Here is a 115,343-nt window from a genome sequence, read left to right as displayed (position 1 = left end):
TTCCTGACCGTCCTGTAGGCACGTTTCCAATTGATAGCGTGCCAGTCAGTGGTTTGTTTAGTTACGATACCGTTCCCGTAAGGTTGCGGTTCTATCTTTTCCATATACAATTAAGGTACTTACGTATTATTTCCCTAGCTCGAAGTCAGTTCTGAAATTCAGCACTCTTTCAAGTTAAGGGATTTCCCTCTATCCAACCAGTTATATACTTTCGTATTTTCCTGTTGCCTTTCGGCTGTTGGCTTTTGCTTGGTTCAGTCTTCTACCGGGCTGAGAGTTATACCTCCTCTTACGATTTGGCTACCTACATCAATCGACCTAGATCTAGGACTCAACCTCGGCTTACCTGTTGACACACTAAGAAGTTACGAATCTGAGGTTGCCGCCTATACACCGAGTCCAAAGTGGGATTCGATTGCCCCTTTAACGCGAGGCTAATCCAGGAGCTTACACCTTCCATTGCCGCTTTATCGGAAAGTGTCTATCGTAACGATGCCTTGTAGTGGCGATTCATCACTTTTCAACCAAATGATTCTTTTCCTAACCCAACAACATCTTCTCCACGGCATGTAAAGATTTGTTGCGCATTCCCCTCTAGCTCTGAAACCTAGTGATTCGGGAGTGTCGTAGCCTTAGCCGCGATATCCATCTCACTACGCTCCTTCGGGTGGAAACTAGTCTGAATCCAAGACTAGGAAAGGGTTCTAGCCTTTCACTTCCAAGAGCGCCTTTCAGTCGCCCGGTTATTTCATATTATGGGTTCATTTTTCTTGCGTTTACCCTGATACAATTCTGGCTTGATGGTGTACAATCAGGGGAAAAAGTTCAATGTTGTGTGGGCAAAAGTGAAAATTATTACAGAAGCCAGTAGCAAGAGGTTAATATGATTGTATTAAGTGAATATTTAAAAAGCCTTGCAATTCTAGGAGGAATTATTGCGGTATTATATGTTATCACCTTTGTGATTCTTCCGCCTATATTTCGTCGATTCTCCTCTGACGCAGCAATCACAAGCTTAAAAATTATACGTCAACCTTTATTATTATTTGTACTACTTTTACGAATTCAAATTTCATTAATTCCTAAACTTAAACTAAGCGAAAATTATGAAGTTTGGGTAAATCGAGGATTAACCGCTGCAATGATTGCGATAATCACTTATGTCACCGCTCAAATTTTAACTAAAGTTATTCTCTACTACTTAAAGAAGTATTCAGAGCAAACAGAAGCCATGTGGGATGATGTTTTGCTTCCCATTCTTCAAGGCATCTTGCCTATTTTAGTCTATGTTATTGGCGGCTCACTATTCTTACAAACTTTAGGAATAAACGTGGCTGGAGTCTGGGTCGCCCTTGGAGGAGCATCTTTTATTCTTGGCTTTGCATTCAAAGATTCCCTCGCCAATTTTCTGAGCGGTTTGGTTTTATTAGTCGATACTCCTTTTCAATTTGGAGATGTGATTTTACTGTCTTCCGGTCAACTTGCAGTGATCAAAAAAGTTGGTTTGCGAGTTACTCATCTGTATGTTGTGAGTAACCACAGTGATGTCTACCTTCCTAATTCTACCTTTGAAACAAAAGAAATTGTTAATCTCACTCGTCCAACTCCCCATTATTACGATCAACTGGAACTTCCGATCATGTCAACAGTTGATCCCGGTCAAGCAATTCAGTTGATTGAAAACGTGATCTTAGCTCACCCCGACACAATGGGACTAATCGATCGCAAGCTTGAACTTTTAGAAAAGTTTTATGGATTTTCTAAGCCGGGAATCAGAGCAGAACAGAAGCGAAAAGTGGGTTTAATCCGGTTAAAAGCAGAACAAAAAGTGAATCATAAGTTAGAGGAAATTGAAAATGCGTTTGATCGCTTGTCCGAGCAAGTGGATCGGTTTGAAAATGAAGGCTTAGAATACAGTGAAATCCGTATAATTCAGGGAGATTATTTGAATATTTGTGAGCAAATGGGTTTATCGACACAAGCGGTTCGTTTGGGAAATCGTCAACGAAAATTAACTTTAGAAGAAGGAGAGCATGCCCAATCTGGAGGAGACTCCCTGATTGGTTTAGTCAGAGAATGGTATAACACCTGGTGCAAAGATCCAGATTTGTTGTTAGAAGATCATAAATTACTGCGCGAGTCTTGGGAACAAAAAATTACCATTCTTAAGCGCAAAGCCAATCAATTATGGCTGAGAGCGAATAATCTCTCCATTGATGATACCCGATTTGATGATGTTGTTGATGATCTGATTATGTGGTTACAAGAACGATTTAAACGCTCCCGCATCGAATGGCAAAATCCGAAAATTTGGATGGAAGAAATTAAGATGGTGGGAGGATCACAAATGGACTCCAACAAAGTTTTGACTGTCAAGTTTTTTGTAGATGATATTAAGCTAGAACACTGCGAGCGGGGAAATCGTGTCAAAAATGAACTTTATCGGGAACTAATTTGGCAACTCAGACAAGCTTATCTAGCCAAATAAAGCGATTGCGATCGCCGGATTGCATCCCCTATTAGGCGTAGGTAGTGGTACACAAGTAGTGACTTTAGCTCCCGTTACCTTGACCAGACCCTAGCCAAATCACTACATCTTTACCATTACCTAGGCGTAAATAGAGTTAGGGGTCATGCATGAAGCTTCCACCACCTGGCTAACCGAGGTGGTGGTGTCCTATGCTAATCTGGAACTACCGCTAGTCCACAGATCACACAAGCACGCCCAGCTTCTAGGCGGTCGTCGAGATCTTTTGCTGGAACGACCCTCGTTGCCATTTCTGCGAACGAGTTTAAGTACACCTCTAGCCCCGATGTTGTAAGCGCCGTTGAGGTCGGCATTGAAACACTTACCTGATAAGAAGGTTGCTAGGGAGTAATTTCTTGAATTTCGTTTAACCGTACCGGAGCCATCGTAGGCCAGTTTGGAAGTGTAAGCAGCCACGACTTCTACAACTTTTCCGCCAAGTTCAGTCCACTTCATTTCTGTGAAATCACGAATTTTAGCTTTGAGCCACCCGTGAAATTTCTGCCTCAGGTTAGATCTCTTTTTTCCACCTTTAGGCTTCCATCCTTTGAGGTTCTCAAACACGATTGCTAAGGCCGTAGGCCACGCTACGCGAACAGAATTGAATTTCTCAGCAATCTCAACAATTCGTTTAGAAACTATATGGCTAATTTGGTTGTTGATTCTTTGGCATTTTTGGTAGGTCAAACAGCAGAAACCTTTATGAAGTTTCCCCCCTTTGCCCATAGTCTTGGAGGCTCGGACGGATACGGATCTTAGTCGTTTGTCCCTACGGTCTATGTCTCTTCCGGGGTGAACGAAATCACGGTGGATTACAGTGCCGGTGTGGGTTACAACTGCTATTGTTGCGGTGGTATTGATGCCTAGATCTACCGCAGTAACGTTGCCTTCTGGCTTGCGCTTTTCTGGCTTGCAAGCAAATGGAACAGATAAATGACAGTACCTATCATTGAATATCAATGACGGGGACATGATTTTGTTAGTCCCACAGGTGTGGCGGTTTCTTAATCCGGTAATTTGAACTTTCGTCCAGTCCCAGTTTTTACCATCAAAAACCTTAATTTCTACTTGGTCGAAACCATGTAACTTATAACACTGTCCTTTGTATAAAGCAGGATAGCAACCAGTCCCAGCATTTAGTTTTGGTGGCTTACTATCTTTTCTTTTTCTGTTTCCAGATTGCCAGTCCCTATAACGAGTGACATAGCTACTAACCTGTCCCGCCGCAAACGAGATCGCAGCCCGACGGTAGTAGCTGGGAAATTTGTAAAAAGCTTGATTGAACTGAGGGTATTTTATATTAGGTCGCTTGGCGGTTTGATGCATTAGCCGCTCTACAGCAGGAGTTAATTGATCTGCTGTCAATCCACCAAGTTCAGACCAGTGAGTGTAGATGATACCAACCAAATACTTGCAAGCCTGACGATAAACTTTGACCGTCTCCGCAAATAATTCTTTTTGCGAGGGAGAAGGATTAAGCTTCCACTTATCAGTTCTGATCACTTTGGTTGGTGTCTTCACTAATATAAAACAACTATATTAACTAATATATTAACCTATGAAAATATAGATTGCCAGAGGTTTTTTATTGTTTATTTTTTTGTTACTGGCGTGGACTAACCCCCACCTGAACGTTCGCGTAGCGTGGCCTGCGGCCAGGTGGGGGAATGCGTCTCACGTCTTGTTCAAAAATACCATAGCTCTGCGAGCTAAGCTGCGGAATGTAGGTTAAGATACTTGGCACGGAGGAAATTCTTGGAAATTGCTATCAAACAAAAATCCCACGTACATTGAGCCGTGGGATTTTCAGAAAAGCTTTTTTTTAATGACTAATCACTAACCACTCGAAATCCCACAAACTCTAGTTCAAACTCTAGTTGTAGGATGAGACTGATGGTTAAGCGAATCTTAAAACAGACCCCAAGTCAAAGACTGATCAATGGGTAAGGTAGCACCAACACCAAGCCAGATGGTGACTAGGGTACCAAATAAAAATACCGTAGTTGCCACTGGACGGCGGAATGGGTTCTGGAATTTGTTCACACCTTCGATGAAGGGAACCAGCATCAGACCCAAGGGAACTGATCCCATAGCAGCAATACCCAAAAGTTTATTAGGGAGAATCCGCAAAATTTGGAAAACAGGATATAGATACCATTCCGGGAGGATTTCTAAAGGTGTGGCAAAGGGATCGGCTGGTTCACCAATCATAGCTGGATCAAGCACAGCTAAACCAATGCATAGAGCAATGGAACCCATGATTACCACTGGGAAAACGTAGAGGAGGTCATTAGGCCAAGCTGGCTCGCCATAATAATTATGGCCCATCCCCTTGGCTAGTTTGGCACGTAAAATTGGATCGTCTAGATCCGGCTTTTTAAGAACTGACATTGCTTAAATTCTTCTCCTTAATAAGTAAAGGTAAGCAGGTGGCAGCAGCAAGGTTTGCATTTAGTTTTAACACTTTCCTGACTTTTAGTCAGTACAGATTTACAACGGACCAGAAATGCCCTGTTTGCGAATCATCAGGAAGTGCAGCAGCATGAAGACAGCGATAAACCAGGGCAGCACAAAGGTATGTAGACTGTAGTAGCGACTCAGAGTACCCTGACCTACACTAGTACCACCCCGCAGCAGTTCGACGATTAAAGAACCAACCACGGGAATAGCTTCAGGAACGCCAGATACAATCTTGACCGCCCAGTAACCAACTTGGTCCCAAGGCAAGGAGTAGCCAGTCACACCGAAGGAGACGGTAATTACTGCTAAAACTACCCCTGTCACCCAGGTCAGTTCACGGGGCTTTTTGAAACCACCAGTCAAATAGACCCGGAAGACGTGCAAAATCATCATCAGCACCATCATGCTGGCAGACCAGCGGTGAACAGAGCGGATCAGCCAGCCGAAGCTCACGTCAGTCATAATGTACTGTACAGAGCTAAATGCTTCAGCGACCGTCGGCTTGTAGTAGAAGGTCATGGCAAATCCAGTGGCAAACTGGATTATAAAGCAAGTTAGAGTAATTCCACCCAGGCAGTAAAAAATATTAACGTGGGGAGGTACGTACTTTGAAGTGATGTCATCGGAAAGTGCCTGAATTTCCAGACGCTCCTCAAACCAGTCGTATACTTTCGAGTCAGTGATTTGCTTAGAAAACATGAGGCCAGAGTTTCCGAAAGGATTTTGCCGTCAGACGTTGAACGTCGGAGTGTTCAACTCCTTAATTTACAACGAATACAGCCTATATGTTACATGATGTTAATTTTAACATGACCTGCTTCATTAATTTGCCGTCAACTCTGGCGGTTACAGCCCAAATATTATACCTGATCGCGGTTACAGGTAACATAACTTAACAAGTACTCTCATAAATTTTTGATCATGCACAAACGAGCCTTCTGGGTTGGACTCTTACTAACCTTCCCAATCATGCTATTGTCTGCCTGGTGGACACCAACAGCAGCTGCCTTCTCTCAGGAGCAAAGGCTTTTTTCCCAAGCTTGGCGGATTGTCTCTCAATCCTACGTTGATGATACCTTTAACCATCAGAATTGGTGGTTGTTACGTCAGAAGACCTTGAAAAAGCGGCTGCCTAATCGTGAAGCTACCTATACGGCCATAGAAAACATGTTAGGGAGTCTTGGGGATCCCTTCACACGATTGCTCAGACCCGACCAATATCATAGTTTGCAAATCAGCACCTCTGGTGAACTCTCTGGTGTCGGGCTACAAATTGCCATTGATGGGGAAACTGGTGAGTTAGAAGTAATCACCCCAATTGCTCAATCACCAGCAGATTTAGCCGGTATCCGAGCACGGGATCACATCCTAGAAATTGATGGCATGTTGACTAGGGAAATGACTCTCGATGAAGCGGCAGCACGGATGCGTGGACCAATTGGTACAACAGTTACCTTGAAAATTCAAGGCCAGAAAGAACAGCCAAAATTGGTGGAAATAGTGCGCGATCGCATTTCCCTAAACCCAGTGTATTCAGTCCTCGATACCCAGGACAATAGAGACCCAGTCGGTTATATTCGTCTGTCTCAATTTAGTGCTAACGCCCCAATGGAAGTTGCCCACGCCGTTGCTAAACTCAAGGAGATGGGTGCAGATGGCTATATTCTTGATCTGAGGAATAACCCAGGGGGTCTATTGCAGGCAGGTATTGAAATTGCTCGCCTCTGGTTAGATCAAGGCACTATTGTTTACACCGTTAACCGCCAAGGCACCATTGGTAGCTTTGAAGCCTATGGTGACGCTCTTACGGAAGACCCCTTGGTCGTATTAGTTAATGAAGGCAGCGCCAGTGCTAGTGAGATTCTAGCTGGGGCTTTACAGGACAATGGTAGGGCAAAGCTAGTAGGGGAAAAAACCTTTGGCAAAGGGTTAATTCAGTCGTTATTTGAACTAATAGATGGGTCAGGATTAGCAGTTACCGTTGCCAAGTACGAGACCCCCAATCACCGGGATATTAATAAATTAGGGATTGAGCCAGACTTGGAGGTGCCTTTAGAAGCAATTACTATGAGCCAAGTGGGGACAGAAGCAGATAGTCAGTATCAGGAAGCAATCAATTTGTTAACATCTGATCCTTTTCTAGCTAAGGCAAGTTAGATTATCTGTAGATTAGGGCGTGAGAGCATCAGGGGGTCAGGGCCTCAGATATATAACGCTTCTGGGTTTTCAAACTTCGCCCTTACGTCTGATAAACCCTCGTAAGCTTGGTCAATTACGCCTTTCCCTCGCAAAAAACCAGTATTGGCACCAGGACAGATAAATTGAAGAGTCTCTGGGGTAAAACGCTCAAGCAGAGATTGTACACTCCGAATCTGTCTTGGCCAATGAAATGTTTTCGGGGTTCGCAGGGGCAACGGTTCTCCTTGTTTACTAGGAAGCAAATGACGCCCAGAAAATAGCACACCCCCGGCACCAGTGTAGTAAAGACAAGAAGAACCAGGAGAGTGACCAGGAGTCCAAATGACGTAGCAGCAGGGATTTATAGTCAACTCCTGGTGAAATGTAACTACCTCCAATCCCGGCAGTAAGTAAGCCTCTTGTTCTTGAATCAGGACTTGGCACCCCATACTCTCCTGAATTTCCTTTGCTTTACCAATACCACCCCGATGGGTAATAAACAGTAATGAGACTCCCCCTTGCTCACGCAAAAATTCTTGGTTAGTCTCATTCCAGGCAGGACAATCAATCAATAGGTTGAAGGAATTTCCTACAATAATATAAGCCGTACCACCTAACGTATCTCGATTGGGTGGAAAAGCAAAAATGGTATCTAGAACAAGGCGTGGTGGCTTGGATGCAGCAGGTTGCTGATTAGACGATGCGCTTGGCGTAAGAGAAAAATCGCCTTTTGCTGGAGGATCGGGTTGCACAATGCTTGTAGTTTAATTGTAGTTTTTAGTAGACGGTGTGATCTTTCATCATGGAACTCTGGCTACTCCCATTTACATTTATTTTACTCGCTGTGATTACCTACTTCGTTATCCAGCGCACCGTTGCCAGCCTCACCCGGACACCAGTATGGTTACTGTGGCTGGTAATGATGACTCCACCACTAGTCTGGATTGGTTGGACTCTGTTCAATGGTAAGAACACACCAATACCACCAGCCCTATTGCTCGGTCCATTTGTGATTTGCTTGCCGTTGTACTGGCTGCTGATTCAGTGGGGACGCCCAGCTCCCAATTCAACCATGACCAAAGACAATCCGACTAAAACAAGTACCTCAGACCCGGTCGCCAAAATTGCATCGGCAACTGAAAAGTCAAGCCTTCGTCCCATTACTAAAGAAGAAGAAAAAGACCTCAGAAATTGTTTTCCCTGGGGAATCTACTATCTCCAGAATATTGAGTACCGACCTCAAGTAGTGTTGTGTCGCGGCAAACTGCGCACTAACCCAGAGCAAGCCTACCGTACCGTGCGGTCAAATATAGAAGCCGAGTTTGGCGATCGCTTCTTCGTAGTCTTTCAAGAAAGCTTTAGCGGCAAACCCTTTTTTGCTCTAGTGCCCAATACCAAAAAATCAACCAAACCTTACAGGGGGTCTGAATCATTAACGCGACCTGGTTTAGCATTGGGGCTGATGGTGATTACTTTGTTTACCACCACCTGGATGGGCACTCAGATAACTGGGGTGTCGGAAAATCCCCTGACTGACCCAGCAGTTTTACTGCAAGGACTGCCCTATGCCCTGGCCTTAATGGCAATTCTCAGCATTCATGAACTCGGTCATTATTTCGCCGCAATGGTTTACAAGGTGCGTACAACTCTGCCTTACTTTATCCCCATACCCTTTTTATTCTTGGGAACATTGGGAGCATTTATTCATATACGCTCTCCTGTTCCTAACCGTAAAGCCTTATTTGATATAGGCATTGCTGGTCCACTAGTCGGTTTAGTGGTTACCCTACCAATCCTAATGTGGGGATTAGCCCATTCCACTGTAGTGCCTTTGTCTGACTCTTCAGGAATCTTGAACCTAGAATCCCTCGATCCCCGATTTTCCCTTTTGCTAAGCTTACTAAGTAAATGGGCATTGGGCAGTGAATTTGTCTCCAACACAGCCATTAACCTTCATCCTGTGGCAGTCGCTGGTTATGTCGGTTTAGTTGTTACTGCTTTCAATTTAATGCCAGTCGGACAACTGGATGGTGGACATATCGTCCATGCGATGTTGGGTCAAAGAACTGGTATGACCATTGGTCAGATTACCCGGCTGTTAATGATGCTCCTAGTATTTATCCAGCCAGAATTACTCCTGTGGGGAATTATTATTTTATTCATGCCAGTGGCAGATGAACCAGCCCTTAATGATGTTTCAGAACTTGACAACTGGCGAGATTTGTGCGGAATTATAGCCTTGTTGATTTTAGTCACTATTATTTTGCCAGTACCAGGAACAATCACTAAATTGTTAACTATTTAGTCAGATCGTGTCCCGTTAAAATTTAAAATTGAGGAGTGATAATTGAGAATATAAAATTGTTAATTGTGAATTGGTTGATATTAAAAGTTAACAATTAAAAGTTAACAATTAATAATTAACAATTGAATAAAGTGGTTGTCATAGAAATGAGGTACACAGGATTTTTTTCCTGTTCTCTTTTCCCTACTCCCTACTCCCTACTCCCTACTCCCTACTCCCTACTCCCTATTCCCTGTTCCCTATTCCCTGTTCCCTTTGCTATATAATGACTAATGACAAACAACAAGTAAATGTTATCGGTGGTGGATTAGCGGGTACAGAAGCCGCTTGGCAAATTGCTCAGGCTGGAGTACCAGTGGTGTTGCACGAAATGCGACCAGTGCGACTATCCCCGGCTCATCATACGGTCGAATTGGCAGAACTAGTATGTAGTAATTCCTTTGGTGCTAAGTCAAGCGATCGCGCTGCGGGTTTGTTGCACGAAGAATTGAGACGCCTTGGTTCAATTATTATTGGCAAAGCTGATCAACATGCTGTTCCAGCTGGGGGTGCCTTAGCTGTAGACCGAGCAGTATTTAGTCGGGAATTGACGGAAACCTTAGCTAGTCATCCCCTGATCGAGTTGCAGCGGGAGGAAGTTCCGCAAATTACTACCACAGGGGTGGTGGTACTTACAACCGGTCCGTTGACTAGTCCTGCTTTAGCCGAAGACCTGCAACAGTTCACTGGTTTAGAATACTTTAGTTTTTTTGATGCCGCATCACCGATTGTAGTGGGGGAATCCATCAATCGTGATATTGCCTTTATGGCATCCCGGTATGACAAAGGAGAAGCTGCTTATCTTAATTGTCCCATGAATCGGGAACAGTATCGTCACTTCTGGGAAGAACTGTGTGCAGCTCAAAAGGCGGAATTGAAAGACTTTGAGCAAGAAACTGCTAAATTTTTTGAAGGGTGCCTACCGATTGAGGAGATGGCTCGTCGGGGGGAAGATACTATGCGTTACGGTCCTCTGAAGCCAGTGGGACTGTTTGATGCCCGTAAGGGAGACTTCCGCGCCCCAGAAAATCAGCACCAGCGTCCTTATGCTGTGGTACAGCTGCGACAGGAAGATAAAGCAGGTCAGCTGTGGAATATGGTGGGATTCCAAACCAATTTGCGCTGGGGTGAGCAGAAACGGGTATTTCGACTGATTCCGGGTTTGGAAGAAGCAGAGTTTGTGCGCATGGGAGTGATGCATCGGAACACGTTTCTCAATGCTCCTGAGTTATTGCAACCAACCCTACAGTTCAAAAAACGGTCTACTTTGTTGGCAGCTGGTCAATTGGTAGGAACAGAAAGTTATACAGCAGCAGCTGCGGGAGGGTGGCTGGCTGGTACCAATGCGGCGCGACTGGTATTGGGATTGGAACTGGTAACGATGCCACCCACTACGATGATGGGAGCCTTGTTTGACTTTATCAGTTCCGCATCACCTAAGCATTTTCAGCCTATGCCACCAAATTTTGGCATTTTACCCGAATTGCCAGTGCGGATTAAGAATAAGCGAGAACGGTATGGAGCATATCGCGATCGCGCTTTGGCAGATCTTGATGGTTGGTTGAGTAGGCTGCGCGTATCAGCAGCATAAAAACTCTTATATTCCAACAACATAACTTTGACTTATTCTGACTCGAAGCTCCTGAATTAAGATTACTAAATTTTAGAGCTTTTAAGTGAAGGTGCAAGATATTAGAATGGGTAATGGCTTGGAAGTAATCATAGTTACCCATTTACCATTACCCAATTTTTACAAGACTGATGTTCCCGGATCTAATATCAGTATCATTCAATTGATATTTACCAATTAAGTGCGGGATAGCTCAGGTGAAATACCTGTTTTATTAGGATCCAACTCTTGTTCCTGAACTAAACTATCTTTTTTTCTAGAACTCTTCTCCAGATTAGCAATCGGGGCAACAATTGGCCAAAAAATGCTTGCTATCGTCAACACTATCCAAGAAGAGCGGATTTGATCAGGAGATAAATTAGTGTCTTTCTGGAACGCTTGAAACCAGATCGAGAAAAAGTAGAGAGCGCCAGAAACGTAAAATCCTGCTAGTACCGTCATAACGAAATTCAATCCTAATATTGCTTTAATTACAAGTTTTCAGTCGGTCTGATTGACTGAAAAGGCGAGATGATATCAAGTCCGGTTAATTACTGGTTTGTTAACTATTCCTAGGTGGGCTTGACCCATTAAGAATTAAATTCGCTCAAAGCGCCTTCGGGTCGCACCTCTGGATGTTTGGTAATGGTAAATAGGGAATCGTCAACTACTAATTTCCAATTACGAATTACCAATTACCCGATCAGGGATATAATCATTATTTGACCGGATTTGAAATTATCTGCCTTGGTCGTCATCTCCCAAAAAACGATAAAAAACGCTATATATACTGTACTTCACGGCATTGAAACCCGCTGTATACTTGATTTCCCTTACTTAAATAGACTAGAGGGCTGAGGTTTGCGCTGAGGTTGTTGCTAGGGTTTGTGGTGTTTACTTTGGTGTATGATTCCCCAGCTCAAATACCTTAGATACCTACATAGTACAGACCAGTCCCCATAATGACAACACTAATCGTTTCCCTTCAGTCTTCACTATCGGCCAGTGGTAGTAGATAATATCCAAGGAGTGTTTGACTTTCGTCAGCATAAATTGATTTACAACCGTTGACAGCTGTATTCGGGAATTTTTTCGATGATTGTTCACAATACTGAGATACTCTGTGGTTAAGGAAATTCGGCAGAGGGGAACCTATACCAAAAACCTCAACGCTTTTGGTAGGGTTAGGGATTGGTATGGCTTACACGGAATAGGGAGAGTTTGTCTAGGCTGTGTGCTTTGGCTGCTAATCGTCACAATTCCAGCAAGTACTGCGCCCTCAACCAACCCAGAAGCAATCAACCCAGGAGCAGTTAACCCAGGAGCAGTAGATACCCTGGAACAGATACAGAAACATATTGAGCAGCAACGGTATACTATTATTAAGGAAAGCGATCGCATATCCAATGTCGAGCAATCTGCCCAGAAGAAGCTGGGTGTGATTGAGCTTAATCTCAAGTCTACTGATACGGCTAACCAGGATTACAATGGGCAAATCCAACTCGCTAACCAGCGTCTAGACCAGTTGCAGGAGGATTTAGCAATTGCCGAGAGCAGCTATTACCAAAAGCGGGCTGCAATCATTGCTCGACTGCGTTTTCTACAGCGCCAGCCCACGGCTGAAGTTGGGTCGAATATCCTGCTCAAGAGTCAAGATATCAACGAATTTCTGGCTCAACGCCGCCGATTGAAGTTAGTCTATCAAACAGACCAGCAAATCTTAACTAGTTTAAAAGCTGAAGCCGACAGCATTAACCAACGCAAAACCGAGATAGAGGCTCAGAAAAACCGAGTTTCCCTACTTAAACAGCAACTCCTAGCCAAAAAGAAGCAGTTTGAAGCCCAGCTGAAGACACAGCAACAACTGATTGAGCGACTTAACTCTAACCGAGAAGCTTTAGAAGCATCCCAAGCGCAGTTAGCAGAAGATTCTAAAAATCTTGTGATCTTGATTCAACGAGAGATTGCCCGTCAAAACAAGATTGCGGCAGCTAGGAAGGCAAGGCTTCGCAAAACGGTTATTTTTAATACTGGTCAGCTGCTTTATCCCAGTAATGGCTCCATTACCAGCAGTTTTGGTTGGCGACGTCACCCCATTCTAGGCACATCTCGCTTCCATTCTGGGATTGACTTTGGGGCTAGTTATGGCAGTACTATTCGAGCAGCAGATAGCGGTACAGTAATTTTTGCCGGTTGGTATGGTGGTTATGGCAATACAGTAATTATTGACCATGGCGACAGTATTGCTACCCTATATGGTCATGCCAGTAGAATCTTGGTGAGTAAGGGAGAATCGGTCAAACGAGGAAATGCGATCGCAACCGTTGGGTCTACGGGTTTCTCTACCGGTCCCCACCTCCATTTTGAGGTTCGTAAGAACGGTGAACCTGTCGATCCGACCAGTTATCTGTAGCTGATGGCACTTGCTAGGACAGATTTCAAACAGTTTACACTTTTCCGTGCTCAAGTGGTGTATAATAAATAATTGCAATAGTGTGCTATTATCAAAGCTAATCAAATAGATTAACGCTTGATATATTCACTCAAGCATAAGGGCGCGTAGCTCAGTGGATAGAGCACCAGATTCCGGTTCTGGGTGTCGGGGGTTCAAATCCCTCCGTGCTCGTTTCGATAAGTTGATCTAGCAATCCTACTTGTATTCTATGAAGGGATAGCTCTGGCGTTAAGCACGACCAGAGGTTAACTGCCGTGAAAGTTGTAGATTTACTTATTATTATTCAGTTAAAAAATAACAATTAACAATTAACAATTAACAAAATTCCCCTAACCATAATAGACATCTCCAGAAACTCGGTTTTGACCCAGGCAGTGCAAGGGTTTGAGGTTAATTTTTGGAGATGTCTAATAAGATTTTGATTAACTGAACTTCCCATCACTGTCTATCCTAGAGCCAATCATGAACCTTCGAGACTTAGTGACGTGGCTAAAAGAAGGAACTGATCTGAGTATTTTGACTCAGGAAGTGTTACAGAATCTAGCACCTAAGCTGGAAGAGCGGATATGCGGTGCAAACCAAACCTTAGTGCTAGCCAACACCCCTGCCGTAGGATTATATATTCTCCGCTCAGGTGCAACATTTAACCTGTACAAACCTACTTACAAGCAGATAGGACGATGGTATAGCATTAGTTTTAACTAATGGTTGTTGCCGACAAAGCAATGCCAAAGACAAAGCGCTAATTTTCTTGATGGAGGCTCTCGGCCTACTCTTAAACCGCACTGTAACTTCACTCAGTCCATTATTTTACGTCGCTTAACTTACGACCAGCTGCCTTCGCTTTTAGTTCTTCGTTGGGCGGTAGTGTTCGCTTGTTAAACAAGTTACTGACTGATTTCATTGTAAGAGCATGAATAGTGTTTGACAAGGTTTAGGGCAGAAAATTCGTGTTTTTGTTGGACCTCTTGCACAGTCAAGGAACCAATAGGAGAGTCATCGATAAAAACAGACACTTGTTCCGACAGTTTGTAATCTTGAAATTGCTGATAGGTTGGCGTTGTATATATATCAATAGGTTGGGTATAAACTTCGAGTTGCTTGTCGATCAGATTGACAATCCAATAAACTGAAATACCTGCACGAGCATAGATGCGTTTCTTCAACGTTCGGTCTCGTTCTAGGGTGGAGTCGGCAATTTCAACCACTAAAGCTAAGTCTGACGCACCAGGATGGCGGTCAAGATAATCGCGAGTATCGCCTTTAACAATCACGATATCCGGTTCTGGCTCACTATTGTCTAAAGTAATTGGTTCTTGTGCATCTACGTACCATCCGTTTGGAATAATCGCTTCCAGTGCATTCCGAGTTAGTTTAGTAGAGGCACGATGTGGTGGATTTTTCGGCATTTTAGGAATGAGCCACCCTTCCAGCAGTTCCACTGGGTCATCTTCGCCCAGGATACCCCAGCGAATCATCTGGTGGTATTGTTCAACCTTAAAGCGCCAGACCGGTTCCGTTGGTACCGCTAAAGGCTGTTCAAAGTTTTTTCCCCTCGATTGAGTAGAGACAGACACAAGGTTACCACTTCTTGTTTTTGCCTTTTATCGTAGCATTGCAAAACCTAAGAGATTGCCCCAAATCTTAATTGGGTGAGGAACTTTCGTTCTGGGTTAATGGCAGTAGGGAGTAGGGATTGCTAAAATTGAATGTACCTCATAAATATGATCAACGCTATTTTTTTAAATCAGTATATGTAAGCATTCAGCCGTCAGCTATCAGCTATCAGCTAGCAGCTATCAGCTAGCAGCTAGCAGGCGCTTTAACTGAACGGAGTCGGATGAGTAAAACGAGCAGAGATTTTCAACCAACCGTACCAGCCCGTAAGCTTGTTTACTACCTCCCGTTGATTAGCTGACGGCTGACGGCTGATAGCTGAATACTTACCAGTATATACTAAAGCCACTGACACCAGATAAATGATCTCGGGGTCCCTATAAAAATGCCACAACTCAAAACTAAAACTCTACTTACCCTGGAAGAATTTCTGGCAATGCCTTCGACCGATGTAACCTATGAATTAGTTGAGGGGCTTCCAGTACCGAAAATGTCTCCTAAACGTTTTCATGCTAGGGTAACTGGTGCTTTATATACACTTTTGGATCAGTGGTGTCAGGAAAAGGGTGAAGTCAATCCAGAGTGGGCAATAGCCTTGCAACGTCACGGTCAAAACTGGGTACCTGTGCCTGATTTAACCTACATTTCTGTTCAGCGTCTGCCCTCAGAAGTTATAGAAGATGAGGCTTGTCCAGTACCTCCAGAGTTAGCCATTGAAATTATCTCACCGGGACAAACTTTTGGCCAATTAGCCGAGAAAGCAACGGATTATTTAGAAGCGGGAGTATTACGAGTTTGGGTTGTTGATCCTCAGGCGAGAAGTATCACAATTTTTTATCCAGATGCGCCACCACGGACTTATACCAAAGCTGCGCTGATCACTGATTCGCTTTTTGAAGGATTGGAACTTACTCCGGAGCAAGTGTTTGGGAAAGCGAGGTTACCTAAGAAGGGTTAATTAGTCAAAATCAATAAAAGTTATGTTGTTGAAATAACCAAAATTATAAGAATAGTTTAACAAAAAAAATACCTAAAAATTATTAGTGATGTTCCCTATTCCCTGTTCTCTGTTCCCTGTTTCCTATTTCCTCTTAAACACTTATGGAGCAATTGTTAATTGCCAATTAGGAATTGACAATTAACAACCTAAAATCAAACTACCCGATAGAGAAAACTTAGAGTTGCCCAAGTATTGACATCCAAGGCGTAGGAATCAGCACCTATACTGAGGGAAGAATCTAGGGAATTTGCACTAGCATTGTGTATGTCTTGCAGCACCGCCTGGGCTACGTCCAAGGGGTTAAACAAATCATCAATTGGTGCTCCGATTCCGCGACGAGATGGCACAGCGTCGAGAGCTGTAGCGGCCTGAGTGAAGGGGGAGCGACTGCAAATCAGTTGCATTTCCACCAGTCCACTAGGACCTGAGACAATCCCACCAACAGAAGCTACAGCTGATGGCAGGGTTAGAGTTTCCCCAGGAGCAATTACGGCATTTGTGATAAATGCAGAGTTTTCTGAAGTCTGTGATGTTTCCAAAAATGGCAGTTCATATAGTGCGATCGCATTGCCATTGGTATTAAAGCCTAATAGCAAGAAATAGATCGGTTGGTCACCGTAGTTTTCGATCTGATAATGGAGACGACTCCCAATCGGCAAGATCGGAACACCTGCTCCTGCCACAGTTTCCGTCAACTCACCCTGAGATTTAGCTTCCCCCTCACCTACGAAACCTACCCGTGAGGAGGAAGCCGTCCGTAATGTTTCGAGTTGCATCACTACCTTTTGCTCTGGTTCAACCATGTCCAGGGATACCCGAATACCTAGACCGGAAGACCCATCATTTGCGGTTAGACGCAGCAATTTTGCGGCCAGCAAGGTGTTCAGTTTACCAGCCAATCCCATAGCTGCTGACTTCACGGCTACCCCAGCTTCTCCAACTCCATTGGGTATGGGTTCACCGTCTAGATAGAAGATTCCATAACCCCCTCCTCCACCATTTGTGGAAGAGAGTGCTTTCCCAAACAAATAATCAGCCGGTTGTTCCCCTGCTTGCACTACCGATGCAGCAGAGATACCAGAAAAGGCACTGGTAGCATCTACTCGCTCAATTCGTTCTAGGTTCCCATCCAGAGCTACCGTTAGACCAATATTACGGGGTAACACCCGGACAGCTTCTTGCACCAGCTGCCCAACTTGTAGCTGATTGTTATTATCAGTAGTACCACCAATAAATTTTGCCTTAGCAGTCAGACCATCTTGAGACGTTATTTGTAGTTGGGAGACTCCCGATTTAGCACCGACTAATTCCAATACAGACAATACAGAGTTGTTGCTATAGTAATCCACAACTGTTGCTGGTAATCCTGCTAACCACAACTGTGCAGTTTGACCATTATCTTCCACGGCAGTGACCACACCATCCGCTCCCATGCTAGGGTCAGGGGGGAGATAATAGGTTAGTAAAGCATCAAGACTACTTTGACCCCCTAGCCTTGGCTGTTGTTGTGTACCTGTCAGTTGATTAACCATCACACCAGCATGAGTCAGGCTCACCTGAATTGTCGTTGTTGGTATTGCCTGCCACAGATACTGAGTAAGAGCATAGGTAAATAAGCCAGCACTGAAACCATTCCATTTCGCCTCCATGGCGATTTGATTTGGTTCAGCAGCCGTTAGAACCAGACCAGCCATCGGATTCATCGCTCCAGGCACAACCGAAACCGATTTCCGGTTTACCATCCCTTTCCCAGAATCCTGTATCCGCCGCCGCAGTTCCTCTTGAAAAGCCAGTTCGTCCCGACTAGCCTCTCGGGCTGGTCGGTTAGTACTAGAGCGTACCTTAATATTTCCTTGGAGGAGGCTATCAGCTACGGTGTAGCTAGTATCAAGTACTGTAGTGACTTGGTCAGTGAAGAGCGATCGCAATAGCAAAACTAGCGTTTCTTCCAGTAAATCGTTGGCTACCTTAGGATTTTTTTTGGTAAGGCTCCCATCTACTGGAACCAAGCTATTTTGAAGTGCAACAGACCTATCGGTTTGATATCCTGGAGATAGCTTAACCTGGCTACCGAAGCCACTGAAGTGGAAGACTACCACATCACCCGCTTTCGCTTGCTCAGTCAGATGTTCAATAAAAGCCGTTTCAATATTTTTGCGAGTCGCTTGGTCATCTTTAAGTATAAGTATATCCTTCGGGTTGAAGCCAAACCGATGAATCAATAGTTCTTGTTGTAGTTCTACATCAGTAACACAGCCATCCAATAGTGTGCTACGAGGATACTTGTTGATACCCACTAGTAGGGCTAACTTTCGCCCAAGGGGTTGTGCTAATACTTGGAAGTAACGGTCTATTCCAGGAACAGCTAAACCACTATTCCCTAGGAGGGATAGTAATGTTTCACTTACTCCTAATGTTGCCAATCCCAAACTAGCTTTTTGCAGAAAAGTCCGGCGATTAAGTCCCATATCCGCGCTTCAGCTTTCAGATTTCAGCTATCAGCCTACCAGGATTGGGGCTCCCACGGCCACAAGCTGTGGGATTTCCAGTTCAGCTAGTTCACTAGTTCACTAGTTAAAGCTTGAACGCGACGCGCGTGCCTATTGGCCAAGGTTAGACGGTTGAAGGTTGAAGGTTATTTGGTTTAAGGTTACAGGTTACAGGTTATTTGGTTTAAGGTTACAGGTTGAAGGTTATTTGGTTTAAGGTTACAGGTTACAGGTTATTTGGTTTAAGGTTACAGGTTACAGGTTATTTGGTTACAGGTTTGGAATATAACCGCCTAACCAAATAACCAAATAACCGCGTCACCGGCAACCTTCAACGGTCTAACCTCCAACCTTCAACCTTCAACGGTCTAACCTCCAACCTTCAACGGTCTAACCTCCAACCTTCAACGGTCTAACCTTCAACGGTCTAACCTTCAACCTCCAACCTTCAACTTTCAAGCTTCAACGGTCTAACCTTCAACGGTCTAACCTTCAACCTTCAACCTTCAACCTTCAACCTTCAACCAAATAACCTCCAACCTTCAACCTTCAACGGTCTAACCTTCAACCTTCAACTCGTCTCGTGCATTGCCTTAGCCAGTTCTGCTGCCACTTCAGGTCGGGAAAATTCCGGTGGTGGTAACTCTCCCTGACGTAGCATTTTCCGTACCTTAGTACCGGATAAATGAATCCTCTGCTCCGGTGTACTTGGACTAGTCTTGGCAGTAGCCATACCCTGGGTGCGAGTGCAGTAGAAGGCGTGCTCAAACTTCATCGGCATGATCCCCAACTCACCTGGCTCAAACTCACCAAAAATGTGTTGGGCATCATAGGTACCGTAATAGTCTCCCACACCAGCGTGATCCCGTCCTACAATGAAATGGGTACAGCCATAATTCTTCCGTACCAAAGCATGGAAAATGGCTTCTCTTGGGCCAGCATAACGCATGGCAGCAGGGTTAATTGCCAGAATCACTCGGTTATTGGGAAAATAATTCTCCAACATGATTTCATAGCAACGCATGCGCACATCGGCTGGGATGTCGTCGCTTTTAGTAGCACCCACTAAGGGATGAAGGAGTAGACCGTCTACAGTTTCTAGAGCGCACTTGATGATATATTCATGAGCCCGATGAATGGGATTACGGGTTTGGAAACCTACCACTGTTTTCCAACCCCGTTCCGAGAACATGGCTCTCGATTTTTCTGGATCGATTTGGTAGGGGGGAAACTGGGGATGGGGTAACCGTTCCAGTAACCATACCGAACCAGCTAAATTAATCTCTCCCTGGTCATACACGACTTTCACACCAGGATGCTTGTCTTCATCAGTGCGGTAAACTTGCACTGCTTCATGGGTTTTGTCGTAAGGATATTTTTCCGTCAGTTCTAATACACCAATAAACTGACCACTGGTATCATCCAAACGGACTAACCCCCCCTCTTGCAGAGGGGCAGCTACTTCAGAGGTAACCGAGAGGGTGATTGGAACTGACCACGGTAGGTTATTGGCGAGACGCATCCGGTCTACCACTGATTGGTAGTCTTCTTTCGTCATGAAGCCAGTCAGAGGACTAAAGCCACCGATAGCAATCATTTCAAGGTCGCTGACAGCCCGTTTATCTAATGTGACTCTGGGCAGAAATTCAGCTTTCTCCAAAAATTCCTGCCGTTGTTCGGGTGTAGCGATACGGTTGACCAGTTGACCACCGTGAGCTGGGATAGTTTGTGAAGGATGGCTTAACACCGGGCTTTGCATACTCTAGGAATAATAATTAGATTCTACAATTGTCTCAAGAATTGTCTCAAGATACGACTCCCACTCTAAAGCGTGTAGGTGGGGTGCTTTAGTTAACGTATAAAGATTTTGCTTCAAGTACTAGAAATATAATTTAACTCTTCCAGCTTTTTGATAACTTTGTCCACACTTTCTGATAATTCTTCTTTATCAGTGCGACATTCTACCTCCGGATTTAATGGTGGCTCATAGGGGTCATCTATACCAGTAAAACTCTTAATTTCTCCAGCACGAGCTCGTTTGTAAAGTCCTTTGACATCTCGGCCTTCGCAAACGTTTAGGGGAGCATTAACATAAACTTCTACAAATTCACCAATCCGTTGCTTAACCTCCTCTCGAATTTCGCGGTAAGGGGATATCGCAGAGACCAAGACAATAACTCCATTGCGGGTTAAAAGATGGGCAACAAAGCCAATGCGGCGAATGTTTGTATCCCGGTCTTCTTTACTGAATCCGAGTCCTTTGGTTAAGTTCTGACGGACGATATCCCCATCCAAGACTTCCAGCTTGCATCCTTGGGCGTTTAGTTTTTCTTCTAATGCCTTAGTAATAGTGGTCTTTCCAGCACCACTAAGACCAGTTAACCATACTGTAACACCACGATGTTCCATGAACTCTATTTACCTCCTAGATTTTTGGTTGACATGACTTGGATTTGGTGTGGATAGGGTATTGGTATTTCAGCTGAACACCAAACTCAACCTCGTAAGTCCTATGGCCTTTAGTCTCGGCTCATTTATAACAAATGCTTCCCTTCGGTGGGATGCTCTTGAGAGACCCCAGCTTCAGGTAGTAGAACGAGTCGGATTGCCCTCGAATTATTTTCTGTCACATCCCCCCTATAGTGGCTTACCCTGATGCCAACCAAGTTAATGGGGATTTTTGCCCTTTTTCAAGGCTCACCTTATCACGGTTCCTGAACCAGATTAACCCATCTGCCCTAAGTATTGCTGATAACCTAACTCATCAAGCAATGCTTGCTTTTCCATCACTGATTCCGCTAAATTCTGGCGATACTGCTGCACTCTCTCTAGTAATTCCGGCTGATGAGTGCCCAAAATCTGCACTGCTAACAATCCTGCATTCTTGGAATTACCAATTGCTACAGTAGCGACGGGAATTCCCCCAGGCATTTGAACAATGGAGTATAGGGAATCAATACCCTTCATTTGACGACTAGACACTGGGACCCCAATCACAGGCAAGGGTGTTAGAGCCGCTACCATCCCAGGCAGATGAGCTGCCCCCCCAGCTCCAGCGATAATAACTTTGAGTCCACGCTTGTGAGCATCTTGGGCATAATTTACCATCCGTTCAGGGGTGCGGTGGGCGGAGACAATCGCTACTTCCCAAGGAACACCGAAGTCTTCACATACTGCGATCGCATTTTGCATGGTGGGCAAATCGGAATCGCTGCCCATAATAATCCCAATTAACGGTTGGTTATTGGTCATGAATCATGTTTGATGGTATATGATTAGACTTCGCCACATTCCCTAATGACTCTAGATATTATCAATGCTCGTGTCCCTAGTTACCAAGGTTTACAGAATATTCATATTAATGATCATGGAATTATTGACGCGATCGCACCGAAGCTAGAAACTCTTCCTAAGCTAGATACTCTTCCTAACCCGGCTATCCTTGACGTTGCTGGGGATTGGGTCTCCCTAGGGGGTGTGGATTTGCAGATTAATGGGGGGCTAGGCTTAGCCTTCACCGATGTCGATTTTCACCACATCCCTTTACTCCAGGAGATTTGTCAATTCCTTTGGCATCAGGGTGTGGATCAGTTTTTACCCACTCTGGTCACTACCTCGGTCGAGAAGATTCAGCGTACGCTTTCTGTCTTTGCTGAATTTATCCCTTCCCAACCTTACCAGACCCCAAGCGCCCGCATCTTGGGTGTCCATCTAGAAGGGCCTTTTCTCAATCCCCAAAAACGGGGGGCTCATCCTCTTGAGTATCTATTACCACTTAATCTTGAAAATGTCAAGGAAGTTTTGGGAGACTATGGTGATCTGGTCAAGATTATTACAATAGCGCCAGAGTTAGAGAGCATTGGTGAGGTGATTCCGTATTTGCGATCGCGCAACATAATTGTTAGTCTCGGTCACTCCCAAGCCACAGCAGAGCAAGCCCAAAGAGCTTTTGAAGATGGGGCATCCATGGTAACCCATGCCTTTAATGCCATGCCAGGACTCCATCACCGCAAACCAGGATTACTGGGAGCTGCCCTAGTTACTCCCGGTGTCCAGTGTGGACTAATTGCCGATGGTCAGCACGTTTGTTCCACCATGATCCAATTGCTGCTCCGTGCTGGGGGTTATCAACAAGGGATTTTTCTAGTTAGCGATGCCCTAGCACCAATGGGATTACCCGATGGCGTCTATCCCTGGGACACCCGCAAGATAGAGGTCACAAACGGGACAGCACGGCTACCAGATGGGACATTATCTGGAACAACCTTGCCCTTATTGGTAGGAGTAGAGAATTTAGTCCAGTGGGGGATTTGTAGCGTTGAGAATGGCATTGCCCTCGCAACGGTTTCCCCTCGCCAAGCCATCGGTTTAGCAACCCTAAGCATCGGTCAACCAGCTCAGTTATTACGCTGGCATCTCGATGAGGAAACATCAAAGCTGAGTTGGCAGCGTTTGTAGTCTCACTCTTCCGACTCCCGATTCCCGATTCCCGATTCCCTCGGTGCGCGCCTCCAAGGGCGAGTAAATCGCCCTTGGGTCGCACCGCTCCCGACTCCCGACTCCCGACTCCCTACAGGTAAATTAATAAAACTTAAACAATCAAGTCAACGGAGAAGCCTAATTGAGTAGTACGCTGTAGAACTAGAGCGTAAGGTAAATTTTTTTATGGCAGAACTAAAACGTGGTGCAAAAGTTCGGATTAAAAGAAAAGAATCCTACTGGTATAACGATGTGGGAACTGTGGCTAGTGTAGACAAAAGTGGTATCAAATACCCAGTGATTGTCCGCTTTGATAAGGTCAACTACGCTGGCTATAGTGGTAGCCCCTCTGGGGTGAACACCAATAACTTTGCACCCACTGAACTGGAAGTAGTTGGTTAACCTAGCCAGACTCAGGAATTTGAGTTCCTGGTGTCTGTAGAGTGCTAAGTTAACACGGTAGCACTCACCATTGATCAACTAAAGCACTAAATCGTGCCGGAACTACCAGAAGTTGAAACAATTCGCCTGGGTCTAAATCAAGTGACCACAGGCCAGGAAATCCAGGGTGGAGAGGTGTTACTATCGCGCACCATCGCCCACCCTATTTCTCCGAAAGATTTTTTAGCCCAACTCAAAACTGTCACCATTAGTGATTGGCATCGACGGGGCAAATACCTACTCGCAAAACTAAGCAAGTCAGACACTGAGCAGGCGGGTTGGTTAGGGGTTCACCTCCGGATGACTGGTCAACTGCTATGGCTAAGTCAAGACCAGCCTCACCCAAAACACACGCGAGTGCGATTGTTTTTCCCAAACAACCAGGAGTTGCGGTTTATCGACCAGCGCACCTTTGGTCGAATGTGGTGGATTCCGCCATCCCAATTACCAGAAACCATTATCACTGGTCTCAAGCAACTCGGACCAGAACCGTTTTCCCAGGAATTTTCTAAAGATTACCTAGTTAGTAAGCTCCATCACCGCCAGCGTGCGATTAAAACCGCCTTGCTCGATCAGTCCCTGGTAGCAGGAATAGGTAATATCTATGCCGATGAAGCATTATTCTTGAGTGGTATTCGACCAGAAACCCTTTGTAAAGATTTGGGGTTAGAGCAGATCGAAAAGCTGAGCATCGCGGTTATCCAAGTATTGCAAAAAGCGATTGAGTCTGGTGGTACCACGTTTAGTGATTTTATCAACGTCCAGGGAGTCAATGGCAACTATAAGGGGATTGCCTGGGTTTATGGTCGCACCGGAGAACCCTGTCGTATCTGTAGCACCCCCATCCAGCGAACCAAATTAGTCGGTCGCTCCGCTCACTTTTGTCCGAACTGTCAGCGTTGATCAGGCTGGGAAGTGTCGGAAGTGTCGGAAGTGTCGAGATTTCTATTCCCGATTTCCGATTCCCGATTCCCGACTCCCGATTCCCGATTCCCCATTCCCGATTCCCCATTCCCCCGATACAATAGAATAGGAAAGACAAAAAAGATTTTATGGCTGGGAAAATTAAAAAGGGAGTATTGGTTCGGGCTATCCAAGCCCAGTTAGAAGGTAGCCTGGAAGCCAAAGCAAGTGACCCCCGCTTTTCCTCTTATCTGTTTGAAACTGATGGGGAAATTCTTGATATCAAGGGGGATTATGCCCTGGTCAAATTTGGTCGGGTACCCACCCCGAACATTTGGTTACGTATTGACCAGTTGGAAATCTCGTCTTGAGGAGTAGGGAGTAGGGAGTAGGGAGTAGGGAAATGGGGAGATGGAGTGAATTATTCCGAAAAATATTGTATAATTAGATACATATTTAGAAGTATAAGTAACGAAAGTACATACTCGCCCCAATGTTCACAAACCTACCCTTGTGAGCTTTGGCACCCATAGCCCCCTAAATCCCCCAATTTTGGGGGAGTTCGAGAAAAGCGATTGGCCGTAGGCCACGCTAGGCGAACGCATTTCCACGCTACCCATTCCGATCATGGTACCCTATCCCAACTCCCCAATTGCTTGCCACGACAACCGTGTATCCGTCATAGGTGGTGGTAGAGTAGGGAGTACTCTTGTCCAACGGATTGCTGAAAAAAATCTGGCCGATGTCGTACTCCTCGATATTGTACCAGGTATGCCCCAAGGCATTGCTCTAGATTTACTAGAGGCCAGGGGCATTGAAGGCCACGATTGCCAAATTATCGGAACTAATGACTATGCTGATACTGCTGGTTCCGATGTGGTGGTGATTACGGCAGGAAGTCCCCGGAAACCAGGCATGAGTAGGGATGACCTGCTACAGATCAATGCCAGAATTGTGGTGGAAGCGGCTAAAAATGCGATCGCAAAATCCCCAGATGCCATGTTAATCGTGGTCACCAATCCCCTCGATGTGATGACCTACCTAGCCTGGCAAGCTACTGACTTACCACCCCATCGCGTCATGGGCATGGCAGGGGTGTTGGATTCTACCCGATTCCGGACATTCATTGCCATGGAAAATGGTGTATCCGTTGCGGATGTGAATGCAGTAGTGCTCGGAGGCCATGGGGACTTAATGGTGCCACTACCCCGCTACTCTACCGTTAGTGGTGTTCCCATCACGGAACTGATGACACCAGACCGGATAGAAGCCCTGATCGAACGGACTCGTCGAGGAGGGGCAGAAATTGTAGAACTGATGCGCACTGGCAGTGCTTATTTTGCCCCAGCATCCTCCGCCTGTTTGATGGTAGAAGCAATATTACACAACCAATCCCGCCAAATCACCGCAGCTGCCTACCTTCAGGGTGAATATGGTTTGCAAGATATTTTTATAGGAGTACCCACCCGATTGGGGTGTCGAGGCATCGAAAAAATTTTGGAATTAAAGTTGACAGATCTTGAACTGTCCTCCCTCAAGATATCCGCTGAATCAGTTCGTGACAATATTAAGAAGGCACAAGGGATGCTGGATCATTAAGAGAGTGTGGGGAGTGTGGGAAGTGTGGGAAGTGTGGGGAGTGTGGGGAGATGGGGAGATGGTGACATGGGAAAGTTTTGGGAGCTTGGGGCGGGGGCGCGGGAAGATCTAGAGCAGAAGATAGCGATCGAAATTAAAGAAGATGGGAGCAGAAAACGAAAAACGGAAAAAGTATTTTAGAACTCATGAGGATTTGGTTATTTATAAATTGGCATTTGAGACAGCGATGCGAATTTTTGAACATTCTAAAAAGTTCCCAGTTGAAGAAAAATATTCCTTAACTGATCAAATTCGTCGTTCCTCTCGCTCAGTCTGTGCTAATCTCGCAGAAGCTTGGAGAAAACGGAGATATAAAGCCGCTTTTGTAGCTAAACTGAATGATTGTGAGGCAGAAGCAGCAGAGACTCAAGTTTGGTTAACGTTTGCAATGAAATGTCAGTATCTCACGGTCGAACAAGTAAGAGAACTCTACGGAAGTTACAATCAAATCCTTAGTGGATTAGTCAAGATGATTACCAATCCAGATGATTGGTTACTCGACTAACGTCCCACACTCCCCACACTCCCCACACTCCCCACACTCCCCACACTCCCCACACTCCCCACACTCGTCACACCCAGCGTTATAGATTATCAATTACTGGCGGCTATTATGTCTAATACCTTAAAAACTGGAGCAATTATCAAAGACCGCTATAAAATCTTAGGCGATTTAGGTCAAGGAACTTTTGGACGTACCTATCTCGCTGAAGATGCTAATCGCTATCAAGAGCGTTGTGTACTCAAAGAATTTGCTCCCCAACTTCAAAACAACTATGAATTACAAAAAGCTCAAGAATTATTTGAGCGAGAAGCTGGGATGCTATACCAGCTCAGACATAACCAAATTCCTTGTTTTCGAGAGTTACTTAGAACCAGTATTGGTCGTAAAAATTATCTCTTTTTAGTACAAGACTATGTGGAAGGGTTAACCTATCACCAGCTTTTAGTCCAGGGTCAAAAGTTTAGGGAAGCAGATGTGATTAAACTGCTCCAAGACATCTTGCCAGTTTTAGATTATATCCACTCTAAGCAGATCATTCATCGGGATATTTCTCCGGATAATCTGATTAAACGGAATTCTGACAATAAGCCAGTATTAATTGACTTTGGTTGTGTCAAAGAAATGGTAACCACTGCCATTGTCCAATCAACCGGATACGTGATTGGCACTCAAGTGGGAAAGCGGGGTTACTCCCCAGATGAACAGTTACGATATGGCAAAGCTGATGCCACTAGCGACCTTTACGCTTTAGCGGTAACTGCTTTAGTATTGCTAACCGGTAAACAGCCTCTAGACTTTTATGATAGTTATCACGCCACCTGGCTTTGGCAAGAGATAACCATTAGCCCCAGCTTCAAATCGGTCTTGGCTAAAATGCTGGCTAATCTTCCTAAAGAACGGTATCAGTCAGCCCAAGATGTCAGTGAAGCCCTAGAAACCGTAATTCCCCAGCCGGTAAGTAGCCAGCAGCCAACTAAGCTACCAAATAATCTACCAAATCAACAACCAACTAAGCTACCAAATAAACAACCAAATAAACAACCAAATAAACAACCAAATACACTATTTACCCAGATCGCTACCTTAGTGGCTGCTCCTGGTCAAACTATTAAAACAACGTTCACTGCTGTGCTCAATCGCAAACAGCAATCCACTAACCGTGAACTAAGGTTTTTTGGTATTTCTATGTCCATTTCTTTATTAGTAGTGTTTGGAACGGTAGCAGTAGCTAGAGGAGGGTTTCCTACACCAAAATTCCCGAAGATATCCTGGCAATTGCCCTCTATACCATCATTGCCCTCTAAATCATCTGTGAGTAACACCGAGCAGCAACGGCAAAAGCAAATCTATCAGCGTTGCCTAGATTTGAAGATTGAACCAGGGACTTTTTATCAGAAAGTTGATCAATTTTTTTATAGTACATATCCCCAATTAAAGGGAAAGACTCTTTCCGATAAACAAGATGATGTTCAATTCCGGCAAGCTTGGTATCAAATTGCTGAGGATTTACTTGATAATTTGGAACAAGAGGCTTTTTTGAGTAATTAAGCTGTTAAGCATTTAGATTGGGATACCTAAATTGCTCAAAGGGAACTTCGGATCAGCGGATCTGGGAACGGGGAAAAACCAATTTAAATGCGCATTAGCTTAGATGTTTTGGGGAGAGGGTGGATTGTGTGGGTTTTCTGGGAGCAGAGGGTGTTGGAAAACTATTGCATTGTCGCAATTTAAAGCCAGAACCGATGAGGGTAATGGGAATTATGGGATTTATAAAGGGTATGAGTGGTTAAAAACTATTGCATTGTCGCAATTTAAAGCCAGAACCGATGGCAGTAATGGGAGGAGAGCAGAGGGTGCTGGAAAACTATTGGATTGTCGAAATATATATCAGTTTCCTGCCTGAATCAGTAGTCTAGCAATATAAGGTTGAACGTTTTACCAATCTTCGGGAAAGTCGTCATGGAAGTATATTTCTGAAGCATTTTTATAGGATGCGATCGCATTTTCCTGATTTTCTGTAGTATCTCCTAGTATTCTCTTACGGTAGGCATTACCTAGGTTATATTGAGTCATTGCCCAATCATAGGGCAAGTCTTTTTTGGTATAAACTTCCAAAGTTAGTTGGTATGCAGCAATAGCAAGTTCGATATTCTCAGCCTTGTCCTGGGGGATTTTTTCAAAGTAGGCTGTGCCCAGGTGATTTTGAGTCATTGCCCACTCAATGGCTAAGTCTGATTTATGGTAAACTGACAAGGCTCGTTGGTATGCTTCAATAGCAAGTTCTATATTCTGAGCCCTGTCGTGGCGCATTCTGTTACTTTAGGCAGCACCCAGGTTGTTTTGATTTCTTGTCCACTGGATAGGGAAGTCTGATTTGGTGTGAACTGACAAAGCTAGTTCGTATGCTTCAATCGCAAGTTCTAGATTCTCAATCTTGTCACCACAGATTCTTTCACGGTAGGCAATGCCCAAGTTGTTTTGAGTCATTGCCCACTCGATGGGTAAGTCTTGTTTGGTGTAAACTGACAAGGCTAGTTGGTATGCTTCAATGGCTTTTTCTAGATTCTCAGCCCTGTTGTGGCCGATTCTTTGACAGTAGGCATTGCCCAGGTTGGTTTGAATAGCTGCCCAAATTTCCCGGTTACTCTCACGGGTAAAAACTGTTAGCAGCTGTTCGTAACCAGCCATAGCGATTTCTATGTTATTGGCTTTATTGCCCAGTGGAAAATTCTTGATCAGGTTGCTGAAGTTGCCAATATTTCTAGCAATGCGTTCTGCTGTTTCTGGTTCCGCTTCTGAGAATTTAGCACTAGCCCAGGCTTGAAGGGTATGGATAAAGTTATGATCGAGTTTGTCTAGGTTGGCTTGCAGGAGTGGGTAGACGACTTTGGGGTTGCCATTGCTGTGAGCGATCGCTAGCAATACCTCCATCAAGAATTGGCGATAGTCTTGGGATGAGGGATTAGCTGAGGTAGGGGTTTCTGAGATTTCGTCCATTGTTAGTCGTTTTTTGTTGATCACAAAAAAAGCAAGTCCTTCAAAAGCACCAGGGGGGCTGCCTTAGATCAAGTCCGGTTGAATACCCATCATCAAGAAGATTGATGGAGAGATGGGGCAGATTGTGATTAAGGGTAATTATCAGGACATTATCTGACTACATATATAAAAATGCCTGCTCAGGATATATACCAATAAATCAATAAAAAAAAATCGGTCAAGTTCTGGTTAACCCCAAGTGTTGACCGATTTATATTATGTAAGCTTCCACAAGTACAGCTGAGCTGCACTCAAATCTAAATCACTGTCTTGATGCAGTCGCTCATGGGGGGAACCCCCAAGACCGCGCTGCATCGCTACTGATCAACTATCGAATTAGTCAGCAACTACTCGAAAGTAACTACATACCAACTCATCCTTCATCCTGATATATACCCCTCCACAAAACAATTTTTACCATTCCTGGTCGCCAGGGCGACGCCCTGGCAATTTACTATCCTAGTCTAGGTATAAGTATCGAATCAAAAAAGTCGTAACCTGACCAGATTTTCCGGTAGGCTCGAAAGCGCTCCACTCGTCGGGATAGGCGTATTTAAGGGAATAGATAGCATTAATTGTTTTGCGAACTTGTTTAGGAGAACCGACCAAGATGTGCTTGACTTTTTTAGGTTTACGACCTGGGTTTTCAGGGTTGGTATTTTCATCGGAGTTAGGCGGAAGGTTGTGATTCATCAGTAGTAATTCCTTAAAACTGCTTACCTTATTAATATATACATAAATTAATTTAATGTCAAGGGATTTAGTAATTTTTTTTTATTAATAAATTGAAAATGGCTATAAGAATAAATAGGTAATAAATAATAGTAAATAATCAAAATTATAGTGTTTATCGCAGTTATGATGATAGTCTTATTTGACGTTGATCACCTGTCTTGATGCAGCGCATTCCTATTACCTAAAACCCATTACTCTGTACCTCACCTAATTTAAAATCGCTATAAATAAACCTAGTAAAGGTATAAAACCATGAGATTCATCAGTCCCAAAACTGACTTTGCTTTCAAGAAAATCTTTGGCTCAGATCAGAGTAATGATATTTTGATTTCCTTTCTCAATGCTATGATATACTCCGGTAATTCCGTCATCCAGGATTTAGAAATTATTGATCCCTATAGCGCCGGAGATGTAGTGGATTTAAAAGACACTTATTTAGATGTTAAGGCAGTATTAGAGGATGGAACGACTGTCATCATCGAGATCCAACTCTGGAATGTGGAAGCTTTCAAGAAGCGAGTGGTTTATAACTTGTGCAAAACCTATGGAAATCAACTGCAATTGGGACAGGGATATTTCGATTTAAATCCAGTCATTGCTTTAACTATCACGGATTTTAAGTTATTCCCTTCCAGCGAGAAAGTAATTAGCTGTTTTTACTTTCAAGAGGAAGAAGACCACTTGCCTTATCAGGAGAACGAGTTAAAGCTGGTGTTTGTGGAACTTCCAAAATTTACTAAGCAACTGGAAGATTTAGAAAGTGTGATCGATAAGTGGATATATTTTATTAAAGAAGCGCCCAACTTAGAAATTATTCCTGACAACTTCAGGGAAATACCACAGCTGGAAAAAGCGTTAACTATAGCGAATCAAGCGGGGTTGAGTGTGTCAGAAGTGGAAAAACTCCGCAAACAGGAGATGGTCTTGGAAGACTCGCGAGGTGCATTGAGTTTCGCGAAAAGGCAAGGACGAGAAGAAGGGGAAAGAAATTTACTCTTGCGACTGCTTGAGAGCCGCTTTGGCAAACTAACGATTAATGCCATCGCATTAATCGAAGCCTTGACCAACGAAGATCTAAACCGTTTATCAGAAGCCATCTGGGATTTTCAGACCAGTGAGGACTTACTCAACTGGCTGCAAGAGCACTCTAATTAAAAGTCTCAATTTTTAATAAAATTAATCCTATGGTGGGCAGTGGTTGATAGCAATTGAAAAACTGATCATCTCGAAGCTAAGCACTGCCCACCCTACATCTACATCTACTGGGCTGGTGGGCAGTGCTCAATACCAATTCAAAACCTGATCTACGCTAAGCTCAGCACTGCCCACCCTACATCTACATCTACTGGGCTGGTGGGCAGTGCTCAATACCAATTCAAAACCTGATCTAGGCTAAGCTCAGCACTGCCCACCCTACATCAACTACATTTATAACTTATTTAATCATTCTTGGAATGGTCAAATTCATAAACGTAAAACAGCCGACTTAACCTTTTAAATGAGTAGCCTATGGTTACTAAAAGAATTGCTCCCGCGATCCCTACCCAAAATCCAGTTGGAGGTATCACTTTAAAGGGAGATATAGTCACGGCATCTGCAGTCATTGCCATCTTAAATGCTACAGCTCGGGCATCCATAACTATTCCAATCAATAAACATAGCGCCGCCGCTCCATAACTGATTAGCGTAGCACGATTGATGTTGGTCAGAGCCTTTTGACAAACAACACAATCTTTAGTATGAGTTGACCACACATCGAAAAGCTGCTTTTTATCTAACTCAGCATTGGGAAGTTGGTCATTTATACCTGAATCCCAAGGGATTGTGCCTCCTGCTCTCTTTTTAAACCACTGACGAAAGGTGATTACCATTTTGTCTTGAGGATTCGGAGTATAAACTGCATCGAGCCAGTCTTGCTGTTGTCGTCGAGCCAAGATTTTTTCTTGGTAGTGAAGGAATACTAAGTCTTGATGCAAAAATACTGAAGCCAAGACATGACCCAACCAAATTGGCATTGGTAAGGCAAAAAATCCTAATCCTTCTGGTGTTTTTCCGGCTTCATTCTTGACCAAGACTTGACAACCAATATGACGACACCAGCCAGGACGAGTCGGAATGGCATATAAGGCTAAGATTAATTTTCCCCCATCGTTATAGCTGGTAACAATTCTCATATGACAGGGAGGTTGAAAGTCATGAACTGCTTCGGCTACTGTCTCAACGGTGGGGTTAATAGCAAAGGAAAATCCTTCTTGAGTGGATATCTCCCTAAGACAAGGCATATCATAATACTTGGCATCTTCATAACGACTACCCATAATACCGTGATGGGAAACCGGTACGTGAGCGGGATCAGCAACATTTTCCATGAAAAAGTCCCAGCCATAGGGCAAGTCGCGAATATTCCAAAATAGCTTAACTACTCGATCGGAATCTGATTCTAGCTCGGGAATTAAACGGGGTTTTCTCAACTGACTTTCCTGTTGAGCTTTGCTTCCCGATTCTGGCCATACCCACAGTAAACCTTGGTTTTGCTGAGTTGGATAGGCAACAGCACAGGATTTAGGATTCGAGCAGTTTTTAACTTCAGTCTCCTGGTCTTGGGATTGAGGAATACTGACACAATTTCCTTCAGCATCAAAACGCCAAGCGTGATAAGCACACAATAACGTTCCATCAGGCTCGACACGTCCTTCAGAAAGAGGAGCTAATCGATGGGGACAAAAATCTTCAAAACAACGCCATTGATCAGACCCATCCCGCCATAACACTAGCTCTTTACCGAGTAACTGTATTTTGTGAGGACGAGATGGCGCGAGGAATTCAACAACGGCTACTGGATACCACTGCTTTGTCCATTGGAATGTTTCTTCTTGTTTGAGGTGAACTTTTTTATTTGACTTATCAAGACTGTTGTTCAATTTAGTTGAATTGGCTTTAATAGTCATAAGCAAAGGGAACAGGGAATAGGGAATAGGGAATAGGGAATAGGGATGCGCTGCATCAAGACAGGGAATCAACCTCAAAGAAGACTGTACCTCATAAATGCGAGAAACACTACATACCAATTAAAAAGCTGACAATCTCGAAGGTAAGCACTGCCCACCCTACATCAAATGCTGCTATTGACTATTTTAGCTAAAATGGCTATATTAGACTTAATATCTAGTATTGTTACCTAAAAAGTCATGAAAACCCTTGGAGCATCTGAGGCAAAAAACCGTTTTGGTGAACTGTTGGATTTAGCTCGAAGAGAGCCAGTAAAAATTACTAAAAAAGGGCGTAATGTTGCTGTTGTTATTTCTATAGAAGAATTTGAAAGGTTCTTAGAGTTAGAAGAGGAACTTATAGCTATTAAAGCTAAACAAGCACAACAAGAAGGATTTATTGGGCTGTCAGAAAGTGAGGAGCTGTTGGAGGATATTATGAATGCTTAGGCTTAAAGGGAGCAGGGAGCAGGGAGCAGGGAGCAGGGAGAAGAAAATTGAAATTTAAGGTACTTCATCACGTATGATAAACGCGCTAAGTTACCAAGTTCAAGAATAAATTATAGAAATATTACTGATTGCTACCCCACCGCAGCACTCAAACGCGATCGCACTCAATTTTCAAGAACATAAATCCTAGGGTTGCCAGTGCTCGAAACCGATCGGATTAGCTTGTCATCGGGGTAAAACACGCGATCGCACTAAATTTTCAAGAAGATTAAGCGTAGGGTGGGCAGTGCTCGAAACCGATCAGATTAGCTTGTCATCGGGGGAAAACACTGCCCACCAAAAGTAAATTATTAGGAAAGAATAGTAGGGTGGGCAGTGCTCGAAACCGATTAGATTAGCTTGTCATCGGGGGAAAACACTGCCCACCAAAAGTAAATTATTAGGAAAGAGTCAAAAGCGATCGCACTGGTGGGCAGTGCTTGATCCCAATTAAAAAGCTGACCATCTCGACGCTAAGCACTGCCCACCCTACATCTACATCAACTCTCCCGACTCCCGACTCCCGACTCCCCACTCCCGGAATATATTACAATCTGTAAAGAAACTGAAAGGATAGGGGAGAATGCGCTTAGCAATCGTTGGTGCGGGGCTCGCGGGCATGGCCACAGCAATAGAGTTAGTGGATGCTGGTCATGAGGTGGAAATTTTTGAATCCCGTCCCTTTGTGGGGGGAAAGGTAGGCAGCTGGGTAGATAAGGATGGCAATCACATCGAAATGGGGTTGCATGTCTTCTTTGGCTGCTATTACAACCTGTTTGAGCTGATGAAGAAGGTGGGAGCGTTCCAGTTTCTGCGCCTGAAGGAGCATACTCACACCTTTATTAATAATGATGGACGCAAGGGTGAGCTAGACTTTCGCTTCATTACTGGTGCTCCCTTTAATGGCCTAAAAGCTTTTTTTACCACCTCCCAACTCTCCCTCCAGGATAAGCTGCAAAACTCCATTGCTCTGGGGATTAGCCCTCTGGTGCGTGGCTTGATAGATTTCGATGGCGCAATGAAAACGATTCGTGACCTAGATGCGGTCAGTTTCGCTGATTGGTTTCGCGGTCATGGTGGTTCCGACGGTAGTTTAAAGCGGATGTGGAATCCCATTGCCTATGCTCTGGGTTTCATCGATACCGAGAATATTTCTGCCCGTTGTATGCTAACCATCTTCCAGTTATTTGCGGCTAGAACCGAGGCATCGGTACTACGAATGCTGGAAGGCTCTCCTCATGAGTACCTCCATAAACCAATTATTCAGTATTTAGAGGAAAGAGGAGCAAAAATCCACACTCGCCGCCAAGTCAGGGAAATTCTGTTTACCGAAACCCCAGAGGAAACCCGAGTGACTGGTTTAGTGATTGCCAAAGGGGAAACCGAAGAAACCATTACCGCTGATGCCTATGTCTGTGCCGTTGATGTGCCTGGTGTTAAACGACTGTTACCGAAATCATGGCGCAAGTGGTCCGATTTCGATAATATCTACAAGCTGGATACGGTACCAGTGGCCACGGTCCAACTACGATTTGATGGCTGGGTGACAGAGCTTCATGATGCTGAGAAACGCCAGCAACTCCAAGAAGCAGCAGGGATGGATAATCTACTGTATACTCCCGATGCTGACTTTTCCTGCTTTGCAGATTTAGCTCTCACTAGTCCTGGTGACTATTACAAAGCCGGTGAAGGGTCACTGATGCAGTTGGTACTAACCCCAGGAGACCCATTTATCCGACAAAGTAATGATGCGATCGCAAAACATGTGCTTCACCAAGTCCATAACTTGTTTCCCTCCTCACGAGACTTGACCATGACCTGGTATAGTGTCGTAAAACTCGCTCAGTCTCTATACCGGGAAGCCCCTGGCATGGACCCCTATCGCCCTAACCAAAAGACACCAATCCCTAATTTCTTCCTAGCCGGTAGCTATACCCAACAAGACTATATCGATAGTATGGAAGGAGCTACCCTATCCGGGCGTCGTGCTGCTAAGGCGATTGAGTCTTTTGTTAGTTGAAGAAGGGAATCGGGAATCGGGAATCGGGAATCAGAGGGGAGTTTGGGGAGATGGGGAGATGGGCAATACTGGCTGGATTTTGGATAAATCCTCCCAATGCCCGTCGGGATCCCCCTCCCGTCCCCCTTAATAAGGGGGAAGCTAGAAGAGCCATAGCCTTTTTGTCCATGGGCAGGGGCTATTGTTCCCCCCTTTCTAAGGGGGGTTAGGGGGGATCTCCACCTCACTGCATCGCTTTTATGATATTGTTGCCGTCAATTATTGTTTCTTTTGCCTATTGCCTATTGCAATCCTAAATCAATTGTGAGAATTTTTGTTCCCTACTCCCGTCTTGATGCAGTCGCTCATGGGGGGAACCACGGCAGTCGCTCATGGGGGAAACCCCCAAGACCGCGCTCCCTCCCCAAGACCGCGCTGCATCGCTACTCCCGACTCCCGACTCCCGACTCCCGACTCCCGACTCCCGACTCCCTGTTCCCTGTTCCCAGATCCGCTGTTCCCTTTGCTATACCGAAGTCTACAATAATACTTTACCAACCTAAAACCCCATGTCTGATTGGCTGGAACATAGTGTACAAGTTGAAGTAGAAGTTCCCATTGAGTTAGCGTGGGATCTTTGGTCGGATTTAGAGCAAATGCCGCGCTGGATGAAGTGGATTGACTCAGTGGAAGTCCTAAAAGACGATCCTGATTTATCCCGGTGGAAACTTGCCAGTATGGGTTTTGAGTTTAGCTGGCTCTCTCGAATTCTGAAATTAGTCCCACACCAGATTATTCAGTGGGAATCAGTAGATGGTTTGCCCAATCGAGGTGCAGTGCGCTTCTACGACCGTAAGGATAGCAGTATCGTTAAGCTGACTATCGCTTACGGCATTCCCGGCATTCTTGGTCAGTTAATGGATAACTTATTTTTAGGTAACCTAGTTGAATCTACCATCCAGGAAGATTTAGAACGATTCCGGGATTATGCCTTGAAGGTGAAAGGGTAGGAGTGGGGAGTCGGGAATCGGGAGTCGGGAATCGGGAGCGGTGCGACCCGTGGCGAATTTAATTACGGGTCAAGCGCACCGAGGGAGTGGGAAGATGGGGAGATAGGGAGTGTGGGAGATGGGGGGATGGGGAGATAGGGAGGTGTGGGGAGTGTGGGGAGATGGGGAGATGGGGATATTTTGATCAATAGTAATGATTAGGAGACAGCGTTTTTCAGAACTATCAGGTAAATAGAATTTTTTCTCTTTTCCCGATTCCCGATTCCCGATTCCCGATTCCCGATTCCCGATTCCCTAGAACTTAACAGTTGAACCTTAAACCTTCAAGTTTCCCCCGCATGGTAAGAACTACGAACCAAAGGACCGGAACGCACATGGGCAAATCCCATATCCCGTGCGATCGCACCTAGCTCATCAAACTCTTCCGGTGTCCAGTATTTTTGTACCGGCAGATGTTGGAGAGAGGGACGCATATATTGACCGAGGGTGATGCGATCGCATCCAATCTTACCTAAATCCGCCATCGCTTCAATTACTTCTGCTTTGGTTTCCCCATGGCCCAACATTAATCCGGATTTAGTGGGAATGGCGGGATTCAGTTGTTTGACAATGCTGAGCACATCTAGCGATCGCTGATATTGTGCTCCCCGGCGCACCTTGCCCTGTAAGCGCTGGACTGTTTCAATATTGTGGTTGTAACAGGCTGGCTTGGCCTCCACCACCGTTGCTATCCGTTGCTGTTGCAACTCTGCTGAGATTTGATCGTGATCACCTTTACCCCCCCAGAAATCTGCTGTTAGCACTTCTATCTCAGTACCTGGATTGAGTTGGCGGATCGCATCCATGGTAGCGACAAACCAACCGGCACCCTGGTCTGGCAAATCATCCCGAGCCACAGAGGTCAGCACCACATACCGCAAGCCCAATAACTGTACCGATTCCGCTACTTTCTGGGGCTCCTCTGGGTCTAGGGCCATGGGAGCATGACCTTTATCCACTTGACAAAATGCACAAGACCGTGTACATGTCGGTCCCATCAACAAAAATGTAGCGGTTTTCTGAGAATAGCACTCACCTCGGTTCGGGCAACGTCCCTCCTCACAAATGGTGTGAATCTGCCGTTGTTTAATAATCCGCTGCACCGTTGAGATGTCACTAGCATTACCAATCGGACGTCGCAACCAAGAGGGAAGTGCAGTAATTTCTGAACGCCATTGTTTTTGTGTAGTCATGGGGAATCGGGAGTCGGGAGTGGGGAATCGGGAATCGGGAATCGGGAATCGGGAGTGGGGAATCGGGAATCGGGAATCGGGAATCGGGAATCGGGAATCGGGAATCGGGAATCGGGAGTCGAATAGAATTGTAACAGGAGCAACGGGCAAGATGCCCGTTCCAGGTTAGATGGCTATTCTACCAAGATGGCTATTCCACAAAACTATTTCCATCAAACGAAGTCTACTATTCTTTAACTAGTCACACAAAGACTTGACTTCGCGGCAGTTGTCTGGAACAGGGGATCACCAGAACAGTAGACAAGAATTGATGCAAACACTATCATAAAACTACTTTTGCGCATAGGTCTACTATCTACTCCTCCCGATTCCCTCGGTGCGCTTGACCCGTAATTAAATTCGCCACGGGTCGCACCGCTCCCGATTCCCGATTCCCCACTCCGGAATTATGAGTTGTCTAGCAATGACCGAATTAGAGAACGTAGCATTCTTCCTAAAGCTTCACACTCACCTAAAATCGGATTAACCGCGACCGAGTTAGCCAGTTTAACTCTGACCGATAAGAAAAGATGGGTTTCCAATTCTTTGAGAGAGCCTTGAGCTATTCTAAGAAATTGAACATATTCTCCTCGATACTCCCGTCCATATCCCTCTGCAATATTAGCAGGAATTGATGCAGCTGCTCTCCTTATCTGTGCAGTCATCCCATACATTTCCTGTTTAGGGAATTCTCTGGTGATAACATAACAACTCTCCGCTACATCCATTCCCTTTTGCCAAACTCGCAAATCTTGATAAGACTGAATTTGACTATAATTGCTCATGCTTCAACTAGAGTTCGGGAATCGGGAGTCGGTAATCGGGAGTCGGTAATCGGGAGTACCTCTATGATAGAAACGCGCTTATCCCTATGGTTGTCAGTCTCCGAAAACATTTGCCATTTATAAAATTATTAGCTTTTGTATACTAAGCGTTCCCACTATTTTTTGATAAATAGTCACACATCGATTCCCAATTCCCGATTCCCGATTCCCGATTCCCGACTTCTTCATCCTTTTGCTCTACGATACCAACCCACAATCCGGTGAGGAGAAACCCCCAAATGATAGGCAACGATCACCAGTTGGTTAATTAATGTAGTTTTCACAACCCCTAAGGTCTGCCAACGGCGTCCTGATGTTAGCACAGGTTGACTAAGGATAGTTATTTTACCTAGGTGGCGGAGGCGTCGCATCAAGTCAAAATCTTCCATAATCGGTAGATTAAGAAAACCCCCCAGGTCTGTAAACACCTTAGTCTTGATAAAGATAGCCTGATCACCGTAAGGCAGAGAGCAAAAACGCGATCGCAAATTCACCATCCGCTCAATTAGCCTTACCCCCCGCAGGTTAGCATCAATGGCTAATTCAAAGGCACCAGCCACGGTGTCATGGTCTTGTAACCCTTCGCGAACTAAGGTATCAAATCCTTTAGGTAAACGGGTATCAGCATGGAGAAACAGTAGAATATCTCCAGTAGCAACCGCAGCCCCAGCATTCATTTGACTAGCGCGACCGGCACCAGCAGCTATAATCTTAGCACCCATTGATTGTGCGATCGCAACAGTTTCATCATCACTGCCCCCATCTACCACAATCACTTCCACATTAGACGCTTCCCTAACCGTAGCCAAAGTATCAGCTATGTGACTAGCCTCATTGAGAACCGGGATGATAATGGAAATTTTTACTATCACGCAAGACGTTTAGGCATTGTTTCTGACAAATTAGCATCCTTGAGTAGGAAATAACCAATGTTCCCTTAATTTGTATCCATATTTAGACATTTATTACATTAAAGGGATATAATAAAAGGTAAACTAGGTGGTCAGTGGTCAGTGGTCAGTGGTCAGTGGTCAGCGGTCAGCCTATGCGCTACGCGCACGCTACGCGAACAGCGGTCAGCCTATGCGCTACGCGCACGCTACGCGAACAGCGGTCAGTGGTCAGTGGTCAGCCGTCAGTGGTCAGCCGTCAGCTTATTTTATTGAAAAGCACCATCTGTAGTGTGGCACAGGCTTTGGCCTTGGCCTTTTGGCCTTTTGGCCACGCTACGCGAACGGCCACGCGTGCGCGTTTGGCCACGCTGTGCGAACGACGCTGTGATAACCCATAAGCTGATAACTAATAGCTGATAATAACTGATAGCTGATAGCTGATCACTGATAGCTGATAGCTGATCACTGAAAGCTGATAGCTAATAACTGATAGCTGAAAGCTGATAGCTGAAAGCTGATAGCTAATAACTGAAAGCTGATAGCTGAAAGCTGATAGCTGATAGCTAATAACTGAAAGCTGAAAGCTGAAAGCTGATAGCTGATAGCTGATAGCTGATTAAACTTAATTAAAATAAGGTGATAAATCCAACATGTCAGGGTTAACCATTAGTATTGGAGAAGCAGCCAGTGAGCTAGGGGTCTCAGTTAAAACCTTAAGGAGGTGGGCAGATGCAGGAAAGATTAGGTCAAAACGGTCTCCTAGTGGTCATAGGCGATTTTATGTAGCTGATATCAAACACATTACACCACGAAATGTCGGTCAGATCGATGATCGGATAACCATTAACTATGCCCGTGTTTCAGATCAAGACCAAAAAGAAGATTTAGTCAAGCAAATCAAGATTTTAGAGTCTTTTAGTACTGCTAATGGTTGGCAGTATGAGACAATTCAAGATTCAGGTGCCGGAATCAATTCCCAAAATAAAGGCTTACAGAAACTGCTCAAGCGAATCATGCAGGGGAATGTTGGCAGAGTTGTAATTACTCACAAAGATAGGCTGCTTAGAGTTAGTGCTGAATTAGTCTTTGCGATGTGTCAAGAATTCAATACAGAAGTAATAATTATCAACAAATCATCAGAAGACATCAGCGTTGAACAAGAATTAGTCAAAGACATCATGGAGCTGATCACAATCTTTTCAGAAAAACTCCATAGTGCTAAGAGTTCCAAAACGTAAGCTATTAGCTTTCAGCGAACAGCGATTAGCGCTACGCGCACGCTACGCGAACAGCGAACAGCGATTAGCGCTACGCGCACGCTACGCGAACAGCGAACAGCGATTAGCGCTACGCGCACGCTACGCGAACAGCTTTCAGTGATCAGTTATTTAATGAAAGAGATAAGCATTCGAATAATGCTGAGTTAAGTCCCAGCGTCGTTCGCACAGCGTGGCCAAACGCGCACGCGTGGCCGTTCGCGTAGCGTGGCCAAAAGGCCAAAAGGCCAAGGCCAAAGCCTGTTCCACAAAGCTGTTCGCGCAGCGTGAGCCTTTAGCTCACCGCTGACCGCTGACCGCTGAATGCTTATCCCGATTCCCGATTCCCTACTCCCGATTCCCGATTCCCGATTCCCTACTCCCGATTCCCTACTCCCATCAAATTTGATACTACCCACAGATCCTCTGGGCGGTCAACATCAGTAAGCTCGGAAAGCATCCCGATAGTTAGGTTAAGACTGTTAGCAATATCCACGGTTTGCTGCAAAACCTCAGATGTTCCCCAATTCACTCCCACAAACAACTCTGGAATCAATCGACTTAGACCAACCAGATAGTAGCCGCCATCCTTAGCTGCTCCAAGTACTAAATCATGATTGTCTAGAGCCTCAAATGCCTGATTCATCACCGAACTATTCAAATCGGGGCAATCAATACCAATTATCACAACTTTGGTCATGCTTTCCGCAAACGATAACTGAAATGCCGTTGTGATTCGCTTGCCCAAATCCCCATCACTCTGAGGTTTATAGACCAGATTTGAGCCTAACCAATTCTCCATTAGCTGTTGATTACCACCAGCAAAATGGATTTCTACAGACACAGGGCGACCAGTTGTAAATTCCTTGACCTGGGCAACAGTGTGTTCCGTCATGCGACGTTGAAGCTTTGCCGCACCATCCGCTCCTAGAGCTGGTATCATCCGGGTTTTAGTCTTTCCCGGCTCTGGATAGCGGCTGAAAATAATTAAGCGTTCTGTCAGTATCATTATATGAAGGGAATAGGGAGTAGGGAATAGGGAGTCGGGAGTCGGGAGTCGGGAATCGGGAGTCGGGATTAGGGGACAATAATTATCACAATTACTACACCGATTTTTAAGCACCTACACAGAATTAATTACCTATTGCAAATCTCTGTAACCCTTACCCTGCAAAGCTTTTTTTTTGTAAAATGTGTAAGTAATTTTGTGTACCTACTTATAGCATTTTGAGTTTAGTTATTAACATAGTCGCGCTTGGGAAAGGCAAGAGGCAAGAGGCAAGAGTAAAGAAAGTATATAGGTATTTTTGGTAAGGTCAAAAATGCTCATCATTTGATAGCTGATAGCTGTTCGCGTAGCGTGCGCGTAGCGCTAATCGCTGTTCGCTGATAGCTGATAGCTGATAGCTGATAGCTTACATCCCTATTTTTTCCAAAACTTCTTGGGCAAGAGACCGAAATTCTTCTGAAGCCATACAATATGGTTTATAATCCAACACAGACACAGGAGACGGTATATCCTGATTGTCTACTTTTTCAACTTGTTCAGCACACTTTGCCAAATCATCTCGATCGAAAATAACACTCTTCATGACATCAAAGCCATAGCGGTCGGAAATTGCTTTGATCCGTTTTGGCAAGGTATGCTGTATGAACATGTTATTGGTTGCTATTTTACAAGGCAACACTCCCAAGACGTTAAGGGGCGGCTTAATTTGGATTTGTTTTCTATAGCCATTAATCGCTCTGATAAAATCTTTGACATTCAGTAAGCCTTGATTAGAAAAAGGCTTGAGGTCTGAAGGAATGATTAAAAAGTCAGCAGTGATTAAAGCAATTCTAGCATATAAATTCCAAGAGGGAGGGGTATCAATAATTACCACATCATAGTAATTTTTAACATCGTCTAGTTTATCAATCAGCATGAGCAGGCTAAAATCAAGCTGATTCATATCAAGCTCATATTTCATCAGATCAATGTGAGCAGGAACCACATCAATTTCTGGATTGCTGAATTCAGATTTTCTAGCTACTTCCGAGATTGAGAAGAATTCTTCAGATTGCAAAACATGGAGAATATTACACTCTTTGATATCATCAAAGGCTTCGTCATGAAATTTAACCAGTCCGGTAGCAAAGGTAGCATTCGCTTGGCTATCAAGATCGATGACAAGCACTTTTTTGCGGTTTTTTCGCATAGCTGCCCCTAGGTTAACCACCGTTGTGGTTTTCCCCACGCCGCCTTTGTTATGGTATACTGCAATGACTTTCACGTTATTTTACCTCTTTCTTTTTGTCAAAACTGGGATACACCATTTCTATAGTCAATATGAAAGGCGGTGTTGGCAAGACTACCACCACCGTCAACCTTGCTACCTGTCTTGCCAAAGATTATGGCATGCGAGTATTAATCGTTGATCTCGATACCCAGATTAATGCTACCCTAAGCCTGATGCCTCCAGTCCAATTTGCTAAGCTGAAGAAGGAGGACCGAACCTTAAAAAAAATAATTAATCAAGTGATTCAGTCACCGACTCAGGCATATATTCCCATTGAACAAGCGATTCAGCGCAATATTTGTCGAGTGGATGGACTAGATTTATTGCCAGGGGATATCGAAACCTACAATGATTTTCTATTGGCTGCATTGCTGTTTTCTCAGTCAAAGGATAATCCCCAAGAGTTTGAAAACAACTGGAATCAGCTAGAAAATTATTTAATTAAGCGTGCCCTTGAGCCAGTTCAACAAACCTACGATTTTATTCTATTGGATTTCCCTCCAAGTGAGAATATTATCACTCGTAGCGGAATTATTGCTAGTGATTTTTATATCATTCCTGCCAAACCTGAACCGTTATCAGTGGTTGGGATTGGCATCCTCGAAGAAGGTCAGATCAAAAAGCTGGTACAAAGCGATCGCTCTGGGATAACCCTGATTGGGATTCTGTTTTTCTCCCTTGGTCACGCCACCAATATGGCGACACAAGTCAAGAACCGATTGACCGATAATTTTGGGAAAGACAAAATTTTTACTATAGAAATTCCCAGGAATGTTGCGGTTGCCAAAGCCGTGGATGAGTTTCGACCTGTGGTCGTCAATGAACCCCAAGCACCAGGAGCCAAAGCCTTTACTCAATTCACTCAAGAATTTATCCAAAAATTATCGAATATTATAACAAATAAATCTAAGAACTAGTTGAGCAGGAGGGTGGAATCGGGAATCGGGAATCGGGAATCGGGAATCGGGAATCGGGAATCGGGAATCGGGAATCGGGAGTGCGTAGGGTGCGTAGGGTGCGTTAGGGGCGGGCTTGCCCTCATGTTCATCCTCGAGCGCAAGTGTTAGGTTGCTGCCCGTAACGCACCACCGGGTCAAACTACATTTTTGCTCATTTTTGAGTAAATTGGGAATTTAGGAGCAAGACCAAAATCATGATTAAATCTTGGATGGTAATTGCAGCGGTAACCCTGCTAGTAGCATTCGCTGGTAACTTAATCACCAGACCCGAAGGAGTCAGATGGTTCTATCGCCTACGTCGTCCGCAATGGCTCACCTTCGAAGGAGCAATTCCCCTAATCTGGATAACTATCTTTATTTGCGGTGGTTGGTCAGCGTATATAGTTTGGGAGCATGACCCAGGTAGCGGAAGCACCTGGTTGCTGATGGGTTTATATCTACTACTAGAAATCATCACCATGGCTTATACACCAGTGATGTTCCTATTTCGTAGCCTCACCGTTGGCACCATTATTGGTGGCACAGGTGCCTTATTAAGTCTTATCCTGGGTTTACTGATTTATCCCGTATCCCTGGTGGCGTTTTTGTTACTACTTCCCTACATAATTTGGAGTCCGATTGGTACCTACACCACCTGGGAAATGAGGCGACTTAATCCAGGGGCAGCATAATTTATTTGTAAGCATTCAGCCGTCAGCCGTCAGCCGTCAGGTGACGTAACAGAGTATTTTTTTTAATTGTAGTAGGGTGGGCAAAAACAGTTTGGTTAAAATGAGTCTTCTAGATCAGATTACTTTGCCCACCCTACTTGAATTGGGATTTTTTTTAATTGTAGTAGGGTGGGCAAAAACAGTTTGGTTCAAAGGAGTCTTCTAGATCAGATTACTTTGCCCACCCTACTTGAATTGGGATTTTTTTTTACACGCAAGTTTCTTAATTTCATTGTCCTAGAGCTCAGTAATCATCCGTTCCATAAACAGTTTTGCCATCAGGCATCACAGCAAATTGTAAATCAGCGCCTTTTAGATTAGTACCCTTTAATACCGCATCTTGCAAATTGGCGTAACGCAAATTCGCTTTATAAAGGTTAGCACCAGTGAGATTAGCCTCCCTCAAAATGGCACCATAAATACTAGCATGACTCAAGTCAGCATGCTCCATATTGGCACCAGTCAAGTCAGCTTCTCGAAGCTCAGTACGATTAAGAATAGCAGTACTTAAATCAGCATTAGCCAATCGGATATTGAGGAGATTAGCATCACTGAGATCAGCACCTTTCAAGTTAGTATCTTTAAAGTCAGCGCCATCTAAGTCAGCAGAGGTTAACTTCGCGTTTTCAAAACGAGCACCAATCACTTTGGCATCTTTGAGATTAGCGTTCTCTAGGTTACTATCGGATAAGTTAGCTTGGCTAAAGTCAGCTCTGCTAAAGTCAACTCCACTTAAGTCAAGTCCACTCAAATCAATACCCATCAGATCACACTCTACACAGGTCTTGGTTTTTAACATTAACTCAAGCACTTTTGTCTTGGCTTTTGGATGTTGAATGGTCTTACTGGAGTTATCATTAGTTTTTAGGGATATGCTAACCTGTTGCTGAGATGATAGATGAAGAGCAATTGCTATAGTTGCCGCTAAGACCACAGCGATGATTAAAGATAGTTTAATGTTCATAAGCAAAAGCTTGCCCAGATTGACCTGAGAGTCGCACTCTACTTAGAGAGATACAAGAGATTATTCGCCCCTACCGGAATAAAAGTTTAAACTTTTGTATATAGCAATAGCAGCTGTTTGCTGGAATAAGAGTAGAGGCTTTGGCAGAAAGGCGCGATAATAGAGCTAGTTTACCGTTTGCTTGTTGTCACCCTATGCTCCCTGGGTAGACTATAGGGTGTAGCCTATAAAAAAATAGTTACTAAAAAATTAATTTAATTATACCATGAAATCACATTGCACGACAGCGTAAAAATTGGAATCAGGCTATGCTGCTAAAAGCTGCCATCATAGATTACAGCATGGCCAACTAGATGGCAGTTAGATGAAATCTTAAAAGTTACCCACCAAAGCGCGGAATTTAAGGATTAAGGAAGTTCCATTATGTTAGTTTGTCCCCAGTGTCAGTTCGAGAACCCAAATACCAACAAGTTTTGTCAACGATGTGGAACTTCCCTAACCGATAAAAGTTGTCATGAATGCGCTAGCCAAGTGCCCCTAAATGCTGAAACTTGTCACAACTGCGGTGCCTTCACAGGAACGGTTTGGAGGGCAATTATTTCTAAGCAGCAAAATTCGGCAAGGTCCCCCCAGTATTCTCCTCAAACTCCGGTTGAGGTGTCAGACTCCTCAGCTGAGCAGGCTACGGCAGTAGCGGTCTCCCAACCAGAGTCTGACCAGACCGAGAGGGAACTAACCCAGCCAGCATCATTCCTAGAAACAACACAAGAGTGGCTAACTAAATCGGATACTATACTAACAGAGCCAGGGGATGATGGCACCTTGTCCCAAGCATCAACAGTCTTCGCTGATCAAGCATCGATAAACAACAGAAGTGGCTGTGATCAAGTGGAACTAGAATCATCAGAGGAGCCATTACTAGAGATTAGCCCAATACAGAAGAAACCTCAATCTACTGAAGCTTCGAGCTGGTCAATTCCTAATCTCGAAAACCCAACTTCAGAGACAGCAACAATTGTCTATCTAGACCAGGGTAAGCGTTACAGAGTACTAGAACCTGATCAACTCTATCAGATCGGGGAAAGTAAGACAACAGATGATAGTATCTTTGTCACAGTTTTGGACTGCCAACCGTTACAAAAGTCTCCCCTAGAAGCCCTGATTAATCAAACAAAATTGTCTCCAGAGAAATTTGATCTATCCACAACCCTAGAGCAGCCAAAACCTTCCTCGAAAGAAAACGTAGACGTTTGGAAAGTCCTAGATATCCCACAGAGTGCTAAACCCTATTTGGCTCTCAAGGACTTATGTTACCCTAGCGTGCCAGAAATTCATGATGTTTGGCAGCAAAATGGTAAGGCGATAATCCTGCTAGAAAACCGTTCAGAATGGCAGTTACTGAGTAAGTTGTGGGGGTCCGAAGAGTTTTCTAAACTGCAAATCCTATACTGGCTCGATGAAATGGCAAAGCTTTGGCAAGCTCTAGAGCCTTGGCATTGTCGTCAGAGTCTGTTGGAACTGACGAATCTCCGGGTGGATGAAGACCAAGCACTAGGTTTGGAGCGTCTATATCCCGACAGGGAGGAAAATCCCCTAACCCTAGAGGATTTGGGACAACTGTGGCAACGATTATTTAACGAGTCCCAGCGAACTCAATTTACCTCCTTGTCAACGGTTGTCCGGCAGTTGTGTACAAAGGAAATTGAAACCATTGAGGAATTGCGATCGCATCTGCAAGCCATTGCTCACGAACAAGAATCTGACCCATACGAATCCGGTATGGAATTAACTGAGGCTGTAGTCTCAGAAATGGCAACGGCAGACACTCAACCTCCTGATAGCCAGGAATTATTGTCTGATCTACCAGGAATTGAGCAACAAGGGGATGACATGCCAACGGTACTGTTGCCAATGAGCTTGCAGAGTCTCGATGATCTCGGTATTACAGATATTGGTCATCAAAGAGATCATAATGAGGATTGTTTTGGCATCGAGACCCAACTCAAAAAGCAGGAAAATCCCATTGGTCGAACTATACAAGCTCGTGGTTTATATATTCTCTGCGATGGCATGGGAGGGCATGCGGCTGGGGAAGTAGCCAGTTCTATGGCAGTAGAGGTACTCCAGAATTACTTTAAACAAAATTGGCAAGACGAGTTTCCCACAGAAGATAGTCTCAGGAAATCGGTCTATGTAACAAATCAAGCGATTTTCGATATCAACCAACAAAATGCTCGCTCTGGCAGCGGTCGAATGGGTACGACTCTAGTCATGATGTTGATTCAAAATACCAAGGTAGGGATTGTCCATGTCGGAGATAGTCGGGTCTATCGTCTAACTCGCAAACGAGGCTTAGAGCAAATCACTATAGACCACGAGGTGGGTCAACGAGAAATCCAGCACGGAGTAGATCCAGAGCTCGCTTACTCTCGCCCTGATGCCTATCAACTAACTCAAGCCCTTGGACCGCGCAGTGAGCAATTCCTAAATCCTGATGTGCAATTCATAGATATCGCAGAAGATACTATATTCTTACTTTGTTCTGATGGTTTGTCAGATAATGACCTGTTGGAAAATTACTGGCAAACTCACTTAGCGCCTTTACTAAGTTCCCGAGCTAGCCTCGATCAGGGTCTGGTTAACTTGATTGAGCTGGCAAATGAGCATAATGGTCACGACAACATTACACTAATCCTAGTTCGGGTGAAGGTGCGACCAAACTTGGCTCAACCAACATTAAATTAGGTGATTAGTTGTATGTGATTAGTGATTAGCTAGGTGATTAGTGATTAGCTAGGTGATTAGTAGCTGCCAGTAGATTCTGGTTAGTCACTTTGGACAAAGGACAAAACCGACAAAGGATAAAACCCACAAAGGATAAAACCCACAAAGGACTTTGGACAAAGGACAACTGACTATGGTCACACTGACCCTATTAGATCCGTTAAGCCCCACTCCAGTGCAGCAGTGGAGCTTTCAGAGCAAATCTACGATTCGCATTGGTCGTGCTCCTGATAATGATGTGATTGTCGATGACCCGATCGTGTCACGACATCACCTGGAACTCAGGGCTAGTGCTTCCCCATCGGGTCCGATGTGGCAGTTGGTCAATCAGGGTGCCAATGGCACCTTCCTCAATGGTGTCTTGGTTTCCCAGGGGGTGCTGCCGGAAAAGGCTCTGATTCAGCTAGCCCAGAAAGGTCCGAGGCTGCAATTCCAAGTTCAAACCCAGCAACTCCCTTCCCTAGCACCCTTGCCCTTGACTGAGACTACTAAGCCATGCCAACACCAAGGCAATGCACCAGGCAATTTGTTCTGTATTCACTGTGGTCAACCCTTGGTGCCAGTCGAGGGAGTCATTCGCAACTACCATGTTTTGCGGACATTGGGACAGGGGGGAATGGGAACCACTTATCTTGCCTGGGACAAAGTTAACAGCAAGGATGGATACCCACTCCTACTAGTACTGAAGGAAATGAATGCTGACATGGCTCAAATTTCCAAGGCTCAAGAACTGTTTGAACGAGAGGCTCGCACCCTAAAAACCCTGAATCATCCCGGAATTCCCCAGTATTACGACTTTTTTGTGGAAGGGGGGAAAAAATACTTAGCCATGGCTCTGATCCACGGTGAAGATTTAGAAAAACGTGTCTTGAGCACTGGACCAGTCACCTTGCCCCAGGCAGTAGAGTGGATGATTCAGACTTGCGATATCTTAGACTACATCCACGACCGCCAGCCGCCTCTAATCCACCGAGACGTTAAGCCCGCGAATTTGATGGTGCGCCATCGAGATAACCGAATTGTGATGTTGGATTTCGGTGCTGTTAAAGAAATTGGCACAATACCAGGCACACGGATTGGTGCCGAGGGATATAGTGCTCCTGAACAAGACCGAGGTCAGCCTTGCACTCAATCGGATCTTTACGCCATTGGCCCAACTCTCATATTTCTGCTCACCGGGGAAGCTCCTCTAAAGTATTATCAAAGGCGTAGTTCAGGATATCGGTTTGATGTATCAGGCGTTCCCACTGTTACTCCCCAATTAAGGAAAGTGATTGAGCGGGTTTGTCAACCAAGGGCTTGCGATCGCTACCAAACGGCAAAAGAACTGATGCAGGCTTTGGTTGCTTGTATTTAGGAGTCGGCGAAGCATGAATATGAGCAGAAATTTCACGGGCATAATTTGGCGATCGCTAGTGATTAGGATAAGGGGGATAAGGGAATAAAGAAAGGATATACTCACCCTACCCGCGCTGTCTCCTCATCCATGACCAAGCTCCACCTATTGAAGCGTGGACGCCAAATGGGAGCGAAACAAGTCAGATCAAGTCCGGTTAATTACTTCTAAAAATGGTTGATCCCCGTTGTTCGCCTTTTGTTAATTGTCAATTTTGAATTGTTAATAGCTAATTGTTAATAGCCAATTAACCACTGACAACTTTCAATTGTCAATTTTCATATAGACGAACAACAGAGATAGATAAGTACTTAACCTGAAACAGGATCAGATCATTCTTCGTCCCAGGCTTCCACAGCTAGTAAGTCACTGATCGGGTCTTGCATGGTAAACCCGAATTCAGTAAGTTCCTGTTTCCAGTAGGACCATTCGTCCCCATAGAGCAGGGCAATTTTCCAAAGGCTGTCACTGGGTTTAATAATTTTGGATTCCGCCAGTGAACGCACATGGCGTTGCAACTTCACCATGGGGTGAGTAACTGTTTGAGTCATACTCTAAAATCTCTAAATCAATTCTGTTGTTAGATTGGCTTTTGCGAATACCTGAACTACAATGCTTCCCCTTTGCGGTAATGCGCCGATCTGTAGAGTTTTGTACGGCAAGGAAGCCCCTCTATACTCTTGTAGCGCAATCGGATGCATTTAAGCAAGCCCGATCTGGGTAAATGTACGGGAATCCCTACTTTAACGCGAACCATAGACACTTAGCCAAGCCGCGAGAAGCCCCGCGCTCTACCCGATAGGGTGAGCGTCGTATGGGAAGCGCGGGGCAAGGGTCGGAACGTCGAAATGCCAATGTAATATACTAGGAATAGTAGGGAAAACAAATTAAGAGCTAACCGCCACCTACTAACAGCAACCTTGAAAACCACCGAATATGGGGTTCCATCCCGAAAAAAACTTGATAGTTTGAGTTATCTGTGGATGGGTAAAATTTCATAGGTGCTCGCACCTTGAGCCCATTAAATTCGCTCAAGGTGCTCGCCTGCAGTACTTTGGTTCTAGAACTTTTTGTATTGTTCCGGGGGGTCGGGGCATCCCGGAGACGAAACCGATAGATAGGGTCGCCTATAAAGGCGAGCTGGCTATGCAGAAAAGGGTTAAAACTCATGAAATAAGGCGACCCTATCCTTACGGTAACTTCTGACCGTGTTGTTAATAAAGTAACCCGTGTATCCGTTCGCGCAGCGTCGGCGAAAGCCGATACCGTTGGGTGGAGTTGGTAAGAAGCCCGCGCTGTCCCGTTAGGGCAGCGTCGGGAGTATGTCACTCAGGTTATGATAGTACCTATAGCCCAAGGAATTTAGAGCCAATTACAGCTTTTCAATGACCCAACCACCACACCTTGCCCCCTATGGTTCCTGGAAATCCCCTATTAGCGCTGACATGATTGTTCAAAGCAGCGTTAGGTTGGGCAGCATTGCCCTTGATCAAAAGGATGTTTACTGGATTGAAGGGCGACCTGCAGAAGCTGGACGCAATGTAATCGTGCGACGCACCCCTGATGGCAAAACTGTTGATCTGACTCCCGAGCCCTTCAATGCTCGTACTCGGGTTAACGAGTATGGTGGTGGTGCAATTGCAGTTAAGGATGGCACAATTTACTTCTCTAATTTTGCTGACCAACGTCTGTACCAACAAACCCCAAGCTCCAAACCCCAACCCCTAACCCCCATAGCTAACTGGCGCTATGGTGATGCAGTAATTGACCAGGAAAGAGGACGTATAATCTGTGTGCGAGAAAACCACACGGTGGATGGCGAACCAGTCAATACCTTGGTTAGCATCAGCTTAGAAAACGGTGAAGATATTCAAGTGCTAGCCTCTGGCTGTGACTTTTACTCCTCGCCGCGCCTAAGTCCCGATTGCTCTAAACTCGCTTGGCTAAGCTGGAATCATCCCAATATGCCCTGGGATGTTACTCAACTCTGGGTAGCTCCAATCTTAACCGATGGTTCTCTAGGTGTTGCAGAGCTCATTGCTGGTGGGGTTGATGAGTCGGTATTTCAGCCAGAGTGGTCACCAGATGGTGTACTTTACTTTGTATGCGATCGCACTAATTGGTGGAATCTCTACCGCTGGCAACCAACCCGAGGGGAAATCGAACCCCTGTGTGAAATGGAAGCCGAGTTTGGACTACCCCAGTGGGTCTTTGGCATGTCTACTTATGGCTTCGATGGTGCCAATCGAATCATATGTACCTATACTCAGGAAGGAAACTGGCATTTAGCTAGTATAGACCTAAACACCAAGCAGCAGTCGGTGATTGCCACACCATACACCAGTATTTCCGACCTAAAGGTAGCTGATAATCAAGCGGTTTTGATCGCTGGTTCTGTAACAGAAGCAACTGCAATTGTTCAGTTGGACTTGACAAATGGACAAATCAATGTATTGAGGAAGTCGAGTGAGTTAGCTATCGATACTGGCTATCTATCGCCGCCTCAAGCGATCGCATTTCCCACAACTAATGGACTGACCGCTTATGGTTTCTTCTACCCACCACTAAACAAAGACTACACCGCACCAACCTCCGAAAAACCACCCCTAATTGTCAAAAGCCACGGTGGACCTACGGCGGCCACTTCTAGTGCCTTTAATCTAAAAATTCAATACTGGACGTCTCGTGGTTTTGCCATCCTAGATGTTAACTATGGAGGGAGTACTGGCTATGGGCGGGACTATCGTCAGCGCCTTAAAAACAACTGGGGGATTGTGGATGTTGATGACTGCACCAATGGCGCGCAATACCTAGCTAAGCAAGGACTAGTTGATGGTGAGCGACTGGCCATTGCTGGGGGGAGTGCTGGGGGTTATACAACTCTAGCTGCTCTGACATTCCGAGATGTGTTTAAAGCTGGGGCTAGCTACTACGGTGTCAGTGATTTGGAGGTACTAGCCAAGGATACCCACAAATTTGAGTCCCGGTATCTAGATAGCTTGATCGGTCCTTACCCAGAACGTAAAGATTTGTATCAAAAGCGATCGCCTATTCATTTCACAGACCAACTGTCGTGTCCTGTAATTTTTTTCCAGGGGCTAGAAGACAAGGTAGTCCCCCCTAACCAAGCAGAAATGATGGTGGCCGCTTTGAAGGCTAAGGGGTTACCTGTAGCCTATGTTACCTATGAAGGGGAGCAACATGGTTTTCGTAAAGCAGAAACGATTAAACGGACTCTCGAAGGGGAGTTGTATTTTTACTCCCGGGTATTTGGATTTGAGCTAGCAGAGGCGATAGAACCTGTAAGTATTTATAATTATTAGTTATTAGTTTAGTTATTAGTCATTAGTCATTGGTTAATTGCCTTGATCAATTAAGTTACTCTGTAGACATGGAGCAACACCTGCGAAGTAAGCCAATGTCAGTATTTGTCTATTGGTTTCGATATTATTGTTCACCATAAACTCATCAACAATGACTAGGCAGGAAAGACAATCAATAACCAGTGAGTTAAAAACTCAGGCAATCATCCTCGGTGGATGGGTCGCTCTGATGTGGATTGTAGAGCTGGTGGATATATTCATTTTTGGAAGGAAACTTGATCTATATGGCATCCTTCCCCGCAACCCAATTGGGCTGCGGGGTATTTTATTTGCCCCTTTTCTCCACGGCGGTTTTTCTCATCTGATTTCCAACACTATACCTTTTCTTGTCCTAGGCTGGTTTGTAATGTTGCAAGAAACTAGCGACTTTTTCGTCGTTACCACCATCACCATGGTGGTGGGTGGTCTTGGGGTTTGGCTGTTGGGCGCTCCCAATTCAGTTCACATTGGGGCAAGTGTGCTGATCTTTGGCTACCTAGGTTTTCTGCTATTTAGAGGCTTCTTTGAACGAAACCTACCCTCAATTTTTCTATCAATTCTAGTCGGCTTCCTCTATGGTGGTTTAGTTTGGGGTGTCTTACCTTCACAGCCCCATGTATCTTGGCAAGGACATTTATTTGGTTTTATCGGCGGTATCCTAGCCGCACGTATACTGGCAAGGCGTAAACTGTGACATACTCCCACACGCTCATCGAAGATTACAGTGTGGGCTTCTTACCAACTCCAGCCATCGCGAACGGATACACGGGTTACTTTATTAACGACACGGTCAGAAGTTACCCCAGCGAGCAATCCCTCGCTGGGGCAGCCTTTATGGTTAGTCGGCTATGGGTAAAGGGTTAAAACTTTATGATTAAGGCAAGAGACGAAACCTTAGATCAGGTCGCCTTTATAACAATAGTTTTAAACCTTTTCTGCATAACCTACAACCCAAAAAGGCGACCTGATCTTACGGTAACTTCAAACCCTATTCTAAGGTTTCGTCTCCGGGATGCCCCGACCCGCCGGAACAATACAATAAGTTCTATTTTTAAGCACGTAGGTGGCGGTTAGCTCTTATTTGGTCTTCCCTACTATATCTAGTATAAACGATCTTCGATCCTGTCCGCCATTCATCCCGGAGACGCGCGCCTTAGAATAAAGAAGCCTTTACAGGCGACAGGTTATGCAAAAAGGGGTTAAAACTTATTAATTAAGGCTTCTTTATTCTTACGGTAACTTCTGACCACGCCGACTTTCAGTGCGGACGTGGGATGAATGGCGGATGAAGCTAAAGTAGTGCTGAGTTGTGAGTGCTAAGTGGGAAAGTAAAACCACACAGACTTTTTGGGCCTGCAACAGATTCAAACTATCTGTCTGCTCCTTGGGTCAAGTCTGAAAACCCAGTGTTAGTGGCAGGTGTAACAGTCTCAATCTTCTACGTATAACTTCTAGGTATAACCAATAAAGAACGAAAATTTTTTCCCTACTCAGCACTCACCACTAGAAGGTTGATAATCAGACCATAGAGGAAATGGCTCAAAAACAGAAATTCCCTCATCTTGTGGGTTCAAAATGGACAGCTAAACAGAAAACTTGGGGCTGGCGGCATTTCCAAGTGGTCAATCGTAAAAACCAAGGAAAGTGGGTGTTTGCTGAAATGGTAGCTTCTTGTGACCCGAATGTCCGTTTTTGGCTAAATGCTAAACAGCTTAAAGATCCTGGCTTGTGGCAAGCAGGCTGGAAATCTTTAGCCGAAATCGAAAGCGAAGAGTAACCGTAAGTATTCAGCCGTTGGCCTTTGGCCACGCTGCGGGCGCATAAGCTGATAGCACCTCAAGTAGCACCATCTGTAGCGCATATGCTTACGAACCCCCTACTCGGTCAAGGCGAAATCCTTGGTGCAGATGATTAAAAGTCTTGGCTGTAAGCTAATGGTAATAGGTTTTAGGTATTTTGTCTGGTTAGTGATGGGGCTCAAGATGTTTGTCACACAACGGTTCCGGTTCACAGCAGCATCGGATTGATAAGATAAATGGCACGCTCCTTGAATTCAGGGCAAGCTAGTAATTGTTTATAGTTCATTGTTTATTGTGGAATAGGGTTTTATGGTCATGGATGGAATCAATCAAGCAGAAATGCGGGAAAGACTGGGAAACCTTGAGAAGATACGTGATATAATTATTGGCTCTAAGCTGCGAGAGTATGATACTCGCTTCACGAAGATAGAGTCTGACCTATCCATGTGGCAGCAGGAAATACGCGATCGCGTTGAGCAGATCAAAACGACTCTCTCAAAAGAAATAGCTGCTGGGGTAGATTCCCTCGAGAAAAAAATAAGTAATCTTAGTTTAACTGCAGCCGAAGAGAGGAATGAGATTCAGGAACGGGTGGAACTGTTGAACAAAAAGTTTTCTAAGAGTATTGAGGTGCTCGACGAGACAGTCTACAAGCAGTCCACCTCCCTAAAGAAGGCAGTTTCAGAAACTAAAGAACAGCATCAGCAAGATGTGATCAATCTCAGAAAGCAGATCTTGGCCGAGCTGGAAACTAAATTTGCACAGCTCAAAGATGCCAAAGCCTCGAAAGCAGATCTCGGAGACATGTTGTTAGAGTTGGGTTTGAGGCTCAAAGGGACTGAATTGGTTCCAGCACTCAAAGAAGCTAGTGATGGGTGGTCTGGATTACCACAGACCAAAGGTCATAATGGTACGGTCACCTCAGAAACTGCTACTAATGATGACGATCATCTCCAGTTAATCAAGCAAACTCAGACTTTGGAATAGACTTGGCACAGTCGAGCAATGGCAGCCACAAAAATTAACTGGATTTTCTCGCTAAGATTAGTTTTAAATCAAAGTGCGATCGCTTTTAGCGGAAGCTTCGCTTCATCGCGTAGCGGCTCTTTCAGAGCATCGCTAATTTTTGCAAAAGGTTAAATAGTAACGGATAGCCACCAGTGGCATTTTCAAACCAAAATCCGGCTGATGCCTCTCAGCCGGAAAATTCTAGATCAGAGTCAATTGAGGTCAATTCGAGCCGAGAAGGCGAGTTGAAGGATTTACTGAATTTACTCGTTGACCTCAAGATTATTGATCAGACGGTGCAACCTAGCCAACACCCTAAATCTGAGCAGCAAGGGATGACCTCTGATCAGGCAGACACTGTCCAAAAATATTCATTCCAAGACCTTGAGGTTCCAGCTATTGAACCTCAAACTGACCGTGGGAGTAGCAGCCTCCCGTCTAGGGTTCAGGAGAAAGAACCATTAGCTCAAGAAAGGGATCAACCCCAATCCTTCGGTGTCAAAGTTTTTCCCCATCAGAACCCATCACCACAGCTTCCTACACCAAAGGAGCATCTGCCGCAAATGCCTCAAAATTCCGAAGATCCAGTATTAGCTGAGAATTTAGTCCAATCCGAAGCCACAGAAACCAACCAAGACCTGCCATCACAGTCTGATCACGACACCTCCCAGGAATTAGACATCTTGGCTGAGATTTTGCAAGAACTGGTGATATCTCCAGAAATGGCAGAGTTTCGTGACCAGATAGAAACCCTAGCCCAGAGACAAGGCAGGCTTGAGCATCGGATTGATCAACCTCAAGAATTGATTAAGCTATTGCTACCAGTGATGGCTAAGCTGCTGGATCTCACGGTAGCTCAGTTCAGTACCTCGGTGACCGATTCCCTGACTCCCATCATTGATGAAGTCATTGACCACAGAACTCAACAGGATAAAGTGTGTGTGGGAGAAGCGATCGCTCCCGCAGTTCCAGTAGCTATTTCCTCCCGGATCATGGAGTGTCCAGAGGAAGTTGGGTTTGCGATCGCACCAGAAATGGCAGCAGCTATCCGGCAACAGATTATAATTGAGCCAGAGGCCATGGTAAATGCTCTGTATCCGGTCATTGGCAGTACCATTTCCACATACTTAGCAGAAGAAATCCGAGCTATCAATGAGAAGCTGGAAAATGCCCTCAGCGTTGAAGCAATTAAGCGCAAGATTCGCGCTAAGGTGCAGGGGGTTTCTGAAGCGGAACTGCTGTTTCGGGAGGTGATGCTGTTTCAGGCGCGAGCTATCTTTTTGATTCACAAAGACTCTGGTTTAGTGATTGCCGAGGTACAACCCTCTGACAGCCAGCATCTAGAGTCAGATATGGTAGCAGGAATGCTCACCGCTATCCGTAGCTTTGTCAATGACTGTATCGCTCAGTCTGGGGATGTGGCAGAAATCGATGCTATTGAATATGGTACATCCAAGATCATCCTGGAAGTAGAGGGATACTGCTACCTGGCCGTGGTAGTTCAAGGGGCACCCACCCAGCAGTTCATTAATCAGTTGCGGGAAAGCCTAAAAACTATTATTACCCATTATGGTAAACCGATCAGGTCTTTTGATGGAGATAATACAACTATCCCGGTGGGAGTCAAGGGAATTTTACAAAATTTATTAGATCAATCCCTTAGTCAAGGGCGTCGTGATACTCAGGAAAATCGGAAAAAAGGCAAGAAACCCCCGGCCTTATTGGTGCTTGGCTTGGGGCTTCTGGGTTTAATCGCTGTATTTGGGGGATTTTATCAGCATAGGGCTAAAATAAACCGTCGCATTGAGCAAAAAACTCAACTTGCCCTCGCCTATTATGCCCCAGAAGTGTCTGATTATGGTTTAACAGTTAAAGCCAATCGCCAGAGACTAAAGCTAGCTGGACAGCTACCGAATCAGGCTCTGCGCTCAAACGTCGAGCAAATTGCCAAAGCTGCGGCCCCTAACTTAGCGTTGGATAATCAAATTGAGGTGATCGAACTCCCCTATACTGATGAGTTAACCCAAGCTCAAGTCCAACGGGTGAGAAACACCTTGAATCAAATGGATGGAGTGGTAATTGTAGCATCTTATACAGAAGGCAGGGTGACCGTAAAAGGAGCGATACTCTATGCTAAAGATTTCCCTAAGATTATCCAAGCCTTTGAGAGCATTCCCGGTGTCAAGTCGGTCGAGAACAATTTACAACTCCACGGATTAGACGTTACCAGCCGGATCTACTTTGATCTTGGTTCAGCCCAGTTGAAACCAGAGGATATAGGCACTAAAATCCGATCAATTAAGGAATTTATGGAGCGGTATCCTCAAAAGCACCTGAGGATAATCGGCTACGCCGATCCTAGGGGTCAACTTACCGAAAATCAGGGATTGGCACAACAACGAGCCCAAATGGTAAAAGATGTGCTTGTTCAGCAAGGCATTGATCCCAAACGGCTGCAAGTGCGTGGGGTTGGCAAACGCCCCCCAGATGTTGATGCTAGTCAACCGCTGTGGTTAAATCGATGTGTCGTATTTGATCCGTTTACCAACAAACCCAGTTGAAAGCCCCTTTGGTTTAGCTAGGAGATCACAACAAGTTATGGACTTTAGTCCCTTGTCTATTCAATCTGGAATCAGGAGGTGATTCAACGACTGCAATAGATCACTAACACTAAAACCATAGTGCTGTCTGGGAACATACGGTCGGTTATCAATAGGTGTTCAAGTCCGCTGAAGAAATCATACCGTAAACCTGTTCAGATTTGGAGCCACGCCCATCTCTTAACAACTGTTTACAATCCCCGAGAGTTCAAACCAGTTGTCAGCAACCAGTAACAATGTCCACTATTGATCGAAAAATTTGCCTAGTTGGAGACTTTGGTGTAGGCAAAACTAGCCTAATCCGCCGATTTGTGGAGGGTGTGTTTAGTGACCAATATCTTTCAACAGTCGGAGTGAAAATTTCCCGCAAAATCATAAAATTTAAGGATGAAACCCGATCAGAACTGCTGGATATAAAATTGATGATTTGGGATTTAGAAGGTCATACTAAATTTAAGGGAATTTCACCAACTTATTTAAAAGGAGCTCAGGGTGCAATTATTGTTGCTGATGTAACTCGCATGGAAACCATTGAGCACATTGTTCATCATATCGATCTGTTTTTATCCATCAATCCCAAAGGGGTGATTATTACTGCCTTAAATAAATCAGACTTAGTGGATCAAGAAAAACTGGAGGAATTGAAACAGATGTTACAGAAAAAAACTGCCCAGCAAGACCAAGTCATAGCCAGTTATTATACCTCAGCGAAAACCGGGTTATACGTCGATGACATATTTCAGCAATTAGGTTGCGGAACGCTTCAACAGGAATAATTAGTTATATATATAGTGATATATAGCGGTTCTCATAGCAATGAGGTACACAAGATTTTTTCCCTGTTGCCTGTTGCCTGTTGCCTGTTGCCTGTTGCCTGTTGCCTGTTGCCTGTTGCCTGTTGCCTGTTGCCTATTAACTAAAATCCAAAATTAAAATCCAAAATATATCTCGCCTATTTTAGAAATGCTATATATCTTTATATATATAGCACAGTAGCTGATATACCTATGCTTAGTCAACTACTGAGTCAACAGGTCGAGCAATCAGCACACACTGTGTCAAGTCTCCCGGACCAAGCCCTGGGAAAAAATCTAACATCCAACATCCAACATCCAAAATCCCATGACGCCCCTCTATTGTAGTAAAGGACATGAGAATCCCAATGACAATAAGTTTTGCCGGGTTTGTGGCGAGATGCTGCCATCCTTAGCCAAAACCTTTGACACTGGGAAGATTCTGGGTGGTCGCTACCGCATCGTCCGGGAGTTGGGACACGGAGGCTTTGGACGCACCTATTTAGCTCAAGACCTTAACCGCTTTAATGAACCTTGTGTGCTAAAAGAATTTGCCCCCCAAGTTCAAGGTAACCACGCCTTACAAAAAGCAGAAGAACTATTTGAGCGGGAAGCGGGAGTTCTTTATCGACTGCAACACCCTCAAATTCCTCAATTTCGTGAGTTGTTTCAGGTACAACAACAGGACAAAGGCACCCTATTGTTGGTTCAGGACTATGTGGAGGGGCAAACCTACCGCGCTCTACTGGAGGCTCGCCGACCTCAGGGACTCCGGTTTAGTGAAGCAGAAGTGACTCAACTGCTGATCCAAATCCTGCCAGTGTTGGAATATATCCATTTTATGAGAGTGATTCATCGGGATATCTCTCCCGATAATCTGATTTTGCGCAGTACCGATGGTTTACCAGTGCTGATTGACTTTGGCGGTGTCAAGGAGGTAGCAGCAAATGTGGCATCGAAGTTCCTAGGGTCAAAGGTGGCTGGTCAAAATAAGCCAATCATAACTCGGTTGGGTAAAGTTGGCTATGCTCCCCCAGAGCAGATGCAAGGAGGAAGTGTTTTTCCCCACAGTGACCTCTATGCTCTAGGGGCAACTATATTAGTATTAGTGACTGGTCAGGAACCCCAGCAGATCATTGACCCCAATACCCTGACGTGGAACTGGCGCAGAGAGATTAGCCTTAGCTCCACCCTAGGTCGTATCCTGGATAAAATGCTTCAACCGAGACCAGGGGAACGGTACCAAAATGCCAAAGAAGTGCTGCGAGACCTCACCACTCACCTTCAATTTGCCAGTGACCCGCAATCAGCTCCATCACCCCCTCAGACTAAACCGACCTTAGCAGTTGCCCCTGGTTCCAAGCCAGTAGCGGTTAACCAGCCAGCAAGGCCAGCTAGCGGAACACCATTAACCGGCGCTAGCAATAATAACGTTTTAGATTGGCTTGGCAAGGTGGTTTTGGTATCTGTTTTAGCTGCTGCTGTATTTGGCTTTACCTTCTGGGCAACCAATTGGTGGTTCACATTCGGCAAAAGATCTAAGCCGGAACCCTCACCAAAGGAATCACCCATCGATCAACCGGACATAAAGCCACCCTCGTGGTTTCCCACAAACGAGGCAAAGCGCAAGGAATTGCTCGATCAGCGTCGTGCCAATTTGGAGATTAACGAAAAGTTCTACGTTCAGTTAGTCAATGAGGCGTTTTGGAACAAGTACCCCAATCAACAAAAACGACAGCTAGGGACTGGTTCAGAGGATGCTAAGTTAAGAGAAGAGTGGGATAAGCTGGCGTTTGAGCTATTGACCCGGATTGAGTTACTAAATTTGAGTCGGACGGCACGGAGAGGGTTGGGAAGCTATGGGACAGCAGATCTGACTCGCTGGAAGCAGCAAGTGAATCAGGTGCGCCTTTCTAGCCGTGCAGCTTATGATATTGCAGATTCTAAATTCTTTCATAAGTTTCCAGATCAGCGGGGTGAGAAGTTTATCGATAAGTCTATTGGTCAGGTGTGGCAAGGGATTGTTGGGGATACGATCAAAGCGTTGACATCAGGAAAATCCCTACAGCGCATTGAGTTTGCTGCTGGCGGAGTTCAACAAGTCAATGGAACCCTCGAGCCAGGAGACGGGAAAGCGTTTACTGCTAAACTTTCTAGTGGTCAATTCATGGAAGTGAGACTGGCTACCGATGTAAATGCGTTGTTTTCAGTTTATGGTCCTAGCCGTAAGACGACCCCCCTATTAGAAGACTCAACCGAACGGGAGTGGAGCGGGGAGCTGCCAGCATCTGGCTTCTATGAGTTTGTGGTAGTTTCTCAAGCTTCTCAACCGATTAATTATCGACTTAACTTTAGGGTTGAAGATTAGTTATTGGTAATTTATAGCAGTTCTCAATTGGGTGAGCTATAGCGGTTTTTAGTCTAATAATGTGGGTTCTATAGCGCTACGCGCAATGGCATTGGCAAGAGGCATGCATGCAAAGGTGCGCTTTCCGCATCTAATTATTAAATTCGCCACGGGTCGCACCTAAAAGTTCACTAAAACAGCTTTTGCTGCTTGTATCAATGTCAAACACCTTAATGCGTAGTGCTATAGCAGAAGTCATTTGTCAGAAGTCAAATGTCAGAAGTCAAACTCTTGCGCTTCTTGATGCAATAGCGAGTGGGGGAAACCCCCAAGACCGCTTAGGTGCGCTTTCCGTTGGCGAATTAAATTCGCCACGGGTCGCACCTCTGCATCGCTTACAAAGGGTGTGAGACTAATGTCGATGTCCTAACTGCCCTGGCGACTGCTATATAACAACCGTTTAGAATTCCCCGGCGGGGGACAGTTCAATTATTGAGTTAGTTGTAGACACTACTGGTTCAAATATTAAGTTAGTGATCGGATCTACTGTAGACACTACTGGTTCAAGGTTAGAACCCAGACTGAGTTGGTTCTGTTCACGGTACATACGGGCAAGAGCACCAGTGAAGCCAGCGTTGTAGTCAAGAGCGACTTCATTAATGGCATAGTTAGTTCGATCATCGACATAGGCATTATCCTCTGGTTCAGAGGGACCACCTACCAATGCACCATAGAGAATGTTGAGGTTGTCCGTTGGTGATTCGATGTCATTGGTGGTAGAACCATGGGCTCCACGATGGTGGGGATTCTTGGGAGAATTGTGGCCAAAACCGACGACATAACTGAAATTGTTGGGATTATCCCCAAGAATGTAGTCAATTTGATCAGCCGCAAAATCGGAGTAACGACCATTACCATCATTAACGGTATCACTATAAATACCAGCAAGAAAAGCGGTATTGGCAGCATATCGTAGGGAACCCCAGTCATTGAACCAAGCTAGTCCACCCTCAGTATATTCGATACCTTCACCACTATCGTCACTCCAGTAGTCCAGCCAGCGTTCTACTTCGATACGGTACCTATCCTGGTCAGTTTCCTGAGCAAGAAGGATGCCAGTACCATGGACTTTTTGATCCCAGGATTGAGTCTGAGTAGGATCAATACCTAGGTAGTAGCTTTCGGCTTTATCCAAGTAGGTCTGGTCACCGGTTGCTTTGTACAGCCAAGTTGCAGACCAGGCCAGTTCGTCTTCGTAGCCACTCCAAGAATTGTAGAAAATAGCAGCATCGGGGATAGAGTCAGAGTAGTTACCTTGATAGGTCTCGGCAAAGTCAAATAGGGCTTTCGCGTTATTGAGTAGTTGATTAGCGTAACTGTTGTTTGTGGATTGGAAGGCAATTGAGGCAGCAGCTAAGGCCGCAGCAGATTCACCAGCTAGGTCAGAACCGGGATTTAAAGGATCAATTTTGTACGCTGGTCGCACCATGGTCATGGTTTCCGGCGGTCCCCAGAAGCTATGGTCGATGTCACCGGATCCAACCTGTGCCCAGAATTCTTCGGTTTGACCGTTACTGTCTGTGATGTGGGCTTTGAGTATGTAATCGGTACCCCACTTAATCGCATCCAAAGCCTCATCCCATTGACCCATGTGCTGGTAGGCATCTTCATATTCGATTGCCCCCCAAGCTAGCATAGTCATGGCAGCAGCCATGGGGAAGCCGAACTTGACGTGGTCTCCAGCATCGTAATAACCGCCAGTGAGGTCAACTCCTACATCAGCACCATCGTTGAGAGCAGAATCCCCGCGCCATGGGATGCGATTGTCCTCAGGAAGTTTACCGGAGCGCTGAGCTTCATAAAATAAGAAGGACTTTTCGACAGCGTCAGCATAGTTGAACTGTGGTGAAACATTGGTGTTGATGATACTGGGTACAGTCTCACCATTTCCATTGGATGAGTCGAGTTGAACAGGAGTAGATTCATTCATTAGTCATTAAAAATTAGTAATCTTTGATAACAAAGCAAGTCAAATTACCCCTGTTTAATACTGGGAAAACGAAACAGGTCAAATTACCATTTTTTGTTGTTTATGAAGATAAAAACAACAAAACAAGTTAAATTACCCCTGTTTAATACAGGGACAATGAACTAGCCTCTAATTCCCCGTCAATAAAGGAGATAATAGGGCCTCATATTTGATTGACAAAAGCACTTTAAATTTGAGTAGTACTACTCTTAATGGCTACACCGAAATAGTTTTGTTTTGTAACGATAGCTAATATTAGCTTACAACTGTCAGGATATTAGTGTTAAATAAAACTAGAAGTTATTGTGAATTTTTAGTAAAGAATTAAAATCCCTAACACACAGTATCTTGAACTAAGCAGTTTTCAATTGGGTTCGGTACAAAATTTTTGGATTTTAGGGAACAGGGAACAGCGGATCTGGGAACAGGGAGTAGTGATGCAGCGCTATACTTTATTAACTCTTGCCTCTTGCCTCTTGCCCTACTCTTAGGGAACAGCGGATCTGGGAACAGGGAGCTAAGGTTGTGGGCCACGCTTACTGGCAGAGCCAGACGCTGCTTGAGGTGCGAACGGAGCTGGAAGGTAGCGCCGTCTTGAGGAGCCAGTTGCTCATATAACTTCCCGCGCCCCCCACACTCCCCACACTTACCACACTTACCACACTTACCACACTTACCACACCCCATCTCCCCACCCTCCCCGCGCCCCCGCCCCATCTTGTTAATCTGGCGGACAGAGGAAATTCTTGAGTTTTTCCGGCATTTCCTCAAAATTCTCTAGAAGGAAGTCCATTATGGCCAGATGGTACAAATCGATGGGCATGGGAGAGCGATAGTTATCACCTCTGGCAAACCAGCGCTGTACTGTGGCATCGCTACGGGAGCAAATACAGGCTATGACTTCGTAAGTAACCAACCATTTCCCATAAAACTTAGGTGCGCTTGACCTTGGCGAATTCAATTCGCCACGGGTCGCACCTGTTGTGGTGTCATAGCAATTTGGCAGTTACTGTAGCGCTGGATTAAGGCTCGGTCTTTTTCGGTTAGAGGACGGGGCTTTTTCATAAGGCGTCCTCTACTGCTAGAGTTTCTATGTCTTGTGCCGGGGCCAGTACGGTGATGGCTAGTTCAGTACCCCAGTCAAGTTGGTGATCATGGGGTTTCGAGGGAATGCGATCGCGTAGCGGCTCGTACCGAGCATCCCATAGCGGCTCGTACCGAGCATCGTTTTCGTGGTAGGGGTGACCCTCACCATCAGGGTGAATTGGTTTTAACATAGGATTTATCTCCTTGTCTAAGGGGAGGACCCATAAGCCAGCGCCAGTCGTGTAATCTTTGCGCTGGCTTCTTTGTATCTCCTTACTTTTAAGATAACACAAAAACTTTAAATAGGATTCAACCGTTAAAAAACTTAAAAAACTAATTTGGGAGTAGCGTCAGAGTATTTTTGTTGTTCGCCTGACGGTGTTTTACGTACTGACTATGCTAATTAGTTGTGAAAATTTAATTAATAAAGTAGTGATGTTATCAACTTTTTGAGGTAACTTAAACGGCGGGAAGTTAAGCATAGTAAAGCGTTTATAGACTTTGGTACTATCTCAAATCTAATTCCTTAAAATGCAATTTTTAAAGAAAGCTAAAGCTTGACAAAAAAACTTGTTTTGCTATATGGTATTTGAGGCTCATATTGTTGGAAGACGTCATGAGCTTGACAACAGTATGAATTAGTGTTTAAAACATTGAATAAACTTGTGTTCACAAGTTTTAATTCAGATAAACATCACGTTGTAGTAGGCAAATAATTGCGGTCGCTACAGAAAAATTAATCAGGGAAATATCTATGACAATATTTGTTTCATATTTTGTTATTATTTATGAACATACCATGGAGGTTGAGCCAATGGATATCATTGATATCGAGGTGCAGGAAACGATTTTCCGAGGCAAGACTATTTTCCCAGTTGACTAACCAAAGTTATTGAAACTATGCTCAATTGCAACAGATTAGGTTGTTTGTGCCAGACCAGCGTATCTCTGGGTAAAGTTCAGCGGTTGAAGAGGGTGATTGTATTAATCACAATCTTTGCTTTACTCGAAATGGTTGTGGGCTTTGTTAGCCACAGTTTAACTCTCAAAGCTGATTCCGCTCACATGCTGGCAGATATTGTAGCAATGAGTATTGCTTTGCTTGCTGCATGGCTGGCTCAACGCTCCTCGAAGTCTCGAAAGCAAATGAGCAATCAACCAATTGAAGTTTTAGCTGGTCTGATCAATAGTATCGGTCTAGTGGCTATGTCTGTATGGATTGGGCGAGAAGCGATCGCCCATCTGCAAGGGACACCTGAGGAAATCCTCAGTTTGCCGATGCTAGTCACTGCGTTAATTGGCGTAGTGATCAACAGCATTAACCTCTATTGGCTAGGGGAAAATACCGAGCAAGATATCAATTTGCGTGGTGCGTTTTTGCACGTACTGGCGGACGTAGTTAGCTCAATCGGCACGATAATAGCTGCTTTAGCAGTTGGGATTTTCAACTGGCCTCAGGCGGATGCGATCATCAGCTTTAGTGTAGCTATTTTGATTGGCTTAAGTACTCTTCCTCTACTGCAGCAAACTCTGGAAAAATTATTTAGGGAATCATCAACAACTAAGACGATGGCGATAGAAAAACTCCCTCAACAGTCAGGCTGGCTAGAGTTAGGAAAGACCGATTTAGTGTCTTTGATAAAACTCAAAGAGGATTGAAAATTCCTGGACAGTTATTGAATTTGATCTGATATTTTTCGTGAATTTTTAGGTAAGCATTCAGCGGTCAGCGGTCAGCGGTCAGTGGTCAGCGGTCAGCCGTCAGCCGTCAGCTTTGTGGCACAGGCTAGAAGCCTGTGACGTAGCCCATCTGGTTGACTGACAAAACTTAATGAAAAGCATAATCGTAGGTTTTTACCTTAAATTCGAGTCGATAGTACCTTTTCTGATGTTGTTTGCGGGAGGCCATGGCTGGGTCAGGGTCGTAATTAGAGGTGAAACGTACCTGATGAATAAGTTTCCAGCCAAAGGCTTTGGCAGATTTGACCCACTCCCAACCAATACGAAAGTAGCTGTTGCCTCGTGCGCCAATGGGTATCGACCCACCGACGTTTGCCAGTCTTGACGACCTCAACTCCAACTGCCGTGACATACAGCGTGGCTACAGCTAAGATAAACCATAACCGAGATAGGGCAGACACAGAACGAATTTTCGACTTGTGCACATTCGGTGCCATTGGACTGATCATCCAAGAAGTTTTCTTCAATATCAAATCGCATTCCATATTCCTGCGCATGTTTGGAGGGTCGTCTTTTCATCGCTAACAATCGCCCAAAACTCACCATTGACATTGTTGCGACCAAAGATGAGATGGACCCAACCGTACCTTTGTTCTTTATGCAACCTGACATTGTGAAAGCACAAGGCAGCTCCGTGTTTGAAATGAAAGTCTTGAAGCTGGCACCAGCCAATGCCCTTCCGCCAAATCCAAGTATCCTTTTTCACACGAATCCGATAATGCCAGCCCCATTGAGTAGTTAACCTAATCAAATCGGTGTGGACAAAGCCTCGGTCTGCTAGCAATATCACCTTAACCCCTTCACCGCATAGCCCTCTGCCTTGTTCCAACATTTCCCGATAGTCTTTGAAGGCGACAGAGGCGCTACCATGTTCCATCACCCGCCAGACCACTGGCAACGCTCGTCCCCGATGCACCACCGCCAAGCGCACCAAGCAATACTCATCCCAAAACAACGATGTATCTAAGCTTAGATATAGACACTCTTGTTTCCAATCCGCCAAGGCTGACTGGATCAGGGGTTTATACAAGCGATGAACGTGCTTTGCGGGCATTGTACAGCCACCGTTGCATCCGACGTTGTTTGCTTTGAGCATAGTGACCACGACAGGGTATGTGGGGAATCCAACGGGTCAAATTAACTTCCGAGGAAGTTACCGTAAGAATAGTGGAGCCTTATTTAATAAGTTTTAACCCTTTTTCTCATAGCCAGTCCCCTATAAAGGCTCCACTATTCTAAGGTTTCGTCTCCTATCTGGAGTAGACCAACCACCATCCATAAACAGGTGGTCAGATGACTCAGATGCGCCCAGTCAGAGGGTTGACCAATCTTTGTCTTCAAGGCATTGTAGAGGCGGGAGTTTATTTTCACAGCATTTTTGGGATGTGAGTGGTTTCTTTCCTGAGAATGCTGGCTCCCCCAACCAGATGTCAATGCCCAAAGCGCCCATCCCTGGTAAGGGGTTCGTGAAATCGCGCTCAACTTTTGTCAGTCAACCAGCGTAGCCCATAAGCTGAAAGCTGAAAGCTGAAAGCTGAAAGCTGAAAGCTGATAACTGATAGCTGATAGCTGATAGCTGATAACTGATAGCTGACGGCTGATAGCTGAATGCTTACTGCGATGCCAACCAAATTTCTCTAGCAGCAGCGTTTCCATAAAGCTTCCTTGGTTCAACCACTAGCAAGGGTTCACCAACATGGTTAGGTAAGTTAAGATTGCTCTCGGGGTGTTGCATCATTGCTGGATGATTTGACAAGTGTTGACTGTCTGCTCTTGGGACTTTTCCTGATTTGCCAGACACTGATAAATCATCTAAATTATCACCAGGCTGGCCCAGGAAATCCGTGACAAAGACTACTGGACGGGAGCTATCCCAATATTCCTGAAGTTTCTGTTTAGTAATCCCGTATTGCGGTTTTGGTCCTGGAAATTCAGGGGGTAAACGATTGAAGCCACTATCTGTCAGAACGAGTACGATCCGATAGGCTGTATTATCTTTGCCTTTAGCCCAACCCGCTGGAAGATCGAAAGATGGGCAAGACAGGGAGGAGGAGAAATTGTTCGGTTCTTCTTTAGTCTCTGGCTTTAGTACTACTTCGTATTTCTTCAATTCTTCTGCTCTGTTCCCTGTTCCCGTCTTGATGCAAAGCGCGAGTGGGGGAAACCACGGCAGTCGCTCATGGGGGAGACCCCCAAGACCGCGCTGCCTCCCCAAGACCGCGCTGCATCGCTGTTCCCTGTTCCCAAGTGCCCTATCCCCACAACTGCCACGAAGTCTATGGTCTTGGTTGAGGTAGTAGCTCATAGCACCAGCAGCTCCTAGTTCTCGTGACCCTTCAAATGTCCAGAGGGTGGATAGTCCTAAGGTAGGATTGGCGGTTTGAATCAGGGTTTTGGCGGAACGGATGTCTTGGAGAGTGGTAAAACTATGGGTAAATGTCAAATAAACGAAGAAGAAGCTGAGGAAAATAGATACGGATGCTGACTTGGCACGTTTCAGCAGCAGGAAAATGCCACCAATCAGAAAACCACTACTAAACCAGAGTGCGATCGCATAAATTATGCCATCGAAGTCTCGATAGTTGGATAATTCTGCTAATTTGCTGACCCAATTGGGATTCCAAAGCCTAGCACTAATCCCCACTAACCCGGAAATAACACCTAAACTACAGAAGCTGACCGCTGCTGCAATTCGCCCCTGTCTCTGCTTCTGGTCTTGGCAACGAGACCACCAACCAGCACATAGGATAATTAGGGGTGGGATACTAGGAATACTGTAATATACTAAACGAGACGATAGGGGAAGAAAGGCGACGATAGGCAGTGTTGCCGCAATGACTAGGAGCAATATCCCTGATGACCTGGAATTTGTGAAAGTCTGGTCACTGGAAGCTTCCCTAAACCCTAGCTCCCTCCCTTCTTGCTTCGGGTCCCAATAGGAATCGGATAACCCTACTGAGGTCTCAAAGCAGGGATGGCAGTTTTGGTTTGTGTAGCGGTAACTATTGGGTTGTTGGCTACTATCTGAGTAGTTTGGTGAGTAGCTTGGCAAGTAGTTTCGGGAGTAGTTTGGCCAGTAGTCCTGCCAAGCGCTATAGAGTGCTTGGGGTAGTACCACTATCCACGGTAGGCACCAGATTGCTGTTACAACTAAATAGCCTATGGCACTGACTTTAGATACTTCATAATCTGGTGGCCATCGGGTATCCGCTATCCGCTTGAGATTTTCGTTGAACAGAAAGTAGTGGAAAAAGCCTGGGTTAGCCTGTTCTACTGCCATAAACCATGGCAAGGTTACTAGAGAGGTCACGATTATTCCTAGCCGAATTCGCAATTGCTGGAATAGTCTCCAGCTCCGTTGTCTAAATGCGATCGCTAAACAACCAATCAGGGGAAATCCTAGGAATACTGGCCCTTTGGTTAAGACACACAATCCTAAAAGACTATACAGACTTAACCAGTAGATCCAACAGTGAGGTGCCCTCTCTAACCGCCACAAGCAATAATAGGTAGCTAAGAGCAAGGTGGCCAAGAGTACATCGATCAGAATCTGGTGGGTAAACACAAACCAGCCAGTAGTCGAGCAAAGCATTAAAGCTGCTAGACGACCAGCGGTAGGATTCCAGAGTTCTCGCGCCCATTTCCAGGCAACTATCGCACCAAGCCAACCGATAATGGCTAGAGGGAGCCGTGCTGCGTACTCTGTGGAACCCCATAGGGTCGTACTGGTTGCTATCAGCCAATAAAGTAATGGGGGTTTATTCAGGTAGGGTGAACCGTTGAGATGAGGCGTAATCCAATCCCCACGTAACAGCATTTCACGGGCAACGCCGCCGAAGTGACCCTCGTGGGGTTCATACAATCCATATCCACTCAAGCCATGAATTAACACCAGCAACCCCAATAGTAATACGATCACGTCACTCCAGCCAGTAGTAGCAGAGGGGATCCGGGCTAATGGTTGATGCTTCAACACAATGGTTAAGGTCAATGATGGGTTGGTATTTTACACCCTAATACCAATATTTTTCAACTTGCTCTAGTAGTATTTGCTTAAAAGCTAGTCCAGCTCCCAATCTTCAATTTGTAGTCCACGAACTCTGCTAAATTCAGCCGTATTATGAGTAACCACAATTAAATTATTAGCAAGGGCGATCGCAGCGATTTGTAAATCATAAGGTCCGATTGGTGTTCCCATAGCTGCTAAATCAGCCCGGATTTGTCCTGCTATTCTGGCAGGATTGCTGTCTAACGGTAGAATCGTAAACTGACTGAAAAATCGTTGCAAAAGTGCTAAATTTATTGACTGTTTGGTACTACGATAAGCACCGTAATATAACTCCATCTCGGTTATGGAGCTGATAAAAATATTCTCTGGTTGTTCGGTAGCAAGGCGAGATGTCACCGCCGGACTGGTATTGTTCAACAGCCGAATGCAAACATTGGTATCCAAAAGGTAGCTCAAAATAGACTCTCCCTGGTTTCAAACTCTTCTTGCTTCCCCCGCTCTAACGGTTCTCCCGCCCAACCCCCAATTACTTCCTCAAAAAAACCAGGCATCCAGCCTTGGGGTGTTTCTAGTTTTAAGGATGATTTTAATGGATTAAAAACCACCATAACTTCTAATTCTTCGTTCGTTATCCCTACTGGAACGTCCAGATGTAAAATACCATCAGACCCCACATGGGAGATTACTTTAATGCTTTCCATCGTGCTTTCTGCGTTATAGAACTTATCCAAGTTTATAGCAGTTCTAAATTGGGTGAGCTACTTCGTCCGGGAAGTGTGGGTCTTGTGGGAGGTGTGGGATGTGTGGGGGCAGAGGAGAGACAGGGAAGTGTGGCTGAAAGGGGTAGGTTTTTTACATCAAGGTCAAACGGTTTCACAACTTGCCTTTTGATTTGGCCTACCCATTTCTAATTTCTTCCGGATCTAGACAGAGCAATCAAGGATTAAGAAATAGTAGATGCACCCTGACTAATCCCTCAGCTACCCGCTGGGGATTTTTTTTGTTCAATTTTGTCTCAACCAATCTATCAGTTCTAAATTCTTCCGGATCTAGAGAGAGCAATGAAGGAATAAGAAATAGTAGATGCACCCTGACTGATCCCTCAGCTACCGGCTGGGGATTTTTTTTTTTCAATCTTGTCTCAACCAATCTATTAGTTCTATGTGGAATAGCCATCTTGGCTGTCTCCTTGGCCTAAGCATTTCTAAATTCTTCCGGATAATGATAGAGCCATGAAGGATTAAGAAATAGTAGATGCACCCTGACTGATCCCTCAGCTACCAGCTGGGGATTTTTTTTGTTTAATTTTGTCTCAACCAATCTATCAGTTCTAATTTCTTCCGGATCGAGAGAGAGAAATGAAGGATTAAGAAATAGTAGATGCACCCTGACTCATCCCTCAGCTACTCGCTGGGGATTTTTTTTGTTTAATTTTGTCTCAACTAATCTATCAGTTCTATTTGGCTTACCCATTTCTAATTTCTTCCGGATCGAGAGAGAGGAATGAAGGATTAAGAAATAGTAGATGCACCCTGACTCATCCCTCAGCTATCGGCTGGGGATTTTTTTTGTTTAATTTTGTCTCAAGTAATCTATCAGTTCTATTTGGCTTAATCATTTTTAATTTCTTCCGGATAATGATAGAGCAATGAAGGATTAAGAAATAGTAGATGCACCCTGACTCATCCCTCAGCTAATCGCTGGGGATTTTTTTTGTTCAATTTTGTCTCAAGTAATCTATCACTTTTGAGAAATGCACTCCTGATCAATGCGATGGGTTTTGCCCCGCTACGCGAACGGGTTTCTAAATTGTTCCGGATTAAGATCGACCGATAAAGGATTAAGACATAGTAGATGCACCCTGACTCATCCCTCAGCCAGGGTAAGCGGAAGAAAAAGGGATAACCCATCCTGTTATCGATTCCATAGTAAGGTGTCTAGTCTAAGGTGAACAGAGGTGTAGCAATTGCCCTCTTGAAATTTGGTGTCAGAGTTATGAAAAAAATTCCAACAATTTTTGAACGGGGAGATAATTTTAAGGTTATTAACAAAGTGCGCTCAGGTTGCGAGTGGGTGATCGCTGGCGAAGGAATAGCTACGGAAAAACTTGATGGAACTAATGTACGCTTAAGTGTGGTTTCTGGCAAATGTATACATTTAGAAAAACGGCGTAATCCAACCAAGAAACAAAAACAGCTTGGCATACAAGATGGTTGGTATGTAGATGCTAACTCGGACGATCCAGCTGATCAATGGATCTTTGAAGCGATGAGAAACACAGATCTATCTGACGTACCGGATGGGAAACATTGTGCGGAAGCTTTGGGACCAAAAATTCAGGGTAACCCATTAAAGCTAAAGGAACATATTTGCGTACTGTTTAACTTACAAGCTCCTGTGTTTGAGAATATTGCTAGAACCTTCAACGAACTAAGAGACGCATTAACAGATCTAGAAAGTTTGTATTCCCCTGGGTGCAGGGCAGAAGGAATTGTCTTTCGCCACGAGGATGGACGCCAAGCAAAAATTAAATGCAAAGACTTCTGATTGACGATTGATTATCATTGCCTTTGACATCCCGCTGGATATTTTTGTTATTCAATCTTGTCTCAACCAATCTATCAGTTCTAATTTCTTCCGGATCTAGAGAGAGCAATGAAGGATTAAGAAATAGTAGATGCACCCTGACTCATCCCTCAGCTACCCGCTGGGGATTTTTTTTGTTCAATTTTGTCTCAACCAATCTATCAGTTCTATTTGGCGACCGCGTTTCTAATTTCTTCCGGATCGAGACAGAGCAATCAAGGATTAAGAAATAGTAGATGCACCCTGACTCATCCCTCAGCTACCCGCTGGGGATTTTTTTTGTTCAATTTTATCTCAACCAATCTATTAGTTTGATTTGGCTTACCCATTTCTAATTTATTCCGGATCAAGACAGAGCAATCAAGGATTAAGAAATAGTAGATGCACCCTGACTCATCCCTCAGCTATCGGCTGGGGATTTTTTTTGTTTAATCTTGTCTCAACCAATCTATTAGTTTGATTTGGCTTACCCATTTCTAAATTGTTCCGGATCTAGATCGACCAATCAAGGATTAAGAAATAGTAGATGCAACGTGACTAATCCCTCAGCTACCCGCTGAGGTTTTTTTAATAGACCTCTTGCAAAATTCCAAAAATATCGCTCTTGAGCACTTACTAGGAGCGCCTGCCAGTATAATTATACTGAAAGCATTACTGGACAATACTTTCGGAATTTAAAACCTGTTAGTTTCCGTAAGCATTATAAATTTACGGAAGAATATTAGATATCCCGATGGGTAAAGGGCTTAGCATTCTCACCAACATAAGTAGCCGCAATGTGACCATTACCTGTAACCTTGTATTTGTAAGTCACCAATCCCTCTAACCCCACTGGACCACGGGGGGGCATTTGTTGAGTGCTAATTCCTACTTCTGCTCCAAAACCATAACGGAAACCATCGGCAAAGCGAGTAGAACAGTTGTGGAAAACATTAGCGGCATCCACTTGATTTCCGAAGCTATCTGCTACCTCCTGGTCTTCAGTAACAATTGCATCCGTATGTCTGGAACCATAAGTATTGATATGGTTAATCGCTTCTTCTACAGAGTCTACTACTTTGATAGAAAGAATTAAATCACTGTATTCTGTAGACCAATCCTCATCCGTTGCTACCGAGATTGGGATAATCTCACGGCTAGCTTCATCCCCTCGTAATTCTACATTACGCTTTTTCAAAGCTTCTGCTGCTAGGGGCAAGAAACGAGGAGCAATTGTTGAATGCACCAGCAGGGTTTCAATCGCATTACAAACCGCTGGATATTGCGTTTTAGCATCAACGGTGATAGTTACCGCTTTTTCCAAGTCAGCTGCTGCATCAATATAGAGGTGGCAAATCCCATCAGCATGACCAAGTACTGGGATACGAGTATTCTCCTGCACAAACCGAACAAAAGCATTCGACCCTCTGGGGATAATCAAATCCACATAGTTGTCTAGTTGTAACAGCTCTTTGATTTCTTCTCTAGTGGTTAACAACTGTACCGTTGCTGGGTCAACTGCTGTGGTAGATAATCCTTTATGAATTGCTTTGACTAGGGTTTCACAGGAGCGAATTGCTTCTTTACCGCCTTTGAGGATAACACCATTACCGGATTTAATCGCAAGAGAGGTAATTTGAATTAAGGCATCGGGACGAGCTTCAAAGATAACCCCTAAAACTCCTAAGGAACAAGTGACTCGTTTGAGGATTAGTCCTTGATCCAGTTCTCGATGAATTTGGACATTGCCCACAGGATCACCAAGGTTGCCCACATCTCGCACCCCCTGAATAGCCCCCTTGAGCTTCGTTTCGTTCAACTTCAGGCGATTGTAAAGGGGTTTGGGAATTTTATCTGCCTCAGCCGCTTGGCAGTCTGCAGCATTCGCCGCTAGGATTTCCGGTGCTGCAGCTTCCAAGGCTTGGGCTATTGCCTCAATAGCTTCATTTTTAGCCTTTGTTGAGAGAACCGCTAACTTCTGTGCAGCTTGACGGGTTTTTTGAGCGATCGCACTTAGGGGTATGGATGCAAGTGGTGTAGCTGTCATGGTTTTGATTTTGGAGGCAATACCAATACGTGATCAGCAGTGTAGCAAATTGACGCTCCCAGAGGGTGCAGGCCGTGCTATTCTTGGGGATTCTTGCTTGCCCCAAACCCCCATCATCGGCTAAACCATCAAGGTATACATCAGGTTGACTATAAGATTAACTTTGCGAAAACGCGATCGCATACAGCCGCTGTGGATAGTAGTAAATAGCTTACGCAATTCAGCCATCGATACCCCTTAGTTGGTCGAGCTGTGATCTAACAGCAAGACACTCAGAGGGTATTTTTTTTGGAACAGCTCAAAGGCTTGTCCCAGCTAAATACTAGTTGTCTGATGTCTGAGCAACCTTACGCTGAAGTTATACCATTGGTTAACTCTTTGGTTAACGTTGGGAAAACCCGTACGCATACAGCCACTGTGGATAGTAGTAAATAGCTTACGCAATTCAGTCATCGATACCCCTTAATTCCTCTGTCTGTGATCTAAGAGCAAGACAGGGGTATTTTTTTTGTGTAACAGCTCCAAAGGGTTTTCCAGCTACATACTAGTTGCCTGACGTCTGAGCAACTCCTCTTACTATCAACTTATACCTAAGGTTAACTTTCCGAAAACGCGATCGCATACAGCGGCTGTGGATAGTAGTAAATAGCTTACGCAATTCAGCCATCGATACCCCTTAGTTGGTCGAGCTGTGATCTAACAGCAACAGACTCAGGGGTTATTTTTTTGGGAACAGCTCACAGTAATAGGTACTATAGCTACATAGCAAAAAGCAAAAATTGACTTTTGCCACAGACTCAATGTTAATTTTAACTACTCACATCAGCCAATAGTTCCATTTGAGCCTAAATCTAAGATGCTCTATAACTATATAATTGTCGGTGCTGGTTCAGCAGGTTGTGTCCTTGGTGACATACTCCCACACTGACTCTGCTCTTACAGAGCCGCTCCGCGAACGAGTGAGCGTGTGGGCTTCTTGCCAACTCCACCCAACGGTTAGGATACTCGGCAAGCTTTATTAACGACACGGGATGACCCTCCGCGCCGGAACAATACAAAAAAGTTCTATTTTTAGTTAGTAGGTGGCGGTTAGCTCTTAATTTGATAAACCCTACTGTTTTTTAGTATAGACGAAAAATAAAATATCAAAGTTCCTGTCCGCCATTCATCCCACGCCGACCTTTCGGCAAAGCCGACGCGGGGCGCGTTCGGTGCGGACGTGGGGCATAAGCGCGCATGAAGCTAACCGCCTCACGGAAAACCCCAACACTAGAGTATTGCTACTGGAAGCTGGCAAGCCAGACCGCGAGCGGTCAATTCACATCCCCATCGCCTTTCGCGCCCTATTCAGAACTGAATACGATTGGAGTTACTATACACAACCCCAAAGCAATCTGAACAACCGCAAATTGTTCTGGCCCCGTGGCAAGGTTCTAGGTGGCTGTAGCTCTATCAACGCCATGATATATATTCGAGGTCACCGCTGGAACTATGACCACTGGCACGAATTAGGGAATAAGGGGTGGAGTTTTTCTGAGGTGCTGCCCTATTTTAAGAAAGCCGAAAACCAGGAAAGGGGAGCGTCTGAATACCATGGCACTGATTGTCCGCTCAATGTCGCCAATTTGCGCTACACCAACCCCCTATCTCAGGTGTTTGTCGAAGCAGCTACAGAAATAGGCTTGGAAAACACCAAGGACTTCAACTGTCGGGAACCAGAAGGAGTAGGATTTTATCAGGTAACTCAGAAAAACGGTAAACGTCATAGTACCGCTGCTGCTTACTTAAAACCCTGCCGCCCAATTATCTAACTGATCAAACAGATTTACAGGTTTTGCTTACTGGCATCAAGCTGTGTCGTCAAATACTTCAGGCGTCAGCATTTGAGACCTTTCGGGGGGAGGAACTTTTCCCTGGAACTCAAGTCGAGCAACTCGATGAAATTGCTGCCTACATCCGCGATACCGCTGGCACATTGTATCACCCAGTTGGAACTTGCAAGATGGGGAATGACCCAATGGCAGTGGTTAACTCCCGCCTGCAGGTACATAGTATAGAGGGGTTACGAGTTGTAGATGCCTCAATCATGCCCACTATCGTTGGTGGTAACACGAATGCCCCAACCATAATGATTGCCGAAAAAGTAGCTGATTTGCTGATGGAGGAAGAGCCAACACCATTTAGGAATTAACCCTTAAGTTTACCCATCATTTCTGCTTCATTCCAGTAGGACAAAACCTTTTGAATCTTACCGTCATCATTAATTTCAAAAACACTGATGCCTTCAGCAGTAGCCTCACGACCATTCTTAGCAGACACCTGCATCCTCCACTTTACCGCTGCTCCATTGCCAGCAATAAAAATTTGCTCTTGTGAGATGTCAAAGCTGTTAAAGAAGCTAGACAGTAGTGCAAAGAACTTCTCCGAGTCCTCAGAGACGTTGATTGGTGGCTTTCCCACTGGGTCATAAATCACTGCATCTTCAGCAAAAATCTCTACCCAGCCACCTGGATTCATGGCTGCCATGTTAGCAAAATAGACATTGATGACTGATGCGATCGCTTCTGTTGACATAGTTTCTATATGACTTCACCTTTCTATTATCTGTTAAATTCTGTCGTTAGCTAAAATCCCAGCCAAAAGGCAAAAGGCAGATGTTTGACCCGGTGGTGCGTTACAGGGCGGGCTGTGCCAACCCTGGCGCTATAGCGGAAAATGAGGATGAGCCCGCCCTTAACGCACCCTACGCCACTAATCATTAATCAGGGCAATAACCATGCCAGAATACGTTTAGCAATTTTCTTAGAACCAGGCTTGGGCGAGAGCAAACCGGACAATAGCTGACGCAACATCCAAGGTGCAATCCTGATTAAACATGAACGTAGCAGCCATTGTAGTATTACTAGAAGTAGGCCACAGCTGACTATGCCCACTATAATTATCAACCATCTCCAGGGTTGAGCAAGTATTAGCTGTAATACACCAGGAATTACCAGCACTGCCAGAATCACCAGGATTATCATCAGCGCTGATAGTCCCCAAGCCAGCTTAGGGAAGTTGGGTGATGGTTTCAGGCGTAGCTGAGCCAAGATTTGAGTGATCAGCCAGTAGTGAGCGTCAGCAATTTGACAACAAAAGTCAGGATTCTCCAGACAGTCTCTGTTGATCTGGTGAAGGATTTCTCCATCAAGGGCAATCACACTCCGCATCAGTGCCTGTGCTCTATCAACTGGTAGATAGTAGGTAGAAAAGGTCAATCCAGACTGGAGGCGGTTTTCCCAATCCAGCAGGGCTAAATGGCGTAAATCACTAAGCAACTTTCCGGAAATATCAAGGCCGTGACCAGTCTCTTTTGCTTGTTTAATTTTTGTAAGAATGTCTTGATTTAAATCAAAGCGAATGCTATGAAACAGCACGCGGGAGCGTGTTATTTGTTCTTGCTCAACCTTGATGTATGACTCTATCTTCATACCTTGCCCCTGGTCAAGGGTTTGAGAGTGCTGTTGGGAATGACGCCACACAGGACTAACCAGATTACACCACCACAGCACAATAAAGGTTTTCAGGCTCCCAAATCAAGCCTTCAACAGCCGCAATTTCTTCCTAGCTTAGTTTCCTTAATAGCTGAATGGGTCAGGGAGTCAGTGCTTAGTCTACTTTATGGTCAATCTTAAGCCTTTTATCATAAACCTTAAACCCTCAACTTTCAACTTTCAACTTTTAACTTTTAACTTTCAACCTTAAACCCTCAACTTTTAACTTTCAACTTTCAACTTTCAACCAAGCTGATAGCTGACTAAGCCACGATAAACTGAAAGAATATTAAGAAATGTTAAGAGCTGGAGTGTTGAGAATGCAGACAATCAGGTTAGGTCAGGATGGTCCGATGGTCACAGCCTTGGGAATTGGAACGTGGTCATGGGGAGACAAGCTGTTTTGGAACTATGGCAGTGACTACGCCACTACTCAGGTAAAAGAAGCATTTGAGGCAACCTTGGATGCTGGAATTAACTTTTTTGACACCGCTGAGGTGTATGGACTAGGAGAATCCGAATCCCTGATCGGACGGTTTATGAAGCAGCTGGGACGGAAAACCCAGATTGCTACTAAGTATTTTCCTTTACCCTGGCGATTTAGCGCTCAGTCAGTTTCTGATGCCTTGAGTGACAGTTTGAAACGTCTGCAAGTCGAGCAAGTGGAACTGTACCAAGTACATATGCCTTTTAGTTTCTTGATCAGCCAACAGACCTTGATGAATGCTCTAGCTGATGAAGTGAAGCGTGGTCGGATTGGTGCAGTTGGTGTCAGCAACTATTCCGCTAAGCAAATGGCAGAAGCTCACAGTTACTTAGCAGCCCGTGGCATACCCCTAGCGGTAAATCAGGTGCAATATTCTCTGTTGCATCGGAAAATTGAGAGCAACGGTATTCTTGATAAAGCGCGTCAGTTAGGTGTGACTATTCTGGCTTACAGTCCCTTAGCTCAAGGGTTACTCACTGGCAAGTATACGGTAGAGAGCTATATCAAACCCACTGGAGCTAGGGCTATAGACCCCCGCTTTAGCAAAAGTGGTTTAGAAAAAATTGCCCCTGTGCTAAAGCTACTGAGTCAGTTAGGGGAAAAGTATGAGCGAAAACCAGCTCAAGTTGCCCTTAACTGGCTGATTGCTCAAGATGGAGTAATCCCGATTCCCGGTGCTAAGACCGCACAACAGGTGCAAGACAATGCAGGGGCTTTGGGTTGGGCTTTGAGTCAGGAGGATGTTAGTCAGTTGGAACAAGTGACTCGTCTTTGGTTAAAATGAATGCCCAAGGGAAGCGCCCCTACCATTAGGATTGAGCAATAGATTTCAGAAACGATAGCCTGCACCAAATTGCAATTTAACCGGAGAAGTATCGTTGTTTTGATCACTAAGGCTTAATCTGCCACTGCCGTAGATTATGGTGTAGTCATTGACTGCTGCTTCTACACCAGCAGTCAGTACGGCTGAATTTTGATTACCTAAAGGAGTAGTAATCTCCTCGTTGTTCACAAAGGTATAGCCTCCACCAACGTAAATGTTAGTGTTGCTGGCAACCGGTACATCGTAGGTAATTGTTGGCTCGACAGCACGACCTTTGTCAGAGAGAAACGCTGCACCACGTACTGAAATCGGTAAATTAGGGACATCAATACGACCTTGATACATGCTACCAATCCTTTCATCGCTTGAGTTTGAGCCAATTCCCAGCAAATTCTCAAAGGGATTGAGGATATCATTACTTATTGTGCTGCCATCGTTACTAATTCCCACGTAGCTACCCTTTAATCCTTGAGGTTGAGCAGAGCCAGGGCTCGCAGATAGAACCATAGTAATCATTAAGATTAGGGAAGTTGCGGCAGATTTGAGTATTGGTTTCATCGGTTTCATGCTTATAATTAAAAAACCCCCCGCTTTGATTGCAGGGGGATGGCTATCAAGGTGCATCTACTATTTTTCTATTTCTCAGCCGAGTTGAGTTATCCGGATAAGTTACAGAAAAATATCCGATTGACTCCAGTGATGGCGTTGCTGAATATTAGGATAATTTTGTCGCCACCCCATTGAGAACTGGTATATGTAAACAAAAAGCGATCGCTTGTTGAGATAGCGATCGCTTTTTGAGGTAACGATTTAGTCGTTGGCGCCAGTAGCTAACTAATTGTCCCAAGTCTAGTTAGCCAGCCACTGAGCTAACCAGCGACTGAGCTAACCAGGGAGTTAGTTCAAGTTAACCTTGACAACTTTGTTTTTTTCCTCTTCCGCTTTAGGCAAGGTCAGATTTAAGATACCGTCTTTGTACTCAGCCTCAACTTTGGTATTTTGAATCCGAACTGGTAAAGGAATTACCCGCTGGAATTTACCATAACGGAATTCAGACCGCTTGACGCCTTTTTCGTCAGTATTGGTTTCTTCTTTACGTTCTCCACTGATAGAAACAACAGTATCTGTGACTTCTACATTCAAGTCTTTGGCTTCCATTCCTGGAACTTCTAATTTCAGAGTAATAGCATCTTCAGTTTGGGTAATTTCAGCAGCTGGAACATTTTTGAAATGACCAAACTCTCGCAAAGTAGTAGGCACAAAACTATGGTCAAATAGCTGGTCAATTTCCCGTTGTAGGGTGTTGATGTCTTTCCAGGGGTTCCAACGAACTAGAGTCATAGCTTTTCCTCCAAGTTGTAATTGCTTAATTGATTTAGCCTTGTTTTCTGGCCTTTGATTATTATGGTAGGACTTGAAATTAGCTATGACAATTCGGTTTTTATCACTAATTTTATAGGGATTGCCGTTATGAATAAGTGTTCAATCGGGAATCGGGAATCGGGAATCGGGAATCGGGAATCGGAAACAGGCAAAAGGGAATAGGGAATAGTAATAAAGAGATATGAGGATTTTTTTTGGTTAGGAGAAAGCAATGTAGCCTTGGGTTTCATGAACTATTTAGAACTGCTATAGTTAACTTTGATCTAAATTACGGTAAACTAAACACAATTGAGTTCGGTAAACTCGAATTCAATGGTCAGCTAATGCGCTAGGCGCAAGCTAATTGAGGTGCTAATGCGCTACGCGCACGCTACGCGAACAGGTATCAGGTAAGGCAATTCAGTTAAGTCCGATGATGGAATCCACAGATTTTACCCATTCAGTCAGCTACCAAAAAGAATTGATTCTGAAATTACAGGAACTGCTGAAAAAAGAAATTGAAGGTAAAGCTCACTCTGACCGCATTGAAGAATTATCTTCAGCGATTGAAAGTGCTACAGAGGCGCTCAACAACCTAACCCAGTATTTTAGAGAAACTTGACCTCTAAGCATTCAGCGGTCAGCTTATTTTATTCAAAAGCTGTTTGGTGTAGCATGCGCTATGGGCATAAACTGTTCGGTGTAGCGTGGCCATAGGCTCAAAACTGATAGCTGATACGGGACACGCTGATACGCGACACGCTGATAGCTGATAGCTTAGGTTGAACTGTATTTTTCTCGATTAGACTCTAAGCACTAGGTATTAGGCGTTAACTACTAACTAACACCTAATACCTAACACTTAACACCTAACACCTAACACCTAAGCCTCAACACTATATTGACTGATAGTAAGCATTCAGCCGTCAGCCGTCAGCGGTCAGCCATTTCCGTACCGTGCGCGTAGCCCATAAGCTGACAGCTGATAGCTGATAGCTGAATACTTACGACTGATTACTAGGGCAAAGGTCGAAATTATTTTTAGTCCTTGAAGAGGTCAAGTCCTCTTTCGGGTTGAGCTACAGAGGCACCAATATTAGGAGTGATGCCCACAAATTGATCAAATCAGTGATTCGGTCAAAGCCCGACGCTGCGCGAACGACTCTGGTCAAGATCAATCCCAGAACTAGGAAAACCTAGAGATGAAGTCAACAGGGATGGAGTGAACACAGATGGAGTCAGGAAGGAATCAAGTAGGGAATCAATGGGATTGGTAATAGTACCAAGGATATCCTCCAGCAGACTGTCAGGTCCATCGGTAACACCATCCGGATTACTAATCTGGTTGTCGTCACCAATGCTGAAACTGGCGGCACCACTAATCTGATGATTATTGGTGTTAGGGGTACTCATGGTGCTGGAAACCATGGCTGTGCCATGGATACTGAAAATGCGATTGGCCTTTGGCCACGCTACGCGATCGCTTAAATCCGCTGAGGTATTGTCACTAATGGTGCTGGTAGCCATGCTGGTACTGCTGACGATGACTATACCGCCAACAGAGTCGCCCAAGGGATTGCGACTAATCCTGTTAGTAGCCGTCGCCCTGCTACTGACCTTGACTAGAGGGTCATCTGAGTCTACTGTTCGCGTAGCGGCGACCTTCGCGTAGCGTGGCCCAAAGGCCAAGGAGCATCGATTACTACTAATTTCAATCTTGGTGATAGTCGCCGTTTTTGGATCTTGAGGCTGAATTTCGACATCAAACACTTGGTCAATGTCATCAAAATCAATGTCATCAAAATCGATGTTAATCGGGCCATCGGTGATGTCCAAATCACCAGTAGTAGCCAAATCTTCACCAGTTTCAAGGTCATCTAGGGGAGAAATCACTACAATCCCTTGACTAGTAGCACCAGTTTGGTTTCCTTGGTTTGGATTTGCTTGTAGATTGCAAAGGGAATCAAGCACAGAACAGCTATTGTTTATCATCGAGGTTTCTACTCGAACGTCAACAAAGAAATGAGATAGAGATTCCCTGATTGACTTTTTCTAGCTACCCAGGTCGAGTAGCCAGCACATTTTTCACTTTGTCAGTCTAAATTCTATCTAGGTGATCAAATTATTGCTCTCGAATGCAATAAAAATTCACGTTTTATGATCACGACAGGGGGATGGTGCCCTTTATCCATCAATTTTCTGTCTACACTCCCAAACCTCTACAGGTTTAATTCCCGGAGCGTCCATTACCACTTTGATTTAATAAATATTCCCAAATCCGTCGTATTTCCTGTTGATTTTGACGAATATCTGCTTGACTTTGACGAATCTCCTCTTGATTTTGAATAATCTCTTCTTGACTTTGACGTTGATAGGTTGCTAAATCGGAAAACAATTTTAAGGTCTCATTGAGAGAAACTCTTAATTGAGTAATTTCTGCTTGATTTTGCTCGATATTCTGACTATGGCGATTAATGTATCTTGCTGCTGTCTCTAACAAGTTCTCTACTTGAGTTAATCTTTCTTCTGGTGTCATGTCTGATCACTTTTGATTTGATATATTTATATATTATATTCTTTTTTTTATCATTATTACTGAAGTCAATTTTTACTAAAAATTTAGTGCGTTCGCGAACGGAACATCGCGTTTAAATTTGGTGTGTTATTAACCCACCCTAACAACTAATTATTCTATCTCCTCTCTCCCGCCTCTCCCCACACTATTATCCCTACTCCCTACTCCCTACTGTCGATTACGAAAGTACCTAACCCAATTGAGAACTGCTATAGTAATCAAAGTGTTGCTAACTTTAAGGTAGGATAATGACAGACAAAAATTTTGTAGCTGATAACGCTACTACCACAGAAATACTGGAACAAGTTATTGAGGAAATACAGCAAACTCCCCAAGAATACTTACCCAATTTGTTGCAGATAGTTCGTCTGTTTCGTGAGAGTGTTACACAGAATACGGCAGAAGAAAGCTTTCGTCAAGGATGGCAAGAAGCCATGACAGGGAATACACTTCCTGTTTCACAGCTGTGGGATGGGATTGATGCAGAATGAACCAGCCAAAATCCAAATCAAGGTTACACCTGAGTTCAATATCGGTTAATAACGCACCCAAGCAGTGGTAAAACCCTAGAGATTTAATTCCCTGAGCGTCCATTACCGCTTTGATTTAATAAATATTCCCAAATCCGTCGTATTTCTTGTTGATTTTGAATAATCTCTTCTTGACTTTGACGAATCTCCTCTTGATTTTGAATAATCTCCTCTTGACTTTGACGTTGATAGGTGGCCAACTCGGAAAACAATCTTAAGGTCTCATTCAGAGAAACTCGTAATTGAGTGATGTCTGCTTGATTTTGCTCGTTCGCGTAGCGTGACCTTAGGTCAATGGTCTGAGAGTGCCGATTAATGTATCGTGCTGCTGTTTCTAACAAGTTCTCTACTTGAGTTAATCTTTCTTCTGGATTTCATGTCTGATCACTGTTAATCTGATTGATTTATCTATGCTATGCCATTTTTACTCCTTATTCCTGATGTTAAACCTTCCTAAAAAGCTAGTGCCTTCGCGTAGCGGCGACCTTCGCGTAGCGTGGCCCAAAGGCCAAGGAGCATCGCAATTTAGTTTGATGCGTTATTAATCCACCAAACCAACTACTTATCCCCTCTCCCCGCGCCTGGTTACCACACTTACCACGCTTAAAACACGTACAACACGTAGCACACGTAGCACAATGCACGCCAAGCTAGAATGTGGTAAAATAGGAGAATACTTATCAGCAGGTGGACAAAAATAAACTACTATCAAAGAAGCTACTATCCACACCATTCAGGCAAGTTAGCCGACCAAGCAGCAGGTGTTATCGTTAATTCCACCTACCAAATTATTTAGTAATTCAAAATTCCTCAGAATTTTGCCCTGGGCTGTGTTCGAGCGTCTGGATCAGCGATTAGACGATATGAAGTCAACTTTGGGCGAAGAGGCAATACTCCTAAAGTCGGATCTGTTGGTAAATCAGAGGGTGATTACTGAGGCTCAGAGCCAGAGGTTTACCCTGATCGGATCAGAACAGTTCAGTTGTCTACTGTGGGGGGAAGCACAACCGGAGACCGTAACTGGGTATGACTCTCTGATCAGACTGTACCAAGTGGGATTGACCTTCGCTCCGGATGCGATCGCAAACTTTCTTACCCATCTCAAAGACTCCTACCTAACCTCACCATCAAAATTTGAAACCTCTGAGGATGTTCTCAACCTAATCAATAGGGCCGGGGCCTCCCTCAAACCCAATAATCCAGCTATCCAGAGCGAATTTACCCTATCATTAATTGATATTCTGTGTGACTACAACACGGATAACTACAACACCGATGTTCCACCATTAGTAGAGCCAGCTTATCCCTATGGGTCTATTTGTCAACCCGTAGCAGAAGCACTACACCAGCAGGTTGAGCAAGAGCGATTGCTCAATCAGGTGACCAGTCAAATCCGTCAAAGTCAAGAGTTACCCCTTATCCTCACCACAGCAGTTGAACGGGTACGACACTTCCTAGAAGTAGACCGATTAGTAATCTATCAATTTGATTTCCCTTACACCTCTAGTCTCACACCAGTAGAGCCAGCACCTGCTGCTGCCACTGAATTAGGCTGGGGTTGTATTACCTACGAAGCTAAAGCCTCCGATGCTATCCCATCAGTGCTGAATGTGATTGAGCAGGAGGAATGCTTAACCCATGTACCGAACTCTACACATAAATATCAGCGAGGGTCAACGGTTGCTGTTGATGATGTTGATCGAACCTATAATACCCATAATTGCTTACTTAAACTGTTGCATCGACATCAAGTACGAGCCAAGTTAGTCGCACCAATTATTGTCGAAAACAACCTGTGGGGGCTACTAATTGCCCATCAGTGTTTGGAGCCAAGACGATGGCAGGACAGTGAAAAAAACTTTCTCCAAGCAATTGCTGAACACCTAGCCGTTGCAATCTATCAAGCGAAGTTATACGCCCAAGTGCAGCAGCAAAACAACACCCTTGAACAACGGGTAATTGAGCGTACCCAAGCACTCCGGGATGCCTTGCAAGCTGCTCAAGCAGCCAATCTTGCTAAGAGTGAGTTTCTAGCTACCATGAGCCATGAATTGCGCACCCCTCTGACCTGCGTAATTGGGATGGCAGCTACACTCTTGCGCTGGTGTTTTGGTCAGGACAGTTCCCAAAGATTACCTGTAGAAAAGCAACAGCGCTATTTAAAAACTATCCAGGAAAATGGGCAACACCTGCTAGAACTGATCAACGATATTCTAGATTTGTCTCAGGTTGAGGCAGGAAAGTTAGTCCTGACTATCAGCAAATTTTCCTTAAGTAAGCTAGCCAATCAGCTGTTGAGTAGCCTAAACGAACAAGCCTACCAACAGCAGGTGACTCTACAGCTAGATTGGCGAGTGCCACCAGAAAGGGACTGTTTTTCTGCAGACCAACGGCGGGTTAAACAGATTTTGTTTAACCTTTTAAGTAATGGGATTAAATTTACCCCAGAGGGGGGTAAAGTAATCCTACGGGTCTGGCCAGAAAACCACTTAGTAGTGTTTCAAGTGGAAGATACAGGCATTGGTATTGCCCAAGACCAGTTACCATTACTGTTTCAAAAGTTTCAGCAGCTAGAAACCCCCTACCGTCGCAAGTATGAAGGAACTGGCTTGGGGTTAGCCTTAACCAAACAGCTAATCGAACTCCATAGGGGCAAAATTGAGGTGGAATCGGTAGTGGCAGAGGGGTCTTGTTTTACAGTTTGGTTACCCAATCAACCCATAGCACCAGCTACTTCAGGAAAAGTCCTGCCAAAGTCCAACCTAACTCTCAAAGCTCAAGGCACTGTGACCCTAGTGGAAAACCAAGAAGAGATTGCTACCCTAATTTGCGAGATTTTGACCGCAGCAGGCTATAAAGTAATTTGGCTGATCGATGCTTCCACTGCCATCAAACAAATTGCTTTTCTTAAGCCCCAAACTATAATTATCGATTGGCAGTTACCAACTAGGGAGGGTTACGAAATGACTCAATGGCTGCGTCAATCCTCCACAACTAGTGAGGTAAAAATTCTGGCTTTGACGATTCCGAGCCTGCCAAACATAGAGCAACAAGAGATGATGGAAGTAGTGGATGATTACTTATATAAACCGATTGAACCGATGGAATTATTGTACAGGGTTATGGCGTTGGTGGCAAGTTAACTAGAGGTTAGTTTCCTACCCCATTGACCTTAGTACTGTGGTCACTAACCTGTTGTGGTGAGTAACTATATAGCAGTTCTCAAATAGGTGAGTTACCTGGTCCTGGGTTAATGGGAGTAGGGAGTAGGGAATGAGGCCGTCGGCCACGCGGGGCGCGTTCGGAGCAGGGAGTAGCAATGTAGCGAAGTAGCTCCGTAAGCATCGAAAAACTTATTTATTAGTACATGATTGTTTTAATTTGACTTGATTGCTATCACATAAGCATAACAGGTACATAAGCATAACAGGTACATAATAACCAAAATTATCAGCAAATTATCAGCAAATTATCAGGAACAACTCAACCAAGAAACCAATAATATTAATCGAGCTACTAACCTAGGAGTCTTCACTTGATTCGGTGCCAGCAAAATGGGTTTTGAACACTTAGCTGATTAAGTCTAGGCTAAAGTCGCTACATAGATAGTTGAGTAACACACTCAAAGACACATCTACCATATTGATCTAATTGATCACGATCACCATGAAGCATCCAATTATTAAATCACTCAAAATCGCCACCATGGTTACGGTAACCTCTACACTAGCCATGGCATCTAGCGCAACCGCAGCTACCCTCAAGGTAACAATTGAAAGCCTGGCACCGGAAAACGGCACCTTATTTACTCCAGTCTGGGTTGGTTTTCATAATGGTTCCTTTGATATTTATGATCGGGATCAAGCAGCTTCACCAGGACTGGAGCGTATTGCTGAGGATGGCAATGCAGCAGTTCTTAGTCAAGAGTTTTTCGCTAGCGGTGCAGGTTCAGTTGATGGGGTAGTTCCTGGTCCAAATGGTCCAGTTGCTTCCGGAGATATTACCAAAGCCACATTTACTGTAGATTCTACTAGCCGTTACTTCAGCTACGCGGCCATGATTCTCCCCAGTAATGATGCTTTCATTGCTAATGGCAACCCCTTGGCTTTTGAAATTTTTGATGAAGAAGGTAATTTCACTGGAGCTGACTTTACCATTCTTGGTTCTCAAGTTCTGGATGCGGGTACAGAAGTTAACGACGAGCAGCAGAGCACTACTGCCTTCTTCGGTCAAAGTATTCCTGATACCGGTACACCAGAAAACGGAGTAGTTACCCTCCATCCAGGTTTTATCCCAGGTGGACCAATCTTATCAACTCCGGCGTTTGCTGAAGCTGACTTCACAGTGGATGGCTACCAGATAGCACGTATCAAAGTCGAGAAGGTGCCAGAATCTTCTACTACTGGAGGATTACTTGCTATCGGTGGGTTGTTATGGTTGGGTAGCCGCTGGCGTCAGAGTCTTAACAGATTCGCGTAAATTCCTTTGCCAATTGACCATTGACAATTTTGAATTTTCCATTCTTGATTAACAACACTAGATAAGTATAGCAGTTCTCAAATAGGTGAAGTAGACAAGTATTTGATTTTAGTGAGTAGCGATGCAGCGCCTTCATCAGGAGGTTTCTCCTATGTAGCGACTGCATCAAGACGGGAATACTGGATCAAGATGGTAATAGGGAAAAAAGTCTGTGTACCTCATTACTATGAGAACTGCTAGAAAATCAGTATAACCGGAAATCAAATTACACTCTCCGTGCCCGGGCCCCGCGCCCGGGCACTTTTCTTTTCCTATTCCCTATTCCCTATTTCTTATTTCCTGAGCGCTGCCCTATAGCTGCTAAACCTAGGAGTGTAACTAAGCCAAGGATGCTGCTAGGTTCGGGCACGTCTTCTGGGACAACGAAAGCATTATCCTGGATGTTGGTAATGCTTGAGTTCCGGCGAATAATGCCTGAGAGGGTAGTGCTTTCTAGATCTGGATCCAAAGCCAACAGATGCTCGAGATCGTTGAGGTAAAAGAAGCGGTCACCATCCCGTACGCGGATGAACTGGTCTGAGATGAAGCTATTGAATAGTTCACCGACCAATCCACCGTTGAAGGAGTCCTCGGATATTCCTCCAATCCAGAAATCCACATCGTCTACAGACTGGTAGATTTTTTCAAATAGAGTTGCTATTTCTGGGTCAGAAGTAATGCCAAGTTCGGTGTCGGTGGTCAAGAAGCCAGTGACCGGATCCAGACCGAGTTCGATACGAGCCTGATTGTAGCCGGGAAGGCCAACTTCCCTTCCTCGCGCAATATTGAGTGAAGCGAGGTCAAAGCCTTGACCGCTACCATTCGGGGCAAGGAGGTTCCGCACCCCGTCCACTATCTGATTGTCAACCTCTTCAGCGACCTGGGACGCTAAACCCAAAAACAGTGAATCGACACCGTTATCAATCACTTCTTGGGGATTGAAGAAAGCATCACCAAGGGAGATACTTCCGACGGAATCGCCGTTATTATTAATACGCTGAAGATTTTCCGACAGAAGAGTGTGGCCAACGCGGAAGTTAGCATTGGTAAATTCTTGACTGACACTGGGGTCAACGGTGGGATCGTAGCCAGAGTAATCCTCCAAAAGGCTATCGCCAATGAACAGCGGTAGGAATTCATTGTATGTGATCACCTGAATCTGAGCCCCGACAACCTTACGAGCTGATTCGTAGATAAAGTCGCCTTTCTCAAGTCCTGACTCTTCTAACTTCTCCAAAATCACCGGGTCGCCAGCGTCAATTTTTTCACTAAGTTCTTCAGCCAGACGATTGTGCTCTCGCACCATCAAAGTGTGAGCTGCGGTTAAGCCAATTTGTTCGTTGGTACGAATATCCCCAGCGATGAACAACTGTTCTGGTGGTAATGCTCCAGCACCCCTAGTGTTACTATTAGGCAATCCGGCAGTGTTGAAAGGTAGTAGCTCTTCACCATTGATAATCTGGCTCTTGAGCTTTCCAGTACCGTCATTAGTACGTAAAAATTCCGCCCGCACTTGATCAGATCCGTAGACCTGTGAACCATCAATAAAAGAAGTCAGCTCGTTGATCTGCTGGCGCGGATTGCCAAGCCCAGTGCCAGTCCCTTCAGCTGCAGGAACCCTAATAAAGGGTATAGAAGTAGCAGATTCTCCAAGTGGATCTCGACGACGAGTGGCAATGTCAATCGGGTTAATTGGGATGGGGATGAAATCCTCTGGTGGGCTATTTTCCCCTCCCTCATTCAGAGCAAAGTCGTGATCAATCAACTGCCCCCACTGCCAGATCCAGTCGCTGGCCCGGAGGAAATTAGGCACGAATTCAGTCTGGCGCACAATGGTATTGCTAATGTCACGAGGGTTAGGCAGAACATTGCCGGTGGGACCGGTTATTCTTGGTGCGTTAAAGCCATCCTCGTAAGCAGGAGTCAGGAGCCGAAGTAGTGGTGTTTCGGCTTCACCCAATGTCGGGTCATTGGGGTTGTTGTTCAATCCATTAATGGTGCGGAATTCTCCTGCTTCTGCAGGCACAGACATGGTAAATCCTAGGGCAGCGAAAGTGGTTACTGCTAGACCAAGCTGAGTAGGCTTGAGGTTTCTAACCACTTTTAAGTTAGATAAATGATTTTTCATCAGGTTAGTACTTAGGTTAAGATTGCATCCCAACCGCTAATGTGGTAGATGCAGTAAAATACTCTATCTCTTCTAATAAGGTGTTTGGAAAGTAGCTACATGGTTTGCTAAAACCGGGTAATTTACTTTAGTTATCCCCAAGATTCACGGGTTTTCGTCTAAGAGGTTGTCTGAGAAGTCTCATTTGCTACATCCAAGCCCCCGTTGGTCCCCCAATTCTGGGGGACTTTTAGAAGCAAATTGACTCTTGTTCCCCCCAAAGTTGGGGGGTCAGGGGGGCAAAATTCAGTATCAAAAAACTTGGGAGATATCCTCTAAAGTAAGTCTTCACGTAAGTCCCTCATTTATCGCCAGTAAATAATTTTTAACACGGGCTATAATAACGATTACGTATTTCTTTTGGCTACATAATTTATTCCGTATTTACCCCATAGTCAAGATTAAAAATTACTGCTTGCTAATTTTAATATAGCTGGATTTCGGATATCTACCGCAAAAAAAATATAGTTTTACAGAATCTTTAATTCTTTAATTAAAGATTATCTGGATAGAGACGCACAATAAATCAATATCTTGTCAAGCCAATAAATCTTGATTGTAGATAAATATAGTGTAAGGATTTAGGTAGAGGGGTTGACAAAAGCAGAAAATTTAAAGTAGCCATTGATAAGGAAAGCCACTCTACCTCTTTGGGATGAGGAATTGCGCCAGTTTATTAAATAAAAACTGGTGGATATGCTTGGGGAACAAAGCTTGATTAATCAGCTATAACTGGTATAAATACTAAAAATCAGCCTCAAATTAGACTCAATGAGCTGATAAAAATCCCCTTCAAGTGACCTGATCAAAAAAAGCGATAAAGTCAAAACAAAACACACACAACCACAAACCGGAACACCGGAAGGGGCGGTGGCGCGGGGAGATGGTGAGATAGTAAGATTTTTATTAAGGGTAATTATCATCGACATCATATAAGACAATAACCACAGTGCTTAAACCAATTAATAGATAATGGTTATTATATTTATGAGGTAAACATAATTTTTTTTATATTCCCTATTCCCTATTCCCTATTCCCTATTCCCTATTCCCTATTCCCTAAAATCCAAAACTTCTGTACCTCACCTATTTTATAAATGCTGTGGAACCTCTATATATCGATAATCACTTACTGTAACCACCAACAACATGGCAGCTAATTCTCTCCATTCAATTCGTCATAGTCTAATTGTGTCTTGTCAGGCACCCCCTGACTCACCCCTGCACCACCCCCTAGTGATTGCCGCCATGGCACAGGCTTCGATGAATCAGGGGGCATCGGGTGTGCGTATTGATACACCTGACCATGTGGCAGCTGTCCGTAGTCAATGTCCCACTGCTCCAATTATTGGCTTGTGGAAGCAACAGTTACCGGAGTCTGAGGTTTATATTACTCCCCAGTTTCACCATGCCAAAGCGATCGCATCCGCTGGTGCTGATATTATTGCCATTGATGCCACCTTACGGGAACGTCCTGGAGGGGAAACAGTTCAAGATTTAATTAAGCAGATTCACGATACACTGGGTAAACCGGTGATGGCAGATGTGGATACCCTTGAGAGTGCGATCGCAGCACAAGCCGCTGGTGTTGATTTAGTTGGTACCACCCTCTATGGCTACACCGCTCAAACCAGCCATCTTTGTCCTCCCGGCTTTGGCCTACTCAGCCAGTTGGTGAAGCATTTAGATATCCCAGCCATTTGCGAAGGGGGTATTGCCAGCCCCAAGATGGCTCAAACTGCGCTAGAATTGGGAGCCTATGCAGTTGTTGTCGGCACTGCGATTACTGGTATTGATTTGCAAGTTAAGGCTTTTGTCGAGTCATTAGTTAATTGAACATGGTTACAGGGTTTTTCAAGTAGATGAGGTACAGTCTTTATTGGCGCTAATTGCCTTTAAGACCTTCTTACCTTTCTGCCCTCTGCCTTCTGCCCTCTGCCTTAAAAGGATAAGCAAAGTACCTCACCCAATGGAAAACTGCTATAATTGCCCTTGCTAGAAGCTGGAAAACCTATCTTATTATTGAGAACCCAGTTTCTGTAGCCAGTCTTGACCCAACTGAATGGTAATATCTGAGGAAAAAGCACCGGTGCTTTCCACCCGCACTTCCCCAAATCCCAAATAGTTACGGATAGTGGCAGCACTTTCATCGTCTCCCTGTTGGGCAATAATGCGAGTGGTGCGCAATGGTTCCCTAGACAATTTCTGATCAATACGAACATTCTGGTAGCCAGCTTGGTTAAGTTTCCGGAGCATAGCTTTAGCGACTTCAGAAGAATCTGTAGTGTATTGAATCGCAATCCGCAGGGATGTGGAGTTGGCATTGGAGTAATAGCTATAGCCTTGACCAAAGTGCTGACCCACCATCTGCTGGATGCGGCGGTGGTTTGGCAACCAGTAACTGGCTTGTTTCTTGCCATCGTTGCTAAATCGACCAGGCAGCATTAGCATTTGGACATTGGCTCGTTTAGTCTTGGTGGCAAAACCCGCTAATGCCACTAGCTCTTCTACACTTAAGTTGGTGTCAATGTGGGACTGAATAACTGAGAGGATTTGTGGGATTCGTGCGATAGTACTAGGTTTTAGTGCCTGTTCTACCAATGCCCTCATCAGCATTTGTTGCCGCTGAACTCGACCAATATCCCCATACTTGTCGTAGCGAAACCGCAGGAACTGCATCGCTTTATTACCATCCAGGTGCTGTCTGCCTTTTTTGAGGTTGATATAAAGGTGTTGAGAGTGGTCAGTGTACTTCATATCCTTGGGAATATAGACCGTAACTCCTCCCAAGGCATCCACCAGTTTTTCCACACCCTGAACGTTTACTCGGATATAACGGTCAATGGGCACATCATCGAGAAGATCACTGACCGCCTTTGCTGTGAGGGCAGGTCCGCCAAAATAATTGGCAGCATTGAGCTTGATTTTACCATGTTTCTCAATACGAGTTTGAGTATCACGAGGCATGGACAGCACTTTGACTTTTTCCCCATTTGGGTCAAACCGTAGCAGGAGCATGGTATCTGACAAACCCTCTAAGGAATTGACCAGAGCGTGGTATCCCAGGTCTACTTCTGGGGGTTGCTTGAGATCAGAGGTTAGGACTTTAATACCAAGAAATAAGATATTAACTGGTCGAGTCAACTCCGGCAAGTGCATGCTGTTGCTGGAGATGGTTTCTTCTTGGTTAAATACAGATTTCTCGTCCGGAGTCAGTTCATTTTGCAGCAAAGGGGTACTTGCCAGGGATACAGCTAGGATTGCACCTGCTGCCGCAGATGACATGGCCACTGCGGTAAAACCTAGCCAAAGCCAGAGCAAATTCCCTCCCTTGACTTTTACCTTTTTTCTGCGAACGGGGCGAGTAGGTCTTCTCACTACACGGCGTTTTCGATAAGTTCTTTGAACTGGCACTGGGCTTCCTCACACACAGGCAATAGGGATGGTATTGACAGAAGAAGACTATTCACTGCTGACCGGTTTCACATGGTTGACCTGGAGCTTCCATCTTAAGGTTTAGTATTAATACTCTATAGCAGGTTTTTTAACAGGTTGCTGCCTGATCAGGTAAATTTTCGATCAAGCTTGCCCAATCCGTCAGTCAAAACCATCATTAGAGTACATCATTTATTTAAGTAAACCCCTAGACTAGGACAAATACTTGCCCAGGATTCCTTCAGAGATCCGGCTAATCCAAGGCAGGCGTGGTGACTGGCGCTGCCATAAGCGCACCATCACAGCGAAACTGACCAGAAAATAGCCAGATGTCAGCATAGCATTGAGAAACAGCAAGCGTAATGTCCAAAATTCCGACAATTGTGCTCCTGCTGATAATAAACTGTACCCTAGCAACCAACCAAAGGCCAAGGTGACGGACAAGCGACTCACCGTTTTTTCCTGTCGGTTTCCCTGAGAGTGGTACAATGTCCACAGTGCTGGAAACAAGCCAAAGATGGGGACAAGGTAAATAAATAGCTGTAAGCGCTGATTATCGTGATTGTCGGTAGAATTAGTCTTTTTCACATTATGTTCCATCCGCAGCTTGCCTTAAGAATCCCTCAAACCCCATGACTTGGTGGTTTTACCTCTTATCATGACATTACCTAGTGGTTATTCACCAATGGCAATAATATAGTAATAGCAATAGGGCAATGGCAACATGGATAATCAACTAAGCTTCATTCTCAAACTCGTCATCCTCTCCACGATAATTTCTGTTATTATTAAATACGTTGCCCCCAGTGTACCCATTGCCGCTACATCCGTTAATGGGATGATCGGGATCCTGGCTCCAACGGTGATTTTAGCGATCGCATTAGTAGGTCGAGCCTGGAGCTATCGGCAGTTTGATTGATAGGCTAGTGGTAAGCTCACCTAAGTTTCGCGGCGCACGATCATAGGTTTCCCGAGAGGTTAAGACAGACCTTGGCTCAATCCTGATGGTGAAGACGATTCCAGTCACAGAACTTAGCTTGCATGACGTGAAGGTCAAATTTGACCTGACCCCAGCAGAGGATGACGAATTTTTCCGAGAGTGGCAGGACGAGTTACCAGAACTTACCGACACTGAAAGGCAGTCCTTAGAGCAAGTTAAGGCTCACATGCTATACCTGGAACAGTACCCGATGGTGGAAGACATTGTCAAAATGGTAGTGCTGTCTCCCTTGTTAGGACTAGCGGGTTTTTATGGTTCTCCCTTTCACCTCAAGACAGAGGCCGCAATAGAAATTGCCGCTGTTGAGGAGCACGAAATCCTGCGGGGACGTATTGATGTGTTGGTGCTACAAGAGCAGTTGTGACTACTCCTACATCAAATCAAAGATTATGATGTAGGCGCGCTCTTACTCACGAATGAGACTTACTGTTCCTCGATATCCTGTATCGATTTACCACAGCCATTGAGCGGCAGTCCAACCGCCATCAATCTATCATACCAAAACCAAGAGACCCCGTCAGGTAATTCCCCTCCCGCCCATGAAGCGCGGGTATAACGGGAGACCCCTTACCTGTTTAGTTGGGTATTAGCGATTGAATCGAAACAAGCTGGTTTCTCTCTCAAGTCAGCAATTCCTCAGGCATTGACCTACATGATGGCTAATCCTAATCAGTTGCGCCCTAGTTTTTGATTGGTGACTAATGGCACTAATTTCCGGTTTTTGAACAAAATGTTTCGCGCAGTCCTCACCCATAATCTATGATTTGGGTGGGGTAAGCGAAACCAACAAACATCGCGCAGCGTCCTTATTCAGGGGTCTCTTGGTTTTTTACGTACTCAATCAGCAATCAAACGGTCATAGGCCCTTGTGTTCCTACACTAATGATTGCATAACTGCCAGACCAGAATTGAGGTAATGATCCCCAATAGAACTTAGATAAATGCTCCGCGAACTTGAAGCGTAGCCTAGGAGAAGTAACCGTCAAAACATTATTAACTAGCTTCGACAATCCTACTGACGGGTGTGCTTCAAAGAGAATATGTACATGGTCAGCAACACCAACAAACTCTACTAGATCGCACTCCCACTTCCCAAGAAGTTGTTTGAGTATAAGCTCGATTCTGATTAAAGTGATATATAAGCCGAAACGCACTGTTGCTGAGGGTTTTTAGCGGTAGCATAGAAAAATTTTCTTAACCGTCTTGACAACTAAGATTATAACTGGTAGACCAAGTGTAGACGGTTCGTTAAACCCAAGCCCATGAGCAAAAAAAGAAGTAACAGGAGAACTAAAAAGAAAAAGAAAAAGGAGGCTGACCTGATGCGGACGGACGTTTGGAGCCTTGTGGCAACACAAGAACAAAAGCACCAGATGCAACTAACTGTCAATGAGTACCGTGCCTTCCTAACGCCTCTAGTTCTCATATTCAACGCTCAATGGGCTAAACTAGCTACTCTGTCTTCTACAGAACGGATAAATGCTGTGGAGAAAATGATTCATGCCACAGCAAAAAATCCAGCTCCTAAACATAACTATTATCAAAAAGTTTTAGATAAAAATCCTTCTTTTAGAAAGTTTCCTAGTTATTTAAGAAGAGCAGCTATAGCTGACGCTATTGGGATAGTTTCTAGCTTTCAGACTCGTTATAGAGAGTGGCAGTCAGGCATTAGAAAACATCGTCAGGCATTACCCCCTCGTTTAACGGCTATGTGCAAAAGCTATCCAGCTTTATATCAAGGTCAGCAAATTAAATATGGGGTGAACTATGGCACAGTAGACATAAAGGTCTGGGATGGAACTGATTGGGTCTGGCTAAAAAATATAAAAGTCAAGAAACATGGAGGTAATAGACATTTAACAAAAGGAAATCAACTGTGTTCGCCTGCTCTTGTAATCGACAATAAGAAGTGTCAACTATCCATGCCAGTCGAGGTAAAGCAAGTGGAGAGGCAGGAGGCAGAATATATATGTAGTGTAGATTTAGGAATCAATAACGCTGCTGTAGCAGCTATCGTAGGTCGCGATGGTACTGTAAAGGCGAGAAAATTTATCAATCCCGCCAGAGACATAGACTGTCGCAATAGACGGAGAATGAAAATTGCCAAAAAGGCAAAACAAACCAGTAACATAACCGGGAAAAAATTACCAAGAGGTTTCTGTAAAGGTCTTGAACGCAAGTCTTCTAATCTAAATTTGGAGATTGGCAGAACGGTAGCCAGAGAGATTGTTAAATTTGCCTTGTTACATGGAGTAAAAGTAATCGTATTAGAAAATCTCTCTGGCTGGAAAGCTAAAGCAGGTAAGAAAGGGTCATTGATGAAACAGAAGTTTCATTTATGGTGCCATAGCAAAATCGGCGAGCTTATTAACGATAAGTGGACGGAAGTAGGTGGGGTTGTTCAAACAATTAACCCTAAATACACCAGTGCGGTAGCTTTCGATGGTAGCGGTAAAGTCTTGAGAAGTAAAATCAATTATTCACTTGCCAAATTTTCTACAGGAAAACGGTATCATGCCGATCTAAATGCTAGTTATAATATCGGGGCCAGATACTGGTATTCCGTAATTGTAGGAGATAGGCATTTCTTATGGGTGTTCGATAGCAAAAGTTCTAACGGCACATCGAGAACGCCGATTGTCCTGGGGACGCTTAGGAGTCTAGCTACTTTTAAGCGCACGAATCCCCACCCATAATCTTCGATTTGGGTGGGGTGCGTTCAAACTAACCAAATCCGGTAGACCGATGTATGCTCTTTCCGATGAGTTTACCCTCTATCGTGGCAATGACTGGTATAATGTGCTTAGGATCCTCAAGCGAATTGCTGAATTGGTAGTGATGTGAACTATAGGAGTTCTCAAGTGCTGTGAGGTACTTTCTTCCTGGGTTTTAGGGAGCAGGGAGCAGGGAGTAGGGAGTAGAGAGTAGGGGGAATAAAATTGACTGTAAGCGATCGCGTAGCGGCTCTCAAAGAGCATCGCTCTAGGATTGTTCTGCATGATTTGTACCTCTGATCGGTTCTTTGACAATCATTGTTCCCTCTTCTCTGGTAAGCTATCAGCTGTCAGCCTTTAGCTGATAGCTGATAGCTAAATCCAAATGCGTTCGCTTAGCGGCTCCATTGGAGCATCGCGTAGCGTGACTTTAGGTCAATCGCTTACATTTATGGCGCTATACAAAAAAAAGCCTGCACTCAGCAGGCTACCGATGTTTTCAGAAAGATTTAGTTGATCTAACCGTGGTCAAGTCCAAACCATAAATCAACCAACGACAATGTACTCACTATTCACCGCAGCGGTTAGTGTGCCCTGATCCAGCAAAGCCTGATAAACCATCGCAGCTACCTCAGCACGAGTAGCCTCACGCACAGGATTGAGCTTCCTCTGGTCAGGGGAATTCACCACAATCAGTTTTTTAGTAGCCGTTATGACTTGATCTTTGGCATAGCTGGGAATCTTGTCTTTGTCATCATACAAATCCAAAGCATTGGGGTCTGATTCGTTTAAACCCAAGCCATTTACTAAGGAAACAATCACATCCGCTCGCTTAACATTATCGGCCTGTCCGAAGTTGCCATTACTGTAACCAGATAGGAATCCACCGCGATAGGCTTTTTGAATCGCATCCTTAGCCCAAGACTTATCACTGACATCTTTGAATTGCTTGGCTTCCCTTTTCGGTGAAGGGTTGAACGCTTTGCTAATCAAGGCCGCATATTGAGCACGGTTGATCTTATCATCAGGTTTAAAGTTACTGTTGTCAACACCTGAAATCATACCTTCTGACAACAATTCCTGAATAAACTCTTTCGCCCAGTGGTCTTGAATGTCTGCGAATGTGGGTATCCCGTCGTCTGGAAATTTAACAATATATTGATTAGTAATAGCGCTGACTTTATTAGCATCCACCAAGGCTTGATAAACCATGGCAGATACTTCAGCACGGGTAGCATTGCGAGTGGGGTTGAGTTGTTTGAGATTGCTGTGATTTACGATAATTTCTTTTTTGGTTGCGGTTTTGACAGCTTCAATAGCGTAGGTAGGAATGGAACCGCTGTCATCGTAGGCTTGTAAGGCATTGGGACTGGAAGCCGTTAAGTCTAACCCATTCACCAGTGAAACAATTATTTGGGCACGCTGAACCTTGTCTGTGGGTTTGAATGTCCCCCCAGGGTAGCCAGAGAGGAATCCACCACGATAGGCTTGTTTAATCTTTTCGTAAGCCCAATACTTGGAAGCAACATCACTGAAATCCTTGGCCTCCCTTTTATTTGAAGGATTGAAAGCGTTTACCAACAAGGCCGCATATTCAGCACGGGTCATTGTTTTCTCTGGCTGAAAGGTGCCATCAGGGAAGCCACTAATATACCCTTTACTGTACAATCCCTCGATGAAATCCTCTGCCCAGTGACCACCAATATCCGTTAACTTTTTAGGTGGGTCAACAGGGTCAACAGGGTCAACAGGGTCGACAGGGTCGACAGGGTCGACAGGGTCGACAGGGTCGACAGGGTCGACAGGGTCGACAGGGTCGACAGGGTCGACAGGGTCGACAGGATTAGGAACTTCAGCGATCGCGTCATCAATTTGAACCGGACCACTGGCTTTTGAGGCAACTAAAAAATTGCCCACTGAAATCAGCTTAACCGTGGTGTAATTTTTTAAATCAAACTCACCGTTGTTACGCAGTACGTTTTCCCCTGGGTCTCCTGCGGTTCCCAAATCTGGCAAACCCTTGCCAGAAACTGACAGACCAAATCTTTCGTTGTTTTCAATCCGATTCTTACGCAGTATCGGTCGAGCGTCCCCAGAAACCACTATCCCAAATATGTTTTCAGAGGTTTGGTTCTCGACCAGCCTTGGCGCTGCATTACTATCAACAGCAATGCCATTACCCATTTTTTTACAGGTATTCCCTTGGATGTTCCCTTTGGCATCCCTGGTAATCGATATCCCTTGGCCCTCTATACCGCTACCAATGAAATTATTATCTTTAATTTCTGGTGTGGCTTCACCAGTGACATTAACCCCTTCACGATTGCACTCTTTGAAGGTACAATTAGCAACGATAGGGCTACCAGACTCAATCCAGGCCCCAGTGCCTCGGCGCTCACGATTGGTCATAGTTACTCCCCTGAGGTCGGTATCCTTAGCTAGGATAAGGGTCACGTTTTGACCACCACCGAAACGGGTGTTGAACAATCCGTTGCCTTCAATTAAGATGTCCTTGCCTTTGTTGGCTTCATCCCCTATAATTTTTACACCAGAGGGAGCTTTCAGCGGAAAGGTTTCACCACTGGCTGTATTATAAGTACCAGGTTTTAGTTGAATCTGGTCACCTGATCCAGCTGAATCGAAGGCTTTAGTAATAGTTTTAAAGGGCGTAGATTCGCTACCATCAGCGCTATCACTTCCAGTAGCTGGATTGACGTATAGAGTTGCCATAATTTAGGATTACCCAAAACGCTTAAGAACACAGCAAAACTGCGGTGTCACCCATGAGAGGGTTCACCACTTGCTAATTTCCTGAGCAGGAGGCTAACTTTCTTTAGAAATACTCTTAAGAATTGTTACCCAGATAGTGTGCCTGCTTTTATTGCTTATATCTCACAGTTTAAGCTCGATTTTCACTAAATGTCCATTGAGACTTAAGCAGATTTACTCTGGATTTCTTGTTCTGGCAATGTCAGAATCTCTACACCGTCAGGGGTGACAACTATAGTGTGTTCAAATTGGGCAGAAAGTTTGCGATCGCGTGTTACAGCTGTCCACTTATCAGCTAATATCTCCACTTCGTGGGTACCTTCGTTAATCATGGGCTCGATAGTGAAAACCATCCCAGCCCGGAGGCGTTTTCCTTTCCCTCGGGTGCCATAGTGAGGAATTTGGGGAGCTGTATGGAAAATCTTGCTAATCCCATGTCCAACAAAGTCTCGCACTACGGAAAAGCCGTTGGACTCGGCATACTCTTGGATAGCAGCACCAATATCGCCAACCCTTGCTCCTGGCTTGACCTCAGCAATGCCCCGCATCATACATTCTTCAGTAACTTCCACCAGCTTTTTTGCTAGGGGTGAGGGGGTACCAACAAAAAAGGTTCTAGAGGTATCCCCGTGATATCCATCCACCTTTGGTGTTACGTCTATATTAATGATGTCCCCATCTTTAAGGATTTGCTTCCCGTTAGGGATACCGTGACAGACAACTTCATTGATACTGGTACAGATAGATTTAGGAAAGCCCTGGTAGCCTAAGGGAGCACTGATTGCCCCATGCTCTTTTGTCCAGCGCTCAGCTTCATCATTAATCTCTAGGGTGCTTACCCCTGGCTTAACCATGGGTTCTAAATGGTCTAACAGTGCAGTGGCTAAGCGTCCAGCAAGACGCATTTTAGCTATTTCTCTACTGGATAAGAGCACAATTCTTTCAGCTGCCATGAGTTTTTATTCCGTCAATTACCCCAAAACCTGGGAAAAATTATACTATTTGTTGTTTTTTTAATTGTACAATAATATGATCCCTAATTAACGCGGGTTGGCTTGAGAGCAATAGGTAAGGTACATTCTGGATTTTAGGGAATCGGGAATCGGGAATCGGGAATCGGGAATCGGGATTCGGGAATCGGGAATCGGGATTCGGGATTCGGGAACAGGTAAAAATCCTGTGTACCTCCTCTTTTGCTTGCTATCCAAAGCCAGAATATTTCAATAGAATAGGTCAGTTGATAGAACCAAGTAGGAGTCGATTTTGGAGGTCAAAGCCGCAGTAGCTTTTGAAGCAGGCAAGCCTTTATCCATTGAAACGGTTCAGGTAGCCGAACCTAAGGCGGGTGAGGTGATGGTGGAAATTAAAGCAACCGGAGTATGCCATACTGATGCCTATACCCTCTCTGGCGCAGATCCAGAAGGACTATTCCCAGCCATTCTAGGACATGAGGGAGCAGGTGTAGTCGTTGAGGTGGGTGAAGGGGTGACTAGCGTCCAGGTAGGAGACCATGTGATTCCCCTCTATATCCCTGAGTGCCGTCAGTGTGAATACTGTTTAAGTGGTAAAACCAATCTTTGTCAGGCGATTCGGAATACCCAAGGACGTGGTTTGATGCCCGATGGTACCAGTCGCTTCTCTGTCGATAGCAAAATGCTCCATCATTACATGGGGACATCCACCTTTGCTAACTATACCGTACTGCCAGAAATCGCAGTAGCAAAAATCCGCAAAGATGCTCCCTTTGATAAAGTTTGTTACATCGGTTGTGGAGTTACAACGGGTATTGGTGCTGTGATCAATACCGCTAAAGTTCAACCAGGTTCGAGAGTCGTGGTATTTGGACTCGGGGGAATTGGTTTGAATGTAATCCAAGGCGCACGGATGGTGGGTGCTAGCCAAATTGTAGGTGTTGATATTAATCCCAAAAAACAACAACTTGCTGAAAAATTCGGGATGACCGATTTTGTCAATCCTAATGAAATAGAGGGAGATTTAGTCCCTTACATTATTGATTTAACTAAAGGGGGCGCTGATTATAGTTTCGAGTGTATTGGTAATGTGAAGGTGATGCGCCAAGCTCTAGAATGCTGCCACAAAGGTTGGGGTGAATCTATTATTATTGGTGTCGCAGGTGCTGGAGAAGAAATCAATACTCGACCTTTTCAACTGGTGACTGGACGGGTCTGGCGAGGTACAGCTTTTGGGGGAGCTAGAGGACGCACCGATGTTCCTAAAATCGTCGATTGGTATATGGAAGGTAAGATTAATATTGATGATATGATTACCCATGTCATGCCCTTGGAACAAATTAATGATGCCTTCGATTTGATGCATAAGGGTGAGTCGATTCGTAGTGTGGTGACGTTTGGATAGTTGAAGGTTAATTCATAGGTTTAAGGTTTAAGGTTTGTTGGTTGAAGGTTGAAGGTTTGTTGGTTGAAGGTTGAACGCGATGGACTTCGTCCCGCTTTCAGGGAACCCGTGGCCTATTGGCCAAGGTTATTTGGTTAGCCGTAGGCCACGCTTACTGGCAGAGCCCGACGCTGCGCGTTCGCGTAGTTAAGTAGAGTAGGGTGGGCAAAGTCATCATTTCGTGACTAATCAAAACCACCAAACTCTTTTTGCCCACCCTACAAGCTACTGTTAATTAGAGTAGGGTGGGCAAAGTCATCATTTCGTGACTAATCAAAACCACCAAACTCTTTTTGCCCACCCTACAAGCTACTGTTAAGTTAAGTAGAGTAGGGTGGGCAAAGTCATCATTTCGTGACTAATCAAAACCACCAAACTCTTTTTGCCCACCCTACAAGCTACTGTTAAGTTAAGTAGAGTAGGGTGGGCAAAGTCATCATTTCGTGACTAATCAAAACCACCAAACTCTTTTTGCCCACCCTACAAGCTACTGTTAAGTTAAGTAGGGTGGGCAAAGTCATCATTTCGTGACTAATCAAAACCACCAAACTCTTTTTGCCCACCCTACAAGCTACTGTTAAGTAGAGTAGGGTGGGCAAAGTCATCATTTCGTGACTAATCAAAACCACCAAACTCTTTTTGCCCACCCTACAAGCTACTGTTAAGTAGAGTAGGGTGGGCAAAGTCATCATTTCGTGACTAATCAAAACCACCAAACTCTTTTTGCCCACCCTACAAGCTACTGTTAAGTAGAGTAGGGTGGGCAAAGTCATCATTTCGTGACTAATCAAAACCACCAAACTCTTTTTGCCCACCCTACAAGCTACTGTTAAGTTAAGTAGAGTAGGGTGGGCAAAGTCATCATTTCGTGACTAATCAAAACCACCAAACTCTTTTTGCCCACCCTACAAGCTACTGTTAAGTTTGATTACGTTAAATTTTACTTAAAAAAGTTACTTAATTTGACAAAATATTAAATAAAAACTGTAGCAGTTGCCACAACAGCAGTGGTTATTGTCTTATTGACTCAAAGCTTCTTGTTCAACTTGGTTTTCATGCCCAAGTTTTTTGATCACCCTGTATAGGGATTTCTAGCGTAATCAGGTAAACAGGATTTTTTCCCTGTTCCCAGATCCGCTGTTCCCTGTTCCCTTTTCCCATCAATCCTATGTTCAAAACTCAAATACAAACCCTATATTAACTATCACTATGACTACAGCAACTAATCCCACTCAGATTAACTCTGGTATTGGCGGTACCAAAAATTTCTACAACTGGAATTGGCAAGACAAACAGTATCGAGTAGTCTACGAAACCATTGGCGCAGGAAACCCTGTACTGTTACTTCCTGCTTTTAGTACGGTGTCTAGTCGCACAGAAATGAAAGGTATTGCCAATCTACTCGCTACCAAGTATCAAGTTACGGTTCTAGATTGGTTGGGATTTGGCGAGTCTCAATGCCCTCCTGTGGATTACAATCCCGTATTATTTCAGCAGTTATTAGCAGATTTTGTTAACTCTGTTTTTAATAATAACTCAATTATTGTAATTGCTGCGGGTCATGCTTCCGGATACGCTTTAAAATTTGCCCAAGATAATCCAGATAGTATTTCTAAACTAATTTTAGTGGCTCCCACTTGGAAAGGACCGTTAAGAGCAATGGGTTTACCCGATGGAGTCAGAAACGGAGTAAAAAACCTAGTGCGATCGCCCTGGTTAGGTCAGAGTCTATACTATCTCAACACTACCCCTTCTTTTCTACGCTTGATGTATAAACGCCACGTCTATGTGGATGAAACCAAACTAACTCCCGAATTTATTGCCCAAAAACACAAAATCACTTCCAAAGATGGCGGCAGATATGCCCCGGCTGCCTTTGTGACTGGCGCAATCGATCCTGTTGCTAATCGGGAGGAATTTTTGCAGCTTTTAGATTCTGTTTCCATGCCCGTATTAATTATATTGGCGGAAAATGCACCACCTAAATCAAAAGCCGAAATGATAGCGATGGCAGAGTTAGAACAGGTGCAAACCGTTAGATTAGCTGGAACTTTAGGTATTTCTGAAGAGTATCATGAAGCGGTAACAGCAGTGATTGAGGATTTTATTTAGCTATTTAGCGATCGCTTTTATAGCAGTTATAGCAATTCTCAGAGTCATGAGCGACATTGCTTATCCTTAAACGCTATAAATAGTTATATTTGAAGGAAATTATCCTGAGGGGGTGACATGAGTCCTGAAAAGTTTACTATACAGCGTTTTTCATAACTATCAGGTACACAGGATTTTTTCTCTCTTACCTGTTCCCTGTTCCCAGATCCGCTGTTCCCTAAGAGGATATCTGAAAAGTTTTTTGATACTGAATTTTGCCCCCCTAGCCCCCCAATTCTGGGGGGAACAAGAATCAATTTGCTGGTAGAAGTCCCCCAAAATTGGGGGACCAACGGGGGCTTGGATGTAGCAAATGAGACTTTTCAGACAACCTCTAAAACCTTAAGTAAATTATGGGCTGAAATTATTACCCAGTAATGATTTTAGCTTACATATCCCCCCCAGGAAACCATGATCATGAAATATATTGAAATTGAACCGTTGAATCGCGAAACTACCGATAGTGATTGCGTTAGACGATGCAGAATTAAGCGGATTGATGGCGATGTCCAAGTCGATCAGACTGAGCTATGGTTTCAATTCGATAAATCAATCGTGCCCCCGGAAGATAATGATTGTGACAGTTATTTGCTTGCGGTCCTTATGGATGCGATGAAGGAAGAAAGAGATGTAATTGTTAAAGGGGAAGTCTCAAAACAGCTCTTAAGTAATTTGGTTGAATATCAAGTAGCATGGTATAAATGGTTACCTGACCTATATTCTTACATTAATATTAGCGCAGAGTCTATCAGAGATAATAGTACACCAGTATCTGGTGCCATATGTGCCTTTTCTGGAGGTGTTGATGCCACCTTCTCCGTATGGCGTCACTCCCAAGCAAAATTCAGTCATCGGTCTCAGGACATCAAGCTATGCTCAATAGTTCACGGGTTCGACATTCCACTTAGGGAAGAAACCTCATTCAATAATGCTAGCAAGAGAGCCCAAGAAACCTTAAGGGATATTCAGCTTAAACTAGTACCGATAAAAACCAACTATCGTGAAATTACAACAGTCAATTGGGAACATGCTTTTTCCTGTGTTTTAGTTGCTGTTCTTAGCAATTTCAAAAAAGTTGCTGGTACCTGTATTGTTGGTAGTAGTGAACCCTATGATTCACTGGTTATTCCTTGGGGTTCATCCCCGATTACAGATCATTTGTTAAGTTCTGGCGATTTTCATGTGATCCATGATGGTGCCAGCCATAACCGAACCGAAAAAGTAAAAGAAATTTGTGATTGGAAAGTTGGTATTGAAAATTTGCGTGTCTGTTGGCAAGGAGACTTAAAAGACCGAAATTGCGGTAAATGTGAGAAGTGCGTGAGGACTAAACTTAATTTTTTGGCGACAGGCAACCCGATTCCCATATGCTTTCCTGATTCCAATATTCTTGACGATATCAAAGAAATCACCCTGCCTAACGAAGCTGTTCGTGGAGAGTGGCGACAAATATATGAGTATGCCAATAAAAACGAAGTCAAGGATTCTTGGGTTGGGCAACTCCGGAGAACGTTAAACAAAAAGTCTTTGATTGACAAAATACTACCCAAAGGCAGTCCGCAACGAGAGATTGTCAAAAATCTAACCAGAAAAATAAGCGGACGCTAAAGGCGGGGCTTATTTTAGTCGTTTATCAGCTATCAGCTATCAGCTATCAGCTATCAGCTATCAGCTATCAGCTATCAGCTATCAGCTATCAGCTATCAGCTATCAGCTATCAGCTATAGCAGTACGCACTAAGGTTAGGACAACTCTTACCTCTAAAACCTTGTTAGAGTCAACTTCTGCCTTCTGCCCTCAGCATAGCTGCCTTGCGCGTAGCGCTATATCAGCTATAAGCCAATGGCCTTGGCCATTGGCCACGCTACGCGAATGGCCAGGCTACTGTTCGCGTAGCGTGCCCGTAGCGCAGTGCTTTTGAATAAAATAAGCTGACCGCTGAGCGCTGACCGCTGAATGCTTACCAATACTCGTTTCACCATTAGGGCGATCGCTTTAAAATAATTCCCATTTGTTGTAATTGTTCCCTAATGCGTTCGCGTAGCGTGACCATTCGCGTAGCGTGGCCCAAAGGCCAAGGTCAATCGCGTAGTGGTGCCTGGGGCACATCGCGTTTTCAATTGGTGGACAATCTGGTTCGTGGCAATGCAATTGATTTAAAGAAATAGTCCCTTTTGTGGTTTGACCCAGCAGTGGTGCGTTACGGGGCGGGCTGTGCTAACACTGGCTAAATCAGGGCTCCCCTAACGCACCCTACGCAACTGCTCCCTTTGTTAAATATTCCACCTCACAATCTACCTTCTATTTTATCAAAAAACTGTTTACATTCTTCAAAAACCTGTTTTTTTCTTAGTTGATCCCAAACAATATATCTGTTGTCTTGGAAATTTTTAATTGTTTGTAAAAGCCCAACAATTTCTTGCTCTCCTATTGTTGGGCTGTTTCCGTAACCGTGGTAAGACACTCCCCATATAATAGCTAGGCAAGTAGTAGCTATAAAGTTTTTACCATTTTGGTCGATAGAAACTTCTATATTGTTATTTACAGATAATACAGCCCAAATACTTCCTCCCAATAAACCAACAACAGTAGCCCCTACCTGTATACCAACTAGCGCTGCTGGTCCAGCAGCAACACCACCAACAGGTAATCCAATCAGAAAACCGATTATCCCACCTATAACACCACCGATTCCAGTCCCAATGCCTGTACCAGCAGCTGCACCATCAACTACATCTTTAGGCTTTGAAAAGTTTTTTTTATGAAAGTTAAGGTCATTAACTCCTTTGAGTGGATCGTCTGCTGCTAATTTATAAAGCCTTGAAACGTTTTCGTTAAATTCTTCCAACAACTGTTTAACTTCATCACGTATTTCATCAATGAGATCCTTTTCTGGTGAAGTATTATCAATACCCTTTTGTCTTTTTGCTTTGCTGCATGCTTGGATACAGTCATACATTAAATCTGAAGCTTCCCTTAAAATTTCAAGCTGTCTATGTCTGAAATTTTCCAGGTCTATGCGATATCTTTCTTTCTTTTGACCAGACAATAAATTTTCTACATAGCTATAAATTCGAGTAACTTTGGAAGGATCATCCCACCAACCATCAAACATAATGTAATTATTGATATGGTTTATTTTAAAAAAATCTTCCCACTTAGTTATTCGTTTCCCATGCTGATCATTTTTTTTTCGACTTTTATTACCAATCCCAATAATAGGCTTATTTAATTCCTTTAAAAGTTCAATTTCTTGATCATGTCCTCCTTCCGGCACATCATTTAAAGTATCGACAACGTAGATGACCACATCTGCTCTCTCGACTCCTTCTATTGCAATTAGATCATATTTCATCCTATCAACATTTGGAAATATGTTTGCTAATATCTCTGGAGAAAGCTCTTGTTTTTTAGCTCTCATATAGGCTAAACAAGAATCTGGAAGCTCAAAACCTGGACAATCAACGAACCAAGCTTGCATAGTATCATAGCGAATCGTTTCAGTCTTTTTTGTTGCATGTGCTTGGTCAGCAACTAGACCGACATTGCTCTTGGTTAACGTTCTGATCAAAGTTGTTTTACCAGAATTGGTATGACCAGTTACTGCAATAACAGTTTTTTCGGTATTATTCATAAGGTTTTTCTATTCAATCAACTAACATTGTCTTTCATCTACATACTCAATGGGAACAAATTCCAATCCTTTGTAAGCTGAATCACATGTTGATTGTATTACTTTGACTGCCGCTCCTGGTGGCTCTGTGCGGTTACCATCTGGTTTGAATTTGACTGTCCCAGTTACACCTGAGTAACTAAAATTTTTATTCCTTAAGGCTTCTTGTAACTTGATTCGATTGGGGTTTGGTAAAGTCTCTAGAGCCTTAGCGATGGTCATGATGGCATCGTATGCAGTGGCTGTTCTCAAGCTTACCTGAGTTGTTTTCCATAGTTTTGAAGCTTGCTGGCAAAAGGCTTCTCCCTCAGGAGTATCTACGCACCCTTCCAAGCGATGCCAATCAGAATAAGCTATAAACTTTGATAATACACTTTCACTCTCTTTAGATAGGCCTTCTAAAGTCTGAGGATGGTATAATGAGGACGATCCTCCAATCAATAGCCGACCCTGATTAGATTTAATCAAATCTATTGCGTTAGGAAGTGCCTCACGTGTAGTTCCCCCGTCAGGAACTACAAAAATCCCATTTACTTTATTTTGTTGAGCGTACTCAATTATTTGTCCTGCATCAAACGATGGATTGGAGAGATCGTTGGGTTCTAAATTAATAAACTTCCCTTTTTCTCGCACACGCTTTTCAATAACGGATTTAAACGAATTGCTATAATTATCAGGGTGGCTATAAACAACCCCAGCTGTTTTTTCAAGACCTTTTTTTACCAACTCATCAAGTAATAAATCAACCAAGTATTTAGCTGCATGATTATGATTAGAAATAATTCTAAAAAAGAAGCACTGTTTCTGCTTAATACAGAAATCTGTCAAAGACTCTGAGCTACTGATTGGAGCAACTATAACTAGTCTATGTTTTTGATAAACCTCCTCCAAGGCTTTAAGGGTAATTCCACTATCAGAATGGCCAACTACAGCTATGATCTCACTTTGAGAAGCTATTTGATTTGCCATATCCTTAGCGTGAGCGACATCATTATGATCATCGGCAATCAAGATCCTCAGCGGTCTACCATTGATCTTAGCTTCGGAGTTATTGATCTTGTGTTGAGCTTGAGCAATTCCTCGAAGTATCTCTTTGGCTGTATCTTCGTCTACTCTGATAGGAATTCCAACCGCAATAGTATAGGGCTTTATATTGGTATTTGTCTTAAGTTTAGCATTATTCCAGTAAATTAGAGTTTCTGGATCTCTATCTTCTATTTCCCAGGAAACTTTAAAAAAGTTTGAAGCTTCTAGGTAGTTTCGGTCACGATAGGCTTTAATGCCATCAGCTTTATTCTTCGGTTGGAAACCAAACAATAGACTCTCTTCACCACAACTTATATTATCGTCAATATTAATTGGACAAGTTTCAGGCTTAACAATTATTCTAAGAGTTTTAATACCTGCTGTCGATAAATAAATAAAAATAATTAAAGAAACGAAAATTAGTCCAGTATATATTGGATTAGAAAATATTTTTTTCCTAAATATAACAATACTTCTCTTAAACTGATTATTGTCATTTGTAGGGATTTTAGACTTAGAATCAAGGAGTGGTTTTAAGTCATTCAATATGTCTTTAGCTGACTGATAGCGAGCTTGGGGCTCATAAAGAATCATTTCGTCTAAAATCTTGGCAAAATCATCGCTAATCTGTAAAGGGCTTTTCCCAGGAACGTGATAACGCCATATAGTTTCTTTAGTAGATTGGTGACTAATCAGCTGAGGATTAATCTGAGATCTGATCATCTCAATACAAACAACTCCCAAAGCATATAGATCGTCTCGATACCTGTCTTTATTCCCTTTGGGTGGCTTGTAACGATCATTATATTTGTCTAGAGCAATAGACACCTTGCCAGAAACTATCTGTAGTCCACCGATTTCGTTTAAATCTCCAATATCAAGAAGAGTTAGTTGATCGTCTCCTGAATATATTAGGTTAGAAGCCCTAATATTACCCTGAGCTATTTTTTGTTTATGTAATTGAACTAAAATCTCTAGAGATTTCCTGAGAATTATCTTAACTGTTTCCTCCTGGAAAGACTTTCCATTTTTAATCTCTGCCTCAATAGTATTATCTTGTATATAATCTCGAAGTATATAGAAACTATTGCCTTGGCGAAACTGATACTTAATATTTGCGATACCGTTAATTTTTAAAGCCCTTATCTCTTGGACACGTTCACTGAAAAGCCTTTCAGCTTCTTCCATTACCTCTGGTTCTTCAGAAAGAGGCTTATATTCTTTTGCTATATAGTAACAAGGTTGTGCCGCTGCACTATCATCATTTACCTTATAGGTTCTACAGTAGATTGAAGTTTTATATTCTTGAAGAATACGATAGCTATGTGATATATATTGATCAGCCATTAGTCGATTATTATCAATAAACAATAAGCGTTTACCTTAGTGCCGAATTTAAACAATCGTACTTACAGATATTATGATGTGAATCTACAGCATTAATCGACGTAGACCTAGTCAGATTATTCGATTGGTTCAGTATTATTCCATGAATATAGTGAATTGTAAAGATTAAGATTAGCCTCAGAATTACCTCAAGCAAGATACTGTTGACAATATCAAAATTTAGGCTCTCTAAGGTATAGCTCTAATAAACTAGTATATAATAATTGCTACAATTTTTTGCTAAGCAAAGCTTGTAGGGGAAAAAGGGAATTTTTATAAAAATGTATAACAATACATTACACTCGATATCTTCTCTTGAAGAATAGTTTCGAGTGTGGTGCGAAGCATACTTTTAACTCTGCCCTTGTTCATAAAGAAGCCCAGGCAACTGGCAGAAACACCTACTAAATCAGCCGCTTGTGCGGTGTAAATTATCATGGCTGGGAAACCATTGCCTCAGCGGTCATATTATGTTAACCGAAATTGGATTAACATGCAAGGGCTAAAAAAACTATTGCACTAACTCACCAATTACGATCGGTCGGTCAGTGGCTCAAACAAAACTATTGCACTGACGCACTAAATTGTTCGGCAGCACATATAGCGCTACACGCAACGCAATAAAAAAGCGATCGCAAACTGCGCAGCGATGCTCTTAAGCCCAAAGGCCACGCTACGCGAACAGAGCCGCTACGCGATCGCAATTAGTTAGCGATCGCACAAATACAACTATTCTTCAAATCCCCCCCTTGTTAAGGGGGGTTAGGGGGGATCCCCCAGTCCAAAACTATTGCAACCCTTCCAACAACTGTTCCAACGCCCTATCAAGAGCTTCCCCTAACTTACTGCCATCTTTTCCGCCAGCTTGGGCCAAGTTAGGTCGTCCACCGCCACCACCACCACAAATTTTAGCGATCGCACCAATAAACTTCCCAGCCTGCAAGCCTTTCTGATTAACACCCTTACTAAAGGCTGCCACTAAACTCACCTTGTCCGGGCTAGGCACTGAACCCAACACTACTGCACTTTCTCCCAGCTTCTGCTGTAGCTGTTGCGCAACACTTTTTAAGCCCTCTGGTTCTACTCCCTCCATCTTGGCAACCAGAACCTTGAACTCACCGACTGACTTAGCTTCAGCCAACAACTGGTCAGATTTTGCTAAAGCCAATTGTTGCTTCAGGGCATCTAACTGTTTATTAGTAGCCTTGAGTTCCTGTTGTAAATTACTAATCCGCTCAGGTAACTCTTCCGGTTGTGCCTTAAAGCGATCGCATAAATCCTTAACCACCTTATCCCGCACATTCAGATAATCCAGCACCGCCGGTCCAGCCACTGCTTCTATCCGCCTAATCCCAGAGGCGACCCCTGCGGAAGAGATAATCTTAAACACGCCAATCTCAGCAGTATTGTTGACATGGGTACCACCACACAATTCCATCGAGACACCAGGGAAATCAATCACCCTGACTTCATCGCCATACTTTTCCCCAAACATAGCGGTTGCGCCCTTAGCCTTAGCTTTTGTTAAAGGCATCACCTCCACATCTGCGGTATGGGCTTCACTAATCCAAGTATTAACTTGAGCCTCGATTTGGTCTAACTCTTCCGATGTCAGAGCGCGAGGGCAATTGAAGTCAAAGCGCAAACGGTCAAAAGCCACCAAAGAGCCTGCCTGAGAGATGCTTGGGTCAACAATTCTTTTCAGAGCCGCTTGCAGTAAATGGGTCGCACTATGGTTAGCTTGAACTCGACGGCGACAAGCCCGGTCAATTTGAGCCGTTACTGTTGTGCCTACCGCTAAATTTCCCCGTTCGACAGTACCGAAGTGGACAAAGAAATCCGATTCCTTCTGAACATCTTCGATCCGAACCAATAGCGAATCCCCAGACAGATAACCGCGATCGCCTATTTGTCCTCCAGATTCCGCATAGAATGGGGTCTGATCCAAAATCACCTGGACCTTACTCCCAGCCCCAGCCGATTCCACGGACTTCCCATCAACTAGCAAAGCCTCTACCTTAGCCATGGACTGGGGTTCAGTGTAACCAAGGAATGCCGTACTATGGATATGTTCCCCTAGCTGATCTAAGCTACCCTGTACCGTTAAATCAATCGTTTCATGGGCAACTCTAGCCCGTTCCCGCTGGCGTTCCATTTCCACCTCGAAGCCATCGAGGTCTACCGTTAAGCCCTGTTCTTCAGCAATTTCCTCAGTTAATTCCACTGGGAAACCATAGGTATCATAGAGGGTAAACGCATCTGTGCCAGAAATCTGTTTAGGCTTCTTAGCCAAAATCTCAGCTAGCAGCTTCTCACCCCGTTCTAGGGTTTTCAGGAATTGAGACTCTTCCCGCTGCATTTCCGCTTTGATAGTCTTTTCCCGTTCCCGCACATTAGGATAAGCTGATTGAGATAATGCGATCGCTGTTTGAGCCACTTCCCAGGTAAATTCCCCATCAATCCCAATCAAACGGCCATGACGCACCACTCGACGCAGCAAACGGCGCAACACATAACCCCGTCCGGTGTTAGAAGCCGTAATCCCATCCGCGATCATATGAACGATTGCCCGGATATGGTCACCAATAACCTTCAGAGAAACCTTCGTCTTCTGATCACTCTTGCTATAGTTAACCCCAGCAATTTCCGCTGCGGTTTTTACAATCGGGAAAATTAAATCAGTTTCATAATTATTCGGCACTTGCTGGAGGATTTGCGCCATCCTCTCCAGTCCCATCCCCGTATCAATATTTTGTTTCTCTAACGGAGTGCGATTCCCCTCCGCATCCTGGTTGTATTCCATGAATACCAGGTTATAGAACTCAATAAACCTGGTATCATCTTCCAAATCAATGCTCTCGTCTCCCAGTTCTGGGTGAAAATCGTAGTAAATTTCTGAACACGGACCACACGGACCGGTCGGACCCGATTTCCAATAATTATCCTCCTCACCCAAGCGCTGGATGCGATGAGCTGGAATCCCAATTTTATCCCGCCAGATCCCAAACGCTTCGTCATCATCCCGAAAAACACTGACTACTAAGCGTTCTGGTGGCAAACCGAATACCTCTGTAGAGAGTTCCCATGCCCATGCGATCGCTTGTTCCTTAAAGTAATCCCCAAAACTAAAATTCCCCAGCATCTCAAAAAAAGTAT

111 protein-coding genes, 1 tRNA gene and 1 pseudogene (2 of these 113 cut by a window edge) are annotated in these 115,343 nt (G+C 44.4%); 54 read left to right on the top strand and 59 right to left on the bottom strand.

Annotated features, from left to right (window positions below):
* A protein-coding gene (ltrA, locus tag F6K64_RS15535) for a group II intron reverse transcriptase/maturase (protein WP_009149158.1) crosses the window boundary here: on the bottom strand, positions 1 to 104 show its start. It extends 1,807 nt beyond the left edge of the window; the window shows 104 of its 1,911 coding nt (coding positions 1-104); its start codon is at positions 102 to 104; its stop codon lies beyond the left edge, outside the window.
* A 779-nt stretch (positions 105 to 883) separates the two neighbouring features.
* On the opposite strand from ltrA, the gene F6K64_RS15530 reads away from it, so the two are divergent.
* The gene (locus F6K64_RS15530) at positions 884 to 2,488 is read left to right on the top strand and encodes a mechanosensitive ion channel family protein (RefSeq protein WP_009149160.1); all 1,605 of its coding nucleotides are present in this window, start codon (positions 884 to 886) and stop codon (positions 2,486 to 2,488) included.
* A gap of 189 nt (positions 2,489 to 2,677) precedes the next feature.
* Here the strand turns inward: F6K64_RS15530 and F6K64_RS15525 are convergent, their stop codons facing one another.
* The 3 genes from F6K64_RS15525 to petB form a co-directional block, all read right to left on the bottom strand.
* Entirely contained in the window at positions 2,678 to 4,048 is a 1,371-nt protein-coding gene (locus tag F6K64_RS15525) for a zinc ribbon domain-containing protein (RefSeq protein ID WP_009149161.1), read from the bottom strand.
* 387 nt (positions 4,049 to 4,435) lie between these two features.
* Positions 4,436 to 4,918 carry a cytochrome b6-f complex subunit IV gene (gene petD, locus F6K64_RS15520; RefSeq protein ID WP_009149162.1) on the bottom strand — a complete coding sequence of 161 codons (483 nt, stop codon included), beginning with the start codon at positions 4,916 to 4,918 and terminating at the stop codon, positions 4,436 to 4,438.
* Between the two features lie 99 nt (positions 4,919 to 5,017).
* Positions 5,018 to 5,686: a cytochrome b6 gene (gene petB / locus F6K64_RS15515; RefSeq protein WP_009149163.1), complete on the bottom strand. Its 669-nt coding sequence runs from the start codon at positions 5,684 to 5,686 to the stop codon at positions 5,018 to 5,020.
* 222 nt (positions 5,687 to 5,908) lie between these two features.
* On the opposite strand from petB, the gene ctpA reads away from it, so the two are divergent.
* Complete coding sequence (gene ctpA / locus F6K64_RS15510) at positions 5,909 to 7,144, top strand: carboxyl-terminal processing protease CtpA (RefSeq protein ID WP_287265773.1); 1,236 nt, start codon at positions 5,909 to 5,911, stop codon at positions 7,142 to 7,144.
* Between the two features lie 44 nt (positions 7,145 to 7,188).
* Here ctpA and F6K64_RS15505 read toward each other — a convergent pair whose 3' ends face one another.
* Positions 7,189 to 7,917: an MBL fold metallo-hydrolase gene (locus F6K64_RS15505; protein ID WP_287265772.1), complete on the bottom strand. Its 729-nt coding sequence runs from the start codon at positions 7,915 to 7,917 to the stop codon at positions 7,189 to 7,191.
* 50 nt (positions 7,918 to 7,967) lie between these two features.
* Here F6K64_RS15505 and F6K64_RS15500 point away from each other — a divergent pair, with 50 nt between their 5' ends.
* Positions 7,968 to 9,470 carry a site-2 protease family protein gene (locus tag F6K64_RS15500; protein WP_287265771.1) on the top strand — a complete coding sequence of 501 codons (1,503 nt, stop codon included), beginning with the start codon at positions 7,968 to 7,970 and terminating at the stop codon, positions 9,468 to 9,470.
* 265 nt (positions 9,471 to 9,735) lie between these two features.
* Positions 9,736 to 11,100, top strand: a complete 1,365-nt coding sequence (trmFO, locus tag F6K64_RS15495; protein WP_287249281.1) for an FADH(2)-oxidizing methylenetetrahydrofolate--tRNA-(uracil(54)-C(5))-methyltransferase TrmFO — start codon at positions 9,736 to 9,738, stop codon at positions 11,098 to 11,100.
* A 216-nt stretch (positions 11,101 to 11,316) separates the two neighbouring features.
* Here trmFO and F6K64_RS15490 read toward each other — a convergent pair whose 3' ends face one another.
* The gene (locus F6K64_RS15490; RefSeq protein WP_009149169.1) at positions 11,317 to 11,580 is read right to left on the bottom strand and encodes a hypothetical protein; all 264 of its coding nucleotides are present in this window, start codon (positions 11,578 to 11,580) and stop codon (positions 11,317 to 11,319) included.
* A gap of 772 nt (positions 11,581 to 12,352) precedes the next feature.
* Here F6K64_RS15490 and F6K64_RS15485 point away from each other — a divergent pair.
* The 3 genes from F6K64_RS15485 (at position 12,353) to F6K64_RS15475 (ending at position 14,278) form a co-directional block, all read left to right on the top strand.
* On the top strand, positions 12,353 to 13,531 hold the full coding sequence (locus F6K64_RS15485) for a murein hydrolase activator EnvC family protein (RefSeq protein WP_502708039.1): 1,179 nt from the start codon (positions 12,353 to 12,355) through the stop codon (positions 13,529 to 13,531).
* Positions 13,532 to 13,671: 140 nt separating this feature from the next.
* Positions 13,672 to 13,744: transfer RNA gene (locus F6K64_RS15480), tRNA-Arg, on the top strand.
* A gap of 291 nt (positions 13,745 to 14,035) precedes the next feature.
* Positions 14,036 to 14,278 carry a cyclic nucleotide-binding domain-containing protein gene (locus tag F6K64_RS15475; protein ID WP_287265767.1) on the top strand — a complete coding sequence of 81 codons (243 nt, stop codon included), beginning with the start codon at positions 14,036 to 14,038 and terminating at the stop codon, positions 14,276 to 14,278.
* A gap of 182 nt (positions 14,279 to 14,460) precedes the next feature.
* Here the strand turns inward: F6K64_RS15475 and F6K64_RS15470 are convergent, their stop codons facing one another.
* Both F6K64_RS15470 and F6K64_RS15465 read right to left on the bottom strand, forming a co-directional pair.
* Positions 14,461 to 15,150, bottom strand: coding sequence for a Uma2 family endonuclease (locus F6K64_RS15470; protein ID WP_009149172.1), 690 nt, complete (start codon positions 15,148 to 15,150; stop codon positions 14,461 to 14,463).
* Positions 15,151 to 15,395: 245 nt separating this feature from the next.
* Entirely contained in the window at positions 15,396 to 15,545 is a 150-nt protein-coding gene (locus F6K64_RS15465) for a hypothetical protein (RefSeq protein WP_154659881.1), read from the bottom strand.
* Positions 15,546 to 15,575: 30 nt separating this feature from the next.
* Here F6K64_RS15465 and F6K64_RS15460 point away from each other — a divergent pair, with 30 nt between their 5' ends.
* A complete protein-coding gene (locus F6K64_RS15460) occupies positions 15,576 to 16,148 on the top strand; it encodes a Uma2 family endonuclease (protein ID WP_009149173.1) in 573 nt (190 codons plus the stop codon).
* Positions 16,149 to 16,342: 194 nt separating this feature from the next.
* On the opposite strand, the gene F6K64_RS15455 is transcribed toward F6K64_RS15460, so the two are convergent.
* From F6K64_RS15455 to purE, 4 genes are all read right to left on the bottom strand, one after another.
* Positions 16,343 to 18,658 carry a caspase family protein gene (locus F6K64_RS15455; protein WP_287265765.1) on the bottom strand — a complete coding sequence of 772 codons (2,316 nt, stop codon included), beginning with the start codon at positions 18,656 to 18,658 and terminating at the stop codon, positions 16,343 to 16,345.
* A 592-nt stretch (positions 18,659 to 19,250) separates the two neighbouring features.
* Positions 19,251 to 20,438 carry a sulfate adenylyltransferase gene (gene sat, locus F6K64_RS15450; RefSeq protein WP_009149176.1) on the bottom strand — a complete coding sequence of 396 codons (1,188 nt, stop codon included), beginning with the start codon at positions 20,436 to 20,438 and terminating at the stop codon, positions 19,251 to 19,253.
* A 113-nt stretch (positions 20,439 to 20,551) separates the two neighbouring features.
* Entirely contained in the window at positions 20,552 to 21,088 is a 537-nt protein-coding gene (gene cysC, locus F6K64_RS15445; protein ID WP_009149177.1) for an adenylyl-sulfate kinase, read from the bottom strand.
* A 315-nt stretch (positions 21,089 to 21,403) separates the two neighbouring features.
* A complete protein-coding gene (purE, locus tag F6K64_RS15440) occupies positions 21,404 to 21,931 on the bottom strand; it encodes a 5-(carboxyamino)imidazole ribonucleotide mutase (protein ID WP_287265763.1) in 528 nt (175 codons plus the stop codon).
* Between the two features lie 45 nt (positions 21,932 to 21,976).
* On the opposite strand from purE, the gene nagA reads away from it, so the two are divergent.
* The 10 genes from nagA to F6K64_RS15390 all read left to right on the top strand — a co-directional run bounded on the left by nagA (position 21,977) and on the right by F6K64_RS15390 (position 28,193).
* The gene (gene nagA, locus F6K64_RS15435; protein ID WP_287249267.1) at positions 21,977 to 23,137 is read left to right on the top strand and encodes an N-acetylglucosamine-6-phosphate deacetylase; all 1,161 of its coding nucleotides are present in this window, start codon (positions 21,977 to 21,979) and stop codon (positions 23,135 to 23,137) included.
* A complete protein-coding gene (locus F6K64_RS15430; RefSeq protein WP_154659882.1) occupies positions 23,122 to 23,259 on the top strand; it encodes a hypothetical protein in 138 nt (45 codons plus the stop codon). The genes nagA and F6K64_RS15430 overlap by 16 nt, the downstream gene beginning before the upstream one ends.
* An 85-nt stretch (positions 23,260 to 23,344) precedes the next feature.
* Positions 23,345 to 23,560 carry a photosystem I reaction center subunit IV gene (locus tag F6K64_RS15425; RefSeq protein WP_009149180.1) on the top strand — a complete coding sequence of 72 codons (216 nt, stop codon included), beginning with the start codon at positions 23,345 to 23,347 and terminating at the stop codon, positions 23,558 to 23,560.
* Between the two features lie 93 nt (positions 23,561 to 23,653).
* Complete coding sequence (locus F6K64_RS15420) at positions 23,654 to 24,502, top strand: DNA-formamidopyrimidine glycosylase (RefSeq protein ID WP_287265762.1); 849 nt, start codon at positions 23,654 to 23,656, stop codon at positions 24,500 to 24,502.
* On the top strand, positions 24,499 to 24,627 hold the full coding sequence (locus tag F6K64_RS15415; RefSeq protein ID WP_267872076.1) for a hypothetical protein: 129 nt from the start codon (positions 24,499 to 24,501) through the stop codon (positions 24,625 to 24,627). Before F6K64_RS15420 ends, F6K64_RS15415 begins: the two co-directional genes overlap by 4 nt.
* 24 nt (positions 24,628 to 24,651) lie before the next feature.
* A complete protein-coding gene (locus F6K64_RS15410; protein WP_009149183.1) occupies positions 24,652 to 24,873 on the top strand; it encodes an NAD(P)H-quinone oxidoreductase subunit O in 222 nt (73 codons plus the stop codon).
* 256 nt (positions 24,874 to 25,129) lie between these two features.
* Positions 25,130 to 26,101: a malate dehydrogenase gene (gene mdh / locus F6K64_RS15405; protein WP_287265761.1), complete on the top strand. Its 972-nt coding sequence runs from the start codon at positions 25,130 to 25,132 to the stop codon at positions 26,099 to 26,101.
* A gap of 6 nt (positions 26,102 to 26,107) precedes the next feature.
* Positions 26,108 to 26,281 carry a hypothetical protein gene (locus tag F6K64_RS15400; protein ID WP_287265759.1) on the top strand — a complete coding sequence of 58 codons (174 nt, stop codon included), beginning with the start codon at positions 26,108 to 26,110 and terminating at the stop codon, positions 26,279 to 26,281.
* Complete coding sequence (locus F6K64_RS15395) at positions 26,244 to 26,645, top strand: four helix bundle protein (RefSeq protein WP_287265757.1); 402 nt, start codon at positions 26,244 to 26,246, stop codon at positions 26,643 to 26,645. Before F6K64_RS15400 ends, F6K64_RS15395 begins: the two co-directional genes overlap by 38 nt.
* Positions 26,646 to 26,753: 108 nt before the next feature.
* Entirely contained in the window at positions 26,754 to 28,193 is a 1,440-nt protein-coding gene (locus F6K64_RS15390; RefSeq protein WP_287265756.1) for a serine/threonine-protein kinase, read from the top strand.
* A 387-nt stretch (positions 28,194 to 28,580) separates the two neighbouring features.
* Here F6K64_RS15390 and F6K64_RS15385 read toward each other — a convergent pair whose 3' ends face one another.
* The 3 genes from F6K64_RS15385 to F6K64_RS15375 all read right to left on the bottom strand — a co-directional run bounded on the left by F6K64_RS15385 (position 28,581) and on the right by F6K64_RS15375 (position 30,374).
* The gene (locus tag F6K64_RS15385; RefSeq protein ID WP_287249278.1) at positions 28,581 to 28,955 is read right to left on the bottom strand and encodes a tetratricopeptide repeat protein; all 375 of its coding nucleotides are present in this window, start codon (positions 28,953 to 28,955) and stop codon (positions 28,581 to 28,583) included.
* Between the two features lie 9 nt (positions 28,956 to 28,964).
* Positions 28,965 to 29,642, bottom strand: coding sequence for a tetratricopeptide repeat protein (locus F6K64_RS15380; RefSeq protein WP_287265754.1), 678 nt, complete (start codon positions 29,640 to 29,642; stop codon positions 28,965 to 28,967).
* 498 nt (positions 29,643 to 30,140) lie between these two features.
* The gene (locus F6K64_RS15375; protein ID WP_287265753.1) at positions 30,141 to 30,374 is read right to left on the bottom strand and encodes a hypothetical protein; all 234 of its coding nucleotides are present in this window, start codon (positions 30,372 to 30,374) and stop codon (positions 30,141 to 30,143) included.
* Between the two features lie 294 nt (positions 30,375 to 30,668).
* Between F6K64_RS15375 and F6K64_RS15370 the strand changes: the two genes are divergently transcribed.
* Positions 30,669 to 31,571 carry an Rpn family recombination-promoting nuclease/putative transposase gene (locus F6K64_RS15370; protein WP_287265752.1) on the top strand — a complete coding sequence of 301 codons (903 nt, stop codon included), beginning with the start codon at positions 30,669 to 30,671 and terminating at the stop codon, positions 31,569 to 31,571.
* A 284-nt stretch (positions 31,572 to 31,855) separates the two neighbouring features.
* On the opposite strand, the gene F6K64_RS15365 is transcribed toward F6K64_RS15370, so the two are convergent.
* Positions 31,856 to 33,364, bottom strand: coding sequence for an aromatic ring-hydroxylating dioxygenase subunit alpha (locus F6K64_RS15365; protein ID WP_008181729.1), 1,509 nt, complete (start codon positions 33,362 to 33,364; stop codon positions 31,856 to 31,858).
* Positions 33,365 to 33,604: 240 nt separating this feature from the next.
* On the opposite strand from F6K64_RS15365, the gene F6K64_RS15360 reads away from it, so the two are divergent.
* Entirely contained in the window at positions 33,605 to 33,853 is a 249-nt protein-coding gene (locus tag F6K64_RS15360; protein WP_008181728.1) for a type II toxin-antitoxin system Phd/YefM family antitoxin, read from the top strand.
* 439 nt (positions 33,854 to 34,292) lie between these two features.
* On the opposite strand, the gene F6K64_RS15355 is transcribed toward F6K64_RS15360, so the two are convergent.
* Complete coding sequence (locus F6K64_RS15355) at positions 34,293 to 34,427, bottom strand: hypothetical protein (protein WP_267872004.1); 135 nt, start codon at positions 34,425 to 34,427, stop codon at positions 34,293 to 34,295.
* A gap of 48 nt (positions 34,428 to 34,475) precedes the next feature.
* Here F6K64_RS15355 and zds point away from each other — a divergent pair, with 48 nt between their 5' ends.
* A complete protein-coding gene (gene zds / locus F6K64_RS15350; protein WP_008181727.1) occupies positions 34,476 to 35,912 on the top strand; it encodes a 9,9'-di-cis-zeta-carotene desaturase in 1,437 nt (478 codons plus the stop codon).
* Here the strand turns inward: zds and F6K64_RS15345 are convergent.
* Positions 35,905 to 36,081: a hypothetical protein gene (locus F6K64_RS15345; protein ID WP_287265750.1), complete on the bottom strand. Its 177-nt coding sequence runs from the start codon at positions 36,079 to 36,081 to the stop codon at positions 35,905 to 35,907. The genes zds and F6K64_RS15345 overlap by 8 nt on opposite strands.
* Positions 36,082 to 36,283: 202 nt before the next feature.
* Here F6K64_RS15345 and F6K64_RS15340 point away from each other — a divergent pair, with 202 nt between their 5' ends.
* Together F6K64_RS15340 and F6K64_RS15335 are read left to right on the top strand one after the other, a co-directional pair.
* A complete protein-coding gene (locus F6K64_RS15340; RefSeq protein WP_287265748.1) occupies positions 36,284 to 36,454 on the top strand; it encodes a hypothetical protein in 171 nt (56 codons plus the stop codon).
* A 6-nt stretch (positions 36,455 to 36,460) separates the two neighbouring features.
* Complete coding sequence (locus tag F6K64_RS15335) at positions 36,461 to 36,901, top strand: SRPBCC family protein (protein WP_287265746.1); 441 nt, start codon at positions 36,461 to 36,463, stop codon at positions 36,899 to 36,901.
* A 323-nt stretch (positions 36,902 to 37,224) separates the two neighbouring features.
* Here the strand turns inward: F6K64_RS15335 and lipA are convergent, their stop codons facing one another.
* From lipA to F6K64_RS15320, 3 genes are all read right to left on the bottom strand, one after another.
* Complete coding sequence (gene lipA / locus F6K64_RS15330) at positions 37,225 to 38,133, bottom strand: lipoyl synthase (RefSeq protein WP_008181722.1); 909 nt, start codon at positions 38,131 to 38,133, stop codon at positions 37,225 to 37,227.
* Positions 38,134 to 38,579: 446 nt separating this feature from the next.
* Positions 38,580 to 38,957: a four helix bundle protein gene (locus F6K64_RS15325; protein WP_008181721.1), complete on the bottom strand. Its 378-nt coding sequence runs from the start codon at positions 38,955 to 38,957 to the stop codon at positions 38,580 to 38,582.
* A gap of 224 nt (positions 38,958 to 39,181) precedes the next feature.
* Entirely contained in the window at positions 39,182 to 39,868 is a 687-nt protein-coding gene (locus F6K64_RS15320; protein ID WP_008181720.1) for a TIGR04283 family arsenosugar biosynthesis glycosyltransferase, read from the bottom strand.
* A gap of 134 nt (positions 39,869 to 40,002) precedes the next feature.
* On the opposite strand from F6K64_RS15320, the gene F6K64_RS15315 reads away from it, so the two are divergent.
* The 3 genes from F6K64_RS15315 to F6K64_RS15305 all read left to right on the top strand — a co-directional run bounded on the left by F6K64_RS15315 (position 40,003) and on the right by F6K64_RS15305 (position 41,269).
* Entirely contained in the window at positions 40,003 to 40,287 is a 285-nt protein-coding gene (locus tag F6K64_RS15315) for a hypothetical protein (RefSeq protein ID WP_154659724.1), read from the top strand.
* Positions 40,288 to 40,539: 252 nt separating this feature from the next.
* Positions 40,540 to 41,127, top strand: coding sequence for an IS607 family transposase (locus tag F6K64_RS15310; protein WP_008181718.1), 588 nt, complete (start codon positions 40,540 to 40,542; stop codon positions 41,125 to 41,127).
* Entirely contained in the window at positions 41,105 to 41,269 is a 165-nt protein-coding gene (locus F6K64_RS15305) for a hypothetical protein (protein WP_154659723.1), read from the top strand. The genes F6K64_RS15310 and F6K64_RS15305 overlap by 23 nt, the downstream gene beginning before the upstream one ends.
* A gap of 43 nt (positions 41,270 to 41,312) precedes the next feature.
* Here F6K64_RS15305 and F6K64_RS15300 read toward each other — a convergent pair whose 3' ends face one another.
* The 3 genes from F6K64_RS15300 to F6K64_RS15290 form a co-directional block, all read right to left on the bottom strand.
* Entirely contained in the window at positions 41,313 to 41,564 is a 252-nt protein-coding gene (locus tag F6K64_RS15300) for a hypothetical protein (RefSeq protein WP_131826909.1), read from the bottom strand.
* Positions 41,522 to 42,154 carry a TIGR04282 family arsenosugar biosynthesis glycosyltransferase gene (locus tag F6K64_RS15295; RefSeq protein WP_008181716.1) on the bottom strand — a complete coding sequence of 211 codons (633 nt, stop codon included), beginning with the start codon at positions 42,152 to 42,154 and terminating at the stop codon, positions 41,522 to 41,524. The genes F6K64_RS15300 and F6K64_RS15295 overlap by 43 nt, the downstream gene beginning before the upstream one ends.
* A 406-nt stretch (positions 42,155 to 42,560) precedes the next feature.
* On the bottom strand, positions 42,561 to 43,418 hold the full coding sequence (locus F6K64_RS15290) for a ParA family protein (RefSeq protein ID WP_287265744.1): 858 nt from the start codon (positions 43,416 to 43,418) through the stop codon (positions 42,561 to 42,563).
* A gap of 29 nt (positions 43,419 to 43,447) precedes the next feature.
* On the opposite strand from F6K64_RS15290, the gene F6K64_RS15285 reads away from it, so the two are divergent.
* The gene (locus F6K64_RS15285) at positions 43,448 to 44,341 is read left to right on the top strand and encodes a ParA family protein (protein ID WP_287265808.1); all 894 of its coding nucleotides are present in this window, start codon (positions 43,448 to 43,450) and stop codon (positions 44,339 to 44,341) included.
* Here the strand turns inward: F6K64_RS15285 and F6K64_RS15280 are convergent.
* Complete coding sequence (locus tag F6K64_RS15280; RefSeq protein WP_267872002.1) at positions 44,338 to 44,466, bottom strand: hypothetical protein; 129 nt, start codon at positions 44,464 to 44,466, stop codon at positions 44,338 to 44,340. The two genes, F6K64_RS15285 and F6K64_RS15280, sit on opposite strands and share 4 nt — an antisense overlap.
* Positions 44,467 to 44,577: 111 nt before the next feature.
* On the opposite strand from F6K64_RS15280, the gene F6K64_RS15275 reads away from it, so the two are divergent.
* Complete coding sequence (locus F6K64_RS15275; protein ID WP_008181710.1) at positions 44,578 to 45,054, top strand: TspO/MBR family protein; 477 nt, start codon at positions 44,578 to 44,580, stop codon at positions 45,052 to 45,054.
* 283 nt (positions 45,055 to 45,337) lie between these two features.
* Here the strand turns inward: F6K64_RS15275 and F6K64_RS15270 are convergent, their stop codons facing one another.
* Complete coding sequence (locus tag F6K64_RS15270; RefSeq protein ID WP_008181704.1) at positions 45,338 to 46,057, bottom strand: pentapeptide repeat-containing protein; 720 nt, start codon at positions 46,055 to 46,057, stop codon at positions 45,338 to 45,340.
* Between the two features lie 423 nt (positions 46,058 to 46,480).
* On the opposite strand from F6K64_RS15270, the gene F6K64_RS15265 reads away from it, so the two are divergent.
* Both F6K64_RS15265 and F6K64_RS15260 read left to right on the top strand, forming a co-directional pair.
* Positions 46,481 to 48,802, top strand: coding sequence for a serine/threonine phosphatase (locus F6K64_RS15265; protein WP_287265743.1), 2,322 nt, complete (start codon positions 46,481 to 46,483; stop codon positions 48,800 to 48,802).
* A gap of 172 nt (positions 48,803 to 48,974) precedes the next feature.
* Complete coding sequence (locus F6K64_RS15260) at positions 48,975 to 50,198, top strand: protein kinase domain-containing protein (RefSeq protein ID WP_044492517.1); 1,224 nt, start codon at positions 48,975 to 48,977, stop codon at positions 50,196 to 50,198.
* A 371-nt stretch (positions 50,199 to 50,569) separates the two neighbouring features.
* Here F6K64_RS15260 and F6K64_RS15255 read toward each other — a convergent pair whose 3' ends face one another.
* A complete protein-coding gene (locus F6K64_RS15255) occupies positions 50,570 to 50,788 on the bottom strand; it encodes a DUF4327 family protein (protein ID WP_008181701.1) in 219 nt (72 codons plus the stop codon).
* Between the two features lie 834 nt (positions 50,789 to 51,622).
* Between F6K64_RS15255 and F6K64_RS15250 the strand changes: the two genes are divergently transcribed.
* The 7 genes from F6K64_RS15250 (at position 51,623) to F6K64_RS15220 (ending at position 62,168) form a co-directional block, all read left to right on the top strand.
* Complete coding sequence (locus F6K64_RS15250; protein WP_287265741.1) at positions 51,623 to 53,560, top strand: S9 family peptidase; 1,938 nt, start codon at positions 51,623 to 51,625, stop codon at positions 53,558 to 53,560.
* Between the two features lie 151 nt (positions 53,561 to 53,711).
* Positions 53,712 to 54,293, top strand: a complete 582-nt coding sequence (locus F6K64_RS15245; RefSeq protein ID WP_287257445.1) for a rhomboid family intramembrane serine protease — start codon at positions 53,712 to 53,714, stop codon at positions 54,291 to 54,293.
* Between the two features lie 840 nt (positions 54,294 to 55,133).
* Complete coding sequence (locus F6K64_RS15240; protein ID WP_008181697.1) at positions 55,134 to 55,376, top strand: TIGR02450 family Trp-rich protein; 243 nt, start codon at positions 55,134 to 55,136, stop codon at positions 55,374 to 55,376.
* A gap of 337 nt (positions 55,377 to 55,713) precedes the next feature.
* Positions 55,714 to 56,385, top strand: a complete 672-nt coding sequence (locus tag F6K64_RS15235; protein ID WP_008181696.1) for a hypothetical protein — start codon at positions 55,714 to 55,716, stop codon at positions 56,383 to 56,385.
* 173 nt (positions 56,386 to 56,558) lie between these two features.
* Positions 56,559 to 58,967 (top strand): OmpA family protein, encoded by a 2,409-nt coding sequence (locus F6K64_RS15230; RefSeq protein ID WP_008181695.1) that lies wholly within the window; start codon positions 56,559 to 56,561, stop codon positions 58,965 to 58,967.
* 275 nt (positions 58,968 to 59,242) lie between these two features.
* Positions 59,243 to 59,782 carry a Rab family GTPase gene (locus F6K64_RS15225; protein WP_008181693.1) on the top strand — a complete coding sequence of 180 codons (540 nt, stop codon included), beginning with the start codon at positions 59,243 to 59,245 and terminating at the stop codon, positions 59,780 to 59,782.
* A 346-nt stretch (positions 59,783 to 60,128) separates the two neighbouring features.
* Positions 60,129 to 62,168: a serine/threonine-protein kinase gene (locus F6K64_RS15220; RefSeq protein WP_044492516.1), complete on the top strand. Its 2,040-nt coding sequence runs from the start codon at positions 60,129 to 60,131 to the stop codon at positions 62,166 to 62,168.
* 439 nt (positions 62,169 to 62,607) lie between these two features.
* On the opposite strand, the gene F6K64_RS15215 is transcribed toward F6K64_RS15220, so the two are convergent.
* From F6K64_RS15215 to F6K64_RS15200, 4 genes are all read right to left on the bottom strand, one after another.
* Entirely contained in the window at positions 62,608 to 64,137 is a 1,530-nt protein-coding gene (locus F6K64_RS15215) for a glycoside hydrolase family 9 protein (protein WP_008181690.1), read from the bottom strand.
* 372 nt (positions 64,138 to 64,509) lie between these two features.
* A complete protein-coding gene (locus tag F6K64_RS15210) occupies positions 64,510 to 64,893 on the bottom strand; it encodes a hypothetical protein (RefSeq protein ID WP_287265740.1) in 384 nt (127 codons plus the stop codon).
* 4 nt (positions 64,894 to 64,897) lie between these two features.
* Positions 64,898 to 65,092, bottom strand: coding sequence for a hypothetical protein (locus F6K64_RS15205; protein WP_229414402.1), 195 nt, complete (start codon positions 65,090 to 65,092; stop codon positions 64,898 to 64,900).
* Positions 65,093 to 65,237: 145 nt separating this feature from the next.
* The gene (locus F6K64_RS15200) at positions 65,238 to 65,453 is read right to left on the bottom strand and encodes a hypothetical protein (protein ID WP_044492515.1); all 216 of its coding nucleotides are present in this window, start codon (positions 65,451 to 65,453) and stop codon (positions 65,238 to 65,240) included.
* A 563-nt stretch (positions 65,454 to 66,016) separates the two neighbouring features.
* On the opposite strand from F6K64_RS15200, the gene F6K64_RS15195 reads away from it, so the two are divergent.
* The gene (locus F6K64_RS15195) at positions 66,017 to 66,145 is read left to right on the top strand and encodes a hypothetical protein (RefSeq protein WP_008181679.1); all 129 of its coding nucleotides are present in this window, start codon (positions 66,017 to 66,019) and stop codon (positions 66,143 to 66,145) included.
* Positions 66,146 to 66,162: 17 nt separating this feature from the next.
* On the top strand, positions 66,163 to 66,921 hold the full coding sequence (locus tag F6K64_RS15190; RefSeq protein WP_008181676.1) for a cation diffusion facilitator family transporter: 759 nt from the start codon (positions 66,163 to 66,165) through the stop codon (positions 66,919 to 66,921).
* A 169-nt stretch (positions 66,922 to 67,090) separates the two neighbouring features.
* Here the strand turns inward: F6K64_RS15190 and F6K64_RS15185 are convergent, their stop codons facing one another.
* The 6 genes from F6K64_RS15185 to F6K64_RS15160 form a co-directional block, all read right to left on the bottom strand.
* Positions 67,091 to 67,336, bottom strand: a complete 246-nt coding sequence (locus F6K64_RS15185; protein ID WP_287265738.1) for a hypothetical protein — start codon at positions 67,334 to 67,336, stop codon at positions 67,091 to 67,093.
* 135 nt (positions 67,337 to 67,471) lie between these two features.
* Positions 67,472 to 68,056 carry a hypothetical protein gene (locus F6K64_RS15180; protein ID WP_287265736.1) on the bottom strand — a complete coding sequence of 195 codons (585 nt, stop codon included), beginning with the start codon at positions 68,054 to 68,056 and terminating at the stop codon, positions 67,472 to 67,474.
* A gap of 176 nt (positions 68,057 to 68,232) precedes the next feature.
* Positions 68,233 to 68,373, bottom strand: a complete 141-nt coding sequence (locus F6K64_RS15175) for a hypothetical protein (protein WP_154659722.1) — start codon at positions 68,371 to 68,373, stop codon at positions 68,233 to 68,235.
* Between the two features lie 241 nt (positions 68,374 to 68,614).
* Positions 68,615 to 70,993 carry an ArnT family glycosyltransferase gene (locus F6K64_RS15170; RefSeq protein ID WP_008181670.1) on the bottom strand — a complete coding sequence of 793 codons (2,379 nt, stop codon included), beginning with the start codon at positions 70,991 to 70,993 and terminating at the stop codon, positions 68,615 to 68,617.
* A 69-nt stretch (positions 70,994 to 71,062) separates the two neighbouring features.
* Positions 71,063 to 71,467 (bottom strand): type II toxin-antitoxin system tRNA(fMet)-specific endonuclease VapC, encoded by a 405-nt coding sequence (gene vapC, locus F6K64_RS15165; protein ID WP_008181669.1) that lies wholly within the window; start codon positions 71,465 to 71,467, stop codon positions 71,063 to 71,065.
* Complete coding sequence (locus F6K64_RS15160; RefSeq protein WP_044492511.1) at positions 71,464 to 71,712, bottom strand: hypothetical protein; 249 nt, start codon at positions 71,710 to 71,712, stop codon at positions 71,464 to 71,466. Before F6K64_RS15160 ends, vapC begins: the two co-directional genes overlap by 4 nt.
* A gap of 52 nt (positions 71,713 to 71,764) precedes the next feature.
* On the opposite strand from F6K64_RS15160, the gene F6K64_RS15155 reads away from it, so the two are divergent.
* Both F6K64_RS15155 and F6K64_RS15150 read left to right on the top strand, forming a co-directional pair.
* The gene (locus tag F6K64_RS15155; protein WP_158026238.1) at positions 71,765 to 71,902 is read left to right on the top strand and encodes a hypothetical protein; all 138 of its coding nucleotides are present in this window, start codon (positions 71,765 to 71,767) and stop codon (positions 71,900 to 71,902) included.
* A gap of 1,056 nt (positions 71,903 to 72,958) precedes the next feature.
* Entirely contained in the window at positions 72,959 to 73,558 is a 600-nt protein-coding gene (locus F6K64_RS15150; RefSeq protein ID WP_287265734.1) for an RNA ligase family protein, read from the top strand.
* A 760-nt stretch (positions 73,559 to 74,318) separates the two neighbouring features.
* Here F6K64_RS15150 and F6K64_RS15145 read toward each other — a convergent pair.
* Positions 74,319 to 75,623, bottom strand: a complete 1,305-nt coding sequence (locus F6K64_RS15145; RefSeq protein ID WP_008181659.1) for a glutamate-5-semialdehyde dehydrogenase — start codon at positions 75,621 to 75,623, stop codon at positions 74,319 to 74,321.
* A gap of 1,211 nt (positions 75,624 to 76,834) precedes the next feature.
* Between F6K64_RS15145 and F6K64_RS38910 the strand changes: the two are divergent.
* A pseudogene (locus tag F6K64_RS38910) lies at positions 76,835 to 77,814 on the top strand (GMC family oxidoreductase).
* Here F6K64_RS38910 and F6K64_RS15130 read toward each other — a convergent pair.
* A complete protein-coding gene (locus F6K64_RS15130) occupies positions 77,811 to 78,197 on the bottom strand; it encodes a nuclear transport factor 2 family protein (RefSeq protein WP_044492532.1) in 387 nt (128 codons plus the stop codon). The pseudogene F6K64_RS38910 and the gene F6K64_RS15130 overlap by 4 nt on opposite strands.
* Positions 78,198 to 78,385: 188 nt before the next feature.
* A complete protein-coding gene (locus F6K64_RS15125) occupies positions 78,386 to 79,174 on the bottom strand; it encodes a hypothetical protein (RefSeq protein WP_287265733.1) in 789 nt (262 codons plus the stop codon).
* A gap of 302 nt (positions 79,175 to 79,476) precedes the next feature.
* On the opposite strand from F6K64_RS15125, the gene F6K64_RS15120 reads away from it, so the two are divergent.
* A complete protein-coding gene (locus F6K64_RS15120; protein WP_287265731.1) occupies positions 79,477 to 80,427 on the top strand; it encodes an aldo/keto reductase in 951 nt (316 codons plus the stop codon).
* Positions 80,428 to 80,472: 45 nt separating this feature from the next.
* On the opposite strand, the gene F6K64_RS15115 is transcribed toward F6K64_RS15120, so the two are convergent.
* From F6K64_RS15115 to F6K64_RS15105, 3 genes are all read right to left on the bottom strand, one after another.
* Complete coding sequence (locus F6K64_RS15115) at positions 80,473 to 80,973, bottom strand: hypothetical protein (protein WP_287265730.1); 501 nt, start codon at positions 80,971 to 80,973, stop codon at positions 80,473 to 80,475.
* A 390-nt stretch (positions 80,974 to 81,363) separates the two neighbouring features.
* Entirely contained in the window at positions 81,364 to 81,807 is a 444-nt protein-coding gene (locus F6K64_RS15110; protein WP_008181645.1) for an Hsp20/alpha crystallin family protein, read from the bottom strand.
* 83 nt (positions 81,808 to 81,890) lie between these two features.
* Positions 81,891 to 82,079 (bottom strand): hypothetical protein, encoded by a 189-nt coding sequence (locus F6K64_RS15105; protein ID WP_154659721.1) that lies wholly within the window; start codon positions 82,077 to 82,079, stop codon positions 81,891 to 81,893.
* 182 nt (positions 82,080 to 82,261) lie between these two features.
* Here F6K64_RS15105 and F6K64_RS15100 point away from each other — a divergent pair, with 182 nt between their 5' ends.
* On the top strand, positions 82,262 to 82,450 hold the full coding sequence (locus tag F6K64_RS15100) for a hypothetical protein (RefSeq protein WP_008181643.1): 189 nt from the start codon (positions 82,262 to 82,264) through the stop codon (positions 82,448 to 82,450).
* Between the two features lie 515 nt (positions 82,451 to 82,965).
* On the opposite strand, the gene F6K64_RS15095 is transcribed toward F6K64_RS15100, so the two are convergent.
* Positions 82,966 to 83,820, bottom strand: coding sequence for a hypothetical protein (locus F6K64_RS15095; protein WP_287265728.1), 855 nt, complete (start codon positions 83,818 to 83,820; stop codon positions 82,966 to 82,968).
* Between the two features lie 235 nt (positions 83,821 to 84,055).
* Positions 84,056 to 84,364, bottom strand: coding sequence for a hypothetical protein (locus tag F6K64_RS15090; RefSeq protein ID WP_008181639.1), 309 nt, complete (start codon positions 84,362 to 84,364; stop codon positions 84,056 to 84,058).
* A gap of 287 nt (positions 84,365 to 84,651) precedes the next feature.
* Here F6K64_RS15090 and F6K64_RS15085 point away from each other — a divergent pair, with 287 nt between their 5' ends.
* On the top strand, positions 84,652 to 84,894 hold the full coding sequence (locus F6K64_RS15085) for a hypothetical protein (protein WP_287265726.1): 243 nt from the start codon (positions 84,652 to 84,654) through the stop codon (positions 84,892 to 84,894).
* Positions 84,895 to 84,977: 83 nt separating this feature from the next.
* Here F6K64_RS15085 and F6K64_RS15080 read toward each other — a convergent pair whose 3' ends face one another.
* Complete coding sequence (locus tag F6K64_RS15080) at positions 84,978 to 85,274, bottom strand: hypothetical protein (RefSeq protein ID WP_287265724.1); 297 nt, start codon at positions 85,272 to 85,274, stop codon at positions 84,978 to 84,980.
* A 477-nt stretch (positions 85,275 to 85,751) separates the two neighbouring features.
* Between F6K64_RS15080 and F6K64_RS15075 the strand changes: the two genes are divergently transcribed.
* Both F6K64_RS15075 and F6K64_RS15070 read left to right on the top strand, forming a co-directional pair.
* On the top strand, positions 85,752 to 88,076 hold the full coding sequence (locus F6K64_RS15075) for a hybrid sensor histidine kinase/response regulator (protein WP_287265723.1): 2,325 nt from the start codon (positions 85,752 to 85,754) through the stop codon (positions 88,074 to 88,076).
* A 523-nt stretch (positions 88,077 to 88,599) separates the two neighbouring features.
* Positions 88,600 to 89,412, top strand: a complete 813-nt coding sequence (locus F6K64_RS15070; protein WP_287265721.1) for a spondin domain-containing protein — start codon at positions 88,600 to 88,602, stop codon at positions 89,410 to 89,412.
* Between the two features lie 325 nt (positions 89,413 to 89,737).
* On the opposite strand, the gene F6K64_RS15065 is transcribed toward F6K64_RS15070, so the two are convergent.
* Positions 89,738 to 91,579 (bottom strand): peroxidase family protein, encoded by a 1,842-nt coding sequence (locus F6K64_RS15065; protein WP_287265719.1) that lies wholly within the window; start codon positions 91,577 to 91,579, stop codon positions 89,738 to 89,740.
* A gap of 1,188 nt (positions 91,580 to 92,767) precedes the next feature.
* Between F6K64_RS15065 and F6K64_RS15060 the strand changes: the two genes are divergently transcribed.
* The gene (locus tag F6K64_RS15060; protein ID WP_008181627.1) at positions 92,768 to 93,454 is read left to right on the top strand and encodes an N-acetylmannosamine-6-phosphate 2-epimerase; all 687 of its coding nucleotides are present in this window, start codon (positions 92,768 to 92,770) and stop codon (positions 93,452 to 93,454) included.
* A gap of 183 nt (positions 93,455 to 93,637) precedes the next feature.
* On the opposite strand, the gene F6K64_RS15055 is transcribed toward F6K64_RS15060, so the two are convergent.
* Positions 93,638 to 95,032, bottom strand: coding sequence for an LCP family protein (locus tag F6K64_RS15055; RefSeq protein ID WP_052308417.1), 1,395 nt, complete (start codon positions 95,030 to 95,032; stop codon positions 93,638 to 93,640).
* 234 nt (positions 95,033 to 95,266) lie between these two features.
* Positions 95,267 to 95,653: a hypothetical protein gene (locus F6K64_RS15050; RefSeq protein ID WP_008181625.1), complete on the bottom strand. Its 387-nt coding sequence runs from the start codon at positions 95,651 to 95,653 to the stop codon at positions 95,267 to 95,269.
* A gap of 124 nt (positions 95,654 to 95,777) precedes the next feature.
* Between F6K64_RS15050 and F6K64_RS15045 the strand changes: the two genes are divergently transcribed.
* The gene (locus F6K64_RS15045; protein ID WP_008181624.1) at positions 95,778 to 95,972 is read left to right on the top strand and encodes a hypothetical protein; all 195 of its coding nucleotides are present in this window, start codon (positions 95,778 to 95,780) and stop codon (positions 95,970 to 95,972) included.
* An 85-nt stretch (positions 95,973 to 96,057) separates the two neighbouring features.
* Positions 96,058 to 96,417, top strand: a complete 360-nt coding sequence (locus F6K64_RS15040) for a hypothetical protein (protein ID WP_008181623.1) — start codon at positions 96,058 to 96,060, stop codon at positions 96,415 to 96,417.
* Positions 96,418 to 96,901: 484 nt separating this feature from the next.
* Here the strand turns inward: F6K64_RS15040 and tnpA are convergent, their stop codons facing one another.
* Positions 96,902 to 97,207 carry an IS200/IS605 family transposase gene (tnpA, locus tag F6K64_RS38235; protein WP_008181621.1) on the bottom strand — a complete coding sequence of 102 codons (306 nt, stop codon included), beginning with the start codon at positions 97,205 to 97,207 and terminating at the stop codon, positions 96,902 to 96,904.
* Positions 97,208 to 97,315: 108 nt separating this feature from the next.
* Between tnpA and F6K64_RS15035 the strand changes: the two genes are divergently transcribed.
* A complete protein-coding gene (locus tag F6K64_RS15035) occupies positions 97,316 to 98,749 on the top strand; it encodes an IS200/IS605 family accessory protein TnpB-related protein (protein ID WP_008181619.1) in 1,434 nt (477 codons plus the stop codon).
* Between the two features lie 78 nt (positions 98,750 to 98,827).
* Here F6K64_RS15035 and F6K64_RS15030 read toward each other — a convergent pair whose 3' ends face one another.
* From F6K64_RS15030 to F6K64_RS15015, 4 genes are all read right to left on the bottom strand, one after another.
* Positions 98,828 to 99,052, bottom strand: a complete 225-nt coding sequence (locus tag F6K64_RS15030) for a hypothetical protein (protein WP_131826884.1) — start codon at positions 99,050 to 99,052, stop codon at positions 98,828 to 98,830.
* Between the two features lie 261 nt (positions 99,053 to 99,313).
* Positions 99,314 to 101,497 (bottom strand): S-layer homology domain-containing protein, encoded by a 2,184-nt coding sequence (locus F6K64_RS15025; RefSeq protein WP_008181615.1) that lies wholly within the window; start codon positions 101,495 to 101,497, stop codon positions 99,314 to 99,316.
* A gap of 203 nt (positions 101,498 to 101,700) precedes the next feature.
* Positions 101,701 to 102,489 (bottom strand): type I methionyl aminopeptidase, encoded by a 789-nt coding sequence (gene map / locus F6K64_RS15020; RefSeq protein ID WP_008181613.1) that lies wholly within the window; start codon positions 102,487 to 102,489, stop codon positions 101,701 to 101,703.
* Between the two features lie 87 nt (positions 102,490 to 102,576).
* A complete protein-coding gene (locus tag F6K64_RS15015; protein ID WP_287265718.1) occupies positions 102,577 to 102,744 on the bottom strand; it encodes a hypothetical protein in 168 nt (55 codons plus the stop codon).
* Positions 102,745 to 102,799: 55 nt separating this feature from the next.
* Here F6K64_RS15015 and F6K64_RS15010 point away from each other — a divergent pair, with 55 nt between their 5' ends.
* Positions 102,800 to 103,912 carry an S-(hydroxymethyl)glutathione dehydrogenase/class III alcohol dehydrogenase gene (locus F6K64_RS15010; RefSeq protein WP_287252254.1) on the top strand — a complete coding sequence of 371 codons (1,113 nt, stop codon included), beginning with the start codon at positions 102,800 to 102,802 and terminating at the stop codon, positions 103,910 to 103,912.
* 443 nt (positions 103,913 to 104,355) lie between these two features.
* Here the strand turns inward: F6K64_RS15010 and F6K64_RS15005 are convergent, their stop codons facing one another.
* Complete coding sequence (locus F6K64_RS15005) at positions 104,356 to 104,766, bottom strand: hypothetical protein (protein ID WP_287265716.1); 411 nt, start codon at positions 104,764 to 104,766, stop codon at positions 104,356 to 104,358.
* Between the two features lie 394 nt (positions 104,767 to 105,160).
* On the opposite strand from F6K64_RS15005, the gene F6K64_RS15000 reads away from it, so the two are divergent.
* Positions 105,161 to 106,063: an alpha/beta fold hydrolase gene (locus F6K64_RS15000; protein WP_287265714.1), complete on the top strand. Its 903-nt coding sequence runs from the start codon at positions 105,161 to 105,163 to the stop codon at positions 106,061 to 106,063.
* Between the two features lie 456 nt (positions 106,064 to 106,519).
* Positions 106,520 to 107,710 (top strand): hypothetical protein, encoded by a 1,191-nt coding sequence (locus F6K64_RS14995; RefSeq protein WP_287265713.1) that lies wholly within the window; start codon positions 106,520 to 106,522, stop codon positions 107,708 to 107,710.
* 224 nt (positions 107,711 to 107,934) lie between these two features.
* On the opposite strand, the gene F6K64_RS14990 is transcribed toward F6K64_RS14995, so the two are convergent.
* From F6K64_RS14990 to alaS, 4 genes are all read right to left on the bottom strand, one after another.
* Positions 107,935 to 108,084, bottom strand: coding sequence for a hypothetical protein (locus tag F6K64_RS14990; RefSeq protein ID WP_287265711.1), 150 nt, complete (start codon positions 108,082 to 108,084; stop codon positions 107,935 to 107,937).
* Between the two features lie 305 nt (positions 108,085 to 108,389).
* The gene (locus F6K64_RS14985; RefSeq protein WP_287265710.1) at positions 108,390 to 109,736 is read right to left on the bottom strand and encodes a GTPase domain-containing protein; all 1,347 of its coding nucleotides are present in this window, start codon (positions 109,734 to 109,736) and stop codon (positions 108,390 to 108,392) included.
* A gap of 21 nt (positions 109,737 to 109,757) precedes the next feature.
* The gene (locus F6K64_RS14980) at positions 109,758 to 112,148 is read right to left on the bottom strand and encodes an ABC transporter substrate-binding protein (RefSeq protein ID WP_287265709.1); all 2,391 of its coding nucleotides are present in this window, start codon (positions 112,146 to 112,148) and stop codon (positions 109,758 to 109,760) included.
* Positions 112,149 to 112,974: 826 nt separating this feature from the next.
* A protein-coding gene (gene alaS / locus F6K64_RS14975; RefSeq protein WP_287265708.1) for an alanine--tRNA ligase crosses the window boundary here: on the bottom strand, positions 112,975 to 115,343 show its 3' portion. Its footprint extends 262 nt past the window's final position; the window shows 2,369 of its 2,631 coding nt (coding positions 263-2,631); the start codon falls outside the window, past its right edge; the stop codon is at positions 112,975 to 112,977.

This window comes from Moorena sp. SIO3A2 (genome assembly GCF_010672265.1).
In the GTDB taxonomy this organism is placed as follows: domain Bacteria; phylum Cyanobacteriota; class Cyanobacteriia; order Cyanobacteriales; family Coleofasciculaceae; genus Moorena; species Moorena producens.
This window is presented reverse-complemented; position numbering and strand designations above follow the sequence as displayed.

Excerpts from the sequence above, each read along its gene's own strand:
- F6K64_RS15530 (WP_009149160.1), top strand. The coding sequence starts at position 884 with ATGATTGTATTAAGTGAATATTTAAAAAGCCTTGCAATTCTAGGAGGA.
- petD (WP_009149162.1), bottom strand. The coding sequence starts at position 4,918 with ATGTCAGTTCTTAAAAAGCCGGATCTAGACGATCCAATTTTACGTGCC.
- petB (WP_009149163.1), bottom strand. The coding sequence starts at position 5,686 with ATGTTTTCTAAGCAAATCACTGACTCGAAAGTATACGACTGGTTTGAG.
- ctpA (WP_287265773.1), top strand. The coding sequence starts at position 5,909 with ATGCACAAACGAGCCTTCTGGGTTGGACTCTTACTAACCTTCCCAATC.
- F6K64_RS15500 (WP_287265771.1), top strand. The coding sequence starts at position 7,968 with ATGGAACTCTGGCTACTCCCATTTACATTTATTTTACTCGCTGTGATT.
- trmFO (WP_287249281.1), top strand. The coding sequence starts at position 9,736 with ATGACTAATGACAAACAACAAGTAAATGTTATCGGTGGTGGATTAGCG.
- F6K64_RS15490 (WP_009149169.1), bottom strand. The coding sequence starts at position 11,580 with ATGACGGTACTAGCAGGATTTTACGTTTCTGGCGCTCTCTACTTTTTC.
- F6K64_RS15475 (WP_287265767.1), top strand. The coding sequence starts at position 14,036 with ATGAACCTTCGAGACTTAGTGACGTGGCTAAAAGAAGGAACTGATCTG.
- F6K64_RS15460 (WP_009149173.1), top strand. The coding sequence starts at position 15,576 with ATGCCACAACTCAAAACTAAAACTCTACTTACCCTGGAAGAATTTCTG.
- F6K64_RS15455 (WP_287265765.1), bottom strand. The coding sequence starts at position 18,658 with ATGGGACTTAATCGCCGGACTTTTCTGCAAAAAGCTAGTTTGGGATTG.
- sat (WP_009149176.1), bottom strand. The coding sequence starts at position 20,438 with ATGCAAAGCCCGGTGTTAAGCCATCCTTCACAAACTATCCCAGCTCAC.
- cysC (WP_009149177.1), bottom strand. The coding sequence starts at position 21,088 with ATGGAACATCGTGGTGTTACAGTATGGTTAACTGGTCTTAGTGGTGCT.
- purE (WP_287265763.1), bottom strand. The coding sequence starts at position 21,931 with ATGACCAATAACCAACCGTTAATTGGGATTATTATGGGCAGCGATTCC.
- nagA (WP_287249267.1), top strand. The coding sequence starts at position 21,977 with ATGACTCTAGATATTATCAATGCTCGTGTCCCTAGTTACCAAGGTTTA.
- F6K64_RS15425 (WP_009149180.1), top strand. The coding sequence starts at position 23,345 with ATGGCAGAACTAAAACGTGGTGCAAAAGTTCGGATTAAAAGAAAAGAA.
- F6K64_RS15410 (WP_009149183.1), top strand. The coding sequence starts at position 24,652 with ATGGCTGGGAAAATTAAAAAGGGAGTATTGGTTCGGGCTATCCAAGCC.
- mdh (WP_287265761.1), top strand. The coding sequence starts at position 25,130 with ATGGTACCCTATCCCAACTCCCCAATTGCTTGCCACGACAACCGTGTA.
- F6K64_RS15395 (WP_287265757.1), top strand. The coding sequence starts at position 26,244 with ATGGGAGCAGAAAACGAAAAACGGAAAAAGTATTTTAGAACTCATGAG.
- F6K64_RS15390 (WP_287265756.1), top strand. The coding sequence starts at position 26,754 with ATGTCTAATACCTTAAAAACTGGAGCAATTATCAAAGACCGCTATAAA.
- F6K64_RS15385 (WP_287249278.1), bottom strand. The coding sequence starts at position 28,955 with ATGCGCCACGACAGGGCTCAGAATATAGAACTTGCTATTGAAGCATAC.
- F6K64_RS15380 (WP_287265754.1), bottom strand. The coding sequence starts at position 29,642 with ATGGACGAAATCTCAGAAACCCCTACCTCAGCTAATCCCTCATCCCAA.
- F6K64_RS15375 (WP_287265753.1), bottom strand. The coding sequence starts at position 30,374 with ATGAATCACAACCTTCCGCCTAACTCCGATGAAAATACCAACCCTGAA.
- F6K64_RS15370 (WP_287265752.1), top strand. The coding sequence starts at position 30,669 with ATGAGATTCATCAGTCCCAAAACTGACTTTGCTTTCAAGAAAATCTTT.
- F6K64_RS15365 (WP_008181729.1), bottom strand. The coding sequence starts at position 33,364 with ATGACTATTAAAGCCAATTCAACTAAATTGAACAACAGTCTTGATAAG.
- F6K64_RS15360 (WP_008181728.1), top strand. The coding sequence starts at position 33,605 with ATGAAAACCCTTGGAGCATCTGAGGCAAAAAACCGTTTTGGTGAACTG.
- zds (WP_008181727.1), top strand. The coding sequence starts at position 34,476 with ATGCGCTTAGCAATCGTTGGTGCGGGGCTCGCGGGCATGGCCACAGCA.
- F6K64_RS15345 (WP_287265750.1), bottom strand. The coding sequence starts at position 36,081 with ATGGACAAAAAGGCTATGGCTCTTCTAGCTTCCCCCTTATTAAGGGGG.
- F6K64_RS15340 (WP_287265748.1), top strand. The coding sequence starts at position 36,284 with ATGGGGGAAACCCCCAAGACCGCGCTCCCTCCCCAAGACCGCGCTGCA.
- F6K64_RS15335 (WP_287265746.1), top strand. The coding sequence starts at position 36,461 with ATGTCTGATTGGCTGGAACATAGTGTACAAGTTGAAGTAGAAGTTCCC.
- lipA (WP_008181722.1), bottom strand. The coding sequence starts at position 38,133 with ATGACTACACAAAAACAATGGCGTTCAGAAATTACTGCACTTCCCTCT.
- F6K64_RS15325 (WP_008181721.1), bottom strand. The coding sequence starts at position 38,957 with ATGAGCAATTATAGTCAAATTCAGTCTTATCAAGATTTGCGAGTTTGG.
- F6K64_RS15310 (WP_008181718.1), top strand. The coding sequence starts at position 40,540 with ATGTCAGGGTTAACCATTAGTATTGGAGAAGCAGCCAGTGAGCTAGGG.
- F6K64_RS15295 (WP_008181716.1), bottom strand. The coding sequence starts at position 42,154 with ATGATACTGACAGAACGCTTAATTATTTTCAGCCGCTATCCAGAGCCG.
- F6K64_RS15280 (WP_267872002.1), bottom strand. The coding sequence starts at position 44,466 with ATGAGGGCAAGCCCGCCCCTAACGCACCCTACGCACCCTACGCACTCC.
- F6K64_RS15275 (WP_008181710.1), top strand. The coding sequence starts at position 44,578 with ATGATTAAATCTTGGATGGTAATTGCAGCGGTAACCCTGCTAGTAGCA.
- F6K64_RS15270 (WP_008181704.1), bottom strand. The coding sequence starts at position 46,057 with ATGAACATTAAACTATCTTTAATCATCGCTGTGGTCTTAGCGGCAACT.
- F6K64_RS15265 (WP_287265743.1), top strand. The coding sequence starts at position 46,481 with ATGTTAGTTTGTCCCCAGTGTCAGTTCGAGAACCCAAATACCAACAAG.
- F6K64_RS15260 (WP_044492517.1), top strand. The coding sequence starts at position 48,975 with ATGGTCACACTGACCCTATTAGATCCGTTAAGCCCCACTCCAGTGCAG.
- F6K64_RS15255 (WP_008181701.1), bottom strand. The coding sequence starts at position 50,788 with ATGACTCAAACAGTTACTCACCCCATGGTGAAGTTGCAACGCCATGTG.
- F6K64_RS15250 (WP_287265741.1), top strand. The coding sequence starts at position 51,623 with ATGACCCAACCACCACACCTTGCCCCCTATGGTTCCTGGAAATCCCCT.
- F6K64_RS15245 (WP_287257445.1), top strand. The coding sequence starts at position 53,712 with ATGACTAGGCAGGAAAGACAATCAATAACCAGTGAGTTAAAAACTCAG.
- F6K64_RS15240 (WP_008181697.1), top strand. The coding sequence starts at position 55,134 with ATGGCTCAAAAACAGAAATTCCCTCATCTTGTGGGTTCAAAATGGACA.
- F6K64_RS15235 (WP_008181696.1), top strand. The coding sequence starts at position 55,714 with ATGGATGGAATCAATCAAGCAGAAATGCGGGAAAGACTGGGAAACCTT.
- F6K64_RS15225 (WP_008181693.1), top strand. The coding sequence starts at position 59,243 with ATGTCCACTATTGATCGAAAAATTTGCCTAGTTGGAGACTTTGGTGTA.
- F6K64_RS15220 (WP_044492516.1), top strand. The coding sequence starts at position 60,129 with ATGACGCCCCTCTATTGTAGTAAAGGACATGAGAATCCCAATGACAAT.
- F6K64_RS15215 (WP_008181690.1), bottom strand. The coding sequence starts at position 64,137 with ATGAATGAATCTACTCCTGTTCAACTCGACTCATCCAATGGAAATGGT.
- F6K64_RS15210 (WP_287265740.1), bottom strand. The coding sequence starts at position 64,893 with ATGGGGCGGGGGCGCGGGGAGGGTGGGGAGATGGGGTGTGGTAAGTGT.
- F6K64_RS15200 (WP_044492515.1), bottom strand. The coding sequence starts at position 65,453 with ATGTTAAAACCAATTCACCCTGATGGTGAGGGTCACCCCTACCACGAA.
- F6K64_RS15195 (WP_008181679.1), top strand. The coding sequence starts at position 66,017 with ATGACAATATTTGTTTCATATTTTGTTATTATTTATGAACATACCATG.
- F6K64_RS15190 (WP_008181676.1), top strand. The coding sequence starts at position 66,163 with ATGCTCAATTGCAACAGATTAGGTTGTTTGTGCCAGACCAGCGTATCT.
- F6K64_RS15180 (WP_287265736.1), bottom strand. The coding sequence starts at position 68,056 with ATGCCCGCAAAGCACGTTCATCGCTTGTATAAACCCCTGATCCAGTCA.
- F6K64_RS15160 (WP_044492511.1), bottom strand. The coding sequence starts at position 71,712 with ATGGAAAGCATTAAAGTAATCTCCCATGTGGGGTCTGATGGTATTTTA.
- F6K64_RS15145 (WP_008181659.1), bottom strand. The coding sequence starts at position 75,623 with ATGACAGCTACACCACTTGCATCCATACCCCTAAGTGCGATCGCTCAA.
- F6K64_RS15130 (WP_044492532.1), bottom strand. The coding sequence starts at position 78,197 with ATGTCAACAGAAGCGATCGCATCAGTCATCAATGTCTATTTTGCTAAC.
- F6K64_RS15120 (WP_287265731.1), top strand. The coding sequence starts at position 79,477 with ATGCAGACAATCAGGTTAGGTCAGGATGGTCCGATGGTCACAGCCTTG.
- F6K64_RS15115 (WP_287265730.1), bottom strand. The coding sequence starts at position 80,973 with ATGGTTCTATCTGCGAGCCCTGGCTCTGCTCAACCTCAAGGATTAAAG.
- F6K64_RS15110 (WP_008181645.1), bottom strand. The coding sequence starts at position 81,807 with ATGACTCTAGTTCGTTGGAACCCCTGGAAAGACATCAACACCCTACAA.
- F6K64_RS15105 (WP_154659721.1), bottom strand. The coding sequence starts at position 82,079 with ATGAAACCCAAGGCTACATTGCTTTCTCCTAACCAAAAAAAATCCTCA.
- F6K64_RS15100 (WP_008181643.1), top strand. The coding sequence starts at position 82,262 with ATGATGGAATCCACAGATTTTACCCATTCAGTCAGCTACCAAAAAGAA.
- F6K64_RS15095 (WP_287265728.1), bottom strand. The coding sequence starts at position 83,820 with ATGATAAACAATAGCTGTTCTGTGCTTGATTCCCTTTGCAATCTACAA.
- F6K64_RS15090 (WP_008181639.1), bottom strand. The coding sequence starts at position 84,364 with ATGACACCAGAAGAAAGATTAACTCAAGTAGAGAACTTGTTAGAGACA.
- F6K64_RS15085 (WP_287265726.1), top strand. The coding sequence starts at position 84,652 with ATGACAGACAAAAATTTTGTAGCTGATAACGCTACTACCACAGAAATA.
- F6K64_RS15070 (WP_287265721.1), top strand. The coding sequence starts at position 88,600 with ATGAAGCATCCAATTATTAAATCACTCAAAATCGCCACCATGGTTACG.
- F6K64_RS15065 (WP_287265719.1), bottom strand. The coding sequence starts at position 91,579 with ATGAAAAATCATTTATCTAACTTAAAAGTGGTTAGAAACCTCAAGCCT.
- F6K64_RS15060 (WP_008181627.1), top strand. The coding sequence starts at position 92,768 with ATGGCAGCTAATTCTCTCCATTCAATTCGTCATAGTCTAATTGTGTCT.
- F6K64_RS15050 (WP_008181625.1), bottom strand. The coding sequence starts at position 95,653 with ATGGAACATAATGTGAAAAAGACTAATTCTACCGACAATCACGATAAT.
- F6K64_RS15045 (WP_008181624.1), top strand. The coding sequence starts at position 95,778 with ATGGATAATCAACTAAGCTTCATTCTCAAACTCGTCATCCTCTCCACG.
- F6K64_RS15040 (WP_008181623.1), top strand. The coding sequence starts at position 96,058 with ATGGTGAAGACGATTCCAGTCACAGAACTTAGCTTGCATGACGTGAAG.
- F6K64_RS15035 (WP_008181619.1), top strand. The coding sequence starts at position 97,316 with ATGAGCAAAAAAAGAAGTAACAGGAGAACTAAAAAGAAAAAGAAAAAG.
- F6K64_RS15030 (WP_131826884.1), bottom strand. The coding sequence starts at position 99,052 with ATGCAGAACAATCCTAGAGCGATGCTCTTTGAGAGCCGCTACGCGATC.
- F6K64_RS15025 (WP_008181615.1), bottom strand. The coding sequence starts at position 101,497 with ATGGCAACTCTATACGTCAATCCAGCTACTGGAAGTGATAGCGCTGAT.
- map (WP_008181613.1), bottom strand. The coding sequence starts at position 102,489 with ATGGCAGCTGAAAGAATTGTGCTCTTATCCAGTAGAGAAATAGCTAAA.
- F6K64_RS15000 (WP_287265714.1), top strand. The coding sequence starts at position 105,161 with ATGACTACAGCAACTAATCCCACTCAGATTAACTCTGGTATTGGCGGT.
- F6K64_RS14995 (WP_287265713.1), top strand. The coding sequence starts at position 106,520 with ATGAAATATATTGAAATTGAACCGTTGAATCGCGAAACTACCGATAGT.
- F6K64_RS14990 (WP_287265711.1), bottom strand. The coding sequence starts at position 108,084 with ATGGTGAAACGAGTATTGGTAAGCATTCAGCGGTCAGCGCTCAGCGGT.
- F6K64_RS14985 (WP_287265710.1), bottom strand. The coding sequence starts at position 109,736 with ATGAATAATACCGAAAAAACTGTTATTGCAGTAACTGGTCATACCAAT.
- F6K64_RS14980 (WP_287265709.1), bottom strand. The coding sequence starts at position 112,148 with ATGGCTGATCAATATATATCACATAGCTATCGTATTCTTCAAGAATAT.